Annotated in this window: 86 protein-coding genes, 1 tRNA gene and 20 pseudogenes (2 of these 107 cut by a window edge); 59 read left to right on the top strand and 48 right to left on the bottom strand. The window is 55.0% G+C overall.

Going from position 1 to position 115,343, the window contains the following annotated elements; genetic code table 11:
- The 12 genes and pseudogenes from pqqE to O1V66_RS18150 form a co-directional block, all read left to right on the top strand.
- On the top strand, window positions 1–495 hold the 3' portion of the coding sequence (gene pqqE / locus O1V66_RS18200) for a pyrroloquinoline quinone biosynthesis protein PqqE (RefSeq protein WP_045048737.1). The gene continues 651 nt to the left of window position 1, outside the view; the window shows 495 of its 1,146 coding nt (coding positions 652–1,146); its start codon lies beyond the left edge, outside the window; its stop codon occupies window positions 493–495.
- Window positions 492–2,378 (top strand): annotated as a pseudogene (pqqF, locus tag O1V66_RS18195) (pyrroloquinoline quinone biosynthesis protein PqqF); the annotation flags it as partial. The gene pqqE and the pseudogene pqqF, both read left to right, overlap by 4 nt.
- Window positions 2,379–2,425: 47 nt before the next feature.
- Window positions 2,426–2,704 (top strand): annotated as a pseudogene (locus tag O1V66_RS21945) (pyrroloquinoline quinone biosynthesis protein PqqF); the annotation flags it as partial.
- Window positions 2,705–2,751: 47 nt separating this feature from the next.
- Complete coding sequence (locus O1V66_RS18190; protein ID WP_269127949.1) at window positions 2,752–2,922, top strand: hypothetical protein; 171 nt, start codon at window positions 2,752–2,754, stop codon at window positions 2,920–2,922.
- A gap of 178 nt (window positions 2,923–3,100) precedes the next feature.
- Window positions 3,101–3,700, top strand: a complete 600-nt coding sequence (gene wrbA / locus O1V66_RS18185; protein WP_045048739.1) for an NAD(P)H:quinone oxidoreductase — start codon at window positions 3,101–3,103, stop codon at window positions 3,698–3,700.
- 369 nt (window positions 3,701–4,069) lie between these two features.
- On the top strand, window positions 4,070–4,777 hold the full coding sequence (locus O1V66_RS18180) for a fimbria/pilus periplasmic chaperone (RefSeq protein ID WP_045048740.1): 708 nt from the start codon (window positions 4,070–4,072) through the stop codon (window positions 4,775–4,777).
- 248 nt (window positions 4,778–5,025) lie between these two features.
- Window positions 5,026–7,161, top strand: a complete 2,136-nt coding sequence (locus tag O1V66_RS18175; RefSeq protein WP_269127948.1) for a fimbria/pilus outer membrane usher protein — start codon at window positions 5,026–5,028, stop codon at window positions 7,159–7,161.
- Window positions 7,145–7,537 carry a FimD/PapC C-terminal domain-containing protein gene (locus O1V66_RS18170; protein WP_269127947.1) on the top strand — a complete coding sequence of 131 codons (393 nt, stop codon included), beginning with the start codon at window positions 7,145–7,147 and terminating at the stop codon, window positions 7,535–7,537. Before O1V66_RS18175 ends, O1V66_RS18170 begins: the two co-directional genes overlap by 17 nt.
- Window positions 7,538–7,613: 76 nt before the next feature.
- The gene (locus tag O1V66_RS18165; RefSeq protein ID WP_052673440.1) at window positions 7,614–8,156 is read left to right on the top strand and encodes a fimbrial protein; all 543 of its coding nucleotides are present in this window, start codon (window positions 7,614–7,616) and stop codon (window positions 8,154–8,156) included.
- Window positions 8,157–8,242: 86 nt separating this feature from the next.
- A complete protein-coding gene (locus O1V66_RS18160; RefSeq protein WP_045048741.1) occupies window positions 8,243–9,106 on the top strand; it encodes a hypothetical protein in 864 nt (287 codons plus the stop codon).
- A 178-nt stretch (window positions 9,107–9,284) separates the two neighbouring features.
- Window positions 9,285–9,983, top strand: a complete 699-nt coding sequence (locus O1V66_RS18155) for a hypothetical protein (RefSeq protein ID WP_152623645.1) — start codon at window positions 9,285–9,287, stop codon at window positions 9,981–9,983.
- Between the two features lie 84 nt (window positions 9,984–10,067).
- The gene (locus O1V66_RS18150) at window positions 10,068–11,195 is read left to right on the top strand and encodes a GNAT family N-acetyltransferase (protein ID WP_045048743.1); all 1,128 of its coding nucleotides are present in this window, start codon (window positions 10,068–10,070) and stop codon (window positions 11,193–11,195) included.
- A gap of 12 nt (window positions 11,196–11,207) precedes the next feature.
- On the opposite strand, the pseudogene O1V66_RS18145 reads toward O1V66_RS18150, so the two are convergent.
- Window positions 11,208–13,040 (bottom strand): annotated as a pseudogene (locus tag O1V66_RS18145) (ABC transporter ATP-binding protein).
- Between the two features lie 249 nt (window positions 13,041–13,289).
- Between O1V66_RS18145 and cytX the strand changes: the two are divergent.
- Complete coding sequence (gene cytX / locus O1V66_RS18140) at window positions 13,290–14,564, top strand: putative hydroxymethylpyrimidine transporter CytX (protein ID WP_045048745.1); 1,275 nt, start codon at window positions 13,290–13,292, stop codon at window positions 14,562–14,564.
- 64 nt (window positions 14,565–14,628) lie between these two features.
- Window positions 14,629–15,549 carry a ketopantoate reductase family protein gene (locus tag O1V66_RS18135; RefSeq protein ID WP_045048746.1) on the top strand — a complete coding sequence of 307 codons (921 nt, stop codon included), beginning with the start codon at window positions 14,629–14,631 and terminating at the stop codon, window positions 15,547–15,549.
- 65 nt (window positions 15,550–15,614) lie between these two features.
- On the opposite strand, the pseudogene O1V66_RS18130 reads toward O1V66_RS18135, so the two are convergent.
- Window positions 15,615–17,244 (bottom strand): annotated as a pseudogene (locus O1V66_RS18130) (malate:quinone oxidoreductase).
- 465 nt (window positions 17,245–17,709) lie between these two features.
- Window positions 17,710–18,468: an SDR family NAD(P)-dependent oxidoreductase gene (locus O1V66_RS18125; protein ID WP_045048748.1), complete on the bottom strand. Its 759-nt coding sequence runs from the start codon at window positions 18,466–18,468 to the stop codon at window positions 17,710–17,712.
- 128 nt (window positions 18,469–18,596) lie between these two features.
- Between O1V66_RS18125 and O1V66_RS18120 the strand changes: the two genes are divergently transcribed.
- The 4 genes and pseudogenes from O1V66_RS18120 (at window position 18,597) to O1V66_RS18105 (ending at window position 23,107) form a co-directional block, all read left to right on the top strand.
- Window positions 18,597–19,496, top strand: a complete 900-nt coding sequence (locus O1V66_RS18120; RefSeq protein ID WP_045048924.1) for a LysR family transcriptional regulator — start codon at window positions 18,597–18,599, stop codon at window positions 19,494–19,496.
- Window positions 19,497–19,596: 100 nt separating this feature from the next.
- Window positions 19,597–20,612 (top strand): annotated as a pseudogene (gene yhjD, locus O1V66_RS18115) (inner membrane protein YhjD).
- Window positions 20,613–20,956: 344 nt separating this feature from the next.
- A complete protein-coding gene (locus O1V66_RS18110) occupies window positions 20,957–22,279 on the top strand; it encodes an MFS transporter (RefSeq protein WP_045048750.1) in 1,323 nt (440 codons plus the stop codon).
- A gap of 57 nt (window positions 22,280–22,336) precedes the next feature.
- The gene (locus tag O1V66_RS18105) at window positions 22,337–23,107 is read left to right on the top strand and encodes a CDP-diacylglycerol diphosphatase (RefSeq protein ID WP_045048751.1); all 771 of its coding nucleotides are present in this window, start codon (window positions 22,337–22,339) and stop codon (window positions 23,105–23,107) included.
- Between the two features lie 34 nt (window positions 23,108–23,141).
- Here the strand turns inward: O1V66_RS18105 and O1V66_RS18100 are convergent.
- Window positions 23,142–25,206, bottom strand: a pseudogene (locus tag O1V66_RS18100) (AsmA family protein).
- A gap of 239 nt (window positions 25,207–25,445) precedes the next feature.
- Here O1V66_RS18100 and kdgK point away from each other — a divergent pair.
- Entirely contained in the window at window positions 25,446–26,393 is a 948-nt protein-coding gene (gene kdgK / locus O1V66_RS18095) for a 2-dehydro-3-deoxygluconokinase (RefSeq protein ID WP_045048753.1), read from the top strand.
- 24 nt (window positions 26,394–26,417) lie between these two features.
- Here the strand turns inward: kdgK and glf are convergent, their stop codons facing one another.
- The 9 genes and pseudogenes from glf to dppA form a co-directional block, all read right to left on the bottom strand.
- A complete protein-coding gene (gene glf / locus O1V66_RS18090; RefSeq protein WP_045048754.1) occupies window positions 26,418–27,569 on the bottom strand; it encodes a UDP-galactopyranose mutase in 1,152 nt (383 codons plus the stop codon).
- Window positions 27,570–27,714: 145 nt separating this feature from the next.
- Window positions 27,715–29,250: a M16 family metallopeptidase gene (locus tag O1V66_RS18085; protein ID WP_045048755.1), complete on the bottom strand. Its 1,536-nt coding sequence runs from the start codon at window positions 29,248–29,250 to the stop codon at window positions 27,715–27,717.
- A 401-nt stretch (window positions 29,251–29,651) separates the two neighbouring features.
- A complete protein-coding gene (locus O1V66_RS18080; RefSeq protein ID WP_045048756.1) occupies window positions 29,652–30,932 on the bottom strand; it encodes a dicarboxylate/amino acid:cation symporter in 1,281 nt (426 codons plus the stop codon).
- Window positions 30,933–31,209: 277 nt separating this feature from the next.
- Window positions 31,210–33,192, bottom strand: coding sequence for a biofilm formation regulator HmsP (gene hmsP / locus O1V66_RS18075; protein WP_045048925.1), 1,983 nt, complete (start codon window positions 33,190–33,192; stop codon window positions 31,210–31,212).
- A gap of 197 nt (window positions 33,193–33,389) precedes the next feature.
- The gene (gene dppF, locus O1V66_RS18070) at window positions 33,390–34,442 is read right to left on the bottom strand and encodes a dipeptide ABC transporter ATP-binding subunit DppF (RefSeq protein WP_045048757.1); all 1,053 of its coding nucleotides are present in this window, start codon (window positions 34,440–34,442) and stop codon (window positions 33,390–33,392) included.
- Window positions 34,432–35,454, bottom strand: coding sequence for a dipeptide ABC transporter ATP-binding protein (gene dppD / locus O1V66_RS18065; protein ID WP_045048758.1), 1,023 nt, complete (start codon window positions 35,452–35,454; stop codon window positions 34,432–34,434). Before dppD ends, dppF begins: the two co-directional genes overlap by 11 nt.
- Window positions 35,455–35,464: 10 nt before the next feature.
- Window positions 35,465–36,379 (bottom strand): dipeptide ABC transporter permease DppC, encoded by a 915-nt coding sequence (gene dppC / locus O1V66_RS18060; RefSeq protein WP_045048759.1) that lies wholly within the window; start codon window positions 36,377–36,379, stop codon window positions 35,465–35,467.
- 10 nt (window positions 36,380–36,389) lie between these two features.
- Window positions 36,390–37,410, bottom strand: a pseudogene (gene dppB, locus O1V66_RS18055) (dipeptide ABC transporter permease DppB).
- 163 nt (window positions 37,411–37,573) lie between these two features.
- Window positions 37,574–39,180, bottom strand: a pseudogene (dppA, locus tag O1V66_RS18050) (dipeptide ABC transporter periplasmic-binding protein DppA).
- 814 nt (window positions 39,181–39,994) lie between these two features.
- On the opposite strand from dppA, the gene O1V66_RS21810 reads away from it, so the two are divergent.
- The 9 genes from O1V66_RS21810 (at window position 39,995) to O1V66_RS18005 (ending at window position 49,347) form a co-directional block, all read left to right on the top strand.
- Window positions 39,995–40,627, top strand: a complete 633-nt coding sequence (locus tag O1V66_RS21810) for a LysR family transcriptional regulator (RefSeq protein WP_330873423.1) — start codon at window positions 39,995–39,997, stop codon at window positions 40,625–40,627.
- A complete protein-coding gene (locus O1V66_RS18040) occupies window positions 40,573–40,923 on the top strand; it encodes a LysR substrate-binding domain-containing protein (RefSeq protein ID WP_269127946.1) in 351 nt (116 codons plus the stop codon). Before O1V66_RS21810 ends, O1V66_RS18040 begins: the two co-directional genes overlap by 55 nt.
- 200 nt (window positions 40,924–41,123) lie before the next feature.
- Window positions 41,124–42,575, top strand: coding sequence for a M20 family metallopeptidase (locus O1V66_RS18035; RefSeq protein ID WP_045048763.1), 1,452 nt, complete (start codon window positions 41,124–41,126; stop codon window positions 42,573–42,575).
- Entirely contained in the window at window positions 42,508–44,199 is a 1,692-nt protein-coding gene (locus O1V66_RS18030) for an ABC transporter substrate-binding protein (RefSeq protein ID WP_269127945.1), read from the top strand. Before O1V66_RS18035 ends, O1V66_RS18030 begins: the two co-directional genes overlap by 68 nt.
- 29 nt (window positions 44,200–44,228) lie before the next feature.
- Window positions 44,229–45,311, top strand: coding sequence for an ABC transporter permease (locus O1V66_RS18025; protein ID WP_045048764.1), 1,083 nt, complete (start codon window positions 44,229–44,231; stop codon window positions 45,309–45,311).
- Entirely contained in the window at window positions 45,308–46,243 is a 936-nt protein-coding gene (locus tag O1V66_RS18020; protein ID WP_045048765.1) for an ABC transporter permease, read from the top strand. Before O1V66_RS18025 ends, O1V66_RS18020 begins: the two co-directional genes overlap by 4 nt.
- Window positions 46,236–47,123 carry an ABC transporter ATP-binding protein gene (locus tag O1V66_RS18015; RefSeq protein WP_241481427.1) on the top strand — a complete coding sequence of 296 codons (888 nt, stop codon included), beginning with the start codon at window positions 46,236–46,238 and terminating at the stop codon, window positions 47,121–47,123. Before O1V66_RS18020 ends, O1V66_RS18015 begins: the two co-directional genes overlap by 8 nt.
- Window positions 47,120–47,941, top strand: coding sequence for an ABC transporter ATP-binding protein (locus O1V66_RS18010; RefSeq protein ID WP_241481428.1), 822 nt, complete (start codon window positions 47,120–47,122; stop codon window positions 47,939–47,941). The genes O1V66_RS18015 and O1V66_RS18010 overlap by 4 nt, the downstream gene beginning before the upstream one ends.
- A 38-nt stretch (window positions 47,942–47,979) precedes the next feature.
- The gene (locus O1V66_RS18005; protein WP_045048766.1) at window positions 47,980–49,347 is read left to right on the top strand and encodes an MmgE/PrpD family protein; all 1,368 of its coding nucleotides are present in this window, start codon (window positions 47,980–47,982) and stop codon (window positions 49,345–49,347) included.
- Between the two features lie 23 nt (window positions 49,348–49,370).
- On the opposite strand, the gene O1V66_RS18000 is transcribed toward O1V66_RS18005, so the two are convergent.
- The 5 genes from O1V66_RS18000 to O1V66_RS17980 all read right to left on the bottom strand — a co-directional run bounded on the left by O1V66_RS18000 (window position 49,371) and on the right by O1V66_RS17980 (window position 53,842).
- Complete coding sequence (locus O1V66_RS18000) at window positions 49,371–50,150, bottom strand: NAD(P)/FAD-dependent oxidoreductase (protein WP_330873496.1); 780 nt, start codon at window positions 50,148–50,150, stop codon at window positions 49,371–49,373.
- Window positions 50,129–50,620: an FAD-dependent oxidoreductase gene (locus tag O1V66_RS17995; RefSeq protein ID WP_269127944.1), complete on the bottom strand. Its 492-nt coding sequence runs from the start codon at window positions 50,618–50,620 to the stop codon at window positions 50,129–50,131. Before O1V66_RS17995 ends, O1V66_RS18000 begins: the two co-directional genes overlap by 22 nt.
- A gap of 19 nt (window positions 50,621–50,639) precedes the next feature.
- Window positions 50,640–50,993, bottom strand: coding sequence for a RidA family protein (locus O1V66_RS17990; protein WP_045048768.1), 354 nt, complete (start codon window positions 50,991–50,993; stop codon window positions 50,640–50,642).
- 64 nt (window positions 50,994–51,057) lie between these two features.
- Complete coding sequence (locus O1V66_RS17985; protein ID WP_045048769.1) at window positions 51,058–52,560, bottom strand: amidase; 1,503 nt, start codon at window positions 52,558–52,560, stop codon at window positions 51,058–51,060.
- Between the two features lie 52 nt (window positions 52,561–52,612).
- Entirely contained in the window at window positions 52,613–53,842 is a 1,230-nt protein-coding gene (locus tag O1V66_RS17980) for an MFS transporter (RefSeq protein WP_330873422.1), read from the bottom strand.
- A gap of 187 nt (window positions 53,843–54,029) precedes the next feature.
- On the opposite strand from O1V66_RS17980, the gene O1V66_RS17975 reads away from it, so the two are divergent.
- Together O1V66_RS17975 and O1V66_RS17970 are read left to right on the top strand one after the other, a co-directional pair.
- Window positions 54,030–54,944, top strand: a complete 915-nt coding sequence (locus O1V66_RS17975; RefSeq protein ID WP_045048770.1) for a LysR family transcriptional regulator — start codon at window positions 54,030–54,032, stop codon at window positions 54,942–54,944.
- Between the two features lie 130 nt (window positions 54,945–55,074).
- Entirely contained in the window at window positions 55,075–56,592 is a 1,518-nt protein-coding gene (locus tag O1V66_RS17970) for an FAD-dependent oxidoreductase (protein WP_269128364.1), read from the top strand.
- Here the strand turns inward: O1V66_RS17970 and O1V66_RS17965 are convergent.
- The gene (locus O1V66_RS17965; protein WP_045048772.1) at window positions 56,589–57,476 is read right to left on the bottom strand and encodes a LysR family transcriptional regulator; all 888 of its coding nucleotides are present in this window, start codon (window positions 57,474–57,476) and stop codon (window positions 56,589–56,591) included. The two genes, O1V66_RS17970 and O1V66_RS17965, sit on opposite strands and share 4 nt — an antisense overlap.
- Before the next feature lie 148 nt (window positions 57,477–57,624).
- Between O1V66_RS17965 and O1V66_RS17960 the strand changes: the two genes are divergently transcribed.
- Window positions 57,625–58,050, top strand: coding sequence for a VOC family protein (locus tag O1V66_RS17960; RefSeq protein ID WP_045048773.1), 426 nt, complete (start codon window positions 57,625–57,627; stop codon window positions 58,048–58,050).
- A 63-nt stretch (window positions 58,051–58,113) separates the two neighbouring features.
- Here the strand turns inward: O1V66_RS17960 and catC are convergent, their stop codons facing one another.
- A complete protein-coding gene (catC, locus tag O1V66_RS17955; protein WP_045048774.1) occupies window positions 58,114–58,404 on the bottom strand; it encodes a muconolactone Delta-isomerase in 291 nt (96 codons plus the stop codon).
- A gap of 249 nt (window positions 58,405–58,653) precedes the next feature.
- Between catC and yafN the strand changes: the two genes are divergently transcribed.
- Window positions 58,654–58,959 carry a type I toxin-antitoxin system antitoxin YafN gene (gene yafN, locus O1V66_RS17950; RefSeq protein ID WP_045048775.1) on the top strand — a complete coding sequence of 102 codons (306 nt, stop codon included), beginning with the start codon at window positions 58,654–58,656 and terminating at the stop codon, window positions 58,957–58,959.
- Window positions 58,956–59,360, top strand: a complete 405-nt coding sequence (locus tag O1V66_RS17945; RefSeq protein WP_045048776.1) for a type II toxin-antitoxin system YafO family toxin — start codon at window positions 58,956–58,958, stop codon at window positions 59,358–59,360. Before yafN ends, O1V66_RS17945 begins: the two co-directional genes overlap by 4 nt.
- 71 nt (window positions 59,361–59,431) lie before the next feature.
- Here O1V66_RS17945 and O1V66_RS17940 read toward each other — a convergent pair.
- The 4 genes from O1V66_RS17940 to O1V66_RS17925 all read right to left on the bottom strand — a co-directional run bounded on the left by O1V66_RS17940 (window position 59,432) and on the right by O1V66_RS17925 (window position 62,492).
- A tRNA-Pro gene (locus tag O1V66_RS17940) sits at window positions 59,432–59,508 on the bottom strand.
- A gap of 111 nt (window positions 59,509–59,619) precedes the next feature.
- Window positions 59,620–61,305, bottom strand: a complete 1,686-nt coding sequence (eptB, locus tag O1V66_RS17935) for a kdo(2)-lipid A phosphoethanolamine 7''-transferase (protein WP_045048777.1) — start codon at window positions 61,303–61,305, stop codon at window positions 59,620–59,622.
- A gap of 154 nt (window positions 61,306–61,459) precedes the next feature.
- The gene (locus tag O1V66_RS17930) at window positions 61,460–61,885 is read right to left on the bottom strand and encodes an organic hydroperoxide resistance protein (RefSeq protein ID WP_045048778.1); all 426 of its coding nucleotides are present in this window, start codon (window positions 61,883–61,885) and stop codon (window positions 61,460–61,462) included.
- Between the two features lie 133 nt (window positions 61,886–62,018).
- On the bottom strand, window positions 62,019–62,492 hold the full coding sequence (locus tag O1V66_RS17925; protein ID WP_269127943.1) for a MarR family winged helix-turn-helix transcriptional regulator: 474 nt from the start codon (window positions 62,490–62,492) through the stop codon (window positions 62,019–62,021).
- A gap of 130 nt (window positions 62,493–62,622) precedes the next feature.
- Here O1V66_RS17925 and O1V66_RS17920 point away from each other — a divergent pair, with 130 nt between their 5' ends.
- The 9 genes and pseudogenes from O1V66_RS17920 (at window position 62,623) to urtE (ending at window position 75,346) form a co-directional block, all read left to right on the top strand.
- Window positions 62,623–63,222: an HD domain-containing protein gene (locus O1V66_RS17920; protein ID WP_045048780.1), complete on the top strand. Its 600-nt coding sequence runs from the start codon at window positions 62,623–62,625 to the stop codon at window positions 63,220–63,222.
- A 270-nt stretch (window positions 63,223–63,492) separates the two neighbouring features.
- A pseudogene (gene atzF, locus O1V66_RS17915) lies at window positions 63,493–65,338 on the top strand (allophanate hydrolase).
- Window positions 65,339–65,350: 12 nt separating this feature from the next.
- Window positions 65,351–68,993: pseudogene (gene uca, locus O1V66_RS17910) on the top strand (urea carboxylase).
- A gap of 3 nt (window positions 68,994–68,996) precedes the next feature.
- Window positions 68,997–69,716 carry a GntR family transcriptional regulator gene (locus O1V66_RS17905; protein ID WP_045048783.1) on the top strand — a complete coding sequence of 240 codons (720 nt, stop codon included), beginning with the start codon at window positions 68,997–68,999 and terminating at the stop codon, window positions 69,714–69,716.
- Window positions 69,717–69,775: 59 nt separating this feature from the next.
- Window positions 69,776–71,047, top strand: a complete 1,272-nt coding sequence (gene urtA / locus O1V66_RS17900) for an urea ABC transporter substrate-binding protein (RefSeq protein ID WP_045048784.1) — start codon at window positions 69,776–69,778, stop codon at window positions 71,045–71,047.
- 135 nt (window positions 71,048–71,182) lie between these two features.
- A complete protein-coding gene (gene urtB / locus O1V66_RS17895) occupies window positions 71,183–72,745 on the top strand; it encodes an urea ABC transporter permease subunit UrtB (protein WP_045048785.1) in 1,563 nt (520 codons plus the stop codon).
- Complete coding sequence (gene urtC, locus O1V66_RS17890; RefSeq protein ID WP_045048786.1) at window positions 72,745–73,821, top strand: urea ABC transporter permease subunit UrtC; 1,077 nt, start codon at window positions 72,745–72,747, stop codon at window positions 73,819–73,821. The genes urtB and urtC overlap by 1 nt, the downstream gene beginning before the upstream one ends.
- Window positions 73,818–74,624 carry an urea ABC transporter ATP-binding protein UrtD gene (urtD, locus tag O1V66_RS17885; RefSeq protein WP_152623646.1) on the top strand — a complete coding sequence of 269 codons (807 nt, stop codon included), beginning with the start codon at window positions 73,818–73,820 and terminating at the stop codon, window positions 74,622–74,624. The genes urtC and urtD overlap by 4 nt, the downstream gene beginning before the upstream one ends.
- Window positions 74,625–74,647: 23 nt before the next feature.
- Window positions 74,648–75,346: an urea ABC transporter ATP-binding subunit UrtE gene (urtE, locus tag O1V66_RS17880; protein ID WP_045048787.1), complete on the top strand. Its 699-nt coding sequence runs from the start codon at window positions 74,648–74,650 to the stop codon at window positions 75,344–75,346.
- Between the two features lie 47 nt (window positions 75,347–75,393).
- Here urtE and O1V66_RS17875 read toward each other — a convergent pair whose 3' ends face one another.
- Both O1V66_RS17875 and O1V66_RS17870 read right to left on the bottom strand, forming a co-directional pair.
- Window positions 75,394–76,410 carry a YwqJ-related putative deaminase gene (locus O1V66_RS17875; RefSeq protein WP_045048788.1) on the bottom strand — a complete coding sequence of 339 codons (1,017 nt, stop codon included), beginning with the start codon at window positions 76,408–76,410 and terminating at the stop codon, window positions 75,394–75,396.
- 280 nt (window positions 76,411–76,690) lie between these two features.
- Window positions 76,691–76,939 (bottom strand): GlsB/YeaQ/YmgE family stress response membrane protein, encoded by a 249-nt coding sequence (locus O1V66_RS17870; protein ID WP_045048789.1) that lies wholly within the window; start codon window positions 76,937–76,939, stop codon window positions 76,691–76,693.
- A gap of 403 nt (window positions 76,940–77,342) precedes the next feature.
- Between O1V66_RS17870 and bhsA the strand changes: the two genes are divergently transcribed.
- The 3 genes from bhsA to O1V66_RS17855 all read left to right on the top strand — a co-directional run bounded on the left by bhsA (window position 77,343) and on the right by O1V66_RS17855 (window position 78,972).
- On the top strand, window positions 77,343–77,591 hold the full coding sequence (bhsA, locus tag O1V66_RS17865; RefSeq protein WP_045048790.1) for a multiple stress resistance protein BhsA: 249 nt from the start codon (window positions 77,343–77,345) through the stop codon (window positions 77,589–77,591).
- A 170-nt stretch (window positions 77,592–77,761) separates the two neighbouring features.
- Window positions 77,762–78,208, top strand: a complete 447-nt coding sequence (locus O1V66_RS17860) for a GNAT family N-acetyltransferase (protein ID WP_045048791.1) — start codon at window positions 77,762–77,764, stop codon at window positions 78,206–78,208.
- Window positions 78,209–78,426: 218 nt separating this feature from the next.
- Complete coding sequence (locus O1V66_RS17855; RefSeq protein WP_045048792.1) at window positions 78,427–78,972, top strand: hypothetical protein; 546 nt, start codon at window positions 78,427–78,429, stop codon at window positions 78,970–78,972.
- Here the strand turns inward: O1V66_RS17855 and O1V66_RS17850 are convergent.
- Window positions 78,969–79,421, bottom strand: coding sequence for a GNAT family N-acetyltransferase (locus tag O1V66_RS17850; RefSeq protein WP_045048793.1), 453 nt, complete (start codon window positions 79,419–79,421; stop codon window positions 78,969–78,971). The genes O1V66_RS17855 and O1V66_RS17850 overlap by 4 nt on opposite strands.
- 69 nt (window positions 79,422–79,490) lie before the next feature.
- Complete coding sequence (locus O1V66_RS17845) at window positions 79,491–80,051, bottom strand: helix-turn-helix domain-containing protein (RefSeq protein WP_045048794.1); 561 nt, start codon at window positions 80,049–80,051, stop codon at window positions 79,491–79,493.
- Between the two features lie 174 nt (window positions 80,052–80,225).
- Here O1V66_RS17845 and O1V66_RS17840 point away from each other — a divergent pair.
- The 5 genes and pseudogenes from O1V66_RS17840 (at window position 80,226) to O1V66_RS17825 (ending at window position 84,220) form a co-directional block, all read left to right on the top strand.
- Window positions 80,226–81,444, top strand: a pseudogene (locus O1V66_RS17840) (benzoate/H(+) symporter BenE family transporter).
- A 148-nt stretch (window positions 81,445–81,592) separates the two neighbouring features.
- The gene (gene idnD / locus O1V66_RS17835) at window positions 81,593–82,624 is read left to right on the top strand and encodes an L-idonate 5-dehydrogenase (RefSeq protein ID WP_045048796.1); all 1,032 of its coding nucleotides are present in this window, start codon (window positions 81,593–81,595) and stop codon (window positions 82,622–82,624) included.
- A gap of 93 nt (window positions 82,625–82,717) precedes the next feature.
- Window positions 82,718–83,281, top strand: coding sequence for a cysteine hydrolase family protein (locus tag O1V66_RS17830; protein WP_045048797.1), 564 nt, complete (start codon window positions 82,718–82,720; stop codon window positions 83,279–83,281).
- A gap of 18 nt (window positions 83,282–83,299) precedes the next feature.
- A pseudogene (locus O1V66_RS21940) lies at window positions 83,300–83,359 on the top strand (hypothetical protein); the annotation flags it as partial.
- Window positions 83,343–84,220 (top strand): annotated as a pseudogene (locus tag O1V66_RS17825) (GlxA family transcriptional regulator). The pseudogenes O1V66_RS21940 and O1V66_RS17825, both read left to right, overlap by 17 nt.
- 14 nt (window positions 84,221–84,234) lie before the next feature.
- Here O1V66_RS17825 and O1V66_RS17820 read toward each other — a convergent pair.
- Window positions 84,235–85,231, bottom strand: a pseudogene (locus O1V66_RS17820) (acyltransferase).
- Between the two features lie 245 nt (window positions 85,232–85,476).
- Between O1V66_RS17820 and O1V66_RS17815 the strand changes: the two are divergent.
- The gene (locus tag O1V66_RS17815; protein WP_045048800.1) at window positions 85,477–86,712 is read left to right on the top strand and encodes an MFS transporter; all 1,236 of its coding nucleotides are present in this window, start codon (window positions 85,477–85,479) and stop codon (window positions 86,710–86,712) included.
- A gap of 9 nt (window positions 86,713–86,721) precedes the next feature.
- Here O1V66_RS17815 and O1V66_RS17810 read toward each other — a convergent pair whose 3' ends face one another.
- Window positions 86,722–87,327 (bottom strand): glutathione S-transferase, encoded by a 606-nt coding sequence (locus tag O1V66_RS17810; protein WP_045048801.1) that lies wholly within the window; start codon window positions 87,325–87,327, stop codon window positions 86,722–86,724.
- A 189-nt stretch (window positions 87,328–87,516) separates the two neighbouring features.
- Here O1V66_RS17810 and fdhD point away from each other — a divergent pair, with 189 nt between their 5' ends.
- Both fdhD and sodA read left to right on the top strand, forming a co-directional pair.
- Window positions 87,517–88,335, top strand: coding sequence for a formate dehydrogenase accessory sulfurtransferase FdhD (gene fdhD / locus O1V66_RS17805; protein ID WP_045048931.1), 819 nt, complete (start codon window positions 87,517–87,519; stop codon window positions 88,333–88,335).
- Window positions 88,336–88,582: 247 nt separating this feature from the next.
- Window positions 88,583–89,199: pseudogene (gene sodA, locus O1V66_RS17800) on the top strand (superoxide dismutase [Mn]).
- 125 nt (window positions 89,200–89,324) lie between these two features.
- Here the strand turns inward: sodA and O1V66_RS17795 are convergent.
- Both O1V66_RS17795 and O1V66_RS17790 read right to left on the bottom strand, forming a co-directional pair.
- A pseudogene (locus O1V66_RS17795) lies at window positions 89,325–89,688 on the bottom strand (YibL family ribosome-associated protein).
- A 103-nt stretch (window positions 89,689–89,791) separates the two neighbouring features.
- On the bottom strand, window positions 89,792–91,288 hold the full coding sequence (locus tag O1V66_RS17790) for an aminotransferase-like domain-containing protein (protein WP_045048804.1): 1,497 nt from the start codon (window positions 91,286–91,288) through the stop codon (window positions 89,792–89,794).
- A gap of 159 nt (window positions 91,289–91,447) precedes the next feature.
- On the opposite strand from O1V66_RS17790, the gene O1V66_RS17785 reads away from it, so the two are divergent.
- The gene (locus tag O1V66_RS17785) at window positions 91,448–92,059 is read left to right on the top strand and encodes a LysE family translocator (RefSeq protein WP_045048805.1); all 612 of its coding nucleotides are present in this window, start codon (window positions 91,448–91,450) and stop codon (window positions 92,057–92,059) included.
- Window positions 92,060–92,224: 165 nt separating this feature from the next.
- Window positions 92,225–92,584 (top strand): hypothetical protein, encoded by a 360-nt coding sequence (locus O1V66_RS17780; protein WP_241481429.1) that lies wholly within the window; start codon window positions 92,225–92,227, stop codon window positions 92,582–92,584.
- On the opposite strand, the gene O1V66_RS17775 is transcribed toward O1V66_RS17780, so the two are convergent.
- From O1V66_RS17775 to O1V66_RS17750, 6 genes and pseudogenes are all read right to left on the bottom strand, one after another.
- Window positions 92,581–93,129, bottom strand: coding sequence for an MltR family transcriptional regulator (locus tag O1V66_RS17775; protein ID WP_045048807.1), 549 nt, complete (start codon window positions 93,127–93,129; stop codon window positions 92,581–92,583). The two genes, O1V66_RS17780 and O1V66_RS17775, sit on opposite strands and share 4 nt — an antisense overlap.
- Window positions 93,130–93,315: 186 nt before the next feature.
- Window positions 93,316–94,466, bottom strand: a pseudogene (locus O1V66_RS17770) (mannitol-1-phosphate 5-dehydrogenase).
- Window positions 94,467–94,619: 153 nt separating this feature from the next.
- Window positions 94,620–96,545 carry a PTS mannitol transporter subunit IICBA gene (locus O1V66_RS17765; protein WP_045048809.1) on the bottom strand — a complete coding sequence of 642 codons (1,926 nt, stop codon included), beginning with the start codon at window positions 96,543–96,545 and terminating at the stop codon, window positions 94,620–94,622.
- 1,081 nt (window positions 96,546–97,626) lie between these two features.
- A complete protein-coding gene (aroD, locus tag O1V66_RS17760; protein ID WP_052673441.1) occupies window positions 97,627–98,400 on the bottom strand; it encodes a type I 3-dehydroquinate dehydratase in 774 nt (257 codons plus the stop codon).
- A gap of 32 nt (window positions 98,401–98,432) precedes the next feature.
- A complete protein-coding gene (locus tag O1V66_RS17755; protein ID WP_045048810.1) occupies window positions 98,433–99,272 on the bottom strand; it encodes a sugar phosphate isomerase/epimerase family protein in 840 nt (279 codons plus the stop codon).
- An 82-nt stretch (window positions 99,273–99,354) separates the two neighbouring features.
- Window positions 99,355–100,848 (bottom strand): UbiD family decarboxylase, encoded by a 1,494-nt coding sequence (locus O1V66_RS17750; RefSeq protein ID WP_045048811.1) that lies wholly within the window; start codon window positions 100,846–100,848, stop codon window positions 99,355–99,357.
- Window positions 100,849–101,083: 235 nt separating this feature from the next.
- On the opposite strand from O1V66_RS17750, the gene O1V66_RS17745 reads away from it, so the two are divergent.
- The 3 genes from O1V66_RS17745 to O1V66_RS17735 all read left to right on the top strand — a co-directional run bounded on the left by O1V66_RS17745 (window position 101,084) and on the right by O1V66_RS17735 (window position 102,478).
- On the top strand, window positions 101,084–101,503 hold the full coding sequence (locus O1V66_RS17745; protein WP_269127942.1) for a LysR family transcriptional regulator: 420 nt from the start codon (window positions 101,084–101,086) through the stop codon (window positions 101,501–101,503).
- Between the two features lie 53 nt (window positions 101,504–101,556).
- A complete protein-coding gene (locus O1V66_RS17740) occupies window positions 101,557–101,973 on the top strand; it encodes a type 2 periplasmic-binding domain-containing protein (RefSeq protein ID WP_269127941.1) in 417 nt (138 codons plus the stop codon).
- Window positions 101,974–102,115: 142 nt separating this feature from the next.
- Window positions 102,116–102,478 (top strand): hypothetical protein, encoded by a 363-nt coding sequence (locus tag O1V66_RS17735; protein WP_045048813.1) that lies wholly within the window; start codon window positions 102,116–102,118, stop codon window positions 102,476–102,478.
- A 58-nt stretch (window positions 102,479–102,536) separates the two neighbouring features.
- Here O1V66_RS17735 and O1V66_RS17730 read toward each other — a convergent pair.
- From O1V66_RS17730 to glyQ, 5 genes and pseudogenes are all read right to left on the bottom strand, one after another.
- Window positions 102,537–103,324: pseudogene (locus O1V66_RS17730) on the bottom strand (DsbA family protein).
- A 215-nt stretch (window positions 103,325–103,539) separates the two neighbouring features.
- The gene (locus tag O1V66_RS17725; protein ID WP_045048815.1) at window positions 103,540–104,256 is read right to left on the bottom strand and encodes a DUF3053 domain-containing protein; all 717 of its coding nucleotides are present in this window, start codon (window positions 104,254–104,256) and stop codon (window positions 103,540–103,542) included.
- 320 nt (window positions 104,257–104,576) lie between these two features.
- Window positions 104,577–105,767: a trans-sulfuration enzyme family protein gene (locus O1V66_RS17720; RefSeq protein WP_045048816.1), complete on the bottom strand. Its 1,191-nt coding sequence runs from the start codon at window positions 105,765–105,767 to the stop codon at window positions 104,577–104,579.
- A gap of 105 nt (window positions 105,768–105,872) precedes the next feature.
- Entirely contained in the window at window positions 105,873–107,942 is a 2,070-nt protein-coding gene (gene glyS, locus O1V66_RS17715; RefSeq protein ID WP_045048817.1) for a glycine--tRNA ligase subunit beta, read from the bottom strand.
- Between the two features lie 9 nt (window positions 107,943–107,951).
- Window positions 107,952–108,866, bottom strand: coding sequence for a glycine--tRNA ligase subunit alpha (gene glyQ, locus O1V66_RS17710; RefSeq protein ID WP_045048818.1), 915 nt, complete (start codon window positions 108,864–108,866; stop codon window positions 107,952–107,954).
- Window positions 108,867–109,259: 393 nt separating this feature from the next.
- Here glyQ and O1V66_RS17705 point away from each other — a divergent pair.
- Window positions 109,260–110,598, top strand: a pseudogene (locus O1V66_RS17705) (MFS transporter).
- A 57-nt stretch (window positions 110,599–110,655) separates the two neighbouring features.
- Here O1V66_RS17705 and O1V66_RS17700 read toward each other — a convergent pair.
- The 5 genes and pseudogenes from O1V66_RS17700 to fliP all read right to left on the bottom strand — a co-directional run.
- Complete coding sequence (locus tag O1V66_RS17700) at window positions 110,656–112,734, bottom strand: flagellar biosynthesis protein FlhA (protein ID WP_414058402.1); 2,079 nt, start codon at window positions 112,732–112,734, stop codon at window positions 110,656–110,658.
- Window position 112,735: 1 nt separating this feature from the next.
- Window positions 112,736–113,868, bottom strand: a pseudogene (gene flhB / locus O1V66_RS17695) (flagellar type III secretion system protein FlhB).
- Window positions 113,855–114,643, bottom strand: coding sequence for a flagellar biosynthetic protein FliR (locus O1V66_RS17690; RefSeq protein WP_045048822.1), 789 nt, complete (start codon window positions 114,641–114,643; stop codon window positions 113,855–113,857). The pseudogene flhB and the gene O1V66_RS17690 overlap by 14 nt, the downstream one beginning before the upstream one ends.
- Window positions 114,644–114,646: 3 nt before the next feature.
- Window positions 114,647–114,919, bottom strand: a complete 273-nt coding sequence (gene fliQ / locus O1V66_RS17685) for a flagellar biosynthesis protein FliQ (protein ID WP_045048823.1) — start codon at window positions 114,917–114,919, stop codon at window positions 114,647–114,649.
- 2 nt (window positions 114,920–114,921) lie between these two features.
- Window positions 114,922–115,343, bottom strand: the 3' portion of a protein-coding gene (gene fliP, locus O1V66_RS17680; RefSeq protein ID WP_045048824.1) for a flagellar type III secretion system pore protein FliP. 337 nt of this gene lie beyond the right edge of the window; the window shows 422 of its 759 coding nt (coding positions 338–759); its start codon lies beyond the right edge, outside the window — the gene reads right to left on this strand; the stop codon is at window positions 114,922–114,924.

Below are 115,343 nucleotides of genomic sequence, written 5' to 3'. Positions count from 1 at the left end.
CGCGTCAAGATGGCCGACAAGGGGAATCTGGCTAACCTGCTGTTTGTGACGCCCGACTACTATGAAGAGCGTCCGAAGGGCTGCATGGGCGGCTGGGGCGCGATTTTCCTGAGTGTCACGCCTGAAGGCATGGCGCTGCCCTGCCACAGCGCACGTCAGCTGCCGGTCGAGTTTCCGTCGGTGCTGGAGCAGTCATTGCAGGATATCTGGTACAACTCGTTTGGCTTCAACAAGTATCGCGGCTTTGACTGGATGCCGGAACCTTGCCGTTCGTGTTCCGAAAAAGAGAAAGACTTCGGCGGCTGCCGCTGTCAGGCCTTTATGCTGACGGGCAATGCGGACAACACTGACCCTGTGTGCTCCAAATCTCCGCATCACGGCAAGATTCTGGAAGCACGCGAGCAGGCCAACTGCACCAACATTCAGGTTAGTCAGTTGCAGTTCCGTAACCGCAGCAACTCCCAGCAGCTGATTTTCAAAACGCCGGTCGCATGAAGCAACAACGGCTGCGGCTCGCAAATGGTCTGTGGGTGACGCTTTCCCGGTATCCCGGGGCCACGCGCGCGGCCGCGCTGTTTCATCTTTCGGCAGGCAGCCATCACGAACCGGAGCAGTGGCCCGGACTGGCCCATCTGTTTGAGCACGTCGTCTTTGCCGGCAGTCAGGAGTATGAGGGCGACAGCCGTTTAATGAGCTGGGCGCAGGCAGAAGACGCGCGGCTTAATGCCACAACCTTGCCGACCGCCACCGCCTGGTTTTTTGACGTCGCCGCCGCCAAACTGGAAGCCGGTTTTGCCCGGCTGACGGACATGCTGGCGCGGCCGCGACTGGCGCTTGACGCCATCAAACAGGAAACCACGGTAATCGATGCCGAGTTTCGCATGTTGGCAACGGATGCCGACACATTGTGCGAAGCTGCACTGGGTGCTGTTTTCGACTCGCCGAAAGCGTTATCGACATTTCACGTCGGCAATCTTTCGGCATTTGGGGAAGACCTGCCTGCGCTGCAAGCCGCGTTGCGCGACTATCATCGCCAGCATTTCCATACGGGTTTGTTGTCTCTATGGATTTCAGGGCCGCAGCCGCTTGATGAACTGGCCGCGCTGGCCAAACGCTATGCTCATGTTTTTCCACCGGTTCAGACCCATTCACGGCCCGCGACGACACCCCTTGCCCTGAGCGCGCAACGAAGCTATGCCCTGCGCAGTGAGGGACCGGCGCGTCTGCACCTCTCCTTTATGCTTGCCCTGACGCGTCAGGCGGCGACCTCGCTGACCTTACTGCGCCAGTTTTTCATCGACGAAGCGCCGCTTGGCCTGCTGGACACGTTGCGTATGCACGGATTGTGCGACAGCGTACAGCTGATGAAGCCTTATGACACTGAAAGTGAAGCGATTATTACCTTCGAGTTTTTACTCAATCGCGACAGTCATTCGACGACGGCCGATGTGGAGACCCTGTTTTTCCACTGGCTGGATGCACTTTCCGCCCTGGCCGATGCTTCCCTGCGCCACTATGCCAGCCTCGCCGCCGACGGATTTTCTCACTTGTCGCCGGTGGATAAACTGCGGACCACCGCCTTCGATTTTCCGCCTGTCGATAAATTCACGCCAGACGAACGGGAAGCATGGAAACGGCTTCTGTCGCAATTGACCAGAAGCAGAATGGCACGGCTGTGGGCAACCGCTGAACTGGACGCGCAGCCCCGCAAGATTCAGGGTTTCGACTTGCCTATTACGCCGTTCCACATGCCTGCTGCGAGTCACATTGCGCCGCCCGACTTTGTATTTTATCCGCTGGGTCAGCCGGTAAACGCGCCCGTTCTGCCGGAGCAGAAAATCACGCTGCCGCATGCATTGCCGGGTGAGAAAGAAGGCGTGGTGATAGTGAGTCCGGTGCTCGGCGACCCCTTGCCTTCGCGCTGGGCCTACATCCTTCAGGCTTCGCTCAGGGCGCTTATCGGCCAGTGCGCGCATCAGGGCACACGGCTGACTTTCGAACGATATCAAGGGCAATGGCTGCTGCAACTCAGCGGTCCCAATGCGCTGCTGGCGGGCACGCTGGACGCCGTAATCAGACAGTTTACCGCGCTGTCCGCCGAGATGCTTGCGCAGGGTGAACGCCAGTTCAGGCAGGCCGAACAGGCACTGCACAGCGAAATCGCCATTCGCTGCCTGCTGAATCGGCTGCCGCTGCTGTTGAGTGCGGAACCGAATTCGCGGCCACCTTGCGCCACGCTGCCTGAAGTGGCGTGGAATGCTGCGCTATACGGCGGTGACAAGACGCTGCACGACGCCGTTTCGCGCCTCTTGAGCCGTTTTCCGGGCAAGGTGAATGCCGCATCGACTTCGCCTTTGCCACCGCAGTCCTGCCGATCACGCTACCTCTTCCCGACCGCCAGTCAGGATGCCGCCGTGCTGCTGTTTTGTCCGCTGGTGGAACAAACCCCGTTTGTCTGGCCGCCTGGCAGCTTCTCGCCTCGCTTTTTGAGCCGCAATTCTTCCAGCGGTTGCGGGTTGAGCTTAATATCGGCTACGTCGTTTCCTGTCGCTTTATGCAGTCGGCGGGTGAAAGCGGCATTCTGTTTGCCGTGCAGTCGCCCAGCCATTGTGTTGAGCAAATCGTCGGGCATATCGAGGCTTTTATCGGAGACATGAGCGAGAGCATCACGATGATGACGCAGCAAAACTTTGCTGAAAAACGCGACGATCTCGGGCAAAAAATCCAGACCTTCCCGCAGGAACGCGTGGAATGTCTCCGCGAAAGCTGGTTGCGCGACAACCTTTATACCTCCCTCTCACGCCACGTTCACTCTCTTCTCTCACCTTGCCGCTATTGCAGGATTTTTATCTTCGTCTGCGCCTTGAAACCTCGCGCTGGTGGTGGTTGTGCAACACGCCGGAAAGCCCGCAGGTTCAATAAAACTGACCAAAGCAATCAAAAGATTGCGGTTGTTTACTAACCTGTATGGGGCGAGGATGAAACTTCCATTCATCGTCCATCCAACATTGTGGAGCATCACGTGGGAATACTCGGCAACGTCTTCGCAAAGTTATTGGGTAAAGATTCGACACCACAGCCCCTAAAAGAGGAACCAAAGATGACAAAAGTTCTGGTACTTTATCATTCAATGTATGGTCACATTGAAACGATGGCGCAGACGGTTGCAGAGGGTGCAAAAAGCGTCGCTGGCGTTGAAGTCACGATTAAACGTGTCCCGGAAGTCATGGATGCCGCGTCTTTTGCCGCGGCCGGTGGCAAGAGTGAACAGGCGGCCCCGATTGCAGAACCCGCAGAATTGGCCGATTACGACGCCATTATTGTCGGGACGCCGACGCGTTTCGGAAATATGTCGGGTCAGATGCGCAACTTCCTCGACAGAACCGGTGGCCTTTGGGCCAAAGGCGCGCTGGTCGGCAAGGTCGCGAGCGTCTTTACGTCGACTGGTACCGGCGGCGGCGAGGAAATGACAATTACCTCCACCTGGACCACGCTGGCCCACCACGGCATGATTATTATTCCTATCGGTTACAGCACGGCCGAACTGTTCGATATTTCGCAGGTTGGCGGCGGCACGCCTTATGGCGCCTCGACCATTGCCGGTGGTGACGGTTCACGTCAACCGGATTCCCGCGAGCTTGCCATTGCCCGTCATCAGGGCCAATACGTCGCGAAAATTGCAGCCAAACTTAAATCCTGATTTATGCTCACGCGGATAAAGACAATGCTTTATCCGCGTCCACGAGATTTTTTAAAAACAACGCGCAATATCCTTTCTTAATATTTTCTTTATCCTTGTCGATAATTTCCTTTCAAAAATCCCATTCATTATTTAATGCTCTTTGAGTTTTAAATAAAGAAAGGCATGACCGCCTCTTAATCACCCTCAATGACGGATTCCATACTTGTCAGAAAGATATTTATCTCTCTGCACGTTATCATCTGATCAATTATTGGCGATGAATCGACTTTTACATTCACTTTTCAAAAATAAAAAAATTAAACAGCACGCGATTAGAGTTTTATTTAATTAAACATTATTTATAAATTTATATTATCAGGGAAAAACATGCTTTCGAAATACGGCAATACGCCATTACCCTTTATCTTTCTTGTTATTGCAGCAATAACCCCTCAACGGGCACAGGCAGAAGGAGGATTATCGATACAGGGAACCCGTATTATTTATCCACAGGGCGCACGGCAGGTCAGTGTGTCGCTGACGAATTCGTCTTCTACGGACTCTTATTTAGTACAGTCACGCATTGAAGATGCGCAGGGAAATAAAACCACCGATTTTATCGTTACGCCCCCGCTGTATCTTAGCGGCCCGAAAAACGAGAACGTGGTACGCGTCATGTACATGGGTGGCGCTTTACCTACCGATCGCGAGTCATTGTACTATTTTGTCGAAAAAGCCATTCCTTCTCTGGATAAAACAAAAATTCAGGAGGGAAATGTGTTGCTGTTGGCAACGGCGAATCGCATCAAGCTATTTGTTCGCCCGCAGGGATTAACACAGGATATTAATACTGCTGCTCAAGATTTGCAATTTACGCAATCGGGTCAGCTTTTACATATCAGCAATCCCTCGCCTTATTATGTCACCCTCACGGACATCCAATATGGCATTCACAACATCGACACTTTAATGATTGCGCCAAAAAGTCAATTATCGCAAACAGTCTCGGAGAAATCCGTTAACAGGGTAAGTTACCACGCGATTAATGATTTTGGCGGCACCTCGAATCTTATTAATAAAACGGTTTCGCAATAATACAGGTCCGTATACACCTCATCGTGTGACAAGACGTTTACTGCTTTATTCCTCCGACGAGGAAGGCAAGTCTGTTTCCTACAATAAAAGATAATAACAGTGCATCCATTAAATAAAACCGCTCTTAGGGGCGGCAATAACATTATTGCCTTTATGGCCGAACGTCGCGTTAACCTCACGACGCTGGCGACCTTTTTCTGCTGCTGCTGTCCACCCGCGCGCATGCCGGACTCTATTTTGACCCTTCAATGCTGGAGGCGGGTAGAGATGAAACGGTGGCCGACCTGTCGCGTTTCGAGCAGCCGGGCGCTCAGTTGCCCGGCATTTATCAGGTCGATATTTTTCTAAATGGTATCCAGCGATTCACGCGAAAGATGCGCTTTGCGGCGCTGCCCGCCCGCACGGTTTCGCCGCCTTTGGCTCTGGCCGCTTCGCATGACAACACCGGGCTCACGGCCTGTCTGACCAAGGCGGACCTCGAAACGCTGGGGGTGAATACCGTTCTTTTTCCGAAAATTACGGCATTGGACAACGCGGCCTGTATCGCCCCGGAAATGTATATTCAGCAGGCTTATACGGCTTTCGATTTCCAGAAAATGCGCCTGGATATCAGCATTCCACAGGCGGCCATGAAAAACCTGCCGCGTGGCTGGATCCCGCCGGAGCGCTGGAATGAGGGGATTAACGCGGCCCTGCTGAGTTATCGCTTCAACGGCAGTAGCAATCAAGGCCGCTACGGCAACAGCAGCAGCCATTATTTAAGTCTGGACAGCGGCCTGAATCTGGGAGCCTGGCGTCTGCGCGACAACAGCAACTGGAGCGACTATCAAAGCCAACTGGGTCACAGTAGCCATTGGCAACACATTGATACCTATATAGAACGAACCATTATTCCCTTTCGCAGCGAATTGTTGCTGGGCGACAGTTTCACCGGTGGCGACGTCTTTGATTCGCTGTCGTTTCGCGGCATCAAAATCGCCAGCAACGACAATATGTATCCCGATACCCAGCGCGGATTTGCGCCTGCGGTCAAAGGGGTGGCTTTCAGCAATGCAAAAGTCGAAATCCGCCAGAACGGCAATATGATTTATCAGACATTTGTTGCGCCGGGTGCTTTTGAAATCAATGACCTGTATTCGATATCTGCCGGTGGCGATCTTGAGGTCACCGTCACCGAAGCGGAGGGGCACGTCGCACACTTTGTGGTGCCATATTCCTCCCTGCCCGTCTTGCAGCGCGAGGGACATCTGCGCTATGCGCTTGTGACGGGGACTTATCGCAGTAACAGCGATCGCTATGCCAACCCCAAATTTATGCAGGCTTCGCTGCTGTGGGGACTGCCGCACAACGTGACTGCCTATGGCGGTATCCAGCTTGCCCGTCACTATCAGGCGGCGCTGCTGGGTACGGGAATGAATCTGGGCCACTGGGGCGCGGTCTCCGTGGACGTAACGCAGGCCGACAGCATATTGAACGACGGCAGCCGTCATCAGGGCCAATCCGTACGTTTTCTTTACGGACGCTCGCTGGTTGCCACCGGTACGACCTTCCAGCTGGCAGGGTATCGGTACTCCACGCAGGGGTTTCATACGCTGGATGAAACGGCGTTGAAGTCGATGTCCGGCTGGCGTTACGACGACGACCGCGTGGGTGCCGATGGCCTGCCCATCAAGCGGCCTTTTATCGATTTCTATAACCTTTACAACAGTCGCCGCGCCAGCCTGGAAATCAATATTTCACAGACGCTGGGCGATTTTGGCTCGCTGTATATCACGGCAACACATCAAACCTACTGGCACAGCAATGCGGCAACCCGCGCGCTGCGAGCAGGCTACAGCAACGTTTTGGGTGCCGTGAGCTACAACCTGTCTCTGGGTTATAGCCGCATCGGCGGACAGCCGGAAGCGGACAAAGCCGTGTTTGTTTCATTTTCCGTACCGCTGGACGCCTGGCTGCCCCACGGTGACAGCACATCGCCGCACCACACCCTCTGGGCCAACTACAACACCAGCCGCAACAATGATGGCAGTTTTACCCATCAGGCGGGATTGAGCGGCAATGCGCTGACAGAAGATAACCTGAGCTGGAATGTCTCGCAGGGTTACGACCGTCACGGCGGGGACAGCGGCAATGCGGGGCTGGACTACAACGGTACCTACGGCAGCGCCAACGCCGGTTACAGCTACGGAGCCTATCATCATCAGGAGAGCTACGGCTTTTCGGGCGGCGCAGTGTGGCATGCCGATGGGCTGACGCTGGGTCAGTCGCTCGGGCGCACCAACGTACTGGTCGCCGCGCCGGGCGCAACAGGCATCGGGATCGAGAACCGGCAGCGGGATTCATACCGACTGGCGAGGATATACCGTTGTGCCTTACGCCAGTGACTATCAGGAAAACCGTATCGCGCTCGACATCAATCAGCTCAATGACCATACCGACCTCGACAACGTGGTCGCGAGCGTCGTGCCCACCGAAGGCGCAGTCGTTCGCGCCGATTTCAAGGCCCGCACCGGTGTTCGCGTATTAATGAGTCTGACTCATCAGGGTCAACCTCTGCCCTTTGGCAGCACGGTTTCTGCCGGCGATAACACAAGCCTCGTCGGCGACGACGGGCAGGTTTACCTGACCGGCCTTCCCTTGACCGGCACCCTTGACGTCCGATGGGGCAATACCGCCGATCGCCGCTGTACGGTGAATTATCACCTGCCAAAAGATGCCCTCCAGCAACCTCTGGTACGGACCCGGGCGGTGTGCCGTTAACGCCACCCAAAATTTTATTCACGCGGCCAGAAAACTGGCTGCATTTTCACTCCCTCAATCAATGAGAAATCTAACCATGTCATGTCTTACCCCAAAAACAGCCACCCTGAGTATTGTTGCCGCCACGTTGCTGGCGACCTGCTGCGGCGCCCAGGCTGCAAATAATTCAACCGTATTAACGGTTACCGCCGAAATCAAAGAGAATACCTGTGAACTGGATATGCGCGGCAACAGCGAGCTACATCTCGGTGATTTCAGTAGTATTGCCTTTGGTGCCACGGCCGGAAAAACGGTAGGTGCCAAAGATTTTGCCCTGAATTTGAAAGATTGCGGCAAACTGGTCAAAAACGCCGTGGTGAACGTTTCAGGCACGGCCGATACGGTAAACAGCAAAGCTTTCGCCAATGCTACAGGCTCAGGTGCCGCGCAAGGCGTTGCGGTGACCATTAGCGGTGGAAACACTCCTGCGGCTATCGAACCCAAGGGTGATGCCACCTATTCACTGAAACCCACCAAAGATCAGATACTGACGTTTACGGCAGGCCTGATTAGTACAGCAGCCGATGTCAAACCCGGCAAGGTAAGCGTGCCTATCACATTAACCGTGACTTATAGCTAACAACTCTTTGAAGAGTTTTATTATACCGGGCCTCGTATCGAGGCTCGGCATTTATTTTTCAGCTTTTTTAAAAGCGGATAAACGCGATGAAACCCATAAAGATTAAAGACAAAAATAGGCCGATAAAAATCCTGACGTTATTATTTCATATAACAGCCTGTGGATTTCCAATGAGGGGATTTGCCACCGAGATAAAGCAAAACGCTATGGAGAACAGCACGAGAATTCCTGCAGGCAATAGTCACTCTTCAGTATTTGAATTCACGGCGTTTCGATTGCACGCAGAGGTGAATAAAGCAGGAACTGACGATTCTGTAAGCAAAAGTGACGCGAGGCTTAAAAACTGCCTGGCGCTTGAGAGCGGTTACATTTCCTGGTCGGATGAAGATTACCGTGCCGTGAATATTGGCAATTTTGGCGAAATCACCAGCCAGCAAAGATACAACTCACCCGAGGTTATGCAGAGTGCCAGGCTTGAGGGCAAAATAATCAACAACTGTAATACAGATGAAGATGTCACGTTGAAAGTGTGGGCCGACTCTACGGATAGTTCTTCGGGTCCGGGCACCACGATAGTCTGGCGAGCGGATAAGATGCATATTGTTGCCCAGAAAAAATGCTGGATGTACATACCCGAAACGGTTAATTTCGGCAATGTCCCTGCCGGGGGAACCTCCGAACAGAAGCTTGTCATTATCGACAATGAATTAGTGAATGATGGTTATGTCCAGATCACGTCTTCTGATTTGGTCGCGCCCGGCACGCTTTATCTAGGCGGCTCACAAGAACTGAAAGTCACAACCGATACGCCGCATTTTCTAGGCAATCACTGGAACAATATATCGCCTAATATCCGTCAAGACGAAATACCTCTCACGTTAAAAGCTTCGAAAAATGCCAAGCCGGGAAAATACGCTTCTATTCTCACTGCGACTTTGACTTGCCCATAATCTTGTAAATTTTCAGCTTAAAACGTCTGCCCGAGTGCCATAAAATTTATATTAATTAATAATAGAGGGATTTATGCAAATAATAACGCTCAAAAAAATAAAATATAAAAGCATTATTTATGACTTTCTTGGCATTCTAACTTCATTTATTTTGATATCTGAAACACAGGCTGCCGAAATGTATATCGGAGGTGAGAGCAAAACCGTTATCGACGAGGAACAGCAAGTTCCGGGTCTTGTGCTCACGGGTGATTATAAACTTTATTTTGCTCAAACCGCGCTGCGGGCAGACTGTGTGAAATTCAGAAACCTGATTATTGGATGGCGAAGCCTGGGTACCTTTAAAGATCAGCACGTCAACAAGTTAGGTCAGGAGAACAGTCACTGGCTAAGTCCGCACATGCCAAACGAGCGCGTACAGCCGCGCATTATCCTGACAGGCGAAATTATCAATGCCTGTAAAAGCCCCCAGCAGCTGCATATCGATATCACCATGCTGATTAAAAATGATGCGGTTGAAAAGAGCCTGATGGTCCGAGATATCACCCTACCTTCACCCGAAATATGTGCGGTAAGGCTGACGCCTGATTACCTCTCCTTCGGGCCGGTCGCCGTAAACCAAACCTATCATCAACTCTTGCAATACGACGGCGAGGGCGACGTGGAGATAACCTCGTCTTCCATGCGACGGGGTCATTTGCGGTTAAATAATGACGCGGCAATGGACATCAGCGTGCCCCAGAATTTTGTCTCCGCGACCAATTCATGGAAAACGTCGCGCAGGCTGGGCGATATTCCGCTGACATTGGAGGTCGGCGAGAATGCTGCCCCCGGAAAATATCGCGCTACTCTCACCGCAACACTGACCTGCCCCTAAGTATGGCGAGTAAAAAGAGGTTGACGTATCGCGGCCAGAATTCGATGCTCTAAGGTTCTTGCTGCTTTTCTTCGGGGAAACTCTATGTCGTTAACGTCCCTTGCGCATCTCGGCGAACTGACTGCCGAGCAGTGGGATGCGCTGGTTCCTGCCGGACAACCTTTCCTTCGTTACGCTTTTCTCACCGCTCTGGAAGACAGCGGATCGCTGGGACCGGACTCCGGCTGGAAAAGCGCGCACCTGCTGTGGAAAGAAAACGGAAAAGTGCTTGCCGCAGTGCCCGGATACCGCAAAAGCAACTCCTCGGGCGAATATGTTTTCGACCACGCGTGGGCCGATGCCTGCTATCGCGCGCGTATTCCCTATTATCCGAAATGGCTGGGCGCTGCGCCCTTTAGTCCGGTCGGCGGCAGACGGCTGCTCGGTGCGCCCGACGCGGCGCAAAAACTGCTACAGGCGCTGCCCGATTTTCTCGAGCGGCAGAACCTCTCGAGCGCGCACATCAATTTTACCGACAGCCGCGATAACCAGCTTCTGGGCGAAGCGTCCGACTGGCTGCACCGGTTGGGCTGCCAATATCATTGGCACAATCGCGGCTATCGCGATTTTCAGGATTTCCTTGATACGCTGACCTCCCGCAAGCGCAAGCAGATCCGCAAAGAGCGCCAGCTGGTCGTCGCGCAGGGCTTCGAATTTCGCTGGCTCGACGGCGCGCAGGTTTCAGAAACGCAGTGGGACTTTATCTACGCCTGTTACGCCAATACCTACTACATTCGCGGCCGCGACCCTTATCTGACCCGCGCGTTTTTCTCTCTGCTCGCCGAAAGGATGCCGGAAAATCTTCAAGTGGTGCTGGCCGAGCAGCGGGGGCAACCTGTCGCGATGGCGTTGAGTCTGGTCAGTGGCGACACCTTTTACGGACGTTACTGGGGATGCCTCGCCGAATTCGACCGGCTGCATTTCGAAACCTGTTTCTATCAGGGTATGGACTACGTTCTCGCCAAAGGGTTGGCGCGTTTCGATGCCGGCGCACAGGGTGAGCATAAACTGATTCGTGGATTCGAGCCGGTACTGACCGACTCGTGGCACTATCTGCGCCATCCCGGATTGCGCAGTGCGGTGGAAGAGTATTTGCAGCAGGAGCGGGAAGGCGTGCGCGCCTGGGCTATCGAAGCCCGCGACGCGCTGCCTTATCGTCAGGAACAGCCCTGATGAGTTGAACAGTCAGGGCATCCCGACAAAACCTCCGGTCTGATGCTGCCACAGGCGCGCGTACAGGCCGTTTTGCGCCAGCAGCTCGCCGTGGCTGCCAATCTCGACAATTTTCCCTGATCCAGCACCACCAATCGGTCCATCTTGGCAATGGTCGAGAGGCGGTGGGCAATGGCAATCACCGTTTTATGGGTCATCAGGGTTTCCAGACTCTCCTGAATGGCTGCTTCCACTTCGGAATCCAGCGCCGACGTTGCCTCATCCATGATAAGAATCGGCGCGTTTTTCAGCAGCACGCGCGCAATCGCGATGCGCTGGCGCTGACCGCCGGAGAGTTTTACCCCGCGCTTCGCCGACATGCGCGTCCAGCCCCATTCGCCCCTGCGGGTCCGAAAGCAGCGGAATAAACTCGTCGGCCCGCGCCTGTAGAATCGCATTATTCAGCTCTTCATCGCTGGCATTCGGACGACCATACAGCAGGTTGTCGCGAATCGAACGGTGCAGCAGCGACGTGTCCTGAGTGATCATGCCGATTTGCGCGCGCAGACTCTCCTGCGTGACCTGAGAAATATCCTGCTCGTCGATGAGGATGCGGCCGCCGTCGAGGTCGTAAAGACGCAGCAGCAGATTGACCAACGTCGATTTCCCTGCGCCCGAAGGACCAATCAGGCCAATCTTTTCGCCGGGGCGAATGGTCAGATCCAGTCCACTGATGACGCTGCGACTTTTACCATAGTTGAAATTGACCTGTTCGAAGCGAATGCCACCCTGACTCACTTTCAGACGCGGAGCCTGCGGTTTATCGGTCACGGTCACCGGCTGGGCGATAGTTTGCAGACCATCCTGCACCATACCGATATTTTCGAAGATGCCGTTTACCACCCACATGATCCAGCCCGACATATTGACGATACGAATCACTAGACCGGTCGCCAGCGCGATGGCCCCGACGCTTATCAGCGATTGTGTCCACAACCACAGCGCCAGACCGGTAGTGCCGACAATCAGCAAACCATTCAGCGTGGTAATAGTGACGTCCATGCTCGTCACCAGCCGACCCGCCATTTGTGTTTTGTGTGTCTGTTCAGTGATCGCTTCACGCGCGTAGTTTTGCTCGAGAGAAGTGTGGGCGAACAGTTTCAGGGTCGCGATATTGGTATAGCCGTCCACAATCGTGCCCATAAGTTTTGAGCGCGCTTCCGAAGACACGACCGAGCGGGCCTTCACTCGCGGTACGAAGAACCACAGGCACAGGCCGTAAAGCACAATCCAGGCAATAAGCGGGATCATCAAATGCCAGTCGGCTTCAGCAAACAGCACCAGCGCACTCACCGCATAAATCACCACGTGCCAGATGGCATCGACCGCCTGCACCGCCGAATCACGCAGCGAGTTACCGGTTTGCATAATGCGCTGGGCAATACGTCCCGCGAAATCGTTCTGAAAAAAGTTCAGGCTCTGGCGCAGCACATAGTTGTGATTCTGCCAGCGGATAAGGCTGGTCATGCTCGGGCTGATGGACTGATGCACCAGCAAGTCGTGAAGCCCGATGAATATCGGCCGCATAATCAGCGCCACCACCGCCATCCACAGCAGTTCACCAGCATGCTCGCTAAAGAAATTATTCGCGGAACTGGTGCGCGTCAGATCAATCAGGGTGCTGAGATAGCTAAACAGCGACACTTCGATCAACGAGGCAATCAGCCCCACGACCAGCAAAGCCAGAAAGCTGGGCCACACCTGTTTCAGATAATAGAAATAGAAGGGCCAGACTTTGTCGGGTGCCGCCTGGTCAGGCGGTGTTTTAAAAACATCAATCATCCGTTCAAAACGACGGTACAACATATACGCCTCTCATATCCTGGGGGTCATCGAGGGCAGTCCCGCCCCGGTCCGTAAGGAAAACATCGTAAATACAAAGCGTAGTGCATTTTGGCGGATGTTTGCGGACAGCGGTGCTATCGCCCTTCCCCTCGGCAGGCGTGACATTCCCTCTCCGGCGACAGATAAAACGGGTAAAAAGTGCGCCCTTCATCACACCGCCGTGCTAAGTGTGGTATAAAAAGCGCACGACTTACTGACGATATTAACCCCATGAAAAACAATAGTATTTATACTCCTTCCGAGCCTGTTTCCGCGCAGGGCCGCGTATTGGGTTGGCGTGACTTGTTCTCGCTGTGGTTTTCACTCGGAATGGGCCTCATGGTCCTTCAGGCGGGCGCCATTCTTGCGCCCGGTCTGGGAATGGCGGGGTCGCTGCTGGCGATTTTTACCGGCACGTTGATTGGCGTGATTTTACTGGCTCTGGTCGGCCTGATTGGCGGACAGACGGGCATGTCGTCCATGTCTTCCCTGACCCTCAGCCTTGGCAGGAAAGGCATCGCACTGCCCGCCCTGTTTAATATTTTGCAGCTGATCGGCTGGGGCGCGTTCGAGATTGTGGTCATGCGCGACGCGGCGAGTCTGCTGGCAAAGCAGGCGTTGGGCGAACAGAGTCTATGGGCCAACCCGACGCTCTGGACTCTGGTTTTCGGCGTTGTCGCGACGCTGCTGGCGGTATGTGGTCCGCTGGCATTCATACGTGTGGTGCTGCGCCGCTGGGGAATCTGGCTGCTGATTGCCAGTTGCGCCTGGCTGAGCATCAACCTGTTCAGACAGACTTCGCTGACCGCGCTGTGGCACAAGGCCGGTGACGGCAGCATGCCATTTGCCCTGGCCTGCGACATTGTCGTGTCGATGGCGCTCTCCTGGCTGCCGCTGGTGTCCGACTACACCCGTTTTGGCCGTTCTTCTCGGCAAAACTTTTTCGGCACCGCCTGCGGTTTCTTCCTCGGCAGTCTATGGATGATGGCGCTGGGTGCGGCCTACACGCTGGCCTTCGTGAGTTCGCAGGACAGTAACGCGCTGCTGCTGGCGCTTTCCGGCGTCGCGCTCGGCATTCCGCTGCTGCTGATTCTTGTCGACGAGCATGAAAATACCTTCGCCGATATCCACTCCGCCGCCCTGTCGACCGGCACGCTGCTGCCCGTTGGTATCGGCAAACTCACCGCAATGATTGGCCTGATTTGCACGCTGATAGCCTGGGGCGTTCCGCTTGCACGCTACGAGAACTTCCTGCTGCTGATAGGTTCGGTCTTTGCACCGCTGTTTGGTGTGGTGCTGATGAACTACTTTGTGCTGGGTCGCCGCCAGCCGACAACCCGCTCTCTCGATGGCCGTTCGCTGACGGCCTGGATACTCGGCATCGCAACCTACCACGTGATTGCCCAGTTTTATCCCAATCTTGGCGCGACCCTGCCCTCTCTCTTCGTCGCGGCGCTGCTGTGCGGTGTATTGGCAAAAAGTCGTAAAGGCCTGCTTTCGGATTGACTGGCAACCTGCCTTGGTCCTATGTTGAAGCACAGTTTTTCACCTGACATTTAAGGAAATCAGCATGCGAATTCTGGTAGTCGGCGCGGGCGCAACCGGCGGATATTACGGGGCGCGTCTCGCGCAGGCCGGCAAGGACGTGACCTTTCTGGTACGCGAAAAACGTGCCGAAACGCTGAAGAAAGCGGGTTTACAGGTACAGACGCCCGAAGGCCGTTTTTCGGTGCAGCCGACGTTATTGCTGGCCTCGGAACTGAACGAGACGTTTGACCTCATCATCCTCACCGTGAAGGGTTTCTCTCTCGACACCGTGCTTGAAGAGTTTGCGCCTGCGGTCGGCGAACAGACGATGATTTTACCCGTGCTTAACGGCATGCAGCATCTGGCGATTATTCAGAAACGTTTCGGACATCATCGCGCACTGGGTGGTCTGTGCAGAATCAACGCCACGCTGGACGAACAGGGACAGGTTCATCAGATGACCGCCCTGAACGAGTTGATTTACGGCGAGGTTAGCGGCGAGCGGACAACGCGCATCGTGCAGGTCGATGCGCTTTTGCAAAATGTGGGTATCACGGCGCGACTGTCGAAAGCCATCGTCAGCGAAATGTGGGAAAAGTGGCTGTTTCTTGCGAGCGTCGGCGGCATAGCCTGCCTGATGCGCGGCAACATGGGACAGGTTTCCCGTGCCGCAGGCGGTCTGCAATTTATCGAGGCGTTTGTGGAAGAAGTGGTATCGATTGTGGTCGCTGGCGGATACCAGGAGCGCCCGCACGTTAAGGAAAACACCATAAAAGAGTTGTCGAATCCGCAGTCGGTGCAAACCACGTCAATGTATCGCGATATGATTCAGGGACTGCCGGTCGAGGCGGAACAGATTCTGGGCGATCTGGTTGCTATCTCGGCAAAAGCCGGACTAACGACGCCGTTGGTGAACGCTGCCCATACGCATATGTCGGTTTATCAGCAAACTCTCGGAAAATAACAAAAAAGGGGAGCCCATGTTGGCAGGCTCCCCTTTTACCCTTCCTCTCGCTTAAGCGCGAAGAATCAAGATGTTAACGCTTCCTGTTCGGCTTCCTGCTCTACACTCTGCACCTTGGGCTGCGCCACCACGGCCTGACCTGGCGAGCTGTTCAGCTTGAGAATACGGCTGGTGCGGCTCATCTCGCTTTCGGTCAACGCGACGTTGCCGTTAAGCTTCTGGCCGTAAGACGGGATCATCTCTTTAATTTTGCTCTGCCATTCCGACGTAGCCATCTTGTCTTTAAACACTTTTTCCATCAGTTGCAGCATGATAGGCGCTGCGGTCGATGCACCCGGTGACGCGCCAAGCAATGCCGCAATCGAGCCATCCTGCGAGGTCACAACTTCGGTGCCGAGACGCAGAAACGCCGCCCTGCTTGCCGTCTTTTTCAATAATCTGAACGCGCTGACCCGCTACAACCAGACGCCAGTCCTGCTTTTTGGCCGCCGGGAAGTACTCTTTCAGGGCTTCAAGGCGCTGTTCTTCGCTGAGCATAACCTGATTAATCAGGTATTTGACCAAGTCAAAGTTATCCAGCCCCACGCGCACCATCGGGAAGATGTTGTGCAGGTTAACAGTCCCGAAAAGATCCCACAGCGAGCCATTTTTCAGGAATTTGCTGGAGAAGGTTGCGAACGGTCCGAACAGCAACACTTTTTTGCCGTCCAGCACGCGTGTATCCAGATGCGGAACAGACATCGGTGGCGCACCAACGGAGGCCTTGCCGTAAACCTTGGCTTCGTGACGTTTGACAATTTCAGGGTTATCCGTCACCAGGAACTCGCCACCGACCGGGAAACCGCCGTAGCGTGCCGCTTCAGGAATACCGGATTTTTGCAGCAAGGTGAGCGATGCGCCGCCTGCGCCGATAAAGATAAAGCGCGTAGTCACGTTAATCTCGCGACCGCCTTTGGTGTGCGCGAACGTCACAGTCCAGGTTTTGTCGGCATTACGTTTGATATTTTTGACTTCATGGCCCAGATTGAGGCTGAAATTGGGCTTCTTGCGCAGAGATTCCACCAGCTGCTGGGTAATCGCGCCGAAGTTGACGTCGGTGCCGCTCTCGATACGGGTTGCGGCAATCTTCTCGCCCGGCTTGCGCCCTTCGAGCACCAGCGGGATCCACTTTTCAATCTGTGCCGGGTCTTCCGAATATTCCATGCCGCGGAACAGGGTGCTGGTTTGCAGCGCCGCGTGGCGTTTACGCAGGAATTCGACGTTTTTCTCGCCCCACACAAAGCTCATGTGCGGCACGCTGGTAATAAAGGAGCGTGGTTCGCCCAGCACGCCCTTCTCGACCTGCGAGGCCCAGAACTGACGTGAAATCTGGAAGGCTTCATTGATATCCACCGCTTTGGAGATATCGACCGAGCCATCGGCCTTTTCAGGGGTGTAATTCATTTCTGCCAGCGCAGAGTGACCGGTACCGGCGTTATTCCATCCATTGGAACTTTCGTCGGCCACGCTATCCAGTCGTTCATACATATTAATCGACCAGTCAGGCTCCAGCTCCTGAAGATACGTGCCCAGGGTCGCGCTCATAATTCCGCCACCTATCAGGACAACATCAACGATTTTATTTTCCGCCGCTGCCGCGTGTTTGGACAGCGCCATCAGGCCCAAGCCCGAAGCACCGGATAGTCGATTTTTCATGGTTAACTTCTCACTGTTTAGCTAAAGCAGGTGAAAAACCCAACGTTCCTTGTTTCAAGGCGGCTTCATCTTTTAATACGGGGAGTATTGAAAAGCGGCCTGCGTTTTCCACACTAACCTAGTGGTTATTTTTAACAAAAAATACCAATCTACGTAACTAACATAACATTGTTGTCACTTACGCGATAATAAATTTAATAAATCAAATATTATGATAATGGCATAGTTATGAGAAAAAATTAACCAATTATTCACGCAAAACCTTGCCTAAAACAGCACAAAAGCTCGCAATAACTTGAATTGGAAGACGAAATAAATGAGGTAAAAGCGCTGAATAAATTACGTTCAACTGGGTAAAACGAGAATAACGATGTGCCTAAAAACCGCACAGAATGGTTAAGATACCGGAGTCTGTGACTCCGGTCAAAATTTATACTCTTTAAGACTCATTTTTGACGCATTTTTCTACAGGAACATGCCGCCGGATGCCTCGATGCGCTGACCATTGGCCCATCCACTGTGTTCGCTTAACAACATGGCGATCATGCCGCCGATATCGTCCGGCATACCGACGCGGCCCAGCGCCGTATTTTTGGCAACGTACTGGTTAACCTGCACGTTGTCGCGTACGGTTCCGCCGCCAAAATCGGTTTCGATGGCACCTGGTGCCAAGATGTTGACGGCGATACCCCGCGCGCCCAGCTCTTTGGCCTGATATCGGGTCAAGACTTCCATCGCGCCTTTCATTGTCGAATAGGCCGCGTAGCCCGGCAGACAAAAACGCGTCAGGCCGGAGGAGACATTGAGAATGCGCCCGCCGTCGGCAATCAGCGGCAGCAGTTTTTGGGTCAGGAAAAACGGCGCCTTGAGATGAATATTCATCAGCAGGTCAAACTGCGCTTCCGTGGTATCGGCGAAAGAAGCATGAATACCTATCCCGGCATTGTTGACCAGAAAATTGAAATTATCGCGCTCCCAGATCTTCGCCAAAGTAGATCTCACATTTTCTATAAAACTGTCAAAAGTTTGGCTGTTGGAGACATCGAGCTGCAAGGCGGCGGCCTTGGCACCGATATACTCGATTTCGCGCACCACCGTTTCGGCTTCGTGGTGCTGCGTGTTGTAAGTCAAAATGATATCAATACCTTGTTCTGCCAGCTTAAGTACGGCGTTTTTACCCAATCCACGGCTGCCGCCGGTCACTAATGCGATTTTATTGCTCATTTTCAGACTCCTGGGTTGCGCTGTTGTTTAATAAATAGCCTATTAGACGCAAGCAGAATGATAAATAGTCTAAAATGAGTTTCACTGTCTCCAAACCAGCAACAATCAAGGGCTTCAACGGGGAAAATGTGGATAAAATTCAATCAATGCAGGTTTTTGTTCGCGTTGCGGAGCTAAATAATTTTACACGTGCCGCCGAAAGTCTCGGGCTGCCGAAGGGCAGTGTTTCACGTCTTGTACAACAGCTTGAGGCCAGAATGTCCGCGCGACTGCTGCATCGTTCCACGCGAAGGGTGCAATTGACGCAGGATGGGCAGGTTTTTTACGAGCGATGCAAAGAACTGCTGGCCAATGTGGAAGAGCTGGAGTCGATGTTTCAATCCAATCCGACCACCATCAGCGGCAAACTGCGCGTCGATATGCCGCTCACGCTGGCAACGCAGCTGGTTCTGCCCCGCCTGAGCGAGTTTCTGAATCGCTATCCTGCGCTGGAAATCGAACTGAGCAGCAGCGATCATCGGGTTGACGTGGTGCGCGAGGGGTTCGACTGCGTCATCAGCATCGGACAGCTGAAAGATTCGGGGCTGGTAGCGCGTTCACTCGGCCAACTCAGCATGATCAACTGCGCCAGCCCCGGTTATCTTCAACGCTACGGCACGCCCGACCATCCCGATCAGCTCACCCATCACGCAATGGTCAATTACGATCACACTCTGCGCAGCCGGGGTAACGAATTCGAATATCTCGAGGGCAAAGAGCTTAAACGTGCTAAAAGCGGCGGTGCCGTGACGGTAAATAGCACAGAAACCTATACCGTCGCCTGTTTGTCGGGTCTTGGCATTATCCAGGCACCCAGAATCGGCATGCAGCCTTATCTTGCGAGCGGCCAACTGGTGCCAATTCTTGTGCCTTTTTTACCGCCGCCCATGCCCGTTTCACTGGTTTATCCGCATCGCCGACACCTCTCCCGCCGCGTCAAAATCTTTATGGACTGGTTAGCAGAGATTATGCAAGCCTATATAGCATAAGCTTTTTATGGCATCACATTGCCTGTTTACGGGTCATCGAAGCAGATGATGACTATACTTGAAGTTTGGACATACATAACGATAAGGACTGAGGGGATTCATGCCGACATCCACGAAAGAACGACCGGCCAAACCGGACATCAACAAACCGTTGATTAACATCAAGACCGGCAACGAAACCGTGGACTCAACGGTGACGGGCATTTCTCGCACCGTTAGACGCGTGCAGGCCTGGCACTGGGTTGCACATCTGCTGCGCGCCACCGAGCGTTTCAATGACCGGTTGGGCAGTCAGTTTGGCGCTGCCATTACCTATTTTTCGTTTCTGTCGCTTATTCCGATTCTCATGGTGTCATTTGCGGCCGTCGGTTTCGTGCTTGCCTCGAATCCCGATCTGCTGACCGAACTCATCAGCAAGATTGTGAATAGCATCAGCGATCCTAATCTGGCGAAACCACGTTGAAGAGTACGGTCAACACCGCCGTGCAGCAACGAACCGCCGTAGGGCTTTCGGGTCTGGTGATTGCGCTCTACTCCGGAATTAGCTGGATGGGCAATTTGCGCGAGGCTATCCGTGCACAGTCGCGCGACGTGTGGGAACGTAATCCGAAAGACGAAGAGAAAATCTACAAGCGCTATCTGCGCGATTTTATCTCGCTGATTGGTCTGGTGCTGGCGTTGATTATCACGTTGTCATTGACCTCGATCGCAGGTTCGGCGCAGGAAACCATTGTCGATGCTCTGGGGTTAAGCCATCTTGAATGGCTGCGTCCGGCGATGACCATCATTACCCTTGCGATTTCCGTTGCTGCCAACTATCTGTTGTTCTTGTGGATTTTCTGGATTCTGCCGCGCCACAAGCCACGTAGGAAGGCGCTGTTCCGTGGTACGCTCATTGCGGCTATTGGTTTTGAGGTTATCAAATTCATTATGACCATGATGCTGCCACGTCTGGCCAGTTCGCCTTCCGGCGCGGCCTTTGGTTCTGTCATCGGGCTGATGGCCTTCTTCTATTTCTTTGCGCGACTCACCCTGTTCTGCGCCGCCTGGATTGCCACGGCACGCTACAGCGATGACCCGCCAATCGATGAAGGCAACGATGTCGCCAAGGCGTAAGCCATCCCTTCATGCCAGTGAGCGCCCGCTTGCTGGCATTTAACTCTAAAAATAAGCCCTTAAAGCAGCGTTTAATTCTGATTTATGCACTCCCGCTTTGCCAAACCTAGAACAACTCACTACCCCGCTCACTTTTCTTTCACTCTTTTACAGAATGTTACTCTGAAAATAAATCATTCGACAAACTTATGACTGCCTATCCCCGCTGTTTATGGGTGAATCTCCCAATTCAGCCGAATTGCCTGATTTTGGGGCGTCGGGGCGTGTTGAAACTCCCCATGGCAGTGCTTAAGATGATTTTTTTAAACAAATCAATTTACATAAAAAACCAATAAGAAACACTTATGCAAGCCACCATCACCCCAGAACTCGAGGCCGACGCGGAACTCGTCAGCCAAAATTCTCGCGGCAAAGTTATCATCGCTTCCCTGATCGGTACCGCCATCGAGTTTTTTGATTTTTATATCTATGCGACGGCGGCAGTCATTGTCTTCCCGCACATTTTCTTCCCTCAGGGCGATCCTACTGCGGCCACGCTACAGTCTCTGGCGACCTTCGCCATTGCCTTTATCGCGCGCCCTATCGGCTCCGCACTCTTTGGTCACTTTGGTGACCGCGTAGGCCGCAAGGTGACCCTGGTCGCCTCGCTACTCACGATGGGGATTTCCACTGTCGTTATCGGCCTGCTGCCGACCTACAATACTATCGGCGTATTTGCTCCGCTGCTGCTGGCGCTTGCCCGATTCGGTCAGGGCCTCGGCCTCGGCGGCGAATGGGGCGGTGCCGCGTTGCTCGCCACAGAAAATGCCCCGCCGAAAAAGCGTGCGCTGTACGGCTCTTTCCCGCAGTTGGGTGCGCCCATTGGTTTCTTCTTTGCCAACGGCATGTTCCTGCTGCTCTCGTGGTTGCTGACCGAACAGCAGTTTATCGACTGGGGCTGGCGTGTGCCTTTCCTGCTCTCTGCCGTTCTGGTGCTGATTGGTCTGTACGTTCGCGTTTCCCTGCATGAAACGCCGGTGTTCGCCAAAGTGGCCAAAGCCGGAAAACAGGTCAAGGTGCCGATTGCAACGCTGTTCAGCAAACATTTGAAGCCAACCCTGCTGGGTACCTTCATTATGGTGGCCACCTACACGCTGTTCTACATCATGACCGTTTACTCGCTTGGCTACGGCACCACGGCCAAACCTGTCGGCCTGGGCATTGCGCGTAATGATTTCCTGTTGATGCTGATGATTGGCGTGATCGGATTTGGTGTGATGGTGCCGATTGCCGGTCAGTTGGCAGACAAGTTTGGTCGTCGCAAGACCATGATCTGCATTACACTGCTGATAATCCTGTTTGCCCTGACGTTCCCGTCAGTCATCAGCGGCGGGTCAATCACGGCGGTAATGATTTTCCTGCTGTGCGGCTTTAGCGTCATGGGCCTGACTTTTGGTCCGATGGGCGCATTGCTGCCGGAGCTGTTCCCGACGGAAGTTCGCTATACCGGCGCGTCATTCTCCTATAATGTGTCTTCAATATTAGGGGCTTCCGTTGCGCCTTATATTGCAACCTGGCTGGCAACCCACTACGGGCTGTTTTATGTCGGCGTTTATCTGGCGTCTATGGCAACACTCACCCTGATTGCCCTGTTGTTGACAAAGGAAACTCGCAACCAGTCACTCTGATTATTAGGCCGGGCATCGTGCAACACGGTGCCCGGCTCGATACAAAAGGATACTTGTATGCGCTTCAAGCCTCGCTATCTTTTCTCGTTGATTCCTGTTTTGCTCATTCTTGTCGCTCTCGGCTATTACTTTCTCCGCCCCACCGCCAATCCCAACGTGTTGTGGAATTTTGTGAGTCAGCAGTGCGTGCCTAACCAGCAGCAGCATGGTCGTCCCGATCCCTGTATCGAAGTGAACGAGAAAAGTGGTTTTGTGGTGTTTAAGGACATGAACGGGCCGCTGCAATATTTGCTGATGCCTACGGCGCGCGTAACTGGTGTCGAAAGCCCGTTGCTGCTTGAAACCAGTACGCCAAACTACTTTGAGCAAGCCTGGCAGGCGCGGCATTTCATGGTCGATAAATACGGCAGGCCTATCGATGACAGCAACATTTCATTGGCGATCAACTCCGAATATGGCCGTAGCCAGAACCAGTTCCATATCCATATTTCCTGTTTGCTGCCCGACGTAAAAACCCAGCTGGGTGAAGAAGCCGGAGACATTGGTTATCGCTGGCAACCGCTGCCGACTCGTCTGAAAGGCCACACGTACATGGCACGCAAGGTTTCCCCGGCTGAACTGGGTGAAAAAGGCGCGTTCCGGTTATTGGCGGAAGGACTGCCGGAAGCCCGCGAGAACATGGGGCACTTCGGCATGGCGATGGTGAGTCTGAAAAGCGGGGATTTCCTGTTGCTGGCAAGCCAGAGCAATCTGTTGCTGTTTAATTTTGCCTCGACGGAAGAGATTCAGGACCACAATTGCGCAGTCCTGAATCCGCCTCCTCATTAAGCATCGGGCTAAAGGTATTCTCTCCGAAGGCCGGTTATTTACCGGCCTTCATTTTTTGCAAGATAGCGCCACACTGGTTGGAGTCGTTGTCGCTCGGAGAGATCAACGCCAGCAACGCCGCGGCCGGTGCCACAATCGCGCCCAGCGCCACGGCGGCGGCCCCGCGAGCAATCAATGGACCCGGTTTAACACCTGCATCGGGATTTTTAAAGGTTCCGCGCACGTAAAGCGGTGAGCGCAACGTCAATACGCGAAGCCCTTTGCTCTCAGGATCGATGGAGAGATCCAGTCGTTCATTGGCAAAGTTGGTGGTACCGCTTACGTTGATGACGGCGTTTTCGGTGTCGAACACCAGCAGGCTGGGCCGCGCCAGACCGCTCTTGATATTGACATCTGCCGCCGCACAGTTGATGGCAACTTCGTCATCGCCAAACAGGCGAGTCACCACGTAGTTACCCACGTTAAGCCCCGCGATTTCCATTAATCCGCGACTGATTACCCCATCGTTAATCAGCAGTTTCATCTCGCCATTACTGGTGCCGAGCAGCGCCGCCACCGAGTTGCCGGTGCCTGTCAGCTTGGCGTCCCCATTAAGCTGGCCCAGACTTTTCTTCATCGACTGCACGTTGGGCACCAGTTGCTTGAGCTGCAAACCCCGTGCGTGCATATCGACACGCCCCTGCATCGGTGATTTATCGCCTTCCAGTCTGACCGTTGAATTCAGGTTTCCGCCCGCCACACCGAAACGCAGCGGATCCAGCAGCAAATCGCCGTCTTTCAGTTTCAGATGAGTATTCAGATTGCTTATCGGCAGTGATTCTCCGTGCTCGATGCGTTTGGCGGTGAATTTCACATCGGCATCCATCACCCGCCAGCTTTTGGTATCAAACTTCTCGACCGGCAGCACTTTATTCGAAGGTTGGCGTGTGGTTTCGCCGCGCTTGGCCTTGTCGCTGTTGGAATCGGCCCCGATAAGCGGTGCCAGGTCGGCAAAGCGCAGCTGGTTGGAGGTCAGTGACCCTTCAAGATCGGGACGCGGTTTGCTGGCGGTATAGGTCAGCGAGCCGTGAATATCGCTGCTGCCGATTTCGCCGTTGAAATTTTCGTAACGGAATTTCGCGCCCTTTGCATTATGCAGATTGGCAATGAGATGCCCGTCGGTTTCATAAGGGGGAGTCTGTGGCAGCAGAACCGCCCGTCAGCCCGTAAAGGTCGGACAACGTTTGCCCCGAGAATTTCAGACGCAGATCCAGCTCGCCCAGGTTCATGGGGTCAGTCAGCGTGCCCGCCACCACGACCCGTGTATCACCCGAACGAACGTCGGCCTGTAGCGGGAATCGCGCATTGGGGTCCTGCAACGCCAGCATGCCGCCGATTTTGCCGTTACCCGAAAGCGCCTCGCCCTTGTATTTGCCATCCACCTTCCAGCCGAAAACGTAGTCCGGCGTGTAATGTTTGTCATCGTCCTTGCCGCCTTTCTCCGCCTTCTTGCCGGTGACTTCGGTAAATGGCAGAGGTTTGCCCAAGGGGTCGATAACGGCACGGAAATCGGCCTTCAGGGTGGCGTCCTTGAAATCTATCTGACCGCGGTCAAAGACGATATCGTTCATTTTGAACGACCATGCCGAAGGAGGCTGATTGGGATCTTTATTGTCGCTATTGGCGAGATTGAAGGTCCAGTTATTTTTGCCGTCGACAAGGCGAATCAGGGAGGCATCGGGCTTTTTCAGCCAGATACGCGGGATAAGCACTTCTTTATTAAGGAGCGCCAGAGGCGCAAGGCTGGCATCGACGCGCTCAAGATGCACCATTGGCGTGTCGCTTGGTACATCGGGTGGATTACCAAGCACGATGTCTTCGGCGTGAATATGCGGCCACGGCACCCACGCGCGCCATCCGCCCTCGTCACGCTGACGCGACCAGTCGACACCCAGGTCACCCTGAATGGCAAAGGGCCGGTTTAATTCGGCGGTTACTTTCTTGTTGATGGTGGGCTTGAGTCGGTTCCAGTCGAACAACGCTATAAAAATAACGATAGCAACGACCAGAATAACCACTATCCCACCCGTCCAGCTCAGCGCTTTTCCAGTGCGTGTCATAGACTTGTTCCTGTCAGACAATTGTTTGATATGTTTAATTAAAGATAGTTGAGTTTGGCCCCCTGTATAACCGGTTAGCCAGAGAAGCATGTCGGGGCGTAAAAAACGACAGAAAAATGCATAAAATACGAGGCATCTCGGAAAAAATAAAACGTCGTTTTAATACTATTGACTGAAATTGCCCGAGCGAAGAGACTGGTTACCTCTTACCCAATTCAACTAATCGCTGGGGCCGTAAAATGACTACCAAAAATATCGCCGTCATTGGTGAGTGCATGATTGAACTCTCGCAGAAAGGCGAATCGATAAATCGCGGCTTCGGCGGCGATACCCTTAATACGGCGGTCTATATCGCGCGTCAGGTGGATGTACAGGATCTTAAAGTGCATTACGTTACTGCACTTGGCACAGACAGTTTCAGCGCCGAAATGCTTGCTGCCTGGCAGCGCGAAGGGGTAGAAACAGACCTGGTTCAACGCCTCGAGAATAAATTGCCCGGCCTGTATGTTATTGAAACCGACGCCAGCGGAGAAAGAACCTTCTATTACTGGCGCAACGACGCGGCGGCAAAATACTGGCTTAACGGCCCCAATGCAACAGCCCTTTGCCAGCAACTGGCCGAATTCGACTATCTGTATCTAAGTGGCATCAGCCTCGCCATCCTCAGTGAAGAAAACCGCGAGCGCCTTATGTCGCTGCTGCAAGATTGTCGTGCACGGGGCGGCAAAGTCATTTTCGACAACAACTATCGCCCGCGTCTTTGGGAAAGTGTTGAACAGGCAAGGCACGCCTACCAATCCATGCTTGCCTGCACCGATATCGCCTTCCTTACTCTCGACGATGAAGACCTGCTGTGGGGCGCACAACCCTATCAGGACGTCATTGCCCGCACTCAGGCGCTGGGCGTTGGTGAAGTGGTTATCAAACGCGGAGCGGACAGCTGTATCGTTTCCAATGCCCAGGGCGAGCATGATGTTCCAGCCGTACAGCTGGATAAAGACAAGGTCATTGATACGACCGCCGCCGGTGACTCGTTCAGCGCCGGTTATCTGGCAAAACGTTTGTGCGGCGCCAGCGAAATCGACGCCGCACGGCGTGGGCATTTAACCGCCAGCACGGTCATTCAATATCGTGGCGCAATCATTCCGCTTGAGGCGATGTCTTGCTGGCTGCATGCGCCTGCATGATTGAATAAGCCCTGTAGCTCTAATTTAGCCCACGTCGACAGTAAACGAAGGCATTGGCGTATTACTTTCAACCGCGCTCAGGAATGCCTGCGCGGTATTCATCGCCTCGGCAATAGTGACGTCCATATCCAGATAACGATACGTGCCTAACCTCCCGACAAAAGTGATGTTAGGTTCTTCTTTTGCAAGAGAAACGTACTGTTGCAACTGCGACATTTCCCCGACGAGTCGAATGGGATAATAGGGAATGTCATTGTCGCCGCAGAGACGGCTATATTCTTTATAACACACCGTTGCGGCATGATTTTCCCACGGCGAAAAATATTTATGCTCGGTAATTCGAGTATAAGGTACGGAAGTTTCACAATAATTCATGACCGCCGTGCCTTGATAATCTCCCTGCTGGCTAAACTCTTCGAAATCAAGAGTTCGATAAGCCAAATGACCATATTTAAAATCAAAATAGGCATCCAGAGGGCCGCTGTAAAATATATGCGCGTAGCGATCGGCGGTATTTTTATCGAAAGACGTATCGAGCAAGACGGTAATATTTTTATGGTCAAGAATACTGGCGACTAAAGGGGTATAACCTTCTTCGGGCATTCCCTGATACTTATGATTGAAATAATTATCGTCGTAATTAAAACGAACGGGCAAACGCTTGAGAATGGATGCCGGAAGTTCAGTAGGATCCAGCCCCCATTGCTTGATGGTGTAGCCTTTAAAGAAGGCTTCATACAGCTCTTTACCGACAAAACGAAGAGCCTGTTCCTCAAAGGAGGCAGGCTCGGTGATGGTGTGGTCGCCCTTGCTGTCAATGAGTGCCCGGGCTTCATCCGGTGAACAGGTAGTGTTGAAAAATTGATTAATCGTATGCAAGTTTATCGGCAGCGAAAAGACTTGCCCATTTACCGTTGCTTTAACACGATTGATGTAAGGCATCATTTTGGTATGACGATTTACAAAATTCCATACCTTTTCGTTATCGGTATGAAATATATGAGGACCATAGGTATGAACTAATACATCGGTTTCTTTATGGCGGGCAGAATAACAATTACCCGCAATATGTTTTCGCGAATCGATAAGGGTAACTTTATAGTTTTCTTCAGCGAGCAGACGACCTATTACGGCTCCGGAGAATCCGGCACCGACAATCAGAATGTTTTTATTCATATCAACCCTCGTCATTATTTAATGAGCTTAGTCGATTATTGGAAAAACTCCCTGCCGGGGTCTGTAAAGAGGGGCAATAAAAGGAATAACGCTGCCGATGTGAAACCGGCACCGCGTGACTGCGGTGCCGGTAAGGGATGGCTTGCTACTGCGCCGTTGCCGGTGTGGTCGGCGCAGGCGCGTTGGAGGCCTGGGCTCCCTCGCTGTTTTGCGCCTCTGCCGGTGTCGCAACGGGAACCACGATGGCGTCGAAGGTGTCCTGCAACGTCTTCACGCTCAGCTCTTCTTCGCCTTTCGGCTGGGCCAGCAACATGGAAGGCGCATGGGACAACTGCTGTTTCAGTTCCTGATTAAAGTCGGGCAGAGTCAGGGTCGACAAGAACGTCTGGCGCAGCTTTTGGTACTGTTCCGGCGCGATGTCGACCACAGCATTCTGCTGGGAACGTAAACGCTGACTCATCAGCACGCCCGTATCGGTACGCGCATAGGTGGCAAATAACTGCCCCAGCTGGTCTTTCTTCTGCGCCACCAGCGTGTCGAATTCGGCTTGAGACAACCCGTTTTCACGTACTTTTTGCAGCTCGTTGGCAAGACGTTTCAGCATGGGTTGAATAGCTTCACGTGGGGCCTCCATGCGAATAGCGCACTGCGCATGCTGGTACTGAACGCGGCAGTCAAAGCCGAGCGCCGGTTGCACCGATCCGCCCTCTTTGCTCTGCTTTTCTTCGGCGGGCGTTTTCAATGCCTGCTGCAAATGCTGGAACAAGGCTTCGCGAGCCAGGTCACTGCGCCAGTAGGTATTCAGCGCAGGGGAATCCTGAATCGGCTGCCACGGCATGCTCCACATCAGTGAAAGCCGGTCCTGCGTGATGGAAGGGTCGACGGTTGCCATGGCTCTGGCGGGCACATCGGATAGCGTAGGCATTGTCTGCGGCGTCTGACGACTGCCCTTCAATGTAGAGAAGGCACGGTTGATCTGCTCGGCCATGGCGCGGCTGTCGACATTGCCGACAACATAGAGTGTCATGGCGTCGGGCGTATACCACTGATGATAAAATCTGGCCAGATCGGCAGGTTTCGCGACCTTGGCCGGCATGGCGTCCGGGCTATGTCCTACCAGCGTCGAGCCATTGATGCGATAGCGCCACCACACGTCGGAGGCGTCGGGCGGAACGGCATCGATAGGGTCTTGCGGTGCCTGGTAAGCCGCGTGCACGGACTCGGGGGTGATCACCATTTTGCCGGTAGTGTCGACCAACCAGCTCAGCGCGCTTTTAACGAGATCCGGACGGCCATTCGGCAGGCTCAGGTTATACGAGGTAAATTCATAGGAGGTAATGGCCGGTGCGATGGGCCGCTGGTTATCGATAGCCTGCTGCCAGAAGGATTGAAGCTGGGCAGTGGTAAAACCTTCACTGCGAATGAGTGCCAGGCGCGGTAAAAAGTGCGCGAAGCCTTGCTGCTGCGGATTTTCTGCCAGGGATCCGGTACGAACCAGTAATCTGAGTTCGATGCGATCGCTGGGACGCTGCGGCGTAGTCAGTAATTGCCAGGTGAAGCCGTTGTCCAGTTTGCCCTGCTGCCAGGCTGGATCGGGTTGTAGTGCTTCAGCCTGCACGTTGCCGTAGGACGACGCCAACAACAACCCACCAAGGAGTAAGCGAATTCTGGTGCCCTGCATGTGAACCCCTACATAATAACTCTACCCGCAGTGTTTGAATGCGCTTCTTTGGCGACTCAACATGACCGGGGTAATCCAATTTTCAATAATTAAATCTTGCTCTTACCTTAATCCTAAGGCGGCAAGCTCGAATGCAAAAAACGAAAACGGCAAGAGTAGCACTGTGTTAGACATCACTACTCTGCATAAGTCGCGCACGACCATGAAAATATTCTGATGTCTGACAAACTGCATCACTCAAGGGTGTTCGAGATTCAAAAGGAGAATAAATAGCAGGTTATTATGAAGAAAATCGACCGGTTACATCAAGCAACCGGTCGATTTAAACAGAAATTAGCGCTGAAAGAGGCCGTTTTGTATGAAAACTCCCGCCTCCAGCGGCTAGATTCGGGGGATATTTATTACGCGGCCTTGTCGGCGGCTAATGATTTTTTACCGGACAACGTGTCATGCAGCTGTTTTTCATCCAGCTGATCGACCCATTTCGCGACGACAACCGTTGCCACACCGTTACCAATCAGATTGGTCAGCGCACGCGCTTCAGACATGAATCGGTCGATGCCCAGAATCAGCGCCAAACCGGCAACCGGCAGATGACCTACCGCCGAAAGCGTCGCCGCCAGCACGATAAAGCCGCTGCCTGTCACACCCGCCGCGCCTTTGGAGGAGAGCAGCAATACCACAAGCAGGGTAATCTGGTGCCAGATATCCATGTGGGTATTGGTGGCCTGGGCAATAAACACCGCCGCCATCGTCAGGTAGATTGAGGTGCCGTCGAGGTTAAACGAGTAACCGGTTGGAATCACCAGCCCTACCACGGATTTCTTGCAGCCCAGTTTCTCCATCTTGTCGAGCATACGCGGCAGCGCAGATTCGGAAGAAGAGGTTCCAAGCACAATCAGCAGCTCTTCCTTGATGTAGTTGATGAACTTGAAAATATTGAAACCAGTGAAACGGGCAATCAGTCCGAGCACGACAATCACGAACAGTACACACGTCAGGTAGAAGCAAAGGATCAGCTGACCCAGCTGTACCAGCGACCCAACGCCGTATTTACCGATGGTGAACGCCATGGCGCCGAAAGCACCCAGCGGAGCAAGGCGCATGATCATGTTGATGATGCCGAAGATAACTCTCGAGAAACTGTCGATAAAGTTAAACATCAGCTGACCTTTATCGCCCAGGCGATGCAAGGCGAAACCAAACAGAATCGCGAACAGCAATACCTGAAGAATGTTACCGCTGGCAAAGGCACCAATGACACTGCCGGGAATGATATCCAGCAGGAAAGGAATAATGCCCTGTGACTGCGCCTGCTCGGCATAAACGGCGACCGCCTTGGCATCCAGCGCCGCAGGATCGACATTCATCCCCGCACCCGGCTGCACGATATTGACGATAATCAGACCGAGAATCAGCGAGATAGTACTCACGATTTCAAAATACAGCAGCGCAATCGCACCTGTGCGACCCACTGCCTTCATGCTTTCCATCCCTGCAATACCGGTAACTACCGTACAGAAAATCACCGGAGCAATAATCATTTTGATCAGTTTGACAAAGCCATCACCCAGCGGCTTCATTTGCGCACCCAGTTCTGGATAAAAGTGTCCTAGCAACACACCGAGGGTGATTGCAGTCAACACTTGGAAATAGAGACTCTTGAATATTGTTTTTTTCATTTAACGGCCATCCTGTAGTGAAAGTATCCCCTCAGATTTCAATGTGCTGGAACGAAACATGAGAGCAATCCAAGGGAACATCGCCATACATATACAGCAGTCGGGCGAATAGCGACAGCCGGAAAATAACACCGACATAACAGGATGGAAATATATTGTTTCGTTTGGCAAACATTGTTGTTAGAAAAGTTGAACTGAAAGGATTCAGCTAAAAAATTTAACAAATTTTAATATTAAGTCAAGCCAGTGTTGGAGCGGGTTTGCGAGGAGTTAAGCGTTAATATTCCAAAGTTTCATTTAAGAGAAATTTTGTTTCAAAATCGCTCTGCGAAAGCGGGGGTGAAAACAGGAATCCCTGTCCGAAATTTATACGATTGGCCAATAACCAGTCACGCTGCGCCGCCGTTTCGACACCTTCGGCCTTGAGCTGAATATTCATGGCGCGGGCTATCGACGCCACAATGCTGGCCATCGCATCATCTTCGGGTAAAGTGGCAACAAACAGACGGTCAATTTTCAGGGCATCAATCGGCAGATTGCGCAGGCGATCGAGGTATTCAAGACCCGAATACCCCAGGCCGAAATCGTCTAGTTCGACCGAAATACCAAGTTGGCGAAGTTCACCCAGCACGTTGAGCGCCAGTTCCCAGTTCTCGATACGCGCCGTTTCGGTCATTTCCAGCACCAGCTGGGCATGATTTATCTGATACCGGCTCAACAGGCTACGCAGTTCCGGCAGGAAGTTTGCCTGCTGGATTTGCACGCCCGAAAGATTCATCGACAACGGCAGATGAATGCCGCGAAGCCGCCAGTCCGCCAGAATATGACAGCCCAGTTCCAGCATCTTGTAGCCGAGTTGCGCCATTACGCCAATCTCTTCGGCCACCACGATAAAGTCGCTTTCCAGTCCATAACTGCCGTCGCACAGTTTGCGGCGCAAGAAAGCTTCGGCCCCCACCACTTCACCGGTCGCCATATTCAGCTGCGGTTGAATAAACAGGGTGAAATCGTCTTTCTCCATGGCATGAAGGATTTCGTTTTCCTGCTGCATTCGGCGCTGAATTTTGGCCGTCAGGCCCGGTTCAAAGAACAGAATCTGGTTTTTACCCTGCTGCTGGGCGGAAAGCCGCGCCGTTCGGGCATGGCTTAAGAGCTGATGCGCGCTGACGGCCCGCTCTGCGCAATATTGGGCAATGCCGATACTGCCGGTCGGATGCAATGCCATTTGGGTTTCACCGCTCGATTGCGGCGTATTGATGCGCGTCAGCAACTGTTTCGCCAGCCGCATCGCCATAAATGGCCGTTCGATTTCGCTCACCAGCAAGGCATATTCGTTGTAGCCAAGGCGCGCCAGCAGGCTCTGCTCCGGCAATGCCTTGAGTAATGCAGAAATAACCGGGCAGCACGCCGTCTCGCCTTCACCCAGATTATCGATGCCGATGAGCATGATATGGAAATCTTTTTGCGCCAGTGCGCCGTGCATGCGCTGCTCGAGACGGGTAATAAACTGCGCCTCGTTCGGAAACTGGCTGGAGCTTTGCTGCATCGCCTTCAGCGCCTTGTCGAGCAGTTGCTGATTGCGGTTGTAACTGCGGATCAGCATCCCGAGTTCATCGTCCTGATGGCGCGGTCTTGCGGCCAGCTGATGATAGTGCACCTCGCTTTCAGGCAGCGATTCAAGTTCGCGGGCGATGGAGCGCAACGGTTTGACAATTAGCCGATTAATGCACCAGCTAATTGAAATGGAAAGGATAAGCGCCAGCAGAAGATAGGTCGTCAGCATCGTCGACAGAGCGCTGACGAAAAACTGGAACATGCGATAAGGGTCGGCTTGCAGCACCAGATACGCCAGCGGCCGGGCGGTATCCTGAGTCGTCGCCGGAGAATACAGCGGCACGGTGACTTTAATCGGCAGGTCGAAACCTTTCATTACCCATTCCGGAACCGGACGCCCCTCCGGAAAATGAGTACGCAAGGTCGGGATCTGATTGGGCAATACAAGGTCTGCGCGATTTAGAATGCCGACCGGTCTTAGCGTATTGAGAATATGCTGCGTTTCTTCAAGATTGACGTCGAGCACCGCCTGAGACAGCGGTCTGGCAACGGAATGTCCGATATTCTCGAGTTGCTGGGCATAGTCTTCCCGCCTCTGTTCAACGAAGTGAAAAAGTTGGATGGCGATAAAAAAGCAGATTGTCACCAGCGCCACACCGGACACGGCCGCCATCTGTTTAATCGTTAATGAACGCCTAACCCGCAACATATCTCTCCAATGAAGTATCCCTGCAATCCTGTCTGAACGCATAATAGCAGGTAGCGAGCATAGGCGCAGTAACCCTGTTAAGTCTGCTTAACGAAGCGATTGACGGAGATTTATCGGGATTAGCGACTAAAAAGCGCTTAAAAGGAGAGAAAATGCCGGTCGAGTCAGCGACCGGCAGCGGGATGTGCGGCAAATCAGGCGTGAGTGTCGGATTTTTCCTGTTCGTCCTGATCGACGGCAAAACAGGCCACAAGTTGATCGCCATACCGTTTCAGCTGAGGCTGAACCTGGGTACATTTGACAAAGGCCCGGCGGCAGCGCGCATTGAACGCACAGCCCACCGGCGGATTCAACGGACTTGGCAGCTCGCCGGTCAGCTTGATACGTTCGCGACGATCGTGCGGATTAAGGCGCGGCGTAGCCGATAACAGCGCCTGAGTATAAGGATGCCGTGGATTGTTGAACACCGCCTCTTTCGAGCCCTTCTCCACACAGCGACCCAGATACATAACCATCACCTCATCGGCGATATGCTCGACCACCGACAGATCGTGCGAAATGAAGACATACGACAGGCCGAGGTCCTGCTGCAAATCCATCATCAGGTTCAATACCTGCGCGCGTACCGAGACGTCCAGCGCAGACACGGGTTCATCGGCTATCACTACATCCGGATCCAGCATCAAGCCTCGGGCAATCGCGATACGCTGGCGCTGGCCGCCGGAAAACATATGCGGATAACGGTCATAGTGTTCGGTTTTAAGCCCGACCTTCGCCATCATCGCCAGCGCCTTTTCACGACGCTCGGCGCTGCTCAACTTGGTATTGATAAGCAGCGGCTCTTCGAGAATCTGCCCCACCTTTTTACGCGGATTCAGGGAACCGTACGGGTTCTGAAACACTATCTGGATCTTCTGCCGACGCAGTTTTTCGGCGGTCACATCGGGTTTGAGAAGATCTTGTCCCTGATAGTAGAGTTCGCCGTGGCTCGGCACTTCAATCATGGTCAGCAGACGGCCCAGCGTTGATTTGCCGCAGCCAGACTCCCCGACCACCGCCAGCGTCTTGCCGCGTTCAAGCTCGAAAGACACGCCGTCGAGCGCCTTGACCGTGCGCTCGGGCTTGAACAATCCGCCTTTTACCGCGTAGTGTTTTTTCAGGTCGATAGCCTTGAGCAGCGGCTGTTTTCCTGTGGTGCTATCCGGTTCAACCGTGTTAACCCGGTCAACAGTGTGATTAAGCGTCATAGGTTGGTCTCCCGGCATCATCCAGCGGATAATGGCATTTGGACTGGCGGCCCGGCATTCCCTGCAAGGCGGGTTCTTCTTTGCGGCAGCGATCGGTGGCGTACGGACAACGCGGGTTCAGCAGACAGCCGTTCGGACGGTCATATTTGCCCGGCACTACGCCCGGCAGCGACTGCAGGCGCGCCTTGTCAGTCGAAAACTCGGGCAATGAACGCAGCAGCGCCTGGGTATAAGGATGGCGAGGCGCGCGGAAAATCTCGTTGGATTCTCCGGTCTCGACCACCTGCCCGGCATACATCACGATGATGTGGTGCGCCGCTTCGGCCACCAGCGCCAGGTCGTGGGTAATCAGCATCAGCGCCATATTCTCTTTTTGCTGTAAATCCAGCAGCAGCTCGATGATCTGCGCCTGAATAGTGACGTCGAGCGCAGTCGTCGGCTCATCGGCAATCAGCAGTTTGGGACGACAGGCAATCGCCATCGCAATCATTACGCGCTGGCTCATCCCGCCCGAAAGCTGATGCGGATAAACATCCAGTCGCGAGGCGGGATCGGGTATACCCACCAGATTCAGCAGGTCGATAGTCCGCTGGCGACGCGTTTTCCTGTTGCCGCCCTGATGCACCTTGATGGCTTCCATAATCTGGAAACCCACGGTGTAGCAGGGATTGAGGCTGGTCATCGGGTCCTGAAAAATCATCGCCACTTCAGAGCCGACAATCTGCCGACGCTGTTTCTCGCTGATGCCCTGCAGGTTTTGCCCGCCGAATTCCAGCTGGTCGGCCATGACTTTGCCCGGAAAATCAATGAGGCCCATCAACGCCAGCGAACTGACGGATTTTCCGGACCCCGATTCCCCGACGATGCCCACGACTTCGCCCTGTTTAACGGTATAACTGATGCGGTCCACGGCGCGAAACGGCGTGCCTTCATTGCCAAAGTGAACCGACAGTTTATCGACGGTCAACAGCGTATTGCCGACCGGCACGTCTTTAATCAATGTTGTATCCATCTCTCGTCCCCTACTGCTTGAGTTTCGGGTCGAGGGCGTCGCGCAGGCCATCTCCCATCAGGTTGAATGCCAAGACCGTCAGCAGAATAACCACGCCCGGGAAGGTGACGACCCACCAGGCGCTTTGCGCGAACTGCAATACATCGGACAGCATGGTGCCCCACTCCGGCGTTGGCGGCTGGGCGCCCATGCCGAGGAAGCCGAGAGCCGCCATGTCCAGAATGGCGTTGGAAAAACCGAGTGACGCCTGCACGATAAGCGGGGCAAGGCAGTTCGGCAGAATATTCACAAACATCTGCCGCGTCGAACTGGCACCGGCCACGCGGGAGGCGGTCACGTAATCGCGATTGACCTCGACCAGCACCGCCGCACGCGTCAGACGCACATAGTGCGGCAGCGCCACGAAGGTCAGCGCCAGCGAGGCGTTGACTATCGAGGGTCCGAAAATCGCCACCAGCACCAGCGCCAGCAACAGGCTTGGCAGCGCCAGCATGATATCGACTACACGCATGATGACGGCGTCGACCACACCGCCGTAATAACCGGCGAACAGGCCGAAGATCACGCCAAAAATCAGCGACAGCACGACCACCAGACAGCCGACCAGCAGTGAAAGCCGTGCGCCGTACATGAGACGGGTCAGGATATCGCGCCCGACGTCATCGGTGCCGAGCAGGAATTTCCAGCTGCCGCCTTCCATCCAGACCGGCGGGCGCAGCAGCGCATCGCGGAACTGTTCGGCCGGCCCGTGCGGCGCCAGTACGTTCGCGCCAATCGCCATCACCAGCATGAGGATGATGTAAACCAGACCGGTAACGGCCCCTTTGTTTCGCTTGAAGTAATGCCAAAATTCGCGCATTGGCGGCATGGGCGTCGGTGCGCCCGTAATCAGTTCACCGGCGACAGGTTCAGTAACTTGAGTCATTGTGCGCCTCTTATTTCTTGTGACGAATACGTGGATTGACGATGCCGTACAGCACGTCGACCAACAGGTTGACCAGAATGATAAGCGTGGCGACCAGCAGAAACGCCGCCCTGCACCACCGGGTAGTCACGACGTTGCAAGGCTTCAATCAACCAGCGGCCCACGCCCGGCCAGGAGAAGATGGTTTCGGTCAGAATCGCCCCGCCGAGCAAGGTGCCGACCTGCAAACCAATCACCGTCACGACCGGCAGCATGGCATTGCGCAGCGCATGCACCACGATAACTCGCATACGGCTCACGCCTTTGGCGCGCGCGGTGCGGATATAGTCTTCACCCAGCACTTCCAGCATCGAGGAGCGCGTCATACGCACGATAACCGCGAGTGGAATGGTGCCGAGCACGATGGCAGGCAGGATCATGTGCATCACGGCGTCTTTGAAATCGCCGGGTTCGCCCCAGATAAGCGTATCGATAAGCGTAAAGCCGGTGAGCGGCAGGCTGTCGTCGAGGAATACCGTGTCGCTTATTCGCCCCGAAACGGGGGTCAGATTCCAGTGCACGGAAACCAGCATGACCAGCATGATCCCCCACCAGAAAATCGGCATCGAGTAGCCGGTCAGGGAGATGCCGACCGCCGTATGGTCAAAGATGGAGCCGCGCTTCACCGCCGCCAGCACGCCGACCGGAATCCCGACCAGCACCGCGAAAATCATCGCGCAGATACCCAGCTCCAGCGTGGCTTCGAAACGGGGAAGAAACTCGTGCCATACAGGCGTATGACTGCTCAGCGACATGCCCAGATCACCGTGCAGCACGCCGTTCACATAGTGGAAATATTGTTGATAAAGAGGCTTGTCCAGCCCCATTTCTGCCATCAGCTGAGCGTGACGCTCGGGAGACACACCGCGTTCACCGGCCATGATGGTGACGGGGTCGCCGGGGATGAGATGCACGAAGGCAAAGGTCAGCAAAGTAATGCCGATAAACGTTGGGATGACTAACCCCAAACGTCGGAGTATGAACTGCAGCATATCCCGTACTCTCTGTATAAAATGCCCGGCGAACCGTAGCGCGCCGGGCTTATTGTTAGCTCACATTGCTTTTAAGGAACAACGACTTTACTCAGGTTCACAAGGCTTTACCGGGTGTGCAGCGAGCCTTGCAAAGCCGCTCGCTGCGCTGTCGGTCAGGCCGTTACTTGATATCTACGTTTTCGAAGTGGTGCTTGCCCAGTGGGTCCACGACATAGCCGGTGACTTCTTTACGCACAGGCTCGTAAACGGTGGAGTTGGCAATAATCAGCGCCGGAGCCTGATCGTGCATAATCACCTGGGCCTGCTTGTAAAGGGCGATACGTTTGTCGTGATCGGCTTCGGCACGCGCCGGCTGAATCACGTCTTCAAACGGCTTGTAACACCATCTTGAATAGTTGGAGCCGTCTTTTGCCGCCTGGCAGCTGAACAGGGTCGCGAAGAAGTTGTCCGGATCCCCATTGTCGCCGGTCCAGCCCATCATGACGGTCTGGTGTTCGCCGCTCTTGGCACGCTTCAAGTATTCGCCCCACTCGTAGGTCACGATTTTGGCTTTCACGCCAATCTTCGACCAGTCCGCCTGAATCATCTCGGCCATGCGGCGAGCGTTCGGGTTATAGGGACGTTGTACCGGCATAGCCCACAGGTCGATGGAGAATCCGTCCGGCATGCCCGCTTCTTTCAGCAGCGCCTTGGCTTTTTCAGGGTCGTAGGCGTAATCCTTGACGTCGTTGTTATAGCCCCACATGGTTGGCGGGATCAGGTTTTTGGCTGACTGGCCTGCACCCTGATAAACGGCGTCAATGATGGCCTGCTTGTTCACAGCCATCGTCAATGCCTGACGCACCTTGACGTTATCCAGCGGTTTTTTCTCGGTATTGAACGACAGATAACCGACGTTCAGACCCGGTTCCTGCATCAGATTGATGCTGTTGTCTTTTTTCATTGCCGCGATGTCTGCCGGATTCGGGTAAGGCATCACCTGACATTCGTTTTTCTGCAGTTTGGCGTAACGCACGGAGGCATCCGGCGTGATGGAGAACACCAGGCGATCCAGCTTCGGCTTGGTGCCCCAGAAACCTTTAAACGCGGTATAGAGGATGCGCGAGTCTTTCTGGTACTGCATCATCTGGAACGGGCCGGTGCCGATAGGGTTGAGATCGATTTTTTCCGGCGTACCGGCTTTCATCATGTTGTCGGCGTATTCGGAAGACAGAATGGACGCGAAGTCCATCGCCATGTCGGCCAGAACGGCGATTCAGGATGGTTCAACACGAACTGAACGGTGTGATCGTCCACCTTGACGATTTTGTTTATCAAATCGCCCATGCCCATGCCGTCGAAGTATTCATAGTTGCCGCCCGACACCTTGTGGAACGGGTTGGCGGTATCTTTCTGACGGTTGAAGGAGAACAGCACGTCATCGGCGTTGAAATCGCGCGAAGGCTTGAAGTCTTTGCTCGACTGCCACTTCACACCTTGGCGCAGGTGGAAGGTGTAGGTTTTGCCGTCGGCGCTGACGTCCCACTTTTCGGCCAGACCCGGCTGAATTTCGGTGGTGCCGATTTTGAACTCGACCAGACGGTTATAGATAGGCACGGAGCTGGCATCGTAGGTGGTACCGGAGGTGAACAGCTGCGGGTTGAAGCCTTCCGGCGAACCTTCGGAACAATAGACCAGTGTTTTGGCCTGAACGCTTGCCGCCACGGTCAGCGCAATCAGACCCAGACTGAATTTCAGCAGGCCTGATTTACCCAGGGAGATTCTCATCGCTTTCGCTCCATTTAGTAAGGGTGATGTGGTTGTGTGTTGTGTTTCAGCTCACCCCGCCCTTTATTTTTTGTTTACGGGTAGAGGTGGATGTCGGATAGCTGCAGAAGTGAATTTTCAGACGTTTGACCGACGCCGACAGAAGCTTTTTCGAGATAGCCATTTGCACCAAAAGAGGGTGCAAATAATTACCGGACTAATCCTCTGGTCAATCCTGTTCAGTTCAATTTCGCAACTCTCTCAGGCGTCGTCAATATGAGCAGCAGGCTTTTACAAAGACTGTGAGACACAGCAAACAAACACAAAAAAACGGTAAATTGTCATTTACAAGGTTAATATTTATACATAAAGCATTTACCCAAGACATAACTCCGCCTTTCAAAATTTAACCAGTGAATTACTCCACGTAAAAAGTCTTAAAATTCCATGCATAACGGAGTTTATCCGAATGGTTATTTTAAAAATTTAGCCCAATAGCAGGGGAAAATGCTGGAACATACCTCGAAAGAGTGGCGCGAATTGCGCTTATTTCACTGGCGAAATAAACATTATTGGATGAAAAGTGGGCAGGTGCGCCATTATGGTGCAACGTGACGGGTTCTACGCTTGAGGGTTTTTTAGGCACTTTGCTGGCAGGACAGGCTGTGGGCGCTGCGCAGAATGTAACTGATTATTTCAGAGTTGGCGCACATGTTGCATCACTCTCCCCTTGCGAAAGTTTTGTGTTGTCGTCCGTTTTCTTTCTTCCAACGCTTTTTGTCTCGTCGTATTTCCTACGCAGACAGGTCGCAAAAACCAGCCAGGGGTTTGTCATATGGAACTGAAGTGGTTCGAAGATTTCCTGAGCGTGTCGCACTGTTACAGCTTTACCCGCGCGGCCAATGAACGCAACATTACCCAGTCGGCGCTGAGTCGTCGCATCAAACAGCTGGAAGAGTGGCTCGGCGTGCCGCTGTTTGACCGCAAAACCTATCCCGTTCGTCTGACGCCCGAAGGTCAGGAATTTCTGACCACCGCCTCCGAAATGGTGTTCTCTCTGACCCAGCTGCGCGGTGAACTCCGCGAACGTCACGGGCAGAAAAGCTCGATTCTGCATTTCGCCTCGCTCAATACGCTGGCGCAGACGTTTTTTCCGGACTGGATCAACAAGGTTGACCCGACTCATCAATGCGGCTGCATCCGCCTTTCGGACCATCCGCCCTCCTTTGCGGGCAATATTGCCCTGCTGCTTGACGGTAAAACCGATTTTCTGCTGACCTACACCCATGATTCGGTGGCCCTGATGAAACAGCTTGAGCGATTCCCCTCTATTGAGCTGGGCACCGAGGTGGCGATGGCGGTCTGTGCGCCCGACAGCGACGGCAAACCGCTTTACCCCTCGTTGAGCGCGGCATGCCGACGCCGTTTCTCAGTTACGGTAATCGGTCCTTTTTCGGCCATGCTCTGAGTGCGTTGTTTGCTACGCGTCCTCTGCCGTTAAAACCGATTTATGAAAATCCGATGTCCAGCGGCCTGAAAGCCATGACCATTTCCGGCTGTGGCGTGGCGTGGTTGCCCGTAAGCCTGATCAAAACCGAACTTGCCGGCGGCACCCTGACCCGCGCAGGGGATCGCAGTTGGGATATTCTGACCACCATCCGCCTTTATCGTCTCGAAAAATCGCGCAATCTCCAGGCCGAAAACCTGTGGAACAAGGCGCGAAAACTTCACGCCACACAACGTACCGCGCAGGCCGTCGCCTAATTCTCTCTCCGGCCTGCGGGCCGGTTTTTCCTCTCTCTGCGTCACACTATTCCGTTTTTGCATGGCCGCCGTCAGTGCGTCAGAAACTATGCAAATTCGGAATGAGGCATCGCAAACTCTCATTGGACCTTTGCCCGTTCTGCACACATTCTGCTCGAAAGCCTTTTTTCGCCTCCCTACGCCGCTACAAGGAGTCCACATTGAAGAGTGAATCTGCACAGCAAAAAACGCTGGTCTGGAATCTGGTCGATGCCAAAAAAGCCCTGTTTACCGCCTTGAGCGACAGAGTCTGGGGCATGCCCGAAATTTGCTATACCGAATACCGTTCGGTCGCCGAACACACCGCCATGCTGAAAACGCAGGGTTTCACCGTGACCGAAAATGTGGCCGCCATTCCCACGGCGGTGATGGGCGAAGCCGGACACGGCGGCCCGATTATCGCCATTCTGGGCGAGTACGATGCCCTGCCCGGTTTGAGTCAGGTCGCCGGTCTGGCACGTCAGGAAGCCTTGCCGGGCAACGGTCATGGTCATGGCTGCGGACACAATTTGCTGGGGTCTGCGGCGATGCTGGCCGCGACCGCGATAAAAGACTGGCTGGCAGAAACCGGCACACCGGGCCGCGTGCGTTATTACGGGTGTCCTGCCGAAGAAGGCGGCGCGGCCAAATCCTTTATGGCCCGCGCGGGCGCATTTGACGACGTGGATATCGCCATCACTTGGCATCCATCGGCCTTTAGCGAAGTGGCACGGGCGGAATCGCTGGCCAATACCCGCATGGATTTCGTGTTTCATGGCCGCGCTTCCCACGCCGCCGCCGCACCGCACCTTGGCCGCAGCGCCCTGGATGCCGTCGAACTGATGAATGTGGGCGTCAACTATCTGCGCGAGCATGTCCCTGCGGATTCGCGGATTCACTATGCCATGCTCGACGCCGGTGGTATCGCGCCCAACGTGGTGCAGGCTCGCGCGGCGGTGCGTTACGCCATTCGCTCCCGTGATGTCCACGCCATGTTCGCCCTTAACGAACGCGTCAAGAAGGTCGCCAACGGTGCAGCGATGATGACCGAAACCACGGTCGATATCAGCATCATGAGCGCCGTTGCCAATCTGCTCGGCAACGCACCGCTGGAAGAGGCGATGCAGCGCAACTTCGAATTACTCGGCCCGCCTGAATTCGACGATGCCGACAAAGCCTTTGCCGCCGAGATTCAGGCAACCCTCAGCCCCGAAGACATCAGCAGCGCCTATCGCCGTATCGGCATCAAAAAGCCGCAGCAGGCGTCGCCGCTGTGTGAATTCATTGTGCCTCTGGAAGCCTCGGGCGAACTGATGCTCGGCTCGACCGACGTCGGCGATATCAGCTGGAAAATCCCGACCGTTCAGGCGCATGTGCCGACCTACGCCATCGGCACGCCGGGCCACTCGTGGCAGCTCACCGCTCAGGGCAAAATGCCTGCCGCGCACAAAGGTTTGGCCTATGTCGCCAAAATCATGGCCGCAACCGCCATCGACACCCTGACCGACAAAGTGCTGCTGGCACAGGCGAAAACCGCGCATTACGCGTTAACCGCCGAAACGCCTTATGTCTGCCCGATTCCCGCCGAGGTTTCACCGCCGTTGCAACCGCGCCCGACGGAGGAATCCGCATGATGACATTCACCCGCGCCTGCGCGACCCGAAAAAACGGCTGACCGCCCTGATTGCGCTATCGCTTGCAGGCAGTGTAATTCCGCTCGCGGCACAGGCCGAAACGCCCGCCGATTCGCTGGTCATGGCCTGGAATATCGATGCGATAAGCACCTTCGACCCTGCGCAAATCGGCGAGGTGGTGACCAATGAGCTGATTAAGAACACCTGCGACACGCTGGTGGATTTCGATCCGAAGGATGAATCGAAAATCATTCCGTCGCTGGCAAAAAGCTGGGACATTTCCGCCGACAGGAAAACCCTCACCTTTCACCTGAACAGCGGTCTGGTGTTCCCGTCCGGAAATAAAGGCAGCGCGCAGGATCTGGCGTGGTCGATGCAGCGTGTCGTGCTGCTCGGTTTCGGCAATTCGGCCACGTTGACCGAATATGGTTTTACCAAAGAGAACGTCAAAGAGCGGATAATTGCGCCGGACGACAACACGCTGGTGATGAAACTCGACAAACCCTACCCGACCAACCTTATCTTGCAGGCGATCGCCGCCAATGATGTCGCGATCACCCTCGATAAAGCCCTGCTCGAGAAGAATATCGTCGGCAATGACATGGGCAATAAATATCTCACGACGCACACCGCCTGTATCGGACCTTATCAACTGGTGCGCTGGAATGCGGGCGAAGGTCTGGTATTGCAGGCCAATGAAAATTACTACGGCAGCAAGCCCAGGCTGAAACGCATCCTGATTCGTCACGTGGCCGAAACCGGCACGCAGCGCCTGTTGCTGACACAGGGCGATGTCGATATTGCCCGCGATTTAGCGCCGGACGACCTGCGCGATCTCGACAAGAGCGGCAAAGTGAACATCGAGAAAGTGCTCAAACCACAATTGTTTTTCTGGACCATGAACGCGGAAGACCCGATTTTCAAAAACGAGAAAGTGCGTCTGGCGATGCGTTATCTGATTGATTATCAAGGTCTGGCGTCGACTGTGATGCCTTATCTCGGCGTGCCGCGCGCGAGCTTTGCCCAACTCGGCGCATTCGGCGCGCTGGACAAAGACAAGGGCCAGCCGTTCAAGCTGGATTTGGTCAAGGCCCGACAGCTGCTGACCGAAGCCGGTTATCCGAACGGTTTTTCCGCCAAGGTCTATATCGGTACGCTGCCGCACTCCGCGCCTATTGCCCAGAATACGCAGGAAAACGCCGCCAAAGTGGGCGTAAAACTGTCGATTGAGAGCATGGCCAATGCCCAGCTGTTCAGCCGCGTACGCGGGCGTGAATTCCAGAGCGCGATGATGGCCTGGCAGACCTCGGTTCCTGATGCCTACGGCAATGCCTCGCGGCTGGTGTCCAATCCGGACAACAGCAAGGAGGCCAAGAAAACCCAGTATCCGAGCTGGCGCGCCTCCTATTTTGACGCGGCCATGAACAAAGCGGTCAATGAAGCGCTGCTGGAACCCGACGAGCAGAAACGCGTCGCGCGCTATCACACCCTGCAGGAAGAGCAGATGCAGCAAGGCCCGTTCGCCATCATGTTCCAGATGTACAACACCGCCGGGTTGAATAAAAGCGTGAAAGACTGGACCTGGAACGGCTTTCGCGTCTATTACGCCGTGGCTTCGAAATAATCCCGTTCTGGAATAATGGAGGAGATCCGATGTCGCTGATTGAACCCACGGCGGGCGTGCAGCCTGCCGAAACACGGTGGACAAGGGTAGCGGAACGCGCCGCTTCGCTTGGCAAACTGCTGGTGTCGGTGGCGGTTACGCTGCTCGGACTGGCGGCGCTGACCTTCTTTATAGGTCGGCTGCTGCCCATCGATCCGGTGGTGTCTGTGCTTGGCGACAACGCCAGTCAGGAAGCCTATCAGAAAATGTATGTCCTGCTGGGGCTGGACAAGCCGCTGTGGGAACAGTTTCTGCTCTATCTGAAACACGTCTGCATGCTGGACTTTGGTACGTCGCTGACGACCGGACATCCGGTCAGCGAAGACATCGCCCGCGTGTTTCCGGCAACCCTCGAGCTCGCCAGTCTGGCCGCCCTGATAGGCACCTCGCTTGGCATTCCGGCGGGCGTGCTGTCGGCCATGTACCGCAATACCTGGTTCGATCACGGCATTCGCTTTATCGGCCTGCTGGGTCATTCCGCGCCCAATTTCTGGCTTGGGCTGATGGGGCTTGTGCTGTTCTATGCTGCGCTTGGCTGGATTGGCGGACCGGGGCGTATCGATTTCATGTATGAATTCGACGTGCATAAAGTCACCGGCTTTTACCTGATAGATACCGCGATTGCGGGCAATTGGGAGGCCTTTCGCAACGTATTCAGTCATTTGATATTGCCTGCGTCGATTTTGGGCCTCAGCGGACTTTCCTATATCAGCCGGATGACGCGCAGTTTCATGATTGAACAACTGTCGCAGGAGTATGTGATTACCGCGCGGATAAAAGGCCTGTCATGGGCGCGCAGCGTGTGGATCCATGCGTTTCGCAATGTAGCGGTTCAAGTGGTCACCGTGGTGGCGCTGTCCTACGCCTTCCTGCTTGAAGGCGCGGTACTGACCGAAACCGTGTTTGCCTGGCCGGGCTTTGGCCGCTATCTGACCAATGCCATGCTGGCCGGAGACATGAACGCCGTCGTGGGATGTTCGCTGCTGATTGGCGTGATTTTTGTGGTGCTGAACCTCGTCTGCGACCTGCTGTATCGCATTTTCGATCCCCGCACCCGACAGGAGCAGTCATGACCGATTCCGTGAAAACACCGGCTGTACAGCCGAAACACCGTTCGCTGCGCGGCTGGCTCGATGCGCCTGTCCCGGCCACGCCCTGGCAGGCACGGGTGCAGCAAAGCCTCGGCCAATGGCGTCGTTTTCGCCGCAATACGTCGGCGATGTTCGGGCTGATTGTCATTCTTGTCATCGGCGTGGCCGCGATTTTTGCGCCGTGGCTCGCGACACACAATATCTTTGCGCAGGACCTGCAACTTCGGCTGACCGCACCAAGCCGCGAATATTGGCTCGGCACCGACGAGCTTGGTCGCGATATTTACAGCCGCTTAATCTATGGCGCCCGTATTACGCTGTATATCACCTGCCTGAGCGCGCTGATTGTCGGCCCTATCGGCCTGCTGGTCGGCACCATTGCGGGCACGGTCGGCGGCTGGACCGATACGATTCTAATGCGCATCGTCGATATTTTTCTCGCCTTTCCGAGCCTGATTCTGGCGCTCGGTTTTGTCGCCGCACTCGGTCCCGGCATTGAAAATGCGATTATTGCTATTTCGCTATCGGCATGGCCGCCGATTGCGCGTCTGGCAAGGGCCGAGGCGCTGTCGATTCGCAAGATGGACTATGTTGCGGCGGTGCGTTTACAGGGCGCATCGCAAATGCGGATTATCTTGCGCCACATTATTCCGATGTGTCTGCCGTCGGTAGTTGTGCGTTTAACGCTCAACATGGCGGGCATTATTCTCACCGCATCCGGCCTTGGCTTTCTGGGCCTTGGCGCGCAGGCACCCAGCCCGGAATGGGGCGCGATGCTGTCATCGGGACGGCAATTCATGATGACTCACTGGACGATTGCCGCCATTCCCGGCCTGTCGATTCTTCTGACCAGCCTTGCCTTCAACCTGTTTGGTGACGGCCTGCGCGACGTACTGGATCTGCGCCATGACTGATAACGCAATGGGTGTACAGGAAACGCTGCTCGAGGTCGAAAACCTGAATGTGGTGTTCAAAGGCCATCGGCAGCAACATCACGCCGTGCGTGATATTTCGTTCAGTATCGGACGAGAAAAAGTCGCCCTCGTCGGCGAATCCGGTTCGGGAAAGTCATTGACCGGCCGTTCGCTGCTCAAACTGACGCCGCGCGGTGCCACGGTGACGGCGGCGAAAATGCGTTTTGGCGACATCGATCTTTTGCGCTGTTCCGAGCGCGAAATGCGCAAAATTCGCGGCAAAAGGATTTCGATGATCATGCAGGATCCGAAATTCTCGCTCAATCCGCTGATGCGCGTCGGCCATCAAATCACGGAAGCCTACCGCATTCATTTCAACGTCAGCGAAAAAGAGGCGTGCATCAAGGCGATGGACATGCTGGAGGCGGTCAATATTCGCGATCCGCAGCGCGTTTTCGGGCTTTATCCGCACGAAATCTCCGGCGGTATGGGCCAGCGCATCATGATTGCCATGATGCTGATTCCGGAGCCGGATCTCATCATCGCCGATGAACCGACCTCGGCGCTCGACGTTACCGTGCGCCAGCAGGTGTTGGGCGTCCTCGATGCGCTGCTTGAACGCCGTAATACCGGATTGCTGTTTATCACGCACGATTTAAGTCTGGTATCGAGTTTTTGCGACCGCGCGCTGGTGATGTATGCCGGTCGCATTCTGGAAGAGATAGCCGCCGACCAGTTGCATCTGGCCAAACATCCCTACACGCGTGCGCTGCTGGCGAGCCAGCCTGACCTGAAGCATCCGGTCGATATGCTGGCTATTCCCGCGCGCGACCCTGCCTGGCTTACCGGTCCGGTCTACCGTCATGGAGAAGCCTTATGATGCTGTCATCCGACACCGTGAAAACGCCGCCGCTCACCGCCGATCGCATGATTGAAACGGTAGACCTCAGCATCGCCTTTGGAAAAGGGCATAAACGACGTCTGGTAGTGGATAAGGTTTCATTGAACATTGCACGCGGCGAGAGCTACGGGCTGATTGGCGAATCCGGCTGCGGGAAATCCACGATATTGCGTACCCTGACAGGGCAAAATACGCACTACGACGGCGCAATTCTGTATCAGAATCGCGAGCAGCCTGCCCGACGCGATAAAGAGGAGTATCGCCAGATTCAGATGGTATTTCAGGACCCCTACGCCTCTTTGCACCCGCGCAAAATGGTGTATCACACGCTGCTGGAACCGCTGGTGATTCACGGCATGGACCGCCGCGAGGAGCGCATCAGCGAGGTGCTGACCTCACTCGGACTCAGCGATGCCTTTCGTTATCGTTATCCCCACCAGCTCTCGGGCGGACAACGCCAGCGTGTGGCCCTCGCCCGCGCACTGATTATCGAACCTCAGGTTCTGCTGCTCGACGAACCCACGTCGGCGCTCGACGTTTCGGTGCAGGCAGAAATCCTCAACCTTTTGAAAACGCTGCGTCGGCAGCGCAATCTGACCTACTTGATGGTCACGCACGACCTCGCGGTGGTTGCGCATCTCTGCGACCGCGTCGCCATCATGCATCAGGGCAAAATGCTGGAAGAGTTGACCGCCGATGAAATCCGCTGCGGCGCGGCAACGCAGCCTTATACCCGGCAATTTCTGGCGGCGAGCCGCGTCGACAGATTCCCGCTCGCTCAGCCTGACCACCTGTGACTTTCCCGATTCACCCTTGCCGGAGACTACCGATATCTATGAACGCCATTGAAGCCATTGCCGCCTGGAGTCATCGACAAAACTCTTTCAGCCTGCAGGCGCGCGAACTGGCGCGGCTGGCGATAACCGATACGCTGGCCTGCCTCTACGCCGGACAACAGGATTTTTCGAGCCGCGCGGTGCGCAGGGCATTTTCGGAGTATCTCAATCCAGACGCCGGTGCGCGAGTGATTGGTGGCGGCAAAGCGCCTGCGGCAATTGCCGCCTTACTGAACGCCACGGCGGCGCACGCCATCGATTATGACGATAATTTCCAGCCGGGCATGAGTCACGCCTCGGCGGTACTGGTTCCGGCATTATTAGCCGTTGCCGATGAAATCAACGCCAGCGGCCACCAGCTAATTGATGCTTATTTGGTGGGTTTGCAGGCGCAGGCCTTTGTCGGCTGGGGCGTAGGTCCTTCACATTATACGGCGGGCTGGCACGGCACCTCGACGGTCGGCTGTATCGGCACCGCGGCGGGCGTCGCGCGGTTATTGGGGTTGGACTCGGCGGGAATGGCGCGGGCGTTAAGCAATGCGGTCAGTTTTGCCTCAGGTACAAAAGGGCAATTTGGCACGCCGATCAAACCGCTGCATGCGGGCTGGGCGGCGCGCAATGCCATTGATGCGGCGCGCTTTGCCGAGCAGGGAATGCAGGGGCGTATCGACATCCTCGAAGCCCCGCAGGGATTTTTAGAACTGTTCGGCGGGGAATCCCCGTCCGGATGGAACGCCGAACAGATTCTTGCGACCGAAAAACACGTCATAGAAACCGTCGGCGTGATGCCGAAACGCCATCCTTGCTGCGGCTCGACCCACATGATTATCGATGCGCTTTGCGATATCCGCGAGCAGCATGTCTTTGCCGATGAAGATGTGGTGAGTGTCGCAACGCTGGTTGGCATCGCCAATCAGCGCAATCTGGCGTATACCGTGCCGGAAGACGAGATGCAGGCCCGCTTTTCGATGCCATATTGTGTTGATACGCTGCTGCGTAACGGCGCGCTGGGCGTGAACGATTTTACGCCGCAGCGTGTCGCGGATCTCACCGATCCCGAACGATTGGCGCGGATCTCCATGCAGGCCTACAGCGCCGCACAGGAAAAAGACACGCCGCCGGGCGAGCGATTGCCGCACCGCGTTACCGTTACGCTAAAGGATGGACGGGTATTCGAAGCCGAGCGCACTCTGGCCAAAGGCAGCCTGATCGAGCCTTTTACTCCCGCCGAACGGCTGCAAAAATTTGTCGACTGCTGCGCTTCGCTTCGACACGCCGAGCCGTTGTTCGCCCAACTCGAACGGCTGGACGAGCAACAGGACATGACGTTTTTAACGGCGTTTTTTGCGGACTCACGCCAGCAATAGCCTGAGCGGAGAGCGCGCCGACGTCAAAACCTTCTTGCCGGACTGAACGGCTGCATATCGATGTGCGGTGTTTCGCCGGTCATCAGCGCGGCAAGCAGCTCACCGGTGGCTGGCCCGAGCGTAAAGCCCTGATGACCATGACCAAAGGCACACCACATGCCTTCTACGCCAGGCACTGCGCCAATCACGGGTTTCATGTCCGGCATGCACGGGCGCGCGCCCTTCCACGGCACAGCATCGACTCTGTCGCCGAGCGGCAGGAGGTCGCGCGCCACAGGTTCGGCATCTCGCAGCTGCGTCGGCGTTGACGGGCTATCCAAAAGCGCCAACTCCGCCCCTGTGGTGAGCCGCAAACCGTCTTTCATCGGCGCCACCAGATAACCACGCTCTTCATCCAGCACCCAGTGCGCGAGTTTTCTGTCGGGCAACGCCGCGTAATGCATGTGATAGCCGCGTTTGACGAACATCGGCGGAGCGAAACCAAAACGCTCGGTAAGCCGCGTGGTCCACGGGCCAAGCGCGATCACGACCTCTTTTGCCGTCACTGTTTCGCCACTTTGCGTGCGCACCTGCCAGCCTTCGGCCTGTTTTTCCAGCGAAAGCGCATCGCCCAGCCGCATCTCGCCGCCGCGTTGCGTAAATAGTGCTGCATAGGCCTGCACCAGTTCTCCGGGGCTGCGCAGCGTCCAGGGATCGGTCCAGTGTACCGCGCCTGCCAGCTGATCTTTTGCTATGCCGGGTTCCAGTGCGGCCAGTTCGGCGCGGTTAAGCTTACGGTGATTTACGCCGTTTTCGCGGTGCAGCAGGTCGGCCTCGGCAAAGGCGGCCGCCAGATTTTTTCACTGCGCATCAGCATCAGCCATCCCTGCTTCTTCACAAGCGATTCCGCCTGCGCCGCACGAATAAGCTCGGCGTGGGTATCGATCGACATCGCTATCATCGAGGCATAGTCTGCGGCGATCCTGGCATACGGCGCAGAAGCCGAGTGATTGAAATATCGCAACAAAGGGCCGGCAACGTGGCGCAGCGCCGCTGCGTGATACCGTACATCAAGACGACGATTGGTGGCCGCGCCCGCGATAACCGACAGGGCACGCGGAAAGGCATAGGGTCGCACCGCCTCGCGCTGGATGATGCCCGCATTGCCGAACGACGTTTCCAGACCGGCGGCCTGCCGGTCGAACAATACAACCGACCGCCCCCTGGCCTGCAAATGTAGCGCGCTGCTCACACCGACCATGCCCGCACCCAACACCAATACGTCGTATTTCATGTTTCGAGACTCCGAAAATTTAGGCGGGCACGCGGGCGATGACGGTGATTTCCATCGCCGCGTCGTCAACCATCATTCCTGCGCAGACCGTGGTTCTTACAGGCAGCGGCGCGGTAAACCAGCGGGCATACGCCTGATTGAACTCGGCGAAATAGGCTTTGTCCGTCAGGTAAACCGTACAGGAAATGACATCGCGCATTCTGATGCCATGCTCTTCCAGACGCGCCTTTACGCGCCCGAGCATGGTGTCGGTTTGTTGCGTGATGCTTGAAGCAAAGCTGCCGTCGGCTTCAAACGGCACTTCACCGGATAAATAGGCGATTCCGTCCACAATGCGGATCGGCGAAAAAGGCAGATTGGCGGGAATACTCATGGCATGGCTCCAAAGCTTAAAAGAGGGTGAGCGGCAGAGAAATTCCGCCGCTGGAAACACCAGACTAACCCTGACCTACCGGCAGATAGAAATCAGGCATGTCGGCAATCGGCCTGGCGCGTTTCAGCGCCGCAATGTCGGGCACCGGCCGTGCGGTCGACGGACTGCCTTTCAACTGCTCCTGCAACGCGTAGGCCATGCGCAGCAGCTGAACGTCACCGCCGCGCGGACCTATGATTTGCAGGCCGAACGGCATTCCGTACTGATCTACCCCGACCGGCAGCGAAACCGACGGCAGACCGGCAATCGTCGATGCATAGGCCAGCGCCAGCCAGTGATAATAGGTGCGCGTGGCCTGCCCGTTTATCTCCTTCGGATACAGCTCGGTCCACGGACGCGGGCTGATAGTGACCGAGGGCGACAGCATAAAGTCATAGTCGTCGAAGAAAAGTTGCCAGCGGCGGTAAATCTGCGTTTGCAGATCCAGTCCGCGCGCGATGTCCTGCGCCGTGTAGCGCAGCCCTTCTTCCACATTGAGCCGCACGTTTTCGCCGACCTGATTCGGATCTCGTTGATAAAGCTCGCGTGTACCGGTCAAGAACATCAGCGAACGAATTTTTTCAAAGGCTTCATCCGTGCCGCTACAGTCGGGTGTCGCGAATTCGGCACATTTGAATACCTGTTTGAAACGCCCCGTTTTTTCGATAAACGTCTCGGCGACGCCGGTTTCAGTGGGCGCGAAACCGAAATCGGTAGTGAGCGCGACGCGCTGGGCGGAGAGGTCCAGCGGCGCAATCGGCGTAAATTCGCGGGCGTGGCGCATCGTGCGTCCATGAACAGTATGCGCCAGCGGATCGCTTTTATCTTCGCCCATCATGACGGTAAACAGTGTTGCCACGTCTTCGACAGTACGCGCCATCGGCCCCAGCGTCGAGATTTGCAGCCACGCCGTGCCGCGTTTTTCGGCAGGGATGAGTCCTGCCGTCGGGCGAAAGCCGACCACGCCATTAAAGGCCGCCGGATTGCGCAGCGAACCGCCGGTATCGGAGCCGGTGGCTATCGGGAACATGCCGCTCGCCAATCCCGCCGCCGAACCACCGGACGACCCGGCCGCCGACTTGGTGGTATCAAAAGGATTGCCGGTCGTGCCGTACACCGGATTACGGGAATTTCCGCCCGCGCCCCATTCGGGCACATTGGTTTTTCCCAGCACATTGGCACCGGCTTCGCGCAGCACACGCACCAGCCGCTCGTCTTTTTCGGGCAGATAGTCCTTGCGCGACAGACTGCCGCAGCTGGTCGGCAGCCCGGCGGCATCAATCATGTCTTTCACGCCGAGCGGCAACCCGTGCAGCGGACCCAGGGTTTCGCCGCGCACCACGGCCTGCTCCTGCTGGCGTGCCTGCGCGCGGGCGGCGGCAAAATCGTGTGCCACTACCGCGTTGACGGCCGGATTCACCTCTTCGATGCGGCGAATGCAGCTTTCGGTCAGCTCGACCGGTGATATCTGTTTCTGTCCAATCAGGCTGCGGGCCTCTGTAGCCGACAGGTCGCATAGTTCGGTCATGGCCTCTCTCCTTGTCAAAAACGCGTTGTATCATTCAGGCGAAACCCGTCTCTCAGGCACGTTCCGCCTTAATTTGCTGGCTGGTCGGTGTACGCAGCGTCATGCTGATAACCACCGAAGATGCAGCCGCAATCATCAGGAAAATAAACGCGGCGGAATAGCTGTAATGCTGCACCAGCACGCCAATCACCAGCGGCGCGACAAAGCCTGCCGCCTGTCCACCAAAGTTGATCATGCCTATGCCCGTTCCCATCATTTTTTCCGCCAGAATTTTCGTCGGCAACGCAATGGCGACGGCAAACACAAAGGATTTAAAGAAATAGACGCAGGCCTGCGCCGCGATCACCGCTGAAATCGACTGCGCGCTGTACATGAAATAGAGGAAAAAGGCCGTCAGCGCGGCACTGACCATCAGCATGTATTTCTCTTTGCCGTCGAAAAACTTGATCATCACCCAGCCGCCCAGCATGGTTGCGATACCCGCCATCAGGTACGGAATGGGCAGCAGCACGCCGACCGCCTTGAGATTCAAGCCGCGTTCGGTCATCAGGTAAATCGGCATCCAGGTGTCGAGTCCCTTGTTAATCAGGCTCAGTCCAAACCACACGGCCGCCAGTTTCCACATCAGCGGCTTTCTCAACAGTTCGCGCAGGTCCGCACCGTTCATTCGCTGATGCACGGCGGTGCAGCTCTCTTTGCGGCGAACGGTCAGGCCATACACCAGCACAAAGGCGATCCCCAGTCCGCCAATCATCATGAACACATGACGCCAGCCGAAATGAATCAGCAGCGGCGCAATCAGCAAAGGCGCGAGCATGCTGCCGATGTAGTTGGAAGACATCAGGAAGGAAGAGACTTTGGGTTTATCTTCAAGGCTGAAGTTTTCCGTCACGCCCTTGACCGACGCCGACGGAAAAATGCCTTCACCCACGCCAAACAGCAGGCGGATAACCAGCAGCGCGCCGAGCGACCACGCCATGCCGGTAAACAGGGTGAACAGCGACCAGCAGCCAATACCGATCATGATGATCGCCTTGGATCCAAAACGGTCTGCCAACCATCCGCCCGGCAGCTGCATCAGCCAGAATCCAAAGTAAAAAATACTTAATACCAGGCCGATTTCGGTAGGCGAGAGGTTGAGCTCTCTGGCAATCACCGGTGAACCCAGACTGAGCACAACCCTATCAACAAAGGCGATACACCAGGCGGTGTACAGCAGCCCAAGCACCCAGTATTTGTTGTCTTTTGCGGCCTTGCCAATAATCGCGTCTACCATGTTCATTTTCTCCGCTGAGGATGAAAGAAGAACCCGTTTTTATAATTTCAAAGTCGACCTAAAGGTGCTGCATGATTTTTATGTTGAAACGGCCTGTGGATGGCTAATTGCATCCTATCCAGCGCTCAGACATACTTCCAGTTCAACTTTTTGAAGACTTCATTGCCGAAACGGCAAACTTTGAGGACTGGACATGAGCGCACGCATTCTTCAGGACACGGCCATTCGCTATTTTCTTGAGGTAGTTCGCTGCGGGTCCATCAGCGAGGCAGCGGTACGCCTGAATGTGGCGGGCTCGGCGATCAGTCGTCAAATCAGCGGCCTTGAGGCCAGCCTGAATACGCAATTATTCGAACGCCGCAAGCGCGGCATGATCCCCAGTGCCGCGGGCGAGTTACTGGCCGCCTATGCCTTTAAAAATCAGCTGGAAACGGAGCGCGTCAGCAATGAGATCATCGAATTGCAGGGGATGCGCCGTGGAGAAGTGCGCATAGCCAGCACCACCGGGTTTTCCATCGACTTTCTGCCGCGGGCAATAGGCGAATTTCGCGAGCGCTACAGCGGCATTCATTTTCATCTCGACGTCGTCAATGCCAGAGAAGTCACCCGCCATCTGCTTGAGGGTGAAACGGACATTGGCCTGACATTCAGCCAGACGCCCGAACCCAACATCAACGTGCAGTGCCGACGCAGCGCACCGATTTTTGCAGTGATGAATCAGTCTCATCCGCTGGCGGAAAGACAAAGTCTGCGGCTCTCGCAGCTGGCAGGGTATTCGCTCGGCATGCCGACGCGCGAAATCATGATGCGCAGCGTTATCGATGCCTGCTGTAGCCGTCAGGGTCTAATGATTGAACCTACCTTCACCACCACGTCGATGATTTCGCTGCTTTCTTTTGCGAGCATGAATGGTGGAATCATCTTCTCGACCGAATTACTGGTGCGTCACTATCTTCAGACCTATAACCTGCGGGCCATTCCCATCTCCGACCGCGACATGAACTCGCTGAACATGGAATTGCACACGCTGGCAGGCCGTACTTTGCCCAGGGCGGTGTCCAGTTTTGTCGAACTCCTGCAACAACGCCTGCGTTCCGAATCCTCCTAATCGCCCCGCCTGCACTGGCGTCACCCCTTGTGGCTGCTAGGCTTAAGACAGTCCTGCTTTTTGTAGGGTCTTTGTTGAATAAACAATCACACGCAAAAGAAAAGGAGCATGTCGTGACGTATAAAAAGCTATCGCGCTTTCAGCGCTGGAAAATAATCAGTTAAAACAAGTAGAAATCGGTGAAACTAACGTTGTGCTGGTGCGTCGGGGCGACAGCGTGCATGCGTATCAGGCAAATTGTCCGCATGCAGGTGCGCCCCTTGCCGAGGGAGCCATTTGCGAAGGCAAGCTGGTTTGCCCGTGGCACAAAGCGGTCTTTGATTTGGCAGATGGCAGTCTGGATCAACCGCCTGCATTGGAAAGTCTCAAACAGTATGCCGTGAAGATTGAACAGGGTCAGGTGCAGGTGAATGTCGACGATGTCAGCCAGCATACCCACCTCGACGCCGGTGAGGAAAGCGAGCAAATTGTGATTCTCGGCTCCGGCGCGGCTGGCAGTGCGGCACTCGGCACGCTCGAAGAGAGCGGCTATCACGGCCGTATCGTCGTTATCGATCAGGAAAAATCAGCGCCCTACGACCGCACGGCGCTCACCAAATTCGTGCCGAATGGCAGCATGGACGTCAGCGACGTGCCGACACTGCTTGAAGACAACGCCTTCGAGCAAAAAAATGTGCAGCGCATCGTGAGTAAAGTGACGCAAATCGACAGCAAGAACAGAAAGCTGCGTCTGGCCAATCAACAGACTATCTCGTTTAAAAAATTGCTGATTGCGACAGGTGGCGCGCCGACGCGACCTGACTTGCCGGGCAGCGAACTCAGCGGCATTCACGTATTGCGTAATTTGCAGCAGGAAAAAACGCTGCTCTGCGCCGTCGATCAGCTTAAACAGCTGGTCATTGTCGGCAACAGTTTCATCGGCATGGAGATGGCGGCGGCGCTGCGCAAACGCGGCATAGACATTAAAGTCATTGCGCCTCATCCCCTGCCTTTCGAGGCGCAGTTCGGCGAGAAGATTGCCCGCTATTTTCGCGCCTTGCATGAACAGAACGGCGTGGAGTTCATCGACGGTGAAGTCGCCGGTTTCAAGGGCGGTCGTCGTGTTGAATCGGTCGAACTGAAAGACGGCACTCGTGTGAAAACCGACGTGGTGCTGCTGGCAACCGGCGTACATCCTGTCACATCGTTCGTGCACGACTTGACGCTTAACGACGACGGCAGCGTAAAAGTGGATGAATATTTGCAGGCCGCCGAAGATATCTATGCGGTAGGCGATATCGCCAGTTTCCCACTCGACGGCAAACCGACGCGCATCGAGCACTGGCGCGTGGCGCAGCAACAGGGACGCACTGCCGCCAAGAATATGATTGGCGAGAAAGAGGTCTATGACCGTGTTCCGTTCTTCTGGACTCAGCAGTTCGGCACCCGTTTCGAGCATCTCGGCCATCCCGATAAATGGGATAAAGTGGACATCATCGGCTCACTCGAAGACCAAAACTTTGTCGCGCTCTATGGCCTTGAAAATCATCTGGTGGGGGTCTTTGCAACCGGCCGCGTCCGCACCACTGGCAAACTGCTGCTGGAGATGCAGCACGACCTGACGCTTAAACAGGCGCAGCAAGTGGTGAATGAAACGCAGGAAGGCTAGGTCGCCGACAGCGCGCTGGCTTTAGCCACGTCGTGCAGGCAATGCCCTATCAGCGAATGCAGAGGGGATTGCCTGTTGGCGTGGCGCATCACCACGATGAGTTCACGATAAAACGTCATGTCGCCAAGAGAAATGACCCGCAACTTCGCCTGCCGCTCGCGCCAAAGCCCGGCCAGCGGCACCAGCGCCACCCCCAATCCGCTCTCTACCATCTTAACGATGGCGTCGATTTCGTCGATTTCCAGCGCCACGCGCGGTTCCAACCGGTGTTGGCGCAGAAACTGCGTCACCATTCTGCCGCCGAAAGATGTGCGATCGTAGCGAATAAACGGCTTGTCGCGGAGCAGCGCCAGCGGTTCCTGCTCTGTCATGTCGGCGGGCACAATCAACACAAACGGCTCGCGAGCCAGCGTTTCGCTGTGCAAATCCTTGGCGAGCGGAAAGCCGGGTTTGATAACAATCGCCAAATCGATATTGCCGGCATCGACCTGCGTCAGCAGATCAAACGACACACCCGGCAGCAGCTTGGTTTCCAGCGCAGGCGCGCTCTCGTGCAGTTTGACCAGCACCTGGGGCAGCAGCCCCGTCTGGAACGTGGAGATAGCGCCAATCTTGATGACCCCGCGAAAATCTCCGGGGTTGTCGGGCCGTGACATGCTGGCAAAAATCTCGAGAATTTGCTGCGCCATCGGCAAAATCCGGCTGCCCGCGGCGTTTAATATTGCCGTGCGGCCGGTTCTGTCGAACAGCGTTACACCCAGATTCTCTTCCAGACCGCGAATTTGCGCGCTTACGGCCGACTGTGTCAATCCAATGCGCTGCCCCGCCGCCGCAAAGGTGCCGTCCTGCGTCACTGCGATAAAGGTTTTTAGCTCGCGTAACATCGTTGCCCCATTCATCTGTTTTTTTGATGATTCACAATAATATTAATTGTTTTTAATTAAAAATATTATCGATAAGAATAGGTCATCACCATGTCATCCTCACCCATCATCCCGCGTCGTTGAACAGACTTCGGGAAAGGAGAATTCAATGGCTTTAAGCCCGTTTCATCTGGCAATTCCGGTTTATGACCTCGCGGCCTGTCGTGCTTTTTACGGCAACACCTTTGGCCTGTCCGAAGGACGCTCCAGCGCGCAATGGGTCGACTTTGATTTTTACGGCCATCAGCTGGTTATTCATGAACACCCTAAAACGGTGACGCAGGCGTCGGCGCACACCAATCCCGTGGACGGACATGACGTGCCGGTGCCTCATTTTGGTATCGTGCTGAGTTGGGAAGAGTGGGAGGCGCTCGCGGCGCGTTTGAAGTCTTTCGACACTAAATTTGTTATCGAACCCTATATTCGTTTCCAGGGTCAGGTGGGTGAACAGGCGACCATGTTCCTGCTGGACCCCTGCGGAAATGCCCTTGAATTCAAGGCATTCAAGGACATGAGTCAGCTGTTCGCAAAATAATGCGCCGAAGATAAGCCGGATCTAACGGCGGGTTGCCAATGTGCGTGGCCCGCCCTTCTTTTATCAGCGATCGTCTTCGTGAATTGACGACGGATGGCGACATAACGGCGTCACCTGAATTTCCATATACGGGTAAAGCGGCAGGCCCGACAGCAGGTTGTGCAACTCGCTGTTGCTCTCGACGTCAAAAATACTGACGTTGGCATAACTCCCGGCCACGCGCCAGACATGACGCCATTTCCCCGCCGCCTGCAACTCCTGCGCATATTTTTTCTCACGCAGCTTAATCTCGCTGGCATGCTCTTCCGTCATCGTCGCAGGCAGTTTTACCGTCATTTCAACTTTGAACAACATTATGATTTTCCTCTTGATTGCCCGCACAACACGCCCGCTGCGCGGCAGCGTCGTTTAATCTTAGTCCACCTGCCCACGGCACTGGACATATAAATGTGCGGTACTGAGAAAATAACTGGCTCTATCAAAACCCCATAGCAAAAAACCCGCGAGCCAGAAGCCGCACTGTTTACAAATCAGCCAATTCGCCTACAATGACTATAATTCTGTACTTTATAATGTACTTTTTATTTTACCAAGGTTGCCATTGTGAATCGAATTTTGACCGAATTTACTGTTAACGTTACCGAACTACGCAAAAACCCCGTTTCCTATTTCCATGCCGATCAACCGGTTGCCGTCCTTTCCAATAACAGAACGGCCGGATATATGGTGAGTGCCGCTTTGTTTGAACAGCTAATCGATTTGATTTCTGCTCAGCAGGCTGGTCGAGCCATTACAGCCAAATTCAAACCTTCCGCTCATCGGCTCGAAGAAATCACACAGCATGCAGACGCTATTCTTGAGAATCTTTCAGGTAAAGATGTCAGCGATTTCGAGGAGTTCGAACCTTGAGCCCAAGGGTTTTTACATCAAAAGCCCTAAGACAGCAGTTAAAGCAGGAAGAATTGGCAAATCTTGTCGGGGATTTTAAATCTTACAAAGCGAGCGGATTTCCACCGGAGACGTTTGGCAGGGATGCGCCGTATGATGATGAAAGAACATGGCCTTTAGTGCGGCAAGAGGAGGTTTCACATATACACCTCGCCGATGCATCTACTGTCTGGCACAGGAATATCTTGCAGTATCGCCGTACGAGCAATAAAAGCCATCTGGTTTACTGCAAGGGCAGTATGCACAACGATGTTTTTCTTCTCATTATCCTGCTGCAACCCGATGCCCATAAAATGCATAGAGATCCTCGGCATATGGAAAAGATTGGGCTTATGGCGCAGGCGTTCAGGAATCGATTCTAGCGGGCTTCAGTTGCTCGAAACCCCCATAGCAAAAAACCCGCGAGCCAGAAGCTTGCGGGTTTTTCTAAATGTGGTCGGCGAGAGAGGATTCGAACCTCCGACCCACTGGTCCCAAACCAGTTGCGCTACCAAGCTGCGCTACTCGCCGAATTGGGCCGCATCTTACTGCTGCCGGTGGTAGGCGTCAATCCCTTTTATGTCCGCTGCACCAACTGCTTATAAAACACACGAACCCTGCCCAATTCGGTGAATTAAGCGACTATAGGGCTTTTGGGGCCAGAGGATCGGCGCACCAGTTATTCGCCTGATTAATGCCGCCATTCGGCGAACGATAACCCAGACAGCCTAAAATCGAGTCGAACAGTTCGACGTGACGATGCGGTGTCTCTTTGCCCTGCTGCGCCTTGAGCAGCTCGAATGCGCGCTGATGGTCAGGCTGGGTCAGGAAGCTGTCGGAGGCCCAGACAATCATCGGCACGCGGAACTGCTCCGGCGGTGCCATTTCGCGCGGCGTGCCGTGAAGGTGCGAGTTCTCGCCAATGGATTCGCCGTGATCCGAGGCATAAAACACCAGCGCCTTTTTGTCGCGCAGTTGGTCTATCACGCGGCTGATAAAGGTATCGGTATATAACACGCTGTTATCAAAGGCATTAATAAGCTGCGCCGCACTGCACGACTCGTCTACACCCATGCATTCCGGCGTGAAACGGGCAAAGCTGCGCGGATAACGTTGCGAATAGAGATAATGCGAACCTTTGGTATGCAGCACGACCAGATGCTTGCCTTTCGGGAAACGCTTCAGCGATTCCTGCAACTCGCCAACCAGTAGCATGTCATCGACCGACTTGCCGTCATTGCGTTTTTCAGAAGCAATCAGCTCGCGAAACGAGTAATTATTGGTGTTGGCATTGTTGTAAAACCACACCTCGCTCTGCATGGCAAAGAGTTCCGAGCTAAAGCCCAGTTCGCGCAGGACGGAGAAAATATTCTGCTCTTTCAGTGTTCTCTGCGCGTTGTCTGCCGTTCCGCCCTCGCGAACAAACATGCAGCGCAGCGAAAGTTTGGTGGCGGTATCGCAGGACGTGCCCTTGAAAGCCACCAGATTTTTCTCTTTCGCAAGCATGGGAGTCGTGTCGCGGTGATAGCCCAGCAACCCCATGTGATCCCAGCGGGTGGTTTCGCCGATGATAAACACGACGTAGGTATCATCGATGTCTTCCGGCGGCAGGTAGGTAAAGGCTTTCGCGGGATCGAAGAAATCTTTGGCGTCGCGGTTTTCATCGACCTGCGTGTAGGCAAATAACCCGAGCGCAGCCAACCAGTTGGAGGGCAGATAAGAGTGCGCGACGACTCCGCCATAACTTGGCATGTCCACATTGCTCAGCTTTTCGGTGGCTTTTTGTTCTTTGTCCATCACGCGAAGCGGCAGCCAGACCAGCAAACCGGCGAGAACCAGCACCAGCAGCGGTTTGATACGCTGACCCGGCGTTTTCATCTGCTCGAGCAGCGTATGGCGCAGGTTATTGCGAAAGATAAACCACAGCGGCAGCGCGCTGACCACCAGCATCCACACCACAAACTTGAAGCCGATAACCTCTTTGCTCAGGTCGATATCGGTTGTCATGACCGACATGACGATGCCGTAGCCTATCACCACGTTGAAGTAGGTCATGTAATAGCTGGCGGCCACGGATATCAGCACCAGCAGGCTTGCCACGATGCGGGAAAACGTTTTACCACCAAACGACAGCAGGCGCAGCACAAAGAAGGTAAACAGGACCGTAGTGCTGATTTCTATTGCCGCGGCGGTCCATTGTGCGGCGTGAAATGACTCGGTGAGAGAGGCAAAACGACGGACGAATACCGAGAGATTTAAAAAAATACCTATGTAAATCGCTAACAATAAACAGATTTTTTGCTGCGAAAGAGTCTTCACTCTAATCATGTAAGATTTTTTTCCAGAACTTTTGAAATATTTGGAATCATTGTGACACGATTAAAGCGCCAGAGTTTACATAATCTAGTGGGGGATGCTCCTAAAACGACAAACGGGAAGCCGAAGCCTCCCGTGTGCATGACGATATTTACACGTTAGGAAATTATTTAACGTTAAGCGTCACATCGATGTTGCCGCGCGTGGCGTTGGAGTAAGGGCACACCTGATGCGCTTTCTCGACCAGCGCTTCGGCTACGTCGCGTTCGATGCCTGGCAGTGAGATATCCAGTTGTACTTCAATGCCGAATCCTCCCGGGATTTCGCCAATGCCGACTGCGCCTTCGATTTTGGCATCAGCCGGGATACGCACTTTTTCCAGTGAAGCCACGTGTTTCAACGCGCCCAGGAAGCAGGCCGAGTATCCAGCGGCAAAAAGTTGTTCCGGGTTGGTCACGTCACCGCCCAGACCGCCCATCTCTTTTGGCAGACCCAGTTTAACGTCCAGCACGCCGTCAGAAGAGGTCGCACGACCGTCACGACCGCCGGTCGCTGAAGCATGGGCACGATAAACAACTTTTTCGATAGACATGATGTATTCCTTTAAAGTCTGAAAGGTTTATTGGATTGCAAAAAACAATCCGCTTTTTTACGCTATTAAATCGCGCACGATGTTTTTACTGCTCATCAAGATGCAAATTTTTGCACCTTGATGGTTATCTCTTTTAGCGCATTAGGCCCGGTTTTGCAGATTTCGACGCAGGCATTGCAGCTGGTTCTTTTATCGCCGACATCTCCTCGACGCTGCATTCTGCGGCGCAGGCGATGGCTTCGGGGATGCCGATAGCCTGTTGATGCAGCGCGCGTCCGGCGTCGGTCAGCGAGATAATCACCTGGCGCTCGTCGATTTGCGCACGACGACGAACCAGCAGTCCGGCAATTTCAAGCCGCTTCAACAGCGGCGTAAGCGTGGCGGAGTCGAGAAACAGCTTTTCGCCGATATCCGACACCATCAATTCGTCCTGCTGCCATAACACCAGCATCACCAGATACTGCGGATAGGTCAGATCCAGCTGAGTGAGCAATTTACGATAGACTTTATTCAACGCCAGATTGGCGGAGTACAACGCAAAACACATCTGTTGATCCAGATGTAGCGAGTTGGTGGATGCAGTCTCTGCGCCGTCATTAGTAGCCATAAAATCAGTCTCTTTACTCATAACGAGAAAATATATCGCGCGCGATTTTATCGCAAGCATATTTACAAAGGGTGCTTTTTACCGCGCCCATGATATAACGATAGCAGGCATAACTTCTGGGGAAACTTTCATGACCGATTTTGTGGACAAGGCACGACGTTATGCCAGCAAGGCGCACGCCAGTATCGATCAGCGGCGAAAATACACCCATGATCCCTATATCGTGCATCCTGAGGCGGTGGTGAATATCGTGAGCAGCGTGCCGCACACGGAAACCATGCTGGCTGCCGCGTGGTTGCACGACACCGTCGAAGACACGCCGACAACGCTTGAAGATATCGCCAGCCATTTTGGTGACGAGGTCGCCGAATTGGTGTCGATGCTGACTAACGTCAGTTGCGACATGCAGGGGGATCGAATCGAACGGAAAAATCTTGACCGTCGCCATAGCGCGAAAGCCTCTGCCGCCGCCAAGACCATCAAACTTGCCGATCTTATCGACAATCTGCGCTCGCTCATTACCTATGACCCTGATTTCGCCAAAACCTATCTGGTCGAAAAGCGTCTGCTGCTGGAAGTCTTGAAAGAAGGTGACGCCACTCTGTGGCAACAGGCTGAACACATCATCAACGATGGCCTGCAAAGACTGCATCAACCGCCCCACAATATTCCGAGCGACTGGTTTCAGGGCACCGAAGCCGCCTATCGCGCAGATGAGTCGGCGTCGTAAATTCGCGGCGTGCCGAAAAGCAGGTATGGCTCCTTTGTGTTAATTGACTCTTTCATGCGATGACGGCTTCGGCCCCGTCGCCTATTCATGCACCCTGATAAATCGTCCATTTATTGCCCCGATACTGTACAAATGCGCCGCAATGGGGTGCCATGATGTGCATGCAAAAGGCGAGCGCTAGTAAAATTAATAAGTAAAACATCAAGTTAAAAAATGGCACGCCGCTTGCTTAGATGAATTCAATCTTGTGTACTAGATGGAATTCAAACTATGGCATCTGTATCAACTCCTTATACCGGCTTTCAGTTACGCGACTGGCAACACCATTATCAAAGCGCTCCCGACAGCCTGCGCAGCTCATTGGGGATTGTGTTAAACAGTCTCGACAACGCGGACAACGCCTGGCTATATCGCGCCACTCCTGCCCAGCTTGAAGCGCAGATAGCCTTGCTTGAAACGCTGCGCGAACCAGGCGGGCGGCGAGTTGACTGCCCTGCCGCTGTACGGCGTCCCTTTTGCGGTCAAGGACAATATCGACGTCGGCGGCTGGCCCACCAGCGCCGCCTGCCCCGCCTTCGAATATGTGGCAAGGGAAGATGCCGCCGTGGTCGCCAATCTGCGTGCCAAAGGGGCGGTAGTGATCGGTAAAACCAACCTCGATCAGTTCGCCACCGGACTGGTCGGCACACGCTCTCCCCACGGTGCGGTAAAAAATACCTTTAATCCTGACTATGTCAGCGGTGGCTCGAGTTCCGGCTCGGCCTCCGTGCTGGCGCGCGGTCTGGTGGCCTTTTCGCTCGGCACCGACACCGCCGGTTCAGGCCGCGTGCCTGCGGGTTTCAACAATATCGTCGGACTCAAGCCGACAAAAGGCTGGCTGTCGAATCGCGGGGTTGTCCCCGCCTGTCGTCTGAATGACGTGGTGTCCATCTTTGCGTTAACCGTTTCCGATGCCTATCAGGTCGCCTCGCTGGCGGGCGGATATGACCCCAAAGACGCCTACTCTCGCGCCAATCCGCATACCGCACCGGCGGCGATGTCCACACAACCGCGCTTCGCGGTGCCCGACACGCTGGAATTCTTCGGCGATACCGAATCCGAAAAAGCCTTCCAGCAGGCGCTGGACAAACTGGTCGGCAGTGGCGTGAATCTGGTCAAAATCGATTTCACCCCTTTCAACGCCCTCGCTGAACAACTTTACTACGGCGCATGGGTTGCCGAGCGCACCGTCGCCGTCGGCAAGATTTTCGAAGAGACGCCGGAAGTGATGGACCCTGTGGTGCGCGGCATTGTGGCCAACGGCCTGAACTATTCGGCCTGCGATGCCTGGAAGGCCGAATACCTGCGCGCCGAACTCTCGCGCACCATCAATCAGGCGCTGGAAGGGTTTGACGCGCTGGTCGTGCCGACATCACCCACGATCCGCACGCTGGAAGAGATGGTGCAGGAGCCTGTGCTCTACAATTCGCAGTTTGGCACCTACACCAACTTCACCAATCTCGCGGATCTCTCCGCGCTGGCGCTGCCCTCCAGCCTGCGCGAAGACGGCCTGCCTTCGGGCATTACCCTGATTGCTCCCGCCTGGCACGATGGCGCGCTGGCGGCCTTTGGCCGTCAGTGGCAACGCAGCCTGACGCTGCCGCTCGGCGCGACGGGCAAAACGCTTGATGCCGAGGGCGCGATGACCGCTCCCGTCGCCGCCAGCCGCAGTCATGTGCGTGTGGCTGTCGTCGGCGCGCACCTGACCGGCATGCCGCTGAACTTCCAGCTGACAACGCGCAACGCCGTTCGCGTCGAGCAAACCCGCACCGCCAGCGACTACAAACTCTATGCCCTCGCCAATACCCAGCCGCCTAAACCCGGTCTGGTCAAGGCCGAAGGCGGCAGCAGCATTATCGTCGAACTGTGGGATATCCCGCTGGCGCGCTTTGGCGAGTTTGTGGCGGAAATTCCCGCCCCGCTCGGCATCGGCACGCTGCAACTCGCCGATGGGCGCAGTGTGAAAGGCTTTATCTGCGAACCCTGGGCCATTGCCAGCGCGACCGACGTGACCTCGTTCGGCGGCTGGAGAAGCTATATCGAGCATCTGAAATCCACCGCCACGAAAAACGCCTGAGGAGCCACGACCATGTTTCATACTGTCCTGATTGCCAACCGGGGTGAAATTGCCTGCCGCGCCATTCGCACCCTGAAGCGCCTCGGCGTCACCAGCGTCGCGGTCTATTCCGATGCCGATCGCAATGCGCCGCACGTCACCGACGCCGATATCGCCATTGCCCTTGGCGGCGAAAAAGCGAGTGAAAGCTACCTGCTGATCGACAAGATTCTGGCCGCCGCCAAAGAAACGGGCGCACAGGCGATTTATCCGGGTTACGGGTTCCTCTCCGAAAGTGCCGAGTTCGCGGATGCCTGTGAAGCGGCCGGCATAGCCTTTATCGGTCCGACGGCCGAACAGATTCGCGAATTCGGCCTCAAGCACCGCGCGCGTGAACTGGCCGCCGAAGCCGACGTGCCGATGACTCCAGGCACCGCGCTGCTCGACAGTATTGAAGACGCGGTCACTGCCGCCGCACGCATCGGCTATCCGATCATGCTGAAAAGCACCGCAGGCGGTGGCGGCATTGGGTTGACCCGCTGCGACGACGAAGCCGCCCTGCGCAGCGCATGGGACAGCGTGAAACGCCTCGGCGAGCAATTCTTCCGTGATGCGGGCGTGTTTCTCGAACGTTTTGTGGATCGCGCACGCCACGTCGAGGTGCAGATTTTTGGCGACGGCAAAGGCAATGTGGTCGCGCTGGGCGAACGCGACTGCTCGCTCCAGCGCCGCAATCAGAAAGTGGTGGAAGAGACACCGGCCCCGAATTTGCCGCAGGCTACCCGCGAGGCGCTGCATCACGCCGCCGTGCAACTGGGCGAATCGGTCAACTACCGCAGCGCGGGCACGGTGGAATTTATCTACGACGCCGCCCGCGACGAATTTTATTTCCTCGAAGTGAATACGCGTCTACAGGTTGAACATCCGGTCACCGAAATGGTGACAGGTCTGGATTTGATCGAGTGCATGCTGCGCGTCGCCGCCGATCAACCGCTTGACTGGCCGCGCATGAAACAGGCACCAAAAGGCGCATCGATTGAAGTGCGTATCTACGCCGAAGATCCGCTGAAAAACTTCCAGCCCAGTCCGGGCGTGCTGACCGAAGTCTATTTTCCCGAAGACGTGCGCGTCGACGGCTGGGTTTCCACCGGCAGCGAAGTCTCCGCCTTTTATGATCCGATGATTGCCAAACTTATCGTGTACGGCGAAAACCGCGAACAGGCGCTGGAGAAAATGTCCAACGCACTGGCCGCGACCCGACTGCACGGTATTGCCAGCAATATCGACTATCTGCGTCAGGTCGTCGCCACGCCGGTCTTCCATCAGGGCGAAATGTGGACCCGCATGCTCGACGGTTTCGAGTATCGCCCTCACGCGGTCGAAATTCTTTCGCCGGGCACCTACAGCAGCATTCAGGATTATCCGGGACGTCTCGGCTATTGGGATATCGGCGTACCGCCGTCCGGTCCGATGGACGATTTCGCCTTCCGACTCGCCAACCGCATTGTGGGTAACCACCTCGATGCCGCCGGTCTGGAATTCACCCTGCAAGGCCCGACGCTGCGTTTCCACTGCGACGCGACCTTTGCGCTGACCGGTGCAGCCTGTCCGGCCGACCTGGACGGCAGGGAAGTCGCCTACTGGCAGCCGATTGCCGTAAAAGCGGGCCAGACATTGACACTGGGCCGTGCGACCTCGGGTTGCCGCACCTATCTCGCCGTGCGTAACGGCTTCGACGTGCCGGTGTATCTGGGCAGCCGCTCGACCTTTGCCCTCGGCCAGTTTGGCGGACACGCGGGCCGCACGCTGCGCGTCGCCGACATGCTGACCCTTTCACAGCCCGACCTGCCCGCCTGCACCACACCCGCGCCCGTGGATTTACCGCAGGCCGCCGCCGCCGACATCGTTCCGGCCTACGGCGATGTGTGGAATATCGGCGTGCTTTACGGCCCGCACGGCGCACCGGACTTTTTCACCGAAGCGTCCATCGACAGCTTCTTCGCCGCCGAATGGCAGGTGCACTACAACTCCAACCGCCTCGGCGTGCGTCTGACGGGGCCAAAACCGCAGTGGGCAAGGCTCGACGGCGGCGAAGCCGGTCTGCACCCTTCCAACGTTCACGACTGTGAATACGCGATTGGCGCGATCAACTTTACCGGCGATTTCCCGGTGATTCTGACCCGCGACGGACCGAGCCTCGGCGGTTTCGTTTGTCCGGTGACAATTGCCAAGGCGGAATTGTGGAAGGTCGGACAGGTGAAGCCGGGCGATCGCATTCGTTTCCATCCCATCAGTTTCGAGCAGGCACAGGCGCTGGAACTGGCGCAGCAGGGCACCATCGATTCACTGATGCCTATCGAAGCCATGGCCCTTCAGGTGCCGTCGCTGCTGCCGACCACAACGGCGTCGGCGGCAATTCTCGCCGAACTGCCTGCCACCGACGGCCGCCCCTGCATTGTCTATCGTCAGGCGGGCGATGGCTATGTGCTTGTCGAATACGGCGACAATGTGCTGGATCTGGCGCTGCGTCTGCGTATTTATCTGCTGATGAATGCCCTTCGCGAGTCGGCCGAGCCGGGCATCGAAGAGCTGTCTCCGGGGGTGCGTTCACTGCAGATTCGTTATGACAGCCGCGGTTCTGCACCAGTCGGCCTTGCTGCAACATCTGCTGACGCTGGAGCATCGACTGGCCGACGTCAGCAACCTGAAGATCCCGACCCGCATCGTGCATATGCCGATGGCGTTCGAAGACAGCGCCACGCTGGGTGCCGTCGAGCGTTATCAGCAAACCGTGCGCGCCGACGCGCCGTGGCTGCCGAACAACGTCGACTTCATTCAGCGCACCAATGGGTTGGCGACGCGTGAAGAAGTCAGAGACATTATTTTCGACGCCAGCTATCTGATCCTGGGCCTGGGTGACGTTTATCTTGGCGCGCCTTGCGCGGTGCCGGTTGATCCACGCCATCGCCTGTTGAGCTCCAAATACAATCCGGCCCGCACCTACACCGCCGAAGGCACGGTCGGCATCGGCGGGATGTACATGTGTATCTATGGCATGGACTCGCCGGGCGGCTATCAACTGGTTGGGCGCACGCTGCCCATCTGGAATAAATTCCTCAAGAATGAACAGTTTGCCGAGGGCGAGCCGTGGTTGCTGCACTTCTTTGATCAGGTGCGTTTCTATCCGGTTACCGAAGCCGAACTGGACGGGCAGCGCGACGCGTTCCGGGAAGGCCGCGCGCAGGTGCGCATCGAGCATTCCGAATTCGATTTTGCGCAATATACCCGTTTCCTCGCCGACAACGCAGAAGATATCGCCGCATTCCGCGAACGTCAGCAAAGCGCGTTCATCAACGAAGTGGCGCACTGGCAGGCTCAGGAAAGCGCGGCTGTCGAGGCGGCGGTCAACGGCGTTCAGCCTCTCGAAGACCTTGCCGATCAGCCGGGTCAGCTGGTCAGCGCGGATTTGAACGGCAACATCTGGAAAATTCTGGTCGAGCCGGGTCAACGCGTCGAGGCGGGTGAACCGCTGATTGTCGTCGAGGCCATGAAAATGGAGCTGTCGGTGAATGCGCCCTGCGCAGGCATTGTGCTGAAAATCGGCTGCCAGCAGGGTCGTCCGGTAGGACCGGGCGATGCACTTCTGTGGATTGAGAAAGAAGACCAAAAGGGATGAATCATGCAGTTAACTGGCGCACGTAACGGACGCAGCAAGACTCGCCCCGAAGGGTTGGCGGAACGGATTTATCTCCAGCTCAAGGACGATATTTTCAGTTTTCGCCTGCTGCCCGGCGACCGATTCAGCGAAAACGAAATCGCCGATCGTATGGAAGTCAGCCGCACGCCGGTGCGACAGGCGCTGTTCTGGCTGGAGCGCGAAGGCTATGTGGAGGTGTTTTTCCGCAGCGGCTGGCAGGTTCGGCCTTTTGATTTCGAGTATTTCGAGCAGTTGTACGACCTGCGCATTGTTCTTGAGCTGGAGGCGGTCAAACGCCTCTGCGCTCTGACAGCCATGCCCGAGCCGCTCGATGCATTGAAACGCTTCTGGATAGACGCGCCGAGACGGGAAGACGGGCAGGACGTGGCCCACTTCGACGAAGAGTTTCACATGACGCTGGTTGCGGCGGCGGGTAACGGCGAGATGGCGAAAATACACCGCGATCTGACCGAAAAAATTCGCATCATCCGGCGTCTGGACTTCACGCAGGATGCGCGCGTAAACGCAACCTATAACGAACACGCGAGTATTTTGCTCGCCATCATGCAACGTCAGACCGGGGAGGCACAACGCCAACTACAGGACCACATTGCCGTCAGCAAGGCCGAAGTGCGCAAGATAACGCTGCATATGCTGCATCAGGCGAGGCCGGAAAACGAGACGGATTCCCCGTCATCGTGATTTTTTCAGTCGAATTTTATACACAGCCAATAACGCCTTAACCTCGAACAGGAGATCGTATGAAACGTCGCAACTTTATTAAAGCTTTCGCACTTTCGGCATCCGTCGTCAGCATGGGTCTGGCCTTTGCCGCACAGGCTGCCGATACCATCAAGGTCGGCATCATGCACTCGCTTTCGGGCACCATGGCCATTTCCGAAACGCCATTAAAAGATGTGGCGCAGATGACCATCGATGAAATCAACGCCCACGGCGGCGTGCTCGGCAAGAAACTCGAGCCGGTGGTGGTCGATCCGGCATCAAACTGGCCGCTGTTTGCCGAGAAAGCCCGTCAGTTGCTTACGCAGGATAAAGTGGCGGTAGTGTTTGGCTGCTGGACGTCGGTATCGCGCAAATCCGTGCTGCCGGTGTTCGAGGAGCTAAACGGCCTGCTGTTCTATCCGGTGCAGTATGAAGGCGAAGAGATGTCGCCCAACGTGTTCTACACCGGCGCTGCACCCAACCAGCAGGCGATTCCGGCCGTGGAATATCTGATGAGCGAAGACGGCGGCAGCGCCAAACGCTTCTTCCTGCTGGGCACCGATTACGTGTATCCGCGCACCACCAACAAGATCCTGCGCGCCTTCCTGCACTCCAAGGGCGTTCAGGACAAGGATATCGAAGAGGTTTATACCCCGTTTGGCTACAGCGATTACCAGACCATCGTTTCGAACATCAAGAAATTCTCGGCAGGCGGTAAAACGGCTGTGATTTCCACCATCAACGGCGACTCCAACGTGCCCTTCTATAAAGAGCTGGCGAATCAGGGCGTGAAAGCGACCGATGTGCCGGTGGTGGCATTCTCGGTCGGCGAAGAAGAGTTGCGCGGTATCGACACCAAGCCGCTGGTCGGCGATCTTGCGGCCTGGAACTATTTCCAGTCGCTGGATAATCCAACCAACAAGGCCTTTGTCGCCCAGTGGAAAGCCTATGCCAAGGCGCACAATCTGCCGAACGCCAACTCTGCCGTGACCAACGACCCGATGGAAGCGACCTATGTCGGCATTCATATGTGGGCGCAGGCCGTTGAAAAAGCGGGCACGACCGATGTCGACAAAGTCCGCGCGGCGATGGCGGGTCAGACCTTCAAGGCACCGGACGGCTACACACTGACCATGGATGCCACCAACCATCACCTGCATAAACCGGTCATGATCGGCGAAATCCAGTCCAACGGGCAGTTCAACGTGGTATGGCAGACCGATAAACCGGTGCGCGCCCAGCCGTGGAGCCCGTATATCGCAGGCAACGACAAGAAGTCGGAGTCTCCGGTGAAGACCACGCAGCAGTAAAACGCAGTTAACCTGACGCTTTGTTTCGTGAAGATTTCCCTAAACGAGGCAAAGCGTCGGCGTATCGGAAAACTAAAAGCGATGATGACTATGATGAAATTCTTGCGCTTCTCCGGTTTGCGAAAAGCTCGGCCGATGAGCTGGCAGACCCTCACTTTCCTGCTTTGCTGCCTGCCGCTGTGGGCCAACGCCGGGCCTGCCGATGATTTTGCGGGAGCCAGTCGTTCCGGTCAGGCGATGCTGCTTCAGCAGTGGGCGACCGATCCCCAGCCCGAGCGCCTGCCGCTGCTGGAGGCACTAAAGCAGGAAAATGTCGTCATTGACGAGGCACATCACGCCTTTATCAAACAGGGTGAAACCCTGACGCCGCTGGAAGGCACCGCAACGCCCCAGGGTGAAACCCAAAAAGTCTGGTTGAACAACCGGCTGCGGAATCTGATTGCCAACGCTCTGTCGGCGCACCGACTGGTGAGCCAGGACAGCGCCGTTCGCCTGCAGGCTGCAAAATCCCTGCAACGCGAGGCGCAGGCCGACCAGTTACCGCTGCTGACCCGCCGACTGGCGCAGGAGCAGGATGACGTGGTTCATGCTGCCTTGAGCATCGCGCTGGCCAATTTACAGCTTAGCGACCCGAATCCCCAGGTGCGGTTGCGCGCCGTCGAACTGCTCGGCGAATCGGCGGATCCGGACACGCAGGGGCATTTGCAGCCCTTGACCGACCCGAAAGTCGAGGCGGACCCCCACGTCCGCGCCGCCGCGCTCGTCAGCCTGAAAGCCGTGCAACATCGGCTGATGATAGGTGACCTGCTGGGTCAGGCCTTTACCGGCCTGTCGCTCGGCTCGATTCTGCTGCTGGCGGCGCTGGGTCTTGCCATCACCTATGGCCTGCTCGGCGTCATTAATATGGCCCACGGCGAGATGCTGATGCTCGGCTCCTATTCGACCTATATGGTGCAATCGCTGTTCCAGCATTATGCGCCCGGCATGCTGGCGCTCTATCCGCTGGTTGCGCTGCCGGTGGCGTTCTTTATTACCGCCGGTATCGGCATGCTGCTGGAGCGCTCGGTGATTCGCCATCTTTATGGGCGTCCGCTGGAAACGCTGCTCGCCACCTGGGGAATCAGTCTGATTCTGATTCAGGGCGTGAGGGTAATTTTCGGCGCGCAGAACGTCGAGGTCGCCAATCCGAACTGGCTGTCGGGAGGCGTGCAACTGCTGCCCAATCTGGTGCTGCCGTACAATCGCATCGCGGTCATCATCTTTGTCTTGCTGGTGCTGGCGCTGACCTGGCTGCTTTTGAACAAAACCCGCCTCGGAATGAACGTTCGCGCCGTCACGCAAAACCGTGCGATGGCCGCCTGCTGCGGTGTGCCGACTGGGCGCGTCGACATGCTGGCGTTCGGCCTCGGCTCGGGCATTGCCGGGCTGGGCGGCGTCGCGCTGTCGCAACTCAGCAATGTCGGACCGGAACTGGGTCAGGGCTATATCATCGACTCCTTCCTCGTCGTGGTGCTGGGCGGTGTAGGCCAGCTCGCCGGAACGGTGGTGGCCGCCTTCGGCCTCGGCATCGTCAATAAAATCCTCGAGCCGGAAATCGGCGCTGTCTTGGGCAAAATCCTGATACTGGCGCTGATCATCCTGTTTATTCAGAAACGTCCGCAGGGACTCTTCGCCTTCAAAGGCAGGGTGATTGATTGATGACGCAACCTTTAACGATTACGGGCGTGCAAAAAGCGCCGCGTGTAGCGATAAGTCTGGGCGCACTGATCCTGATTATTCTGCTGGTGATGCCGTTTCTGGCGCTGCTGCCGCAGACCAGTCCGCTGGCGATTTCCACCTACACGCTGACACTGGTCGGCAAAATCCTCTGTTATGCGATCGTCGCGATCGCACTGGATCTTGTCTGGGGTTATGCCGGTTTGCTGTCGCTCGGCCACGGCCTGTTTTTCGCGCTGGGCGGATACGCAATGGGCATGTACCTGATGAGACAGGCGGCGGGCAGTGGTTTGCCGGACTTTATGTCGTTTCTTTCGTGGAATGAACTGCCGTGGTTCTGGGCCGGAACCCAGCACTTTGCCTGGGCGCTGTGCCTGATCATCCTGGTGCCCGGCGTGCTGGCCTTTGTCTTCGGTTATTTCGCGTTCCGTTCCAAAATTAAAGGGGTCTATTTTTCCATTATGACCCAGGCGCTGACCTACGCCGGTATGTTGCTGTTTTTCCGCAATGAAACCGGCTTTGGCGGCAACAATGGCTTTACCGGCTTTACGACCCTGCTCGGCTTTCAGGTGACGGCAACCTCGACGCGCGTCGGGCTGTTTATCACCACCGTGCTGTTGCTGGTGGCGAGTCTGGCGCTGGGCTTTGCGCTGGCGCGCAGCAAATATGGTCGCGTCTTGACGGCGGTTCGCGACGCCGAAAACCGGCTGATATTTTGCGGTTACGATCCCAAGGGCTTCAAGCTGTTTGTGTGGACGATTTCCGCCATGATCTGTGGACTGGCGGGCGCGCTGTATGTGCCGCAGGTCGGCATTATCAATCCGAGCGAGATGTCGCCGACCAACTCCATCGAGGCCGCCATCTGGGTCGCGCTTGGCGGACGCGGCACCTTGATTGGTCCCATCCTTGGCGCAGGTATCGTGAACGGCGCGAAAAGCTGGTTTACCGTCGCCATTCCCGAATACTGGCAGTTTATTCTCGGCGGCATGTTTATCGTCGTCACCCTGTTCCTGCCCGATGGCGTGATTGGCCTGCTGCGCAAGAGGAAATCGCAATGAATTCAATGACCACGACGGGCGATCTCTTTACTCAGCCGCTTCCGGCGGACAAGCATCGCGAACAGACCGACCCGATTCTTGCCCTGGAGAAAATCAATGTCAGTTTTGACGGCTTCAAGGCGCTGACCGACCTTTCGCTGCGCATCGGCGTCGGCGAGTTGCGCTGCGTAATCGGGCCTAATGGCGCGGGGAAAACGACCTTGATGGACGTGATCACCGGCAAAACCCGGCCAAAGTCGGGGCAGGTTATCTACGACCAGAATATCGACCTGACGCGGCTGGATCCCGTGCGCATTGCGCAGTCGGGTATTGGTCGCAAGTTCCAGAAACCCACGGTTTTTGAAGCGCTGACGGTGTTTGAAAATCTCGAGATTGCGCAGAAAACCCGTAAATCGGTCTGGGCCTGCCTGCGCGCCAAACTGAACAGCGAACAGCGCGACCGCATCGACGAGATGCTGGTGACGCTTCGTCTTCAGGGCGAACGTCATCGCATGGCGGGCATGTTGTCGCACGGCCAGAAACAGTTTCTCGAAATCGGCATGTTGCTGGTGCAGGAACCGCATCTGCTGCTGCTCGACGAACCCGCCGCGGGCATGACCGATGCGGAAACCGAGTACACCGCCGAGTTGTTTAAATCGCTGGCCGGCAAGCATTCCCTGATGGTGGTGGAGCATGATATGGGCTTTGTGGAAACCATCGCCGACCATGTAACGGTGCTGCATCAGGGACAGGTTCTGGCCGAAGGATCGCTGCGCGACGTGCAGGCCAACGAGCAGGTTATCGAAGTCTATCTGGGCCGCTAGGCCGCGTCGCAAGGAGAGAAATTATGTTGCAGGTTAACGAGTTGAACCAGTATTACGGCGGCAGTCACATCCTGCGCGGGCTGTCTTTCGAGGCAAAGATCGGCGAAGTAACCTGCCTGCTGGGGCGCAACGGCGTCGGCAAAACCACCCTGCTGAAATGCCTGATGGGACTTATCCCTGCCAAATCCGGCACTATCAGCTGGAACGGCGCCGTGATTAACGGACGAAAACCGCATCAGCGGGTGCAGTCCGGCATTGCCTATGTCCCGCAGGGTCGCGAAATTTTTCCGCGTCTCACGGTGGAAGAAAATCTGCTGATGGGCTTGTCGCGCTTTTCGGGTAGTTCGTCGAAAACGGTGCCGGATGAAATCTATCACCTGTTTCCGGTTTTGCTGGAGATGAAACATCGCCGGGGTGGCGACCTGTCGGGCGGTCAGCAACAGCAGTTGGCGATTGGTCGCGCGCTGGCCTGCAAACCCAGCCTGTTGATTCTCGACGAGCCGACAGAGGGGATTCAGCCGTCGGTCATCAAGGAAATAGGCGCGGTTATCCGCCAGCTTGCGTCACGCGGAGATATGGCTATTTTGCTGGTTGAGCAATTTTATGATTTCGCGGCAGAACTGGCAGACAGCTATCTGGTCATGTCGCGCGGCAATATTATCAAGCGCGGTCCCGGCAGCGAGATGGAAGTGGAAGGGGTACGCGGGTTAGTCGCGATTTAAACACGGGTTGATGCCACGGCGTTCCGTGGCATGGTAGCGAAGGGTCGTCAAAACGATTTGCGACGATTGAGCATGACATGGTCATCCACTCTGCCGGTCATGATATTTTCCAGCCCATTCAAGATCCCCGAACAGTTGTTGCAGGCTTCGAAGTCGCCCTTTATCTTGCCGACCAGACGTTGGGTATAGATATAGGTCTTCGCCACCCTTCCAGACAGGGTCGCGTTTTCGTCATAAGGCTGGGAAACAATATAATTCAGCGCCTGAACTTCGGCATGCAGGCCTGCAATCCCGGCCATTTTTGGCAGGATAAAATTCATGTTTTTAACGTATTGCCGGATCCTTTTCTCAATATAGGGGTGCAGGCCAATCTGGGTTTCCGTCTGGAGATAAGCCGTTTTAATCCCTTCGATAAACTTCTCCATGTCCGTCACCTTGTAATACCCCAGGCTCATTTGTGGATTCCAGCGCTTGGCCTTGCCGAGTTTTTCCGGAGAATACTCGGCCAAATCATCCTTTATGGCTTCACTGACCAGTTTCACCCCCGAAAATAATCCTTTGACGGTCAGACTTCCGGGCAGATTGACGAACCCCTCTTTGCCGGCGGAACTCTCGCCCTCATCGTCAACAACGGCACCCGCATGCGCTGCATAATTTTTCAATTTTCTGCTGGTGAAACGCATATTCTGCGCCGCTTTTGCTCTCATTTTCTCGTTTTTCAACCCTTTTAGAGCCGTCTCGTTATTCTCGGCTTCGGCCAGAATACCCTGTGTGGAGGTTTTAAAGGTTTGATAAAAGTTCTGTATCGGCGGATTCAGCTTGTGAATGATATCAATCAGATTTTTTGTATTGTGATGAATGGCAAGCTCCAGCCACTCCAGCGAAGCCCCTGATTTTGGGTTGGCGTTTTCCCCTGCGCCCAGCAATCCTCTTCCTGATGCTGCATCTGAGGTTTTGCTGCTGTAATGATCAACCAGCGCGGACGTCAGACTGTCTGTATTGCTGTTGGCACCGGGTTCAGGCGAACTTTTTGCATCCAGCTCCGAAGAACCGACCCGTTTCAACGGCGGGAATTTCCTGAAGGAAACGGGGGTCGTTTGACGTGTGGGCGGGGAGAGGAATTAACAATAGGGTCATATTTGTTTGGCATCGTATCACCCGCATCAAGGGTTTAAGGGTCGAATACTCTCATTAAACACATTGACCGGAGTGATATCTACGCGGGCATGTTCCACCCTAAAACAAGGCGACCTCTGCTCTTTTTTACGCTACCAGAACGCAAAAAAGCCGCGACATTGCGCGGCTTTTTGTCATGCTTGCTCGCTCGAGACGAGCCTGTCGTTACTACGAACGGACTTTGCGGTAGATAAACAGCACCACAATGGCACCGATAACCGCGACAACGAAGCTGCCGAAGTTGAAACCGTCTACACGACCAAAGCCGAAGAAGGTACTGATGTAACCGCCGACAACGGCACCAATCACCCCTAGAATAACGGTCAGGATAAAGCCACCACCGTCTTTACCCGGCATGATCCACTTAGCCAGAATACCTGCAATCAGACCAAAAATAATCCAGGATAAAATACCCATTTGACGTCTCCTAATTCATTGGTGTTACCGTGAATGTTGTCCAGCCAAGCGGCCAGACCAAAGTAGAAAATTCCCTTCCTACATTCCCTTTCTACATAACAGTCCGTACGCAGCGCCCCAGACTTTTTTCTGTTACTCGCGTTCAAGTTTAGCAGAGATATGGAAACTCGCTCAAAATCAGCCACAAGCACATTTTTCAGGCGATTTTTGCGTTCAATGTATAGCGCCCTCCAGTCGAGTAAATATTTGTGGTCGGTAAGGTAAAAGCGCGTAAATATTGCACAATAAATTTGAATGACTTCCTCAAATCAATCCGTTTTTAATCCTTCTTCGATCGGCCTATTATTCTCTCATCGAAAGGCAAACCCCTTTCAAACTCACTCAAACCTTTAGGAACGACATCATGAAAAGCATCAAATATTTTGCAGTAGCAGCGACCCTTTCTCTGGCTTCTTTTGCTTCACTGGCCGCAAGCCCGATTGAAGACGGCGCACAGAAAATTGGCGTGGTGACCGCGCATGGCGCAACCAACCTTGATGCACTTGAAAGCGACGTCGCCGCTCAGGCAAAACAGGCCGGTGCCTCTTCTTACCGCATCACCTCGGTGACCGGTAACAACCGCATGAGCGCAAGCGCGGTGCTGTACAAATAAGTCCCGAACACCCTGTTTTATGCGCTTTAAGAAGGCCTGCGAGATCTCCGACCCTATCTCGCAGGCCTTCTGCTTTTCTGTGACCTCCCCTTTCACGCTCGTCATATCCTTGTTAGCATCACGCCCCTCGGCACACGCTGAATTTTTACTCTGTTCACAAGGGAAGGACGATGAAAACCCGTATTACCGCAACACCAACCCACGACGATATCGAAACCGTAAAAGATGGCCTGCGCGGCTACAATAAACACTTTATTCCGCAGAATTCGTTCAAGGAACTGGGCGTATTTATCGAAGATGAAAACGGTAAAAAAAGCGGAGGACTGATTGGCGAAACGGTCGGCAATTATCTGATGATCAAATACTTGTGGGTCGATGAATCTTTACGCGGTCAGGACTGCGGCACGCAGTTGATTCGGCAGGCTGAAGAAGAGGCCATCGCCCGCGGATGCCGCTATGCGCTGGTTGATACTTTCAGTTTTCAGGCGCGCCCGTTTTACGAGCGTCTGGGGTATGAGTGCAAAATGACCCTCGAAGAGTTTATCGACGATATTCGTGGACTGCCCGAAGTCGAGTCGACCCACCAGCGTTTCTATCTCAGCAAAAGACTCGGTTAATCAATAAGGTGCCCATTCGATTCGGGCACTTTCCCCTCAGGGCCGTCATCGTGGGCAGCCTGTCGTCAGGCGCATCGCGATACCCTGTCTTGAGGAGTAAATGCGTTTTACTCTCCCGATAAAGAATGATTGTGCATTCCCTGCCCTGAATGTCGAAACATGGCGTACTCTTTAATCAATAACTCTGCGTTCATGAGTATTCCCCGTCAGGAGGATCGATGAAGAGATGTGTTTCGACATTATGGGTGCTGCTTGCCCTGCTGTTTACCGCCAGCGCCTCTGCCGCCACGGCACATGCCATCAAGGAAAAATTCAATCGCATGCAGATTGGCGATCGGACACTTTGCCTGAGCGATATTCTGTATCCGAACGAACAAGCCATGAAGGTTATCGAAAACGGCTTTCTGGTGCAGAAATCCAAAGATGAACTGGTGTACCAAACCGTGTTGATTTACCTGCTCGGCAACGAGATTACCGTGAATATTCATGCACTCATCGTCAGTCGGCTCAATAATGAGTCTTTCTCCAACGAGTTCAGGGATACCTTCATTCAGGTTACCGGTCTCGACCAGCCCAATCAGGCGGCGGCCAAGGCCAACATCTTGAAAAGCTATCAGGAATCGGTAGTGAAACAGATAAGCAGCGTGCCTTACAGCGCGGTTATCCTTAACGAAAAGGGCTATGAAATCAGTCAGCAGGAAGATCAGGTGAGTGAACTCAGCACCTGTTATATTTCTCCCATTAAAACGGCGACGGCCGATTAACGCTGATACTTGATAAAATCGGTGTGAACGCCCACTCTGTCGTAGAGCTTTCTCGCCGTCTGGTTACTCTCCTGGGTCATCCAGTAGACATTGCCTTTGCCCGTTTCATCGGCATAGCGATAAACCGCCTCGATAAGCGCCTGACCTACGCCCGTCTTTCGCGCCTGCGAAGAAACGTAGAGATCCTGAAGATAAACCACCTGCTCGAGCCGCCAGCCATGGTCGTGATTGATACAGTTCACGATGCCCACCAACTTGCCGTCCTGCTCCGCCACATAGCCAAACATCGCGGCATACTCTTCCGAGGCCAGACGCTGAAAGGTGGTTTTGACTATCGCGTCATTCAACGTGGTCTGATAAAAATCCAGGTACTCTTTCCACAGCCCTTCCCACTGTGCCTGATCGGCAAAAGTCAGCGGACGAATAACCGGTTTGCCTTGCTCTGACATCGGTGCACCTTAAATGTCGATAAAAGTCAGTCTACCTTCATACAGAGAGCAATAATTCGTCAACCCCTTTTAGACAGGAGCGGGATAATGAATGATATCGTGAAATCTTACCGGTTCGCCGTGGGCGTTGCGATAGGCGTGGGGGCAGTCGGCCTCGAATCGTAGACCTTCACCCGCAGAGAGCCGATGGTGTACGCCATCTACCGTAAGCTCAAGTTCTCCTTCGATAACAATGACATGCTCGATGACGCCGACCGCATGAGGTGAAGACTCGCTGTAGCCTTCGCGCTCTAGTTCAACCACAAACATGTCCATTCTCAATTCGGGATCATAGGGGAAAAACGACACGACGCTCATTCCCGAATGCCTGTTGTCGAAGGCCGAGGCAGGACTGGCGGTCTGCCCCGTCGCCCCCACCTCGGGCGGCTGCAGGAACTGGGTAAACGAGGCCTGAAATCCGCTGGCGATTTTCCAGAGGGTCGCCACCGTCGGACTGGATTCCCCGCGTTCGATTTGCCCGAGCATCGCTTTGCTGACGCCCGTTTCATGCGCGGCCTGAGTCAGACTCCAGCCGCGCCTGGCCCGCAAGGTTTTAAGCTGATGACCAATGTGTCGCGTTAACTCCTGCATGGTGTTTTCCTTACCGGGTTTTGCTGAATTATGCCGTGTTTCGGGGCGGAGGTAATGATTGTACGTTATAACGCACGATGATACTCTCGTTTGATGTTGTACGCTATAACGTACGTTCATCCGTATCAGAATACGATTCCGCATTGGCAGGCGGGGAAAAAGGGGCAGGAGTCGATGTTTTCAAAATCAAGCAGGCAGGATTGGTCATTTTCCGCCATAAGCGCCGGATTCGTGGCCGTACTCGTCGGTTACACCAGCGCGGCGGCCATCGTGTTTCAGGCCTATCAGTCGGCAGGCGCGAGTCTGGAGCAGATTGGCAGCTGGTTTACCCTGCTCGGTTTCGGCATGGGCATTACCACTATGGGCCTGTCTCTTTATTACCGCACGCCTATCCTGACCGCCTGGTCGACGCCGGGCGCGGCACTGCTGGTCACCAGCATGCCGGGTATCGCCATCAATGACGCCATTGGCGTATTTATTTTCGCCAACGCGCTGATTTTTCTGGCCGGCATTACCGGTTTGTTTGCCAAAATGATGCGCTACATACCGCAGGCACTGTCTGCGGCGATGCTGGGCGGAATTTTGCTGCGCTTCGGGCTGGATGCCTTCGCCTCGCTGCAAAGCAATCTGGCCCTGGCGGGAAGCATGTGTCTGGTTTATCTGCTGGCAAAACGTTTTCTGGCCCGCTATGCGGTGATCCTGTCTTTGGCTATCGGATTGGCGGTGGCGGCGATGCAGGGAAATATCGCCTTCCACGGTCAGAGCCTGCACGTTGCCGCGCCGCTGCTGATTGCGCCGCATTTCTCGTGGTCGACCCTGATTGGCATCGGATTACCGGTTCTTTATCGTGACCATGGCTTCGCAAAATGCGCCGGGCATCGCCACGCTGCACGCCTCGGGATACAAGGTTCCGGTTTCCCCTCTGATAGCGGTGACGGCACTGGTGACAGTGCTTTTAGCCCCGTTTGGCGTCTATTCCATCGGCATTGCGGCGATCACGGCGGCCATTTGCATGGGTAAGGAGGTGCATCCCGATCCTGCCAAACGCTATACCGCAGCCGTCGCGGCAGGCATCTTCTATTTACTGGCCGGCGTACTCGGCGGTTCTATCGGCACCCTTTTCACCGCCCTGCCTGCGCCGCTTATCCATACCATTGCGGGTCTGGCACTGCTTGGCACCATTTCGGGCAGTCTTTATCGTGCGCTGACGGAAGAAAGCCAACGCGATGCCGCGATAGTCACCTTTTTGATTACCGCCTCCGGCATTCAGCTGTTTGGCGTCGGCTCTGCTTTCTGGGGACTGGTAGGCGGCGTAATAACTCATCTTATCCTCAGCTTTACGCCCAAATCCTCACAAAAAAATCAGGAAAAAATCAGTCATCCTCAGCCTTAAACTTCGACCGGGGTCTCAAAAGGTTGAGGCCCTTCATGTTATGGGTAACAGGATTCGGTAACACGTCGTTTAGTGATGGCGATCACATTTTGAAGAGGACAAAGCCTTTTAACTGAGTGTATAAATCGCCATTCAAAGAGCAAATGACATGAAAATCGAGACAAAATCTTGCGTAGTGACCGGGAAAAAAGACGTGGCTGTGGTAGACCAGCAACTGGATTATCAGGGCGAAGGCACCTTGGTGAAAGTCACCCGCGGCGGGATCTGCGGCTCTGACCTGCACTATTACGAACATGGCGCAGTCGGAGATTTCAAAGTCCGCGAAGCTATGGTGCTGGGTCACGAGGTCGTCGGCGTCGTCGAACAATCCGACAATGCTGCACTGAAACCCGGCCAGAAGGTCGCGCTGAACCCGAGTAAACCGTGTAAAAGCTGCAAATATTGTCTGGCCGGTGAAGAAAATCAGTGCACCACCATGAAATTCTTCGGCAGCGCCATGTATTTCCCGCATATCAACGGCGCATTTACCCAATTTAAAATTGTCGACAGCGAACAGTGCATCCCCTTTGATAATGGCGTAAGCGACAGCCTGATGGTGTTTGCCGAACCGCTGGCCGTGGCGATTCATGCCGTCAATCAGGCAGGCGATGTGCAGGGCAAAACCGTGTTTGTCTCCGGTGTGGGTCCCATCGGCAGCCTGATCGCCGCCGCCGCCAAAGCCAAAGGCGCTGCGGAAGTGGTCTGCACCGACCTGAGCGAGCGCTGTCTGGAGATTGCCGAGGCGATGGGCGCAACCAAAACGCTGCATGCCGCCACGGGTGATTTCGCGCCCTATCTCGAGCAGAAAGGCTACTTTGATGTTTCATTCGACGCCTCCGGCCACCCTTCTTCGATTCGTCGCTGCCTTGAAGTCACGCGCGCCAAAGGCACGCTGGTACAGGTTGGCATGGGCGGCGCCATTCCTGACTTCCCGATGATGATGCTGATTGCCAAAGAGATTAAATGGGTCGGCAGCTTCCGCTTCACCGAAGAGTTCGTAACGGCCGTGGAATGGTTGGCGGACAAGATTATCGACCCTATGCCGCTGCTTTCTGCGGAGTATCCGCAGGATGCGTTGACAGAGGCGCTGAACTTCGCCGCCGATAAAACCAAAGCCTCGAAAGTCCAGCTGGTGTTTTAGTCCCCCGCCGTCACCATCATGTCCGTTTTTGGCCTTCTTCCCGGCTCAAGGTGCGCGCAATATAGCGTTATCTAAAAGAGAGGAGGGCCGAATATGACTACCAGCGCACTATTGATAATCGACGTACAGCGTTCATTCGAGCAAAGACCGTTTTGGCAGGAGGACGATTTTCCTGCCTTCAAGCAGGCCATTTCGCGACTGATCGACGGCTGCCAGAGCCGTGGCGTTCCACTGGTCGATATCTTCCATGTCAGTCAGGGCGTTTTTTCCCGCGAATCCGGACTGGTAACGCCTATGTCCTTTCTGCATCACGAGCCGCAGGCACGTTTTTATAAACACGTGCATAATGCCCTGACCGAGTCGGGTCTGGACCTCTGGTTGCAGGAGCAGAACATCAAGCACTTGATTATCAGTGGGCTGCGTACGGAGCAATGCTGCGAAACCACGACGCGCGTGGCGTCCGATCTCGGCTTCGAGGTGACGTTCGTGACGGAAGCCACGATGACGTTCCCGATGACCCATGCCTCGGGCAAAACCTTTGGCAGCGACGAGATTAAACGTCATACCGAATTGGTGCTGGCGGACCGCTTTGCCAACGTTACCGACGTCGACGGCGCGCTGGAAGAACTGGACTACCGCGCCCGTAATCACCTCTAGAATCAGACAGGTAAGGATATTTATGCAGCGCGATGTATATTTTGTCACTCTGCCGGGCGCGTTGGCGCTGGACCTGACCGGTCCGGCCGAAACCTTGCGCCTCAGCGGGCAGTTCAGGACACATTATATCAGTCCGCTGAATGAGGTCGAGCTGACAACCGGTCTGGTGGTCAGCCGTCTTCAGCCTCTGCCTTCGACTTTACCCGCTCACAGCATCGTCGTCGTGCCGGGCGTCGATAACTCCGAAACCCAGTTTGATACCGAACCCGCAAGGCTTGCCCGCGACTGGTTAACAACCTTAAAAGGCCGTATCGAACAGGGAGGTTGCAGCTGGTCTGTATCTGTTCCGGCAGTCTGCTGGCGGGCATGGCGGGTCTGCTCGACGGTTACCAGTGCACCTCGCATCACGAGGTTATCCCGCGACTGCGCGAACGTGTGCCCGCGGCACTGGTCAAGGACAATCGCATCTTTGTCGAAGACCGCCACGTGCTGACCAGCGCCGGCATTACGGCGGGTATTGATTTGGCGCTGTACCTTGTTGCGCAACATCTCGGCCCACAGGCAGCGCTGGATGTCGCCCGCGAAATGGTGGTCTATTTCCGTCGCGGCGGCGAAGACCCGCAGCTTTCGCCGTGGCTGCAACATCGAAATCACCTGCATCCGGCGGTCCATCGGGCGCAGAATGTTATTTCCGCCGATCCCGAAACCGCCTGGCAGGTCGAAGACGTTGCCGCAAAGGCGCATATCAGCAGCCGCCATCTGACGCGACTGTTTCGGCAATATCTCGGCATCAGCGTGCGCGATTATCACGAGCAACTGCGCATCGCGGTGGCTCGCCAGCGAATGCAGCAAGGACTTGGCGTGGAGAAAGCCGCGTTGGCCGCCGGATTTTCCTCTGGCCGCCAACTTCGACGGGCGCAACTGCGCTGGCAGGAATAACCGCGCTTCATCTATTAACTGACCCAATGCCGCCGGTCGATTTTGCCGATAAGCACTGCCAGCAGCAAGCCGCCGCCCAACCCGCAGACAAACAGGAAAGCGATGTTGAGCAGCGGGTAGGCAGGAAAATCAAGATGCCGACCGCGTATCCCGATAATGATCAGCGCATGCAGGCCATAAATCGCCAGTGAATGCCGCGATATCAGCGCCAATCCCCGCAGACTGCGTTTCGCCAGATGCTGTTTTGCCCAGATAAACAGCGACAGGGCCGAAATAAACACCAGCGGACTGCAATAGGTATAAAACGTCTCGGCAAAGTTTTGATTACTCAGCGATTGCCGCTGCGTGCCAACGGCAATTAACAGCGTTACTGGCGACAAACACCAACCCTGCCACTCTACCCTGCCATTGTTTCTCGAGAGCCATGCAGCCCAGCGCGCGCCCCATCAGCGCATACAGCACATAATAAAAGGCATCGCCGCTGATATACAGATTCACAGGCAGCAGGCTGATTTTGTGCCAACTGACGGCAGGAAGCTGAGGATTGGCCAGCACGCCCAGCACGGCGGCAACGGCGAACAGCATCTTTCCCGATACGGGTTTGACATGAATAAAGGGCGAAAGCAGATAAATCAGCCCAATCGCGTAGAAGAACCAAAGATGATAAAACACCGGCTTATGAAGAATCTGTCGCAGTGAAGGCCAAAAACCTATTTTTGTCATCAAAATGATATAGGTTAGCGAGACGGCGCTATAAAATAACAGGCACAGCCCGATGCGCAGCAAATGGCGTGGACGGGCGCTTTTTTCGCCCCAGAACAGAAAGCCGGAAATCATGAAAAACACCGGTACGGATGCACGTGAAGCGGAATCGAGCAGATTTGCCAGCCACCACGAAACGTTATCGATTGCGCTGAAATTTACCACGTGAAAACTGGTGGCATGGATCAGGACGACCATCATGCAGGCGATACCGCGCAGATTATCTATCCAGCCTATTTTTTGGCTCATTTCGGGCTTAATCCTTAACTATTTTTAAACTTATTACCTGGTTCCGGCAGTTTAATCGACTATTTACGGGCTAAGAGGGTAAACTGTTACTCTCATTATGTGCTCAGCGGCAGAAAGATCGTTGCCATTTGCTCAAATTATCGGCAAAATATCTGCCATTACTGACTCCGCTAGTCCGTCCTGTCCGAGCAGTCCCTATTTTCCTACTAATTATCAGTTAATTAGCTCTTTTTTGTGAAGTGATTATGCTTAACTCCCCGAATACTGCGTCGCTCCTGAGTCGGCGGGCCCTGTTGTTCCCTCTGTGTCTGGTGCTGTTTGAATTTGCGACCTATATCGCCAACGATATGATTCAACCGGGCATGCTGGCGGTAGTCGCCAATTTCAACGCCAGTGAAGACTGGGTTCCTACCTCCATGACTGCCTATCTCGCGGGCGGCATGTTCCTGCAATGGCTGCTCGGCCCGTTGTCGGACCGTCGCGGGCGTCGTCCCGTCATGCTCGCGGGGGTCGGCTTCTTTGTCATCAGTTGTCTGGCGATTTTATTTGCCCAAACCATAGAACAGTTTATGGTTATTCGCTTCTTCCAGGGGATTAGCCTGTGCTTTATCGGCGCGGTCGGCTACGCCACGATACAGGAATCCTTTGAAGAGTCGGTGTGCATTCGCATTACGGCGCTGATGGCAAATGTGGCACTGGCCGCGCCGCTGCTCGGCCCCCTGGCGGGCGCAGCGATGATTGAATATGCGCCGTGGCAGTTGATGTTCGTGATTTTCGCCGTGCTGGCGAGCATTGCGTTCTGGGGCTTGCATAAGGCCATGCCCGAAACGGCCTCGCGCATCGGCGAGCCTTTGTCGGTAAAAGGGCTGCTGGTCGACTATAAAATCGTCTTGAAAAATCGTCCGTTTCTGTGCGGCTCTCTGGCTATCGGTTTTGCCAGCTTGCCGCTGCTGGCATGGATTGCGCAGTCGCCGGTCATTCTTATCCGCGGCGAAGGCCTGTCGGCGCTGGAGTACGGGCTGTTGCAGGTCCCGGTCTTTGGCGCACTGATTGTCGGCAACCTTACGCTCGCCAAACTGACGGGCAAACGCAGTGTCGAGCAGTTGATCAAGCTGGGCGCGGTACCTATGGTCGCGGGCCTGTTTATCGCCGCCCTCGCCACGCTTCTGGCGGGTCACGCCTATTTGTGGATGACCGCCGGACTCAGCCTCTATGCGTTCGGCATCGGGGTCGCCAATGCCGGTCTGTATCGCCTCACGCTGTTTTCGAGCGAGATGAGTAAAGGTACGGTGTCTGCGGCAATGGGCATGATAAGCATGCTGGTGTTTACGCTGGGTATCGAGTTGGCGAAAGTTGCCTACCTGAGCGGCGGCAGCGCCCTGTTCAACGGCTTTAATCTGGTCAGTGGACTGCTGTGGCTTTCGCTGGTCGCGGTGTTTATCCGCCAGCGAAAGCCGATGATTGATGGCGCGGTGGTGTAAAACGCAGATTCACGGAGGCGTGGTGCGGGCAAAACTTTCGCGCTGAAAAAGCCGCTCGACCAGTTTGATAAGCGTCGGGCGCTCCACGCACCAGCCCGGCGCGATACGACGAAAATTAAGATAACCGAGCGTGCAGGCTACGCTGATATCGGCCACGTTGAGTCCCTCGCCGTTCAGCCACTGCCGCTCTTTGGCATAATGCTCCAGCTTGTCCAGCCCGCGCAGCACTTTGCCACGCTGATTGATAATCCACTCTTCATTTCTTTGCGCCGCCTCGCGGCGATTTTCCAGCACCAGCGCCACGGCTGCATCGGTGACGCCGTCAGCCAGCGCTTCCACCTGCTTGACCCGCAGCGCGTCCAGCGGTTCCCACGGCAAAAAGGTAGGTGATGTGCCAAGCAGTTCGAGATATTGCACGATGATGGGCGAATCATAGAAAACTTCGCCTTCATCGGTCACCAGCGCCGGCACCTTGCCGAGCGGATTAAAATCCGTGACCTTGCTGCCTTCCGCCGAAGGAGGATCATTGACGAACTCGAACGGGATGCCCTTTTCAATCAGCATCACCGAAATTTTTCGCACATAAGGACTGGTATAGCTTCCGATTAACTTCATTAAACCCTCCTTATCAAAGTCCGGAGAAAACCGAGAAATAGCCGTTTACCCTCTATAAAACTAGCACTCGGGCCGCTTTTTACCAGCCTTTGGCACAGATTGAGATTCAATTTCGGCGGGGTTAGGTCTACCCTGGTTCCCAGTGTGTCCCGATTTAATTGCCAAACGGAAATCGCCTTGAATACTCCTCTGAATCCCGCCTCTGACGAGCAGCAAAAACAGCCTGGTCTCGAGCAGCGTCTCGTCGTGCAGCGCCGAAATCTGGCCGTCAGCCAGCCGGACTGGGTGGCGGAAGAAGTCCCCGTCGCGCTGGTTTACAACGGTATTTCGCACGTGGTGATGATGGCCTCGCCGAAAGACCTCGAGGCGTTTGCCGTGGGGTTTTCCTTGTCCGAAGGCATTATCGAATCGGTGAGGGATATTTTTGGGCTGGAGGTGACACCCAACTGTAACGGTATAGAGGTTAATATCGAGCTATCGAGCCGTCGTTTCGCTGGATTAAAAGAACGACGCCGCGCGATGGCGGGCCGTACCGGTTGCGGCGTCTGCGGAATCGAACAGCTGGGCGACCTGTTTCGTCCTCTGGCACCGCTGCCTTTTACCCAGACGTTTTCACTTTCCAATCTGGATAATGCGCTGCGCCAGTTGACCTCCGTGCAGCCGATTGGCCAGGAAACCGGATGTACACACGCCGCCGCCTGGATTGATCCGAAAGGTCAGTTGCTGGGCGGTTGCGAAGATGTCGGGCGTCATGTCGCGCTGGATAAAATGCTCGGGATCAAAGCCCGGCAAGCAGGCTGGCAGGCAGGCGCGGCGCTGGTGTCGAGCCGGGCGAGCTATGAAATGGTGCAGAAAACGGCCATGTGCGGCATCGAAATCCTGTTTGCCGTGTCTGCGGCGACCTCGCTTGCGGTGGATGTCGCCGAGCGCTGCAACCTGACGCTGGTCGGTTTCAGCAAGCCGGGTCGCGCCACCCTCTATACGCATCCGCAGCGATTAATCGACTAGCGGCCTTTTTCGCCAACGCCTTTTACAGGGCGATTCCTAAAATGCGCCGAAAGCCGGTTAGACGGATTTTGCCATTGGTTAGTCCTTGTCGCTCTAAGCCACGGATTACGCGGCCTGGCGAATACCCACACAAAGTGCAGCGCATAGATAATCATTTTCAATATCAATTTATTAACTATAATGATCCGACTGATTACGCGGTGCTCACCCTAATCTGCACCGCCCAACTAAAATGGAGCTGATGAACATGAGTTATTCACTACCATCCCTGCCTTACGCCTACGACGCTCTTGAGCCGCATTTCGACAAAGAAACGATGGAAATCCATCACACCAAACATCACCAGACTTATGTCAACAACGCCAATGCGGCGCTGGAAAGCCTGCCGGAACTGGCTGCGCTGCCTGTTGAAGAGCTGCTGGTCAACTTCGATAAAGTGCCTGCCGACAAGAAAACTGTACTGCGTAACAACGCAGGCGGTCACGCCAACCACAGCTTCTTCTGGAAAGGTCTGAAAAAGGCACCACCCTTCAGGGCGATCTGAAAGCCGCTATCGAACGTGACTTCGGAAGCGTTGATGCTTTCAAGGAAACCTTCGAGAAAGCTGCTGCAACGCGTTTCGGTTCAGGCTGGGCGTGGCTGGTCAAGAAAGACGGCAAGCTGGCCGTTGTGTCTACCGCTAACCAGGACAGCCCGCTGCTAGGCGAAGCGATTTCTGGCGCATCTGGTACCCCAATCGTGGGTCTGGACGTGTGGGAACACGCTTACTACCTGAAATATCAGAACAAACGCCCTGATTACATCAAAGCCTTCTGGGACGTTGTAAACTGGGACGTGGCGGCAGAGAACTTCGCAAAAGCCTAAGACGCCCGGTTTTATCAGGCGCAAGCCGCTCGTGGTCAGGTTTCGGCCTGACTCTGAACGCAAAAAACCGACGGAGCTTGCTTCGTCGGTTTTTTTATAGGGCAGAAAAGGTGCTAAAAAATTTTTTAGAACGCCTTTTTCGCATAGCCGGTGACCGCTTTCAGACCCATTTCACGGCCAAGCGCAGTCATTGGGTGCACGACGATGATACCGCGAACCGGCTTTCTTCAGCGTTCCCATATCTGCCTGCTCTTTCTTGGTGATTTCACGGCTGTAAGGCAGTTTCGCCAGCTTTTGAGCTTCCGCGCTCAGCTTCACTTCACGCACACCGCGCAGGCGCTCGATTTCGGCCGCCAGTTTCTCTTTTTCTTTCATATGCTGGTCAATCAGCTCGGACACGCCTTGCTGAATAACGGTAGCATCTTTGTGGTTCAGGGCGTCCAGCATGTCGCTCAGGCGCTTGATTTCTGCTTTTTCTTTCTCGATCATTTCGATAACCCGTATGCCATCAGGCGCCGCGAGATTGCGGGGCAGGATAGCGAAGATGGAATTCAACCTGTAGTGTAACAGGTATAGTGTAACAGGAAGTCGTCTATTCGGCAGCCTGCACGATGCCGGGCGGTAATCCGCTCATCTCGCAGGCCCTGCGCCCTACTCGTGCCAGCGCCTCGGTATAGCGCGCATTGAACGGATAACAGCAGGAAAGCCGCAGCGCGTTGCGGTAGCGGCCACTCGGCGAATAGAGTGTGCCGGGCGTCATGCTGATTTTTTCCTGCAACAGCTGTTCGAAAAGCTTGACCGTATCGACACCCGGCGGAAAATCCACCCAGAATACGAAACCGCCCTGCGGTTGCGTCGCCCGTGTCCCCTGCGGAAAATAGCGCATAATCAGCGATTTCGCCTCATCGACCTGCGCCGCATAGCGGCGTCTTAATACGCGCAGATGATGGTCAAAACCGCCCGACTCGAGAAACACCGCCAGCGTTTCGGACAACAGTGAAGATTCGGCCATCGACGACACCGCTTTCAAGCGGCGCAGCTTTTCGGCAAAACGACCTCCGGCAATCCAGCCAATGCGAAAATCGGGCGCCAGCGTCTTGGTAAAGCTTGTGCAAAACAGCACCCATCCGTTTTTGTCGAACGCTTTTACCGCCGGCGAAAGCGTCGCACCAAACTGAATTTCAGCATACAGTCCGTCTTCAATCAGCGGCACCTGATGATCGTTCATCAGCCTCGCCAACCTTTTCTTGGCCGCGAGCGGCATCGTAAATCCCATAGGATTCTGCGCCGTTGGCATCGCAATCACCGCATTTAGGCGCTTTTCGTTAAGCATCAGCTCCAGCGCATCGAGTGAAAGCCCCTCCTTTGGGTCGGTCGGGATTTCAATGGCCTTCAATCCGAGGCTCGCAAGCAGCGGCAGCAGATAAAAATAGGTCGGCGTTTCAAGCCCCACGCTGTCACCGGGTTGCGTCGTTACGCGCAGGGCAAGCTGAAGCGCCTCCATACATCCGTGGGTCAGCGTGATATCGGCAGGTTCCAGCATCATGCCCAACGTCATGCTGCGGCGCGCTATCTGCTGGCGCAAATGCAGGTTGCCGGGCGGCAGCGCGTATCGACCAATCAGCTGCGGCTGATGGCGCAGGAGCGATGACATAATGCGGCCGAGCTTACTGCCGGGATAAAAATCATTGGCTTGCGGGCACGCCAGCGAGATGTTGGTGTACTCGGGATTAATCTGCGCGGCAAAAACAGTATCGATAAGCGCCAGCACTTCATCGGCGGGTTCGGCGGCGGTAGAGTGCACCTCGACACGGCTTTCGAGTACGGGCAGCGCGTTGCTGACATAGAATCCGGACTGCGGCCTTGCTTCAATCAACCCGCGATCCTCAAGTCGCCGATAAGCCGCCACCACCGTGTTGATGCTGACCTGATGCATTTCGGCGCAGCGCCTGACGGACGGTAATCGGCTGCCCGGCAGCAATGTGCCAAGGCTGATGGCGGCGGCGAGCTGGTCCGCCAGCTGGTGGTAGCGCGTTTCACTCGCCTCGGCGGGCGCAGGGTCAACGACATGCGTCAGAACATCGGTCATGGTGTCAATTCCGGTAAAATAGGGGGTTACAGTTCAAAATTTATGCGACTGTAACCCTAACAATAGCCTAGATCTGGTTCTGTAACCATACCTCCAATCGTCTTATGCTACTCACACAATAACTGCCGCCGCCGTGTGCATAGCCATAAGGAAGACCCGATGCTGGATACCGCTTTTGTAAGTTACGTGACCGTAATGTCGATAACGCCTGGCCCCAACAATCTGTTGCTGGCCTCGTCGGGCGTGAATTTCGGGCTGCGCAGAACGCTGCCGATGACGCTCGGCATCACGCTGGGCTGTGCGCTGCAATGCGCGCTGACCACCTCGCTGCTGGCGGTGTTGCTGAGCTGGATGACGGTCATTCGCCTGCCGATGGCCATCATGGGCTGTAGTTATCTGCTGTGGCTGTCGTGGAAAATATTTCGCTCTTCAACGCCGCAAAACCGCGCCGAGCAACAACCCATGCGGATGATTAACGGTGCCCTGTTTCAGGCGGTCAATCCCAAAGCCTGGCTGATGGCAACCAACGTCGCCATTCTGTTTACGCCGCCGGAAGGCAATATGCTGCACCACACGTTGGCGAACTGTCTCGGTTTTGCCGTGTTGAATTTCCCGTGTGTTCTGGTCTGGGTGATGATGGGCGACAGATTGCGCAAGGCGCTGCAGGTAGAGTGGAAGCTAAAGGCGTTTAATACGGTGATGGCCGCGTTAATGGCGATAACCGCACTGTGGCTTATCATCGACGAGCTAAAAAGCGTCGCTGTTCATTGAATGCCCCCTCGATTTTTAGTACTTTAAAACCCCTTTTATTCGGGGTCGGACATGGCCCGCGAATATGTTGCTAAATTTTAGAGACTGGAAATGATCAAGGCATATTTTCTTGTAGGATTTTCGTTTGTATTCGCTTTATTCGGCTATTTCTCGCTGGATTTATTAGTGTCTCAATATTTGGGCGATCACCGAGGAGCCATTGCCGATTTACATGCCTTTATTATTTTACCGGTGACACTCGCGGTAGAGTATGTGATTTACTTTATGGTCTCTTATTTCCTGTTCGATAAAGTCAAGACGCTCACCTATAAAAGAGAAAGCACCTTTCAGGCTTTATCGCTGATTGTTAATGCGCTTTTCCTGTTTATTTTCACGGCGCTTTACAGTCGCGGTTTCAAGGAAGGCATTCTCGATGATGCGGTCATGCAGGTCGATAATTTCCCGGCGTCGAAAATCTATTTCACCACGATGGCGGTGTCACTGGTCTGTCTGCTGGGCTGGCGTAAAATCTGGCGCGCGGCTTAACGTTTTACCGGCGAAAGGCGGGAAGGTTGCTGATTGCTGATGTGGGCAATCAGCCCGGTGACGGAAAGCACCATGGTGGAACGGACAATCTGCTGATAACGCTGCCGCTGCATGGCAATCATTGCGTCATCCGCCTCGCCCGGCTTCAGGAAAGTGGGCGCAGGCGGCAGCAATGCCACGCAGTGCAGTTCGCCGAAAGGCCCGAGGATTTCGTCATCGGTGAAGCGATACTCGCTGGCATCGTGGTTCAACTCCTCCCGCAGGGCCATCAGCAGCTCGGCGTCTTCGTATTCATTGCGGCTGATGACGCCCAGCGCATAAATCAATTTTAAACGAACGGATAAATCCCCCAGCGGCCCGTTACCGGTCAGCAGAGGCTCCACGGCGTATTTCACCGCGTAATCATCTTTACGAAAGACCTCAATCACTAGAATATCCAGCGCTTCGGCCAAAAGTTCGACGGCCGTTATCAGAAAGCTGCGCACGGTTTTACCCGCATTCAGCTTTTCCAATACCCGATTCTCGAACGCCTGTGCTTTTTCCATGGTCGCTATTCACGATGTTAAGTGAGTCTTTCAACGCCCACGGCGTCATCCCTGATAGGCTCTATCATGAAAGATTGCTCTCTCTGACAGGGTTTTATTCACCTGGTGTTGGCATAATCCGTGGTCCCTGCGTTGCGGCTGCCCTGCCGCAACGCGAGTGACGGTGGAGAGGTATCCAGAATGTTATCAGTGCATTTTTTCGTAGACGTCGACCGCCTGCGCGACCACTTCTCCGTCGGCGGGCAGACCGGAAATCTGCGCCAGCGCGGCTTTCGGCCCAAGGGTATTCAGCAATTCCACCAGCTCCTGCGCCTGCGGGTCCTGCTCGCTGCGATAACGCATCGCGGCCGCAATGCCTGTGACCAGATTGTCATGAGGCAGCGCATACTCTTCGGTGCCAAGCAGCGGCTTGACGAGACGGTCGCCCGCGCTGAGTTTACGCAGCGGTTGACGCCCCACGCGCTCGACATCGTCGTGCAGATACGGGTTTTCGAAACGGGAAAGGATTTTCTGAATATAGGCCGCGTGTTTCTCTGCATCGAAACCGTAACGTTTGATAAGCACCGCGCCGCTCTCTTCCATCGCGCCCTTTACCACTTCGCGCACCTCCGGGTCGAGAATGGCATCACGAATAGTTGCATGACCGGCCTGCTGACCCAGATAGGCGGTAATGGCATGGCCGGTATTTAGCGTAAACAGTTTGCGCTCGACGAAGGCCATCAGGTTATCGGTGAGTTCCATGCCTTTGATATCCGGCAACGGGCCTTTGAACTGCGTCTGGTCGACAATCCATTCGGAGAAGGTTTCAACGGTGACTTCCAGCGGATCGGTGGTGCCTGCCGCAGCGGGCGGCACGATGCGGTCAACCGCGGAATCAACGAAACCGACGTGGGCCTCTACCCAGGCCTTTTCCTCTTCCGGCAGGGCATTGAAGACGTGCTGCTTGAACTGGCTGGTGCCGCGCACCATGTTTTCGCAGGCGATGATGTTCAAGGGACTTTCATTGCCCTGCTGATGGCGCAGGACCAGACCTTTCGCCACGTTCGGCGCGATTTTTTCCAGAATGGTCGGGCCGACGGCGGTAGTGACCAGGTCAACCTGCGCGATAAGGTTGATGGCGTCCTGACCCGCACTGTTGACGGCGCTGACATTCTTCACCGGCTCGACGGTGGCCTGGTTTCGCCCACCACGTGAACGTCATAACCTTTGCGGCTGTTAAGTGCCTCGAGCAGAACCGGGCTGACGTCGGCGAAGGTCAGTTCGACCTGTGCATCGGCAAGCAGCTTGCCGATAAAACCTCGGCCAATGTTACCGGCTCCAAAGTGTAAAGCTTTCATGATGACTCCCTAAAATGGTGACAAGAACCAGGAAGCTCTGGGCTTCGAATCAACAACCGGGTCTGCTATCCCTTGGTGGATAATGACAGACCCGGTTAGTGACGTTCTCGAATGGTGGCATTCGATAACCCGAAGATTATCGAACAATTGCCGTTAGCCGCGAATGATCTGCAACACTTCTTCCACACTGTGTGTCGTTGCCAGACGATCGATAACGCCCTCTTCGTCGAGCGCGGTGGTCAGCTTGGTTATCACGTTGATGTGCTCGTTATTACGCGCCGCAATACCGATAACCAGACGGGCAGAGTCGTCTTCGTCATCGCCCCAGCGAATGCCCGCCGGATACTGGCAGAACACGATACCGGTTTTCAGCACCCGATCTTTCGCTTCGATGGTGCCGTGCGGCACGGCAATTGACTCACCCAGATAAGTTGACGTCAGCTGCTCGCGCGCCAGCATGGCCTCGACGTATTCTGCCTGCACGTAACCGCCTTTCACCAACTGCTCACCGGCAAAGCGGATAGCCTGTTCTTTATTGGCTGCCGTCAGGTTCAGGAAGATATTTTCAGGGCTCATGCGGAACAGGTTGCTGTTGTCGGCATCTGCCACCACGCTGTCGCTCAGGGTCGTGTTGACCTTTTCCTTGTATTCGCTGGTTTTGTTCACCTCGGCCAGACGGGTTACCAGGTCGGTATACAGGCCGCTGTCGAGGAAGTTGGTCAGTGAAATATGCTGCGCGTGCGGCACCTGGCGCATGGCGCGTTCGGTCAGATCACGGTGGGTAATGACCAGATCGACGTCGTCCGGCAGGTTGTTGATAGCCATGTTGGTGACGGAAATATTGCTCAGCTTGGCATCCTGCACTTTCTTGCGCAGCACGCCCGCGCCCATCGCACTCGACCCCATACCGGCGTCACAGGCAACGATGATCTTGCGCACGGTAGACAGGTCGCCCGCTACACCGGTCGCTGCCGCGCCTGCAACAGGTTTGCCGCCCTTGGACTGCGCTTTCATGTCCTGCACGCGACGGGTCGCTTCTTCCAGCTCATCGCCTTCACGCACCTTGGAGCTTTTCAGCAGGATGGAAGAAACCACGAACGACACCAGGAAGGCCGCCACGATAGCCGCGATGTTGGCGAAGTAGGTGCCTTTAGGTGTCATGGCCAGCACGGCGATGATAGACCCCGGAGAAGCCGGAGACACCAGGCCGCCGTTCAGAAGCGTCAGCGTGAACACGCCGGTCATACCGCCAAGAATAACCGCCAGCAGCAGGCGCGGGTTCATCAGCACGTAAGGGAAATAGATTTCGTGAATACCGCCAAGGAAGTGAATGATGGCCGCACCGCCCGCAGACTGCTTGGCGCTACCGCGACCAAACACCATATAGGCAATCAGCACACCCATCCCCGGACCCGGGTTGGCTTCAATCAGGAAGAAGATGGATTTACCCACTTCGTTGGCCTGCTGAATACCCAGCGGCGAGAAGATGCCGTGGTTGATGGCGTTGTTCAGGAACAGGATCTTCGCCGGTTCGACAAAGATAGAGGCCAGCGGCAACAGGTTATGGATAACCATAATGTGCACGCCTGCCGCCAGCACCTTGGACAGGGCTTCAACCAGCGGACCGATAGCCAGGAAAGAGAGGATAGCCAGCAGCATGCCGATGATACCGGCAGAGAAGTTGTTGACCAGCATCTCGAAGCCGCTTTTGATTTTACCGTCTACCCAGCGGTCGAAGTGCTTGATGCACCAGCCGCCCAGCGGACCGGCAATCATGGCGCCGAGGAACATCGGCATATCGGCACCGACGATCACGCCCATGGTTGTGATGGCACCGACCACGCCGCCGCGATCGCCACCGACCAGACGACCCCCGGTGAAACCTATCAGCAAGGGCAGCAGGTAGGTGATCATCGGGCCGACGAGTTTGGCGAGCGTGGCATTCGGGATCCAGCCAGTCGGGATGAACAGCGCGGTGATGATACCCCAGGCGATAAATGCCCCAATATTAGGCATTACCATGTTACTCAGGAAGCGGCCAAAGTTTTGAACCTTAACCTTTACGTCTGGTGAAAACATAAAACACACCCCTATTGATACGCGCTAACAATAAGAGCGCGTTATACGTGATAATTATTGGGACGGTATCAATACCCACAACTGCGGGATCCCGTCGAATTGCTGTCTGCAAGGCGAACTCTAGCACGTCGTTATGACCGCGCGTAGACAGGGCCGGACACGTGATTGCGATCACTGCTTTACCCCCTCTCCCCTCTACTTTTAGTGATATCCATCACATAAAAGTCCTGTAACTTAAGCACATTGCGCTAAAAGGCGTCAGAAAGGTGAAATAATTGTGATCAATGTCACTTTTTTGCGGGCGATCTTTATCACTAAAGCGTGATGATGATCACAAATTATTTTCGCTATGCGTCTGAAATTACGCTTGAAAAAGCATCGTTTTTTAAAGATGAAGGAATTAACCAGAATTTAACAAGTCAGCCTGAAAGAAAATTACGCTGCATTGCAGAGCCGAAGAGGCTTTCAGCACGGGCATGCCAGCGTGGCCTGCTTAGTTAGAATACCCTTAACTTAACTGAGGATTTACCCGCGTGGAGGACGAATCGTCTATAACCGAAATTCGCCGTTCTTATATAACCTATACCTAAGGACAGGTAACATGCCTATATTGATTGCCCTAGTGAATAAAAAGCAGCTAAATCATTATTATTTAGAATCTATCAATACTCTCGGATTTACATCGTAATATTTTTTTAAACTTACAGATGATATAAAGGATAAAAGGAGAAATCGGAATGATGTCTATTACGCTCGTTCTTATTATAATCAAAATCATTAACTTGGCATTAAATATCATTCTTGGAATAAAAAAGCTATTTGGCGGGCGAGGATAACTCGCGAGGAATATATCAAAACTTTATTTATTAATGTTCAACTCCACCTAATTAACCGGCATGATAATTGGCTCACATAAAAATACACCCTATACTTAAGCACAGTGAAAGATTATTCGATTCCCTGGTGTTGGCCACGTTGGCATCCCCTTATCTCGCCGAGAATAAGGGGCTTTTTTTACCGTTAATTAATTAGAAATAATTTTCTGAATACTGGATAAATATAAAGGTCGTCGTTTCTTAAATCAGGATGCGCCGGCCTGATGAATGATATCCAAGACGCGGTGCAGATCCTGGGCATCAATCTGACCCGGCGCAGAAGACTTGCCGACCATGCCAAACGCCATTGCGGAACCCGTTAACTCTCCCGACAGGCGCGATACCACGCCGGTTCCGCCCATCGCCATCGTCAGCAGCGGCTTGCGGGCGTACTTGCTGTACATTTCCCAAGTCGCGTTCATCAATGTCAGCACATCGCCCGCATCTTTCGGCGACGCGGCTATCTTGAGCACGTCCGCGCCTTTCTCCTGCTGTAAACGCAGGCGTCGAATCATCTCTTCCTGTGGCGGCGTCTTTTCGAAATCATGGCTCGACATCACAATGCCCACGCCAATCTCATGCGCATGCGCCACCAATTTGTGCACCAGCACTTCATTGCGGAACATCTCGATATCAAGCAAGTCCAGTTTGCCGTGGGTCAGAATTTCCTGATACAGCGCGCAATAATCGGCATCTGCAATGTCTTTCTTACCGCCCTCGGGCTTGGTGCGAAAAGTCACCAGCAGCGCTTTTCGCCCAACGATGTCATACACCTGACGGCTCAGACGGGCGATGGCCGACGTGTCTGCCACGCTGTCCAGCGGATCGAGACGCAGTTCGACCACATCCACCTCGTTGACGGCAGACAGTTCGCGGGCCTTGTCCAACACCTTCGATTGCAGGCTTTCGGAAATCGGTACGATAAGCTTGGGTCGACCCTCGCCGATAGTGATGCCTTTGACATGCAATGTCTCAATCATGGATTCCCTCCTTATTCATGAAAATGGACGGCTTACAGCGAATACTGAGGTTCGTCGCGGTAACAGACGGCTTTGAGCGCCTGCATGGCTTTGCGGGCAACCTCGGTGGCGTCCTGCTTTTTAAGCGTATCGTTGAATACTTCCAATCCAATCGGCCCGGTGTAACCCTGCTCTTCCAGATGCGTTATCAATGTATCCAGCGGGAATGTCCCTTCGCCCGGCAGCAGACGACTGTGTCGTGCCGTATCGACCAGATGATCGGCGGACGGCGTTTCGGCCAGATCGGATAACTGCACCAGAAAGATTTTTTCCATCGGGATGCCGTCGAGATCTTTCACCGTGCGCTGGCGCACGAAGATATGAAACGCATCGACGACCAGTCCGAGGTTGGGCGCATCGATGCGCTTAACCAGTTGCCACGCCTCGGCGGTGTTGTTGACGGCCGTGCTCCAGGCCATGCCTTCATAGGCAATTCGCAGTCCGCGCCGAGCCGCCTGCTGCACCAGCCAGCGCATATCTTCTTCGACGCGCTCTTTGACACACGCCTTGTGCGTGCAGGCAGGTGTCAACACGGTTGTTGCGCCAAGCTTGACCGCCGTATCCAGCATCTGGATGGCTTCCTGACGTTTTTCTTCGCGCAGGCTGTCGGGCGCGCCATCGAAGTCCAGCAAAACCTGATAGTCAGTCAGCGCAATCGGCAGGGTTTGCAGTAAATCCTTGATTCCCGCGCAATCGCCGTCGGTTGCCTCGACGTCCTGACGCCAGAGTTCAACCTGGTCAAATCCGGCGGCGTGGGCGGCGCGCAGCTTTTCTTGCGTGGAGCCGCTTAAACATACGGTATTGATAAAGAGTTTATTGGCTGATTTTTTCATTAACGTTCTCCCGGTGATAATAGTTAACCATAGACGAGTGCCTGCGGAGGAGGTCAAAAAACGCCCGCCCGCCACGTGTCTGTCAGGGTTGGTAATCAGGCACAAAGCGCTTCACGTCGACCTCCTTGAACTGCGAACGCGTGAAATGCTCCTTGAGTTTGAAAGGCACCGTGCAATCGAAAATGGTTTTGCACGAAATACCAGTGTCTTGCAGCAGCGGATTGAAATCCGGCGTTTGCGACGGGTCGAGCGGATGACAGCGTACGCCCGGAATAAACACGGTGCTGACATCGCCCTGATAGCGCGTCTGCATCGCCCACAGCACATCATCGGTATCGAAAATATCGACGTCTTCATCAACCAGAATGACGTGTTTCAATTCGCCGAAGGCGGCAAACGCCAGCAGCGCAGCCTGACGCTGTCGCCCTTCGTCGTTCAGCGACGCCTTCTTGAACTGCATGACCGCCAGATATTTACCGCCGCCGGAGGGATGGGCATAGACGTTGAGCAGGCGGCCGGGCATTGCCTTGTCGACCATCTGCAAAATGCTGGCCTCGGTCGGGATCCCGGCCATGTTGACGTGTTCTTCGCTCGGCCCGATCACCGTTTGCAGAATAGGATTTCTGCGGTGCGTCACGGCTTTTACCTTGATGACCGGCACTTCCTGCTTGGCCTCGCCGGTATAACCCGGAAATTCGGGCATCGCTTTACCCGTGTGGGTGTTCTGGTCTTCGCGCACGCGATAATTGGGGATGAGTTCACCTTCGATAACGATTTCGGCATTGGCAATCGCCCGCGCCCTGACCGACACGCAGTCAACCAGCTCAACGGCCTGGTCGCGCAGGCTTCCGGCCACCTGAAGCTCATCGAAACCCAGCGGCGTGGTCGGCGGCTCGAAACAGGCACCGATTTCTATCGCCGGATCGACGCCGATACTGATAGAAATCGGCAGCGCTTCACCTTTGGCTTCGGCTTTCATGCGGAACTGGTCCAGATGACGGCCCGGCACGAAATACATCGAAATCTCGTCGGCGCTTTGCACGCAGAGACGGTGAATGGTGACGTCGGATTCACCGGTGTCCGGATCCGAGGCGTAACACATTCCCATAGTGAAATACGGACCGGCATCTTCTTCGGTATTGGTCGGCGCAGGAAGCAGCGTGCGAATATCGAAATCCTTGTCCGTTGCGCGGTGCACCACCTCCTGGCACACGGCTTTGTCGGCTGAAATCACCACGGGCGGAATCGGATTGTTCACGGAGTCTTTCAGCAGAAAACCCAGCTTGTCGACCGGCGCACCCAGCAGGCGCGCCACGCGTTGACGGGAAGCCAGCAGACCAATCAGTACGCGAACATCGCGAAACCCTTTGACCTTGTTGAAGATCATGGCCGGTCCAAGCTTTGTCGGGCGCATTACCGTGCCGCGCGCACCAATGTAACGATAAACACCCGAGATCTCGGCGCTGGGATCGGCTTCGACATCGGTTGTGATGAGTTCGTCAGGGTAGCGTTCAAGAAGCGCAAGGGCAGAGCGCAGGTCATACACTGACCCTTTTTCAAGTGAGGATTTAATCATGGTTTCGTCCTTAAAAGGAGAGGTTACTCGGCGTCATATATTTTTTATGAAAGGTTAAGCCTAGTAATAAATCTATTTAAGGGGGAATACTCTTTAACGATGGCGACCTATACCATAAAGGTAGTATGTTGGATTAATAATGCTTGAGGCATGCGTTCGCTAATTTAGCGGTCGTCATTATCATTATTTACAGGCAACCTTCAATTATAGACAATAACAGGAATAAAGGTTTTGTATGGATTTAAAACGATTGCGCTATTTTTGCGTTATTGTCGAACAGGGGTCAATCAGCAAGGCGGCTCGTCTGCTCAATATCTCCCAGCCGCCGTTGAGCAAACGGCTTCAGGAGCTGGAAGACGAGATTGGTACGGCGCTGGTATCACGCAACGGCACCGGCATTGCGACCACTGAAGCGGGCATGGTGTTCTATCTGCGCGCGACGGACATTTTACGCAACGTGGAAGAGGCCCGCAGCGAAGCCCTGCTCGTCGCCACTAACAGAAAAACCGTAGTAAGGATCGGCATTTCCTACCTTTTCCAACGTTATTTCAGTCCGCTGGTGGCAGAAATTTATCAGCAGCTGGAAGGGGCGAAAATCGAAACAGTTGTGGCCGACTCAAGCACGCTTGAGACCATGCTTGAAAAAAACGTATAGATATCGGGCTATTCCAGCAACCCGATGCTGCCGGAAGCTATGAATGCGTCAGTATGCAGCCGGTGAAGGCGGTCGCGGTTATCTCGAAAAAACTGCTGCCGACGCCGCCGAAAGACCAGATTCTGCTGGCGGAACTCGGGCAACTGCCGCTTATCTTAATCAAGAGAATCAATGGCGAAGGAACATTCGATTTCATCCACAATCAGCTGTTAAGGCTGGGCGTTCGGCCCAACGTTATCATCTCTGCCAACGAACCGCGAATGGTGTGCGAGTTGATAGCCTCGGGTATTGCGGCGGCGTCGATGATGCCGATGTCCGAAGTGCCGCCACATATCACGGAAGCCTGCCATATTGTCGATATTTATCCTGCGCCAAATATCTATTTCCCCACCTTTGTGAAATTAGCGGCTACGCCGCAGCAACAGACACTCATGAATATACTGTTACATTATCAGCAGAAAAAATATTAATACAGGGACTAACAAGCCCTTTGAAATGAATATAAATGATTATTCCGGTAAACATATGTGTCGGCAGATAACGTCTATAATGTTAAATGAAAGTAAATAACGAGTTCACCCATAAACTCCATTTTTAAAAAGAGTCTCTGTGATGAAAAAAGCAATGCCTTCAACCGTGATCATTATCGTCGTTATCATTGGACTGGCTGTCTGGTGGTTTAATCGTACACCCGCCCATCAACCGGATTATGACGCAGCGACCTGTGCGGCCGTCGCCCAGCTGGGCAACACACCGGTCGACGATGGCGAATTAATCAAACGAATCCAGGCCGTTATCAGCAATCAAAACAGCTCTTACTCTGTCGACCCGGTAAAATTTGACGAAGATCTGGCGAAAGCTTCGGCGCAGCGCTATCAGTCTTTGAGCACCCAGCAAAAAACCTTTGCCGGTGAAAGCCTCACAAACTGCACAAAAACGATGGCAACCGGCGCAGCCGATAAAACCAACCAGTAAAGTCTTCGAGGTGAGGAATGCAGAGCCCGGACGGGCTCTGCATGGCGTGATATGACGCTTATTTGCCCTGTGCCTTGTTGATGGCGGCCTGCAAATCCTGAGCAGACACGGCACCCGGCAACACAGTGGTATTACCCGCATTCGCTCCGCTCACCGGCATTACGATGAAACCTGGCGTTCCTGGAAGCCCAGCGATTTCGCCAAATCATCATTTTTAGACAGCGCGGCGTGCGTTTCCTGACGATGCGCATCACTTGGCAAGGCACCGTGCACCTTCTCGACCGCACTGGAAATGTCGGCGTCGGTCAGCTTGCCTTCGTCGTGGCCGGTTGCATAAATGGCATTGTGGTAATCCAGGTAAGCCTGCGCGCCCTTCTGTTTCCAGATAGACAAACCGGTTTCCGCCGCGGTTATCGAGGCTTTCCAGCGATCGCCAAAGATTGGCCATTCCTTGAAGATGAAACGCACGTTCGGGTTGGCTTTCACGGTCTGCTCGACCAGCGGCGCCATGCGGCTACAGTACATGCACTGATAATCGAAGAATTCGACAAACGCCACTTTCGCGTCTTTCGGGCCGTAGGAAGGGGTGTCTTTGTCCTGGAGCAGCGCCGGAGCATTGGCCAGCACGGCGTTCAGCGCCTCGGATGCCTGTTGCTGCTGTTGCTGCGCCTGCAGTTTCTGACTCGCCTGCACCAGCACTTCAGGGTGAGCGACGATATAGTCGGAAGCAATCTTGCCGATTGCCTGCTGCTGGGCGTCAGTAAAGGTGGCGCTGCTGTCTGCGGCAGAGGCCAGACCCGGAGCGGCAATCAGCGCGGCCAGCAAAGTCATCATGTGACGTTTCATAAAAAACACTTCCTTTGAGTATGAGGCTACATTTTCACAAATTTAAAACAGTCGAGTGACATAAAAACTAATGTATTACGCCCTCTGCGTGCATCTCTAAATTGTGAGCTTTTATTAATCCTGCCATTCTACTGAAAAAAAACCACGCCCGATGACGTGGTTTTTTGATTTAAATCACCCGATTTTCAATTAATTACCCATTACTCGGGGGATTATTAAAAATTGCCGGCAATGATTTTCTGCGCATCGACCATCGCCTGCTGCTTGCCGAGCAGACCGGTCATCATCGCGTTGTATTGGGTGACCTGCTGCTGGGTCGGAAACTGGACGCCACCGTTGGCGAAACCGACCTGAGTGCCCTGCTGGCCGAGGAAATCACCCACGCCGATAATATCCTGCGTAAAGCTTGCGAGCGCCGGAACCACCGGAATCAGCGCATTGGCAGGCTGCGTCACGTCCTGGGCGTAAACGCGGTTATATACGGCCTTGAGATCGTCGGGCTGCTTGAGCGCGGCCTGTGCCGTATCGGCGGTGGCCTTGGCCGTCTGAATCTGCTGCGAAAGGGTGGTCAGCGTACCGGCCGCCTGCTCGAGCGCGCCTTTCTGCTGCAGGTAATCCTGCGGAACGCGGATCTGCGCAATGGTATTCACGGCAGGTGCCAGGCTGTTGTCGACGGATTGTTTAAGCTGACGCGAGAAGGTCAGAATGATGGTGTAATCATTGGCGTAATTGCCGAATTTCTGTTTTTGATCTTCGCTCAGCGTCGGCAGATTCTGCCCGCTGCGCATTACGGTATTTTGCAGATAGTCGATGAAGGCTTTCCGTTGATCCGGCTCTTTGTCGCCACAGCCCGTCAGTTGGAAAACTACCAGTAATGCCACTACAGGCGCCAGCCAGCGCGCGAATGTCCTGCTCCTGATCCCTACAGCCATGTCCTGACTCCTGATTCAATATTCTTATTAGGTGCTATTACCCTGAGAGTAGCTTAGTAGAATAAAACATCCTGTGTGCTTAGGATACAGCAAAGAGAATGCGCCAAATTTCGCGGAACCCTTTCCTGCTGTCAAAAGATAAAAATCGTGATGTTCTTCACCTTCGGAGAAAAAAGGGTTTTCCGGCAGCGGGCAACCTTGCCCGCTGCGTGTTATCGCCGTAGGCGATCGATTTATTTTTTTGAAATTTCGCGGATCAAAAAGGGAAAAACCGATCGCGAAATCACGCTATTTTGACTAAAAAGCCGCCCAAAACTGTTCTATAAATCTGCAAGTGCTTGTTTAAAATCAGCAATGAGATCCTCGGTGTCTTCGATACCAATACTAATTCGCACCAGACCGTCCGTAATGCCGCTTTCGAGGCGAATTTTCTCCGCCACGGCGCTGTGGGTCGTGGTCGCAGGGTGACAGGCCAGCGAGTCGGTATCGCCCAGTGAAACGGCCTGCGTGACCAGCGTCAAATGGTCGAGGAAATGGCGCGCCGCATCTTTGCCGCCCTTGAGTTCCACCGCCATGATGCCGCCAAACAGCCTCATTTGCTCACGGGCTATCGCGTGACCGGCGTGCGTTTTCAGCCCCGGATAATAGACGTTGGCAATCGCCGGATGGTCGCTGAGGTAATCGGCAATCTTCTGTGCGCTATGCGAGCAGGCTTCAACCCGCAGCGGCAGGGTTTTAAGCCCGCGCGTCATCAGCGCCGCCTCGAACGGACTGAGGCAGCCGCCAAACTGCTTGAGGCACAGTGTACGGATAGGGTCGATCACTTCGCGCCTTCCGGCAACCACACCGCCGGTAGCATCGCCGTGTCCGCTGATATATTTGGTTGCCGAATGCAGCACGACATCGATACCCAGCGTTAAAGGCTGAGTGAGGTAAGGCGTCGCGAAGGTGTTGTCGACCACGCTGACGGCACCCGCTTCGCGTGACAACCGCGCGACCTCCTGTAAAGACACGATACCCATTACCGGATTGGCAGGCGTTTCGACAAACACCATTTTGGTATGGGCGGTAAAGGCGTCTTTTAGTGCATCGAGCGAGGCAACGAACACCGGTTTAATGCCGTAGCGTGGCAACAGATTGCGGATAACGCCTTCCGTGCCGCCGTACAACGCGCCAATGTGGATAACTTCGTCGCCGCTTTTCAGCAGCGCAAACAGCGTGGCACTCACCGCCGCCATGCCGCTCGCGCAGGCTACGGCCGTTTCGGCTGCTTCGAGCACCGCCATTCTTTCTTCAAACGCCGTGACGGTGGGATTGCCGAAACGGCTGTACATATAGCCCGGATCTTCGCCGCTAAAACGTCGCGCACCGCTGTCGAAATCGCCGTAGGAGAAGGAAGAGGTTGCAACGATAGGAGGAGAAATTGCGCCGCTTTGCGTGTCGGGCCGATGACCGCCGTGAACGGCGAGTGTCCGCATGCCGAGCGCGGAGTGATTACCTGGTTTTTTCATGGAAGTGTCCTGTTTATTCTTTTTATTTCATCTCCCTTAAGGGTAGCAGGCAAAAAAAACCGGCTCGGGCGCGAGGCCGGAACCGGTTTTATTATCCTGGAGAGATTACTGCAGGACGGAAATATCCGCGACTTGCAGGAACAGCTCGCGCAGCTTGCTCAGCAGCGTCAGACGGTTGATGCGCACCGCTTCGTCTTCCGCCATGACCATAACGCCATCGAAGAAGGCATCGACCGGCTCGCGCAGCGCGGCCAGTTCCACCAGCGCTTCCTGATACTGACCGGCGGCAAACAGCGGTTCCAGCTTGTCACGCAGCACCACCACATGGGTCGCCAGTTTCACTTCGGACGGCTCTTTCAGCACGGAGGCGTGAACCTGGTCGTACAGGGCTTCGGTCGACTTGGCCAGAATGTTCGACACGCGCTTGTTGGCCGCAGCCAGCGTAGCCGCCGCTTCCAGCGTACGGAAGTGACTGACTGCCTTGACGCGGGCATCGAAGTCGGCCGGTTTGGTCGGACGACGCGCCAGCACGGCCTGAATGGTGTCAACCGCGTGACCTTCTTCCTGATACCAGGCGCGGAAACGACCGAGCATGAAATCAACCACGTCATCGACGACGTTCGCGTTGGTCAGCTTGTCGCCGTACAAACGCACCGCTTCTTCGGTCAGGGTTTGCAGATCCAGCGGCAGGTTTTTCTCGACGATGATGCGCAGCACGCCCAGCGCCGCACGACGCAGTGCAAACGGGTCTTTATCGCCCTTCGGATGTTGTCCGATGCCGAAAATACCGGCCAGCGTATCCATTTTGTCGGCAATTGCCAGCGCACAGGCAACCTGAGACTCAGGCAGCTGGTCACCTGCAAAGCGCGGTTGATACTGTTCGTTCAACGCAACCGCAACTTCTTCGGCTTCGCCGTCATGACGCGCATAGTGCATGCCCATCACGCCCTGCGTGTCGGTGAATTCGAAGACCATGTTGGTCATCAGGTCACACTTGGACAGCAGCCCCGCGCGTTTGGCATTCTCGACGTCGGCACCGATTTTATCGGCAACCCAGCCAGACAGCGCCTGAATGCGGTCGGTCTTGTCACGCAGCGTTCCCAATTGCTTCTGGAACAGCACGGTTTCGAGGCGCGGCAGGTTATCTTCAAGACGTTTCTTGCGATCGGTATTGAAGAAGAATTCGGCATCGGCCAGACGCGGACGCACGACCTTCTCGTTACCGGAGATTATCTGCTGCGGATCTTTCGACTCGACGTTGGCGACGAAGATAAAGTGAGGCAGCAGCTTGCCCGCGGCGTCGTACACCGGGAAATACTTCTGGTCGCCCTTCATGGTGTACACCAGCGCTTCCGCCGGTACTGCCAGGAATTTTTCTTCGAACTTGGCAGTCAGCACGACCGGCCATTCGACCAGCGAGGTGACCTCTTCCAGCAGGCTTTCGCCAAGATCGGCGACACCGCCAATTTCGGCCGCCGCTTTCTCGGCATTCTGCCTGATAACGGCTTTACGCTGTTCGTAGTCGGCAATGACCTTGCCGCGCTCAAGCAGGATCTGCGGATACTGATCGGCGTTGTCCAGCGTCAGTTCCGGCTCGCCCATGAAACGGTGGCCGCGAACGGTACGCGCAGAATCGATGCCGAGGATCGTGCCCGGGATCAGTTCGTCGCCCAGCAAAAGGGTTACGGTATGCACCGGACGCACAAACTGCACGTCGGAATCGCCCCAGCGCATCAGTTTTGGAATCGGCAGCTTTTGCAGGGAAGTCGCAATCATGGTCGGCAGCAGCGCCTGCGCGCTTTCGCCTTTGACATGGGCGCGATACACCAGCCATTCGCCTTTATCGCTGGTCAGGCGCTCGGCCTGATCGACGGTAATGCCGCATCCGCGCGCCCAGCCTTCGGCCGCCTTGGTCGCCTTGCCTTCGGCGTCAAACGCCTGGGCAATGGCCGGACCGCGTTTTTCGACTTCGCGATCGGCCTGAGCCGCGCTGAGGCCGGCAATTTTCACCGCCAGACGACGCGGCGCGGCAAACCACTCCACCGCACCGTGCGCCAGATTGGCTGCATCCAGTTCGGCGGTCAGATTGGCGGCAAAAGATTCGGCAAGGCTACGCAGCGCCTTTGGTGGCAGCTCTTCCGTGCCGATTTCCACCAGAAATGTTTTTTCAGTCATCACTGTTTCTCACTTCTCGTTCTTTTTGCACATCGGGAAGCCCAGCGCCTCGCGGGAAGCGTAATAGGCCTCGGCTACCCCTTTGGTCAGGGTGCGGATGCGCAGAATATAGCGCTGACGTTCGGTCACGGAGATAGCTTTACGCGCGTCCAGCAGGTTAAAGCAGTGCGCCGCTTTCAAAATACGCTCGTAGGCAGGCAGTGCCAGCGGGTTGTCGAGTGCCAGCAGCTTTTGCGCTTCTTTCTCGTGCTGTTCAAAACTGTGGAACAGGAATTCGACGTCGGCGTATTCGAAGTTATAGGTGGATTGCTCCACTTCGTTCTGGTGGAACACGTCGCCGTAGGTCGTTTTACCCAGCGGACCGTCGCTCCACACCAGGTCATAAACGCTGTCGACGCCCTGGATGTACATCGCCAGACGCTCGAGACCGTAGGTAATTTCGCCGGTAACCGGCTTGCACTCAAGGCCGCCCACCTGCTGGAAATAGGTGAACTGGGTAACTTCCATGCCGTTTAGCCACACTTCCCAGCCGAGACCCCAGGCACCCAGCGTCGGGTTTTCCCAGTTATCTTCAACGAAGCGGATATCGTGAACGGTAGGATCCAGGCCCAGCTCTTTCAGCGAGCCGAGGTACAGCTCCTGAATGTTGTCCGGCGACGGTTTGATCATTACCTGGAACTGATAATAGTGCTGCAGGCGGTTGGGGTTTTCGCCGTAGCGACCGTCGGTCGGACGACGCGAAGGCTGCACGTAGGCGGCAGCAAACGGCTCCGGCCCCAGCGCGCGCAGGCTGGTCATCGGGTGGGAAGTTCCCGCGCCGACTTCCATATCCAATGGCTGAACGATTGTACAGCCCTGTTGTGCCCAGTAATCCTGAAGCGTCAGGATCAGGCCCTGAAAGGTCTTGGTATCAAACTTTTGCATGTTGGTTTCGCACGCGAGACAAGTGAGTGTATACCCAAAATAATTCGAGTTTCGGCAAGGCGGCAAGCTCGTGAATCCCAGAGAGACTGGATAACTCAGTGACCGGGGCAGTCAACGCCTCTGCAACTTGAAGTATGACGAGTATTAAAGAGTCAGACAGTATACCCGCTGAACGGAAGATAATCAGCTATCAGTTGGGATATCTGTCATTTGCAAAAGCCGCGTTTAGGGGCGGTTTTGCTACATGACGGCGCACGGCGTTGGCGCATCTGCCTGTCGGTGGCGCATTTTCCCGTCTTTGCCGCCTTCCCGACCCCGTTTTGCGGCGTTCTTCGCAGACTGGCATCAAGATTGCTAGCTTCCTGATAATATCCACGATCAGGAAGCTCGCCTATGTCTACCGCCCACATTCAGGAAAACTACCGCTACCGCATTTTTGCGATGGTCTTTTTTATCGCGTTGATTAACTACATCGATCGCGGTGCGCTCTCCTTTGCGGCCAACGACATCGCCGCAGAGTTCAATTTCAGCAAGGTTCAACTCGGGGCCGTGCTCGGCTACTTCGGCTTTGGCTACCTGGTTCGGCTCCCTTTGCGGCGGCGTGCTCGCCGATAGGATCGGGACTCGCAAAGTCTGGCTGATGGCAGGCGGACTGTGGTCGATACTGGAAATCGCCACCGCCTGGGCGGGTGACGTCGGCGTCGCGCTGTTTGGCGGTTCCGCCATCATGGGCTTTGCGGCGCTGCGCATTCTGTTCGGTTTCTCGGAAGGGCCGGCCTATGCGCTGATGAATAAAACCATCGCCCATTGGGCGCCGCGTAAGGAGCGGGGTTTCTCGTTGGGGATAGGACTGCTGAGCACGCAGGTCGGCGCGATGCTGACTGCGCCTCTCGCGGTCGGCCTGCTGCTGCTGACGCACGACTGGCGCACCATGTTTATCGTGCTGGGCGTTGTCTCCTTGCTGGCTATCGGCATCTTTGCCCGCGCCTTTACCGACACTCCGGCCATGCATCCCAAAGTGGGTCCGGCAGAACTCGCCAAAATTGGCGAAGACGCGCCGAAAGAGGAAACCGGCACCCCGCAGCCGTGGTGGCGCTTCTTTACCCATCGGACATTGGTGCTGAATGCTCTGGGGTATTTCTCCTTCCTTTATGTCACCTTCGTGCTGGTGACCTGGAGCCCGAAATATTTGCAGGACACCTTCCATTACGACCTGCATTCCCTGTGGTATGTCGCGATGATCCCGTGGACCGGCGCCTGCTTCACCGTGCTGCTCGGCGGTAAAATTGCCGACGGCCTGCTGCGTAAGACCGGTAATCTGCGTGTCGCGCGCAACGTGTTTGCTGCGGTCACGCTGCTGCTGACCGCCACCTGCTTTGTGCTGATTCCCTACGCGCATTCGGCGGCGCAAATCATCCTGCTGATGACGCTCGGCAATGCGCTGAATGCGCTGGTGAACAATGTTTACTGGTCGGTGGTTATCGATGTTTCTCCGAAAGCCTCGGTTGGCACCTACAGCGGCATGACGCTGGCGATTGCCAATATCGCCTCGATACTGGCCCCGACGCTGAGCGGTTATCTGGCGCAATATCAGGGTTATGGCGCGATGTTTACCGCCACGGCGGCCGTGTCATTTTGCTCGATGCTGTGCATGATGCTGCTTCAACCCGAAAAACGGATGCAAACGGCGGCGACGGCGCCTGCGGGTCAGGTGGCGCTTGCCGAGAAATAATCCTCGGCCCGGCAGGACGATGGCGGATTTATCGCCCTGCCGGAACAGCAAGGGAAGTTAGAGGTTGCCGATAACGCTGAGCGTGGTGGTGTCCGGCACCTCATTGTACGAAAGCACGTTCAGCCCCGCCGCAAACAGGCTGGCATAACGCGACAGCAAAGGGCGCAACTGCGGCGTCACCAGGAGAACGGGCGTTTTTCCAAGCGCTTTCATCTGCGTGTAAATCAGCGGCATATTGATTTGCAGTTGCGTCAGCAGGTGAGGATCGACAGCGAAACTGTCGAGCGCGATTTTAGCCGCCTGCTGCGACTGATTCAGCGCCGCCAGGAGGATATTTTCCAGCGCATCCGCAAGCGTATACACCGCAAGCGAGCTTTTCTCGCCGTTGATGGCATTCACAATCGCATGACGCAGCGCGTAACGAACGTCGGCGACCAGCAAGAACGGGTCCTTGGTCGTCGCCGAGGTGTCAAGCAAGGTAGAGGCAACGGTAACGATATCTTTCAGCGATACCTGCTCCAGCAGTAACTGTCGATACACGCGCAGCAGCTGACTAAAATTCAGACTGGCGTTGAGATCTTCGGCCAATTTCGGCGAAAGCTGGGACAATCGACGATTGAGATGGGTGATATCGTCGTAGTTGAACAATTCGGCCAGCTTTTGTCGCGCCACTTTGTTGACGTGCGTGGCGACCACGCTGGCGCAGTCCACAACCTGATACCCCAATCCCAGCGCTTTGCCCTTGTTGTCTTGCGTAATCCAGGTCACCGCCAGCCCGTATGACGGGTCGATATCGACAATGCCGTCGATTTCGCCATAAAGTTCGGGCGTCGGAATAGCCATGAGCCGGTCGGCATGCACTTCACCCACGGCAATTCTCACCGCATTGATATAGATGGAATACTGCGCCGGTTTCAGGCGGAAATTTTCGCGGATACGAATTTCGGGTAATAAAATGCCGCAGGTTTCCGAAATAACCTGCCGCACGCCTTTGATACGTTGCGTTAATGGGCTGCCCTGCTGCGAATCAAGCAGCGTGACCAGTTTATAGCCCAGATTGAGGCCAATCGGCTCGACGCAAGGAATGGAACTCCAGTCTACCGACGGCATATTCTCGGGCGTTATCGACCGGCTCAGCACGTCGATATCTTCGTCGGGCTGCGCATGGCGGATTTTATTTGTCTGCCGCCAGGCCGCAAAGGTCAATAACGCGGTAAAGCAGAGAAAGACCAGATGCGGCATGCCCGGCACAATCGCCAGCACGAACATCACGAAGGCAGCGGTATAAAGCACCGCCGGTTTCGCGAGGAGCTGGTGCTTTATTTCATCCGACATGTCTCCGCCGTCGCTGACGCGGGTGACAATAATTGCCGCCGCCGTCGCCAGCAATAGCGACGGTATTTGCGCCACCAGGCCGTCACCGATGGTTAATAGCACATACTGCTGAAAGGCCTGTCCGGCGCTGAGGTCGTATTTGAAGATGCCGATACAGATCCCGCCAATCACGTTGATTAACAGAATCATGATCCCCGCGACCGCATCGCCGCGAATGAATTTGGATGCCCCGTCCATGGCGCCATAAAAGTCTGCTTCGCTGCTGACCTCTTTGCGGCGCAGTCTTGCCTGCTCCTGATTGATCAACCCGGCATTCATATCGGCGTCGATGGCCATCTGCTTGCCGGGCAAGGCATCCAGCGTAAAGCGCGCCGACACTTCAGATATACGCTCAGCGCCTTTGGTCACCACCACAAAATTGATGATCATCAAAATCACGAAGACGACAAAACCCACGACGAAATTGCCGCCGATCACCACCTGACCAAAGGCTTCGATGACCCGTCCGGCCGCGCCGACACCTTCATGACCATGCAGCAACACCACGCGGGTCGAGGCCACATTCAACGTCAGCCGCATTAACGTGGTTATCAGCAAAATGGTCGGGAAAAGGGCGAAGTCGAGTGGACGCTTACTGTTGACGCTGACCAGCAATACCAGCACTGACAACACGATATTGAAGGTAAAAAGAATATCCAGCACCACCGGCGAGAGCGGCAGAATGACCATCGCCAGAATGCTCAACAGCAATATCGGCACGCCCACGTGGCTATTTTTCAGGATCCTGACCAGATTTTTCATATTATATTCTGCCATGCGGGTTAAGCGTCTCCGACGGAATGTCTATCGATTTGTTGAGGGCGGGTTTTTCTGCCTGACCCGAGCGCCAGGACTTTATTTGCAGCACATAGGACAAGACATGCGCCATTGCCCGATAAAGCTGGGTCGGGATCTGCTGATTGACGTTGGTGGTGTAGTAAATGGCGCGGGCGAGCGGCGGAAATTCGACGATTTCGACGTTGTTCCCCTGCGCGACTTCGCGAATATAACGCGCGATGTCATCCTGCCCCTTCGCCAGAATATAAGGAGCCAATGCGCGGTTCGGATCGTATTTCAGGGCAACCGCGTAATGGGTCGGGTTGGTGATAATGACATCGGCCTGCGGAACGGTCTTGGCTATCTGTCCCAGCGCGAACTGCCGCTGAAGTTGCCGGATTCTGGCCTTGATTTGCGGATTACCGTCATTGCTTTTGTGTTCCTCTTTAACCTCGTGCTTACTCATCTTCATTTTTTTGGTGAACATGAATTTGCTGAGCGGAATATCGATAAAGGCGAACAGCGCAATGCTCACCAGCATCTCGAGCATCACGCCCCGGTAAAGGGCAAAGCCGCGCACCACCGCCTGCGGCAATTCCATCGACTGCAACTGCATGAAATCGAATGTGGTTTTGACGGTAGCGGCATACAGAAGGCCGAGCAGGACAGCACATTTTCCCAGCATCTTGATGATGTCCATGACGTGACTTCCCGAAAAAGCCGCGCAAATCCGCTGACAGGATTAATTTTTTTGAGATCCGGCTTTAACTTTTCCAGCGAGAAGATCCAGCCGCCCGGGATAAGCGAAGCCAGAATGCCCACCGCCGGAATAGGCAGCAGGGTGGCGATAAATTTGAACAGAATGAGCAGGTTATGCTTCATGAATTCCCCTATCGCACCGTTGTCATTTTGCAGCCCGGCCATATTGCCGACCGCAATGAACGACTCCTGAACAAGGGATTTGTAGTACGGGAAAAACGCCGCGAGGGTAAAAAACGACGCAATCAGTCCGGCGGCCATCGTCACGTCTTTGGCGCGGGGAATATCGCCTTTCCTACGCGCCTTGTTAAGCTTACCGGCGGTCGGTTTTTCGCTTTTGTCTCCGTTAGTTGACGACATCACTCCCCCGCAGTGCATCCAGTTGAGTCAGCACGTCATTGGTCAGATTTAAATAATGCTCCGGCACGTGGGCGATAAGCAGCACCAGACACAGCAAGCCGAAAAGCATGGCGATGGGAAACCCCAGCGAGAAGAGATTCAGCGACGGCGAGATGCGGTTAAGCAGACCAAAGGTGCCCTGCACGGTGAGCATGATAAAAGTGGTAGGCAGCGCCATGAGGGTCGCAGCCGACATAATCCATCCGAGACTCAGCACAAGATTACGCAGGGACGACGTGTTAATCGCCTGACCCATCGGCCAGTAGGTAAAACCCTTATAAAGCAGGGTAACGAACAGCAGATGGCAGTCCATCGAGAAAAACAGCAATCCGCTGAACACGAAAATAATCTGCGAAATGACGGTCGTCGATTCGCCGTTGGCAGGATCATTCATGACCGCCATGCTGAGGCCCATGTTCATCGATAAAATATGCCCGCCGGTTTGCAGCGCCACAAACACCATCTGCAACATCATGCCGAATACCAGCCCCCACAGGATCTGCTCGCCCATCAGTATCAAGGTCTGCATGGACAGCAGCGCAGCGGGCTGCGGCAACCCGTGCAGCATCGGCGTTATCAACATCGCCAGCAGCAACGCGGTGCCGATTTTCATTTTGCGCGAAAAACCGCGATGGTCGAGAATCGGGCAGAAATGCAGAAACGACAGGATGCGCACAAACGGCAGCCAGAGCGCAAACAGCGGTGAAATCAGCGTATCGAGAGCAAGCGTCGGCATCGCCTACCCCACCAGCGTTGCGGCATGGGTAAAGATAGAGAGAGTGAAATCGGTCAGCTGCATGATGATCCATTTGCCGCTGACTATCAGCACGCCGAGCGTTACCACCAGTCTCGGCAGAAAGCTCAGCGTCTGCTCATTGATTTGCGTCACCGCCTGAAAAACGCTGACGCAAAGTCCGACCAGCAGACTCGGCACTATCACTACCGCCGAAATCACCAGCACCAACCGCATGCCTTCGGCCACTACATCGCCCGCCGCGCCGGGATCCATCATGATTAAAACCCCTGCACGCTGGAGGTGAGCGTGCCGACGATCAGCGTCCAGCCGTCGCAAAGCACGAACAGCATCAGCTTGAACGGCAGCGACACAATCAACGGCGACAGCATCATCATGCCCATCGCCATCAAAATGCTGGCGACTATCAGATCAATGACCAGAAAGGGGATATAAATCATAAAGCCAATCTGAAAGGCCGTTTTCAGCTCGCTGAGCACATAGGCAGGCGTGACGATGCCGAGATCCTGATCCTGCGCCTCGCCCGAAACGTTGGCGATGCGCATCATCTGGTCCATCGCCTTTTTGCTGGTCTGCGCCAGCATGTAGTGTTTGAGCGGAGAGGCGGCGTTGACCAGCCCCTGCTGCAAGGTGATGTCGTCATGCTGAAAAGGCACAATCGCCTGAGTGTAGATTTGCAGCC

This window comes from Rouxiella chamberiensis, from assembly GCF_026967475.1.
Taxonomy (GTDB): domain Bacteria; phylum Pseudomonadota; class Gammaproteobacteria; order Enterobacterales; family Enterobacteriaceae; genus Rouxiella; species Rouxiella chamberiensis.
The sequence above is the reverse complement of the archived record's forward strand: the minus strand, read 5'-3'. Positions and strand labels throughout refer to the sequence as shown.

Bases quoted from the DNA above. Each gene is read 5' to 3' on its own strand.
- O1V66_RS17925 (WP_269127943.1), bottom strand. From the start codon at position 62,492: ATGGCTACTAATGACGGCGCAGAGACTGCATCCACCAACTCGCTACAT.
- O1V66_RS17720 (WP_045048816.1), bottom strand. From the start codon at position 105,767: ATGAAAAAACCAGGTAATCACTCCGCGCTCGGCATGCGGACACTCGCC.
- dppD (WP_045048758.1), bottom strand. From the start codon at position 35,454: ATGGATACAACATTGATTAAAGACGTGCCGGTCGGCAATACGCTGTTG.
- wrbA (WP_045048739.1), top strand. From the start codon at position 3,101: ATGACAAAAGTTCTGGTACTTTATCATTCAATGTATGGTCACATTGAA.
- O1V66_RS18015 (WP_241481427.1), top strand. From the start codon at position 46,236: ATGACTGATAACGCAATGGGTGTACAGGAAACGCTGCTCGAGGTCGAA.
- O1V66_RS18020 (WP_045048765.1), top strand. From the start codon at position 45,308: ATGACCGATTCCGTGAAAACACCGGCTGTACAGCCGAAACACCGTTCG.
- O1V66_RS18040 (WP_269127946.1), top strand. From the start codon at position 40,573: ATGCCGACGCCGTTTCTCAGTTACGGTAATCGGTCCTTTTTCGGCCAT.
- O1V66_RS18025 (WP_045048764.1), top strand. From the start codon at position 44,229: ATGTCGCTGATTGAACCCACGGCGGGCGTGCAGCCTGCCGAAACACGG.
- idnD (WP_045048796.1), top strand. From the start codon at position 81,593: ATGAAAATCGAGACAAAATCTTGCGTAGTGACCGGGAAAAAAGACGTG.
- urtD (WP_152623646.1), top strand. From the start codon at position 73,818: ATGAATTCAATGACCACGACGGGCGATCTCTTTACTCAGCCGCTTCCG.
- O1V66_RS18080 (WP_045048756.1), bottom strand. From the start codon at position 30,932: ATGAAAAAAACAATATTCAAGAGTCTCTATTTCCAAGTGTTGACTGCA.
- O1V66_RS18125 (WP_045048748.1), bottom strand. From the start codon at position 18,468: ATGAGCAATAAAATCGCATTAGTGACCGGCGGCAGCCGTGGATTGGGT.
- O1V66_RS17735 (WP_045048813.1), top strand. From the start codon at position 102,116: ATGAAAAAAGCAATGCCTTCAACCGTGATCATTATCGTCGTTATCATT.
- eptB (WP_045048777.1), bottom strand. From the start codon at position 61,305: ATGATTAGAGTGAAGACTCTTTCGCAGCAAAAAATCTGTTTATTGTTA.
- O1V66_RS17790 (WP_045048804.1), bottom strand. From the start codon at position 91,288: ATGACCGATGTTCTGACGCATGTCGTTGACCCTGCGCCCGCCGAGGCG.
- O1V66_RS17995 (WP_269127944.1), bottom strand. From the start codon at position 50,620: ATGAAATACGACGTATTGGTGTTGGGTGCGGGCATGGTCGGTGTGAGC.
- O1V66_RS18030 (WP_269127945.1), top strand. From the start codon at position 42,508: ATGTCTGCCCGATTCCCGCCGAGGTTTCACCGCCGTTGCAACCGCGCC.
- O1V66_RS17975 (WP_045048770.1), top strand. From the start codon at position 54,030: ATGAGCGCACGCATTCTTCAGGACACGGCCATTCGCTATTTTCTTGAG.
- O1V66_RS17690 (WP_045048822.1), bottom strand. From the start codon at position 114,643: ATGCCGACGCTTGCTCTCGATACGCTGATTTCACCGCTGTTTGCGCTC.
- cytX (WP_045048745.1), top strand. From the start codon at position 13,290: ATGAAAAACAATAGTATTTATACTCCTTCCGAGCCTGTTTCCGCGCAG.
- O1V66_RS17920 (WP_045048780.1), top strand. From the start codon at position 62,623: ATGACCGATTTTGTGGACAAGGCACGACGTTATGCCAGCAAGGCGCAC.
- glyS (WP_045048817.1), bottom strand. From the start codon at position 107,942: ATGACTGAAAAAACATTTCTGGTGGAAATCGGCACGGAAGAGCTGCCA.
- O1V66_RS17745 (WP_269127942.1), top strand. From the start codon at position 101,084: ATGGATTTAAAACGATTGCGCTATTTTTGCGTTATTGTCGAACAGGGG.
- O1V66_RS17725 (WP_045048815.1), bottom strand. From the start codon at position 104,256: ATGGCTGTAGGGATCAGGAGCAGGACATTCGCGCGCTGGCTGGCGCCT.
- urtA (WP_045048784.1), top strand. From the start codon at position 69,776: ATGAAACGTCGCAACTTTATTAAAGCTTTCGCACTTTCGGCATCCGTC.
- catC (WP_045048774.1), bottom strand. From the start codon at position 58,404: ATGTTGTTCAAAGTTGAAATGACGGTAAAACTGCCTGCGACGATGACG.
- O1V66_RS17850 (WP_045048793.1), bottom strand. From the start codon at position 79,421: ATGTCAGAGCAAGGCAAACCGGTTATTCGTCCGCTGACTTTTGCCGAT.
- O1V66_RS17960 (WP_045048773.1), top strand. From the start codon at position 57,625: ATGGCTTTAAGCCCGTTTCATCTGGCAATTCCGGTTTATGACCTCGCG.
- O1V66_RS18085 (WP_045048755.1), bottom strand. From the start codon at position 29,250: ATGCAGGGCACCAGAATTCGCTTACTCCTTGGTGGGTTGTTGTTGGCG.
- glf (WP_045048754.1), bottom strand. From the start codon at position 27,569: ATGAATAAAAACATTCTGATTGTCGGTGCCGGATTCTCCGGAGCCGTA.
- urtC (WP_045048786.1), top strand. From the start codon at position 72,745: ATGACGCAACCTTTAACGATTACGGGCGTGCAAAAAGCGCCGCGTGTA.
- dppF (WP_045048757.1), bottom strand. From the start codon at position 34,442: ATGACGCTTAATCACACTGTTGACCGGGTTAACACGGTTGAACCGGAT.
- O1V66_RS18165 (WP_052673440.1), top strand. From the start codon at position 7,614: ATGTCATGTCTTACCCCAAAAACAGCCACCCTGAGTATTGTTGCCGCC.
- O1V66_RS18135 (WP_045048746.1), top strand. From the start codon at position 14,629: ATGCGAATTCTGGTAGTCGGCGCGGGCGCAACCGGCGGATATTACGGG.
- O1V66_RS17750 (WP_045048811.1), bottom strand. From the start codon at position 100,848: ATGATTAAATCCTCACTTGAAAAAGGGTCAGTGTATGACCTGCGCTCT.
- O1V66_RS18005 (WP_045048766.1), top strand. From the start codon at position 47,980: ATGAACGCCATTGAAGCCATTGCCGCCTGGAGTCATCGACAAAACTCT.
- O1V66_RS17775 (WP_045048807.1), bottom strand. From the start codon at position 93,129: ATGGAAAAAGCACAGGCGTTCGAGAATCGGGTATTGGAAAAGCTGAAT.
- O1V66_RS17765 (WP_045048809.1), bottom strand. From the start codon at position 96,545: ATGTTTTCACCAGACGTAAAGGTTAAGGTTCAAAACTTTGGCCGCTTC.
- O1V66_RS17980 (WP_330873422.1), bottom strand. From the start codon at position 53,842: ATGAACATGGTAGACGCGATTATTGGCAAGGCCGCAAAAGACAACAAA.
- O1V66_RS17830 (WP_045048797.1), top strand. From the start codon at position 82,718: ATGACTACCAGCGCACTATTGATAATCGACGTACAGCGTTCATTCGAG.
- O1V66_RS17815 (WP_045048800.1), top strand. From the start codon at position 85,477: ATGCTTAACTCCCCGAATACTGCGTCGCTCCTGAGTCGGCGGGCCCTG.
- O1V66_RS18155 (WP_152623645.1), top strand. From the start codon at position 9,285: ATGTATATCGGAGGTGAGAGCAAAACCGTTATCGACGAGGAACAGCAA.
- O1V66_RS17870 (WP_045048789.1), bottom strand. From the start codon at position 76,939: ATGGGTATTTTATCCTGGATTATTTTTGGTCTGATTGCAGGTATTCTG.
- bhsA (WP_045048790.1), top strand. From the start codon at position 77,343: ATGAAAAGCATCAAATATTTTGCAGTAGCAGCGACCCTTTCTCTGGCT.
- dppC (WP_045048759.1), bottom strand. From the start codon at position 36,379: ATGACTCAAGTTACTGAACCTGTCGCCGGTGAACTGATTACGGGCGCA.
- O1V66_RS17855 (WP_045048792.1), top strand. From the start codon at position 78,427: ATGAAGAGATGTGTTTCGACATTATGGGTGCTGCTTGCCCTGCTGTTT.
- O1V66_RS17810 (WP_045048801.1), bottom strand. From the start codon at position 87,327: ATGAAGTTAATCGGAAGCTATACCAGTCCTTATGTGCGAAAAATTTCG.
- O1V66_RS18150 (WP_045048743.1), top strand. From the start codon at position 10,068: ATGTCGTTAACGTCCCTTGCGCATCTCGGCGAACTGACTGCCGAGCAG.
- O1V66_RS18110 (WP_045048750.1), top strand. From the start codon at position 20,957: ATGCAAGCCACCATCACCCCAGAACTCGAGGCCGACGCGGAACTCGTC.
- urtE (WP_045048787.1), top strand. From the start codon at position 74,648: ATGTTGCAGGTTAACGAGTTGAACCAGTATTACGGCGGCAGTCACATC.
- urtB (WP_045048785.1), top strand. From the start codon at position 71,183: ATGAGCTGGCAGACCCTCACTTTCCTGCTTTGCTGCCTGCCGCTGTGG.
- O1V66_RS17755 (WP_045048810.1), bottom strand. From the start codon at position 99,272: ATGAAAAAATCAGCCAATAAACTCTTTATCAATACCGTATGTTTAAGC.
- O1V66_RS17860 (WP_045048791.1), top strand. From the start codon at position 77,762: ATGAAAACCCGTATTACCGCAACACCAACCCACGACGATATCGAAACC.
- O1V66_RS18180 (WP_045048740.1), top strand. From the start codon at position 4,070: ATGCTTTCGAAATACGGCAATACGCCATTACCCTTTATCTTTCTTGTT.
- O1V66_RS17785 (WP_045048805.1), top strand. From the start codon at position 91,448: ATGCTGGATACCGCTTTTGTAAGTTACGTGACCGTAATGTCGATAACG.
- O1V66_RS17930 (WP_045048778.1), bottom strand. From the start codon at position 61,885: ATGTCTATCGAAAAAGTTGTTTATCGTGCCCATGCTTCAGCGACCGGC.
- O1V66_RS17740 (WP_269127941.1), top strand. From the start codon at position 101,557: ATGCAGCCGGTGAAGGCGGTCGCGGTTATCTCGAAAAAACTGCTGCCG.
- O1V66_RS21810 (WP_330873423.1), top strand. From the start codon at position 39,995: ATGGAACTGAAGTGGTTCGAAGATTTCCTGAGCGTGTCGCACTGTTAC.
- O1V66_RS18160 (WP_045048741.1), top strand. From the start codon at position 8,243: ATGAAACCCATAAAGATTAAAGACAAAAATAGGCCGATAAAAATCCTG.
- fliQ (WP_045048823.1), bottom strand. From the start codon at position 114,919: ATGATGGATCCCGGCGCGGCGGGCGATGTAGTGGCCGAAGGCATGCGG.
- O1V66_RS18105 (WP_045048751.1), top strand. From the start codon at position 22,337: ATGCGCTTCAAGCCTCGCTATCTTTTCTCGTTGATTCCTGTTTTGCTC.
- O1V66_RS17965 (WP_045048772.1), bottom strand. From the start codon at position 57,476: ATGTTACGCGAGCTAAAAACCTTTATCGCAGTGACGCAGGACGGCACC.
- aroD (WP_052673441.1), bottom strand. From the start codon at position 98,400: ATGATTGAGACATTGCATGTCAAAGGCATCACTATCGGCGAGGGTCGA.
- O1V66_RS18010 (WP_241481428.1), top strand. From the start codon at position 47,120: ATGATGCTGTCATCCGACACCGTGAAAACGCCGCCGCTCACCGCCGAT.
- O1V66_RS17990 (WP_045048768.1), bottom strand. From the start codon at position 50,993: ATGAGTATTCCCGCCAATCTGCCTTTTTCGCCGATCCGCATTGTGGAC.
- O1V66_RS17985 (WP_045048769.1), bottom strand. From the start codon at position 52,560: ATGACCGAACTATGCGACCTGTCGGCTACAGAGGCCCGCAGCCTGATT.
- O1V66_RS18175 (WP_269127948.1), top strand. From the start codon at position 5,026: ATGCTGGAGGCGGGTAGAGATGAAACGGTGGCCGACCTGTCGCGTTTC.
- kdgK (WP_045048753.1), top strand. From the start codon at position 25,446: ATGACTACCAAAAATATCGCCGTCATTGGTGAGTGCATGATTGAACTC.
- O1V66_RS17905 (WP_045048783.1), top strand. From the start codon at position 68,997: ATGCAGTTAACTGGCGCACGTAACGGACGCAGCAAGACTCGCCCCGAA.
- O1V66_RS17700 (WP_414058402.1), bottom strand. From the start codon at position 112,734: ATGAAAAATCTGGTCAGGATCCTGAAAAATAGCCACGTGGGCGTGCCG.
- O1V66_RS18190 (WP_269127949.1), top strand. From the start codon at position 2,752: ATGTCTCCGCGAAAGCTGGTTGCGCGACAACCTTTATACCTCCCTCTC.
- O1V66_RS17845 (WP_045048794.1), bottom strand. From the start codon at position 80,051: ATGCAGGAGTTAACGCGACACATTGGTCATCAGCTTAAAACCTTGCGG.
- glyQ (WP_045048818.1), bottom strand. From the start codon at position 108,866: ATGCAAAAGTTTGATACCAAGACCTTTCAGGGCCTGATCCTGACGCTT.